At 71.3% G+C, this 113,508-nt stretch carries 102 protein-coding genes (2 of these 102 only partly in view); 64 read left to right on the forward strand and 38 right to left on the reverse strand.

Annotated features, from left to right (window positions below; all coding sequences use genetic code 11):
* From IZR02_RS01635 to IZR02_RS01690, 12 genes are all read left to right on the forward strand, one after another.
* A protein-coding gene (locus tag IZR02_RS01635; protein ID WP_025104031.1) for a DUF998 domain-containing protein crosses the window boundary here: on the forward strand, positions 1-13 show its end. It extends 1,076 nt beyond the left edge of the window; only the last 13 of its 1,089 coding nucleotides appear in the window; its start codon lies off the left edge, out of view; it ends in the stop codon at positions 11-13.
* Between the two features lie 131 nt (positions 14-144).
* Complete coding sequence (locus IZR02_RS01640) at positions 145-366, forward strand: hypothetical protein (protein WP_025104030.1); 222 nt, start codon at positions 145-147, stop codon at positions 364-366.
* Positions 367-431: 65 nt separating this feature from the next.
* Positions 432-3,299: a helix-turn-helix transcriptional regulator gene (locus tag IZR02_RS18005; RefSeq protein WP_162817548.1), complete on the forward strand. Its 2,868-nt coding sequence runs from the start codon at positions 432-434 to the stop codon at positions 3,297-3,299.
* Between the two features lie 73 nt (positions 3,300-3,372).
* Positions 3,373-3,576, forward strand: coding sequence for a cold-shock protein (locus tag IZR02_RS01650; RefSeq protein WP_025104028.1), 204 nt, complete (start codon positions 3,373-3,375; stop codon positions 3,574-3,576).
* A gap of 233 nt (positions 3,577-3,809) precedes the next feature.
* Positions 3,810-4,835, forward strand: coding sequence for an iron-siderophore ABC transporter substrate-binding protein (locus tag IZR02_RS01655; protein WP_025104027.1), 1,026 nt, complete (start codon positions 3,810-3,812; stop codon positions 4,833-4,835).
* A gap of 32 nt (positions 4,836-4,867) precedes the next feature.
* Positions 4,868-5,911: a FecCD family ABC transporter permease gene (locus IZR02_RS01660; RefSeq protein WP_025104026.1), complete on the forward strand. Its 1,044-nt coding sequence runs from the start codon at positions 4,868-4,870 to the stop codon at positions 5,909-5,911.
* Positions 5,908-6,981, forward strand: coding sequence for a FecCD family ABC transporter permease (locus tag IZR02_RS01665; RefSeq protein WP_025104025.1), 1,074 nt, complete (start codon positions 5,908-5,910; stop codon positions 6,979-6,981). The genes IZR02_RS01660 and IZR02_RS01665 overlap by 4 nt, the downstream gene beginning before the upstream one ends.
* Positions 6,978-7,778: an ABC transporter ATP-binding protein gene (locus IZR02_RS01670; RefSeq protein ID WP_025104024.1), complete on the forward strand. Its 801-nt coding sequence runs from the start codon at positions 6,978-6,980 to the stop codon at positions 7,776-7,778. The genes IZR02_RS01665 and IZR02_RS01670 overlap by 4 nt, the downstream gene beginning before the upstream one ends.
* On the forward strand, positions 7,768-8,721 hold the full coding sequence (locus tag IZR02_RS01675) for a siderophore-interacting protein (RefSeq protein WP_025104023.1): 954 nt from the start codon (positions 7,768-7,770) through the stop codon (positions 8,719-8,721). Before IZR02_RS01670 ends, IZR02_RS01675 begins: the two co-directional genes overlap by 11 nt.
* Position 8,722: 1 nt before the next feature.
* Positions 8,723-9,562 (forward strand): ABC transporter ATP-binding protein, encoded by an 840-nt coding sequence (locus IZR02_RS01680; RefSeq protein ID WP_025104022.1) that lies wholly within the window; start codon positions 8,723-8,725, stop codon positions 9,560-9,562.
* 24 nt (positions 9,563-9,586) lie between these two features.
* A complete protein-coding gene (locus IZR02_RS01685) occupies positions 9,587-10,618 on the forward strand; it encodes an ABC transporter substrate-binding protein (RefSeq protein WP_025104021.1) in 1,032 nt (343 codons plus the stop codon).
* Positions 10,615-12,693 (forward strand): iron ABC transporter permease, encoded by a 2,079-nt coding sequence (locus tag IZR02_RS01690; protein ID WP_025104020.1) that lies wholly within the window; start codon positions 10,615-10,617, stop codon positions 12,691-12,693. The genes IZR02_RS01685 and IZR02_RS01690 overlap by 4 nt, the downstream gene beginning before the upstream one ends.
* A 69-nt stretch (positions 12,694-12,762) precedes the next feature.
* On the opposite strand, the gene IZR02_RS01695 is transcribed toward IZR02_RS01690, so the two are convergent.
* Positions 12,763-13,605 carry an alpha/beta fold hydrolase gene (locus IZR02_RS01695; protein ID WP_025104019.1) on the reverse strand — a complete coding sequence of 281 codons (843 nt, stop codon included), beginning with the start codon at positions 13,603-13,605 and terminating at the stop codon, positions 12,763-12,765.
* Between the two features lie 95 nt (positions 13,606-13,700).
* Between IZR02_RS01695 and IZR02_RS01700 the strand changes: the two genes are divergently transcribed.
* Complete coding sequence (locus IZR02_RS01700) at positions 13,701-14,267, forward strand: TetR/AcrR family transcriptional regulator (RefSeq protein ID WP_025104018.1); 567 nt, start codon at positions 13,701-13,703, stop codon at positions 14,265-14,267.
* Between the two features lie 87 nt (positions 14,268-14,354).
* The gene (locus tag IZR02_RS01705) at positions 14,355-15,170 is read left to right on the forward strand and encodes a TspO/MBR family protein (protein WP_025104017.1); all 816 of its coding nucleotides are present in this window, start codon (positions 14,355-14,357) and stop codon (positions 15,168-15,170) included.
* Here IZR02_RS01705 and IZR02_RS01710 read toward each other — a convergent pair.
* Genes IZR02_RS01710 through IZR02_RS01735 form a run of 6 tightly spaced genes read right to left on the reverse strand, consistent with a single transcriptional unit; the run spans position 15,167 to position 22,955 of the window.
* Positions 15,167-15,838 carry a response regulator gene (locus tag IZR02_RS01710; protein WP_025104016.1) on the reverse strand — a complete coding sequence of 224 codons (672 nt, stop codon included), beginning with the start codon at positions 15,836-15,838 and terminating at the stop codon, positions 15,167-15,169. The two genes, IZR02_RS01705 and IZR02_RS01710, sit on opposite strands and share 4 nt — an antisense overlap.
* The gene (locus IZR02_RS01715; RefSeq protein ID WP_062766110.1) at positions 15,835-18,396 is read right to left on the reverse strand and encodes an ATP-binding protein; all 2,562 of its coding nucleotides are present in this window, start codon (positions 18,394-18,396) and stop codon (positions 15,835-15,837) included. Before IZR02_RS01715 ends, IZR02_RS01710 begins: the two co-directional genes overlap by 4 nt.
* A complete protein-coding gene (kdpC, locus tag IZR02_RS01720; RefSeq protein WP_062766113.1) occupies positions 18,393-18,998 on the reverse strand; it encodes a potassium-transporting ATPase subunit KdpC in 606 nt (201 codons plus the stop codon). Before kdpC ends, IZR02_RS01715 begins: the two co-directional genes overlap by 4 nt.
* A gap of 20 nt (positions 18,999-19,018) precedes the next feature.
* On the reverse strand, positions 19,019-21,187 hold the full coding sequence (gene kdpB, locus IZR02_RS01725) for a potassium-transporting ATPase subunit KdpB (RefSeq protein ID WP_217316553.1): 2,169 nt from the start codon (positions 21,185-21,187) through the stop codon (positions 19,019-19,021).
* 2 nt (positions 21,188-21,189) lie between these two features.
* Positions 21,190-22,866, reverse strand: a complete 1,677-nt coding sequence (gene kdpA / locus IZR02_RS01730) for a potassium-transporting ATPase subunit KdpA (protein ID WP_025104012.1) — start codon at positions 22,864-22,866, stop codon at positions 21,190-21,192.
* Positions 22,866-22,955 carry a potassium-transporting ATPase subunit F gene (locus IZR02_RS01735; RefSeq protein ID WP_036292752.1) on the reverse strand — a complete coding sequence of 30 codons (90 nt, stop codon included), beginning with the start codon at positions 22,953-22,955 and terminating at the stop codon, positions 22,866-22,868. The genes kdpA and IZR02_RS01735 overlap by 1 nt, the downstream gene beginning before the upstream one ends.
* Before the next feature lie 279 nt (positions 22,956-23,234).
* On the opposite strand from IZR02_RS01735, the gene IZR02_RS01740 reads away from it, so the two are divergent.
* A complete protein-coding gene (locus tag IZR02_RS01740; protein WP_025104011.1) occupies positions 23,235-24,383 on the forward strand; it encodes an SLC13 family permease in 1,149 nt (382 codons plus the stop codon).
* Between the two features lie 71 nt (positions 24,384-24,454).
* Here IZR02_RS01740 and IZR02_RS01745 read toward each other — a convergent pair whose 3' ends face one another.
* Positions 24,455-25,054, reverse strand: coding sequence for an FMN-binding negative transcriptional regulator (locus IZR02_RS01745; RefSeq protein WP_025104010.1), 600 nt, complete (start codon positions 25,052-25,054; stop codon positions 24,455-24,457).
* Positions 25,027-26,007 (reverse strand): DMT family transporter, encoded by a 981-nt coding sequence (locus IZR02_RS01750; protein WP_025104009.1) that lies wholly within the window; start codon positions 26,005-26,007, stop codon positions 25,027-25,029. The genes IZR02_RS01745 and IZR02_RS01750 overlap by 28 nt, the downstream gene beginning before the upstream one ends.
* On the opposite strand from IZR02_RS01750, the gene IZR02_RS01755 reads away from it, so the two are divergent.
* Positions 26,006-27,412, forward strand: a complete 1,407-nt coding sequence (locus IZR02_RS01755) for a PLP-dependent aminotransferase family protein (protein ID WP_025104008.1) — start codon at positions 26,006-26,008, stop codon at positions 27,410-27,412. The two genes, IZR02_RS01750 and IZR02_RS01755, sit on opposite strands and share 2 nt — an antisense overlap.
* Positions 27,413-27,421: 9 nt before the next feature.
* On the opposite strand, the gene IZR02_RS01760 is transcribed toward IZR02_RS01755, so the two are convergent.
* Positions 27,422-29,371 (reverse strand): APC family permease, encoded by a 1,950-nt coding sequence (locus IZR02_RS01760; RefSeq protein ID WP_430623516.1) that lies wholly within the window; start codon positions 29,369-29,371, stop codon positions 27,422-27,424.
* Positions 29,372-29,595: 224 nt separating this feature from the next.
* On the opposite strand from IZR02_RS01760, the gene IZR02_RS01765 reads away from it, so the two are divergent.
* Together IZR02_RS01765 and IZR02_RS01770 are read left to right on the forward strand one after the other, a co-directional pair.
* Positions 29,596-30,684 carry a VanZ family protein gene (locus IZR02_RS01765; protein WP_025104006.1) on the forward strand — a complete coding sequence of 363 codons (1,089 nt, stop codon included), beginning with the start codon at positions 29,596-29,598 and terminating at the stop codon, positions 30,682-30,684.
* A 10-nt stretch (positions 30,685-30,694) separates the two neighbouring features.
* Positions 30,695-31,399 carry a GTP pyrophosphokinase gene (locus tag IZR02_RS01770; RefSeq protein ID WP_025104005.1) on the forward strand — a complete coding sequence of 235 codons (705 nt, stop codon included), beginning with the start codon at positions 30,695-30,697 and terminating at the stop codon, positions 31,397-31,399.
* A 15-nt stretch (positions 31,400-31,414) separates the two neighbouring features.
* On the opposite strand, the gene IZR02_RS01775 is transcribed toward IZR02_RS01770, so the two are convergent.
* Together IZR02_RS01775 and IZR02_RS01780 are read right to left on the reverse strand one after the other, a co-directional pair.
* Positions 31,415-32,629 (reverse strand): amidohydrolase, encoded by a 1,215-nt coding sequence (locus IZR02_RS01775; RefSeq protein ID WP_025104004.1) that lies wholly within the window; start codon positions 32,627-32,629, stop codon positions 31,415-31,417.
* 109 nt (positions 32,630-32,738) lie between these two features.
* Positions 32,739-33,380, reverse strand: coding sequence for a TetR/AcrR family transcriptional regulator (locus tag IZR02_RS01780; protein ID WP_025104003.1), 642 nt, complete (start codon positions 33,378-33,380; stop codon positions 32,739-32,741).
* Between the two features lie 153 nt (positions 33,381-33,533).
* Here IZR02_RS01780 and IZR02_RS01785 point away from each other — a divergent pair, with 153 nt between their 5' ends.
* The 10 genes from IZR02_RS01785 to IZR02_RS01830 all read left to right on the forward strand — a co-directional run bounded on the left by IZR02_RS01785 (position 33,534) and on the right by IZR02_RS01830 (position 44,354).
* Entirely contained in the window at positions 33,534-35,195 is a 1,662-nt protein-coding gene (locus tag IZR02_RS01785) for an ABC transporter substrate-binding protein (protein ID WP_025104002.1), read from the forward strand.
* A gap of 105 nt (positions 35,196-35,300) precedes the next feature.
* Complete coding sequence (locus tag IZR02_RS01790) at positions 35,301-36,125, forward strand: ABC transporter ATP-binding protein (RefSeq protein ID WP_025104001.1); 825 nt, start codon at positions 35,301-35,303, stop codon at positions 36,123-36,125.
* Positions 36,122-36,928, forward strand: coding sequence for an ABC transporter ATP-binding protein (locus tag IZR02_RS01795; RefSeq protein ID WP_025104000.1), 807 nt, complete (start codon positions 36,122-36,124; stop codon positions 36,926-36,928). Before IZR02_RS01790 ends, IZR02_RS01795 begins: the two co-directional genes overlap by 4 nt.
* Entirely contained in the window at positions 36,925-38,013 is a 1,089-nt protein-coding gene (locus IZR02_RS01800; protein ID WP_025103999.1) for an ABC transporter permease, read from the forward strand. The genes IZR02_RS01795 and IZR02_RS01800 overlap by 4 nt, the downstream gene beginning before the upstream one ends.
* Before the next feature lies 1 nt (position 38,014).
* Positions 38,015-39,166: an ABC transporter permease gene (locus tag IZR02_RS01805; protein WP_217316554.1), complete on the forward strand. Its 1,152-nt coding sequence runs from the start codon at positions 38,015-38,017 to the stop codon at positions 39,164-39,166.
* Positions 39,166-41,418, forward strand: coding sequence for a glycoside hydrolase family 3 N-terminal domain-containing protein (locus tag IZR02_RS01810; RefSeq protein ID WP_029989434.1), 2,253 nt, complete (start codon positions 39,166-39,168; stop codon positions 41,416-41,418). Before IZR02_RS01805 ends, IZR02_RS01810 begins: the two co-directional genes overlap by 1 nt.
* 81 nt (positions 41,419-41,499) lie before the next feature.
* The gene (gene fdxA, locus IZR02_RS01815) at positions 41,500-41,826 is read left to right on the forward strand and encodes a ferredoxin (protein ID WP_025103996.1); all 327 of its coding nucleotides are present in this window, start codon (positions 41,500-41,502) and stop codon (positions 41,824-41,826) included.
* Positions 41,823-43,172 carry an FAD-dependent oxidoreductase gene (locus IZR02_RS01820; RefSeq protein WP_062766119.1) on the forward strand — a complete coding sequence of 450 codons (1,350 nt, stop codon included), beginning with the start codon at positions 41,823-41,825 and terminating at the stop codon, positions 43,170-43,172. The genes fdxA and IZR02_RS01820 overlap by 4 nt, the downstream gene beginning before the upstream one ends.
* A complete protein-coding gene (locus IZR02_RS01825; protein WP_025103994.1) occupies positions 43,169-43,705 on the forward strand; it encodes a flavin reductase family protein in 537 nt (178 codons plus the stop codon). Before IZR02_RS01820 ends, IZR02_RS01825 begins: the two co-directional genes overlap by 4 nt.
* Positions 43,706-43,727: 22 nt before the next feature.
* Positions 43,728-44,354, forward strand: a complete 627-nt coding sequence (locus IZR02_RS01830) for a superoxide dismutase (protein WP_025103993.1) — start codon at positions 43,728-43,730, stop codon at positions 44,352-44,354.
* 92 nt (positions 44,355-44,446) lie between these two features.
* Here the strand turns inward: IZR02_RS01830 and IZR02_RS01835 are convergent, their stop codons facing one another.
* Entirely contained in the window at positions 44,447-44,713 is a 267-nt protein-coding gene (locus IZR02_RS01835) for a metal-sensitive transcriptional regulator (protein ID WP_025103992.1), read from the reverse strand.
* A 92-nt stretch (positions 44,714-44,805) separates the two neighbouring features.
* Between IZR02_RS01835 and IZR02_RS01840 the strand changes: the two genes are divergently transcribed.
* Both IZR02_RS01840 and IZR02_RS01845 read left to right on the forward strand, forming a co-directional pair.
* A complete protein-coding gene (locus IZR02_RS01840; protein WP_167627850.1) occupies positions 44,806-44,970 on the forward strand; it encodes a hypothetical protein in 165 nt (54 codons plus the stop codon).
* Complete coding sequence (locus IZR02_RS01845; RefSeq protein ID WP_025103991.1) at positions 44,967-46,601, forward strand: FAD-dependent oxidoreductase; 1,635 nt, start codon at positions 44,967-44,969, stop codon at positions 46,599-46,601. The genes IZR02_RS01840 and IZR02_RS01845 overlap by 4 nt, the downstream gene beginning before the upstream one ends.
* Before the next feature lie 104 nt (positions 46,602-46,705).
* On the opposite strand, the gene IZR02_RS01850 is transcribed toward IZR02_RS01845, so the two are convergent.
* The 3 genes from IZR02_RS01850 to IZR02_RS01860 form a co-directional block, all read right to left on the reverse strand.
* Entirely contained in the window at positions 46,706-47,713 is a 1,008-nt protein-coding gene (locus IZR02_RS01850; RefSeq protein ID WP_025103990.1) for a LacI family DNA-binding transcriptional regulator, read from the reverse strand.
* A 68-nt stretch (positions 47,714-47,781) separates the two neighbouring features.
* Positions 47,782-49,443 (reverse strand): glycoside hydrolase family 13 protein, encoded by a 1,662-nt coding sequence (locus IZR02_RS01855; protein ID WP_025103989.1) that lies wholly within the window; start codon positions 49,441-49,443, stop codon positions 47,782-47,784.
* A 181-nt stretch (positions 49,444-49,624) separates the two neighbouring features.
* Positions 49,625-50,521, reverse strand: a complete 897-nt coding sequence (locus tag IZR02_RS01860) for an SDR family oxidoreductase (RefSeq protein WP_025103988.1) — start codon at positions 50,519-50,521, stop codon at positions 49,625-49,627.
* Between the two features lie 215 nt (positions 50,522-50,736).
* Here IZR02_RS01860 and IZR02_RS01865 point away from each other — a divergent pair, with 215 nt between their 5' ends.
* The gene (locus IZR02_RS01865; protein WP_025103987.1) at positions 50,737-51,993 is read left to right on the forward strand and encodes a hypothetical protein; all 1,257 of its coding nucleotides are present in this window, start codon (positions 50,737-50,739) and stop codon (positions 51,991-51,993) included.
* Positions 51,994-52,090: 97 nt separating this feature from the next.
* Here IZR02_RS01865 and purQ read toward each other — a convergent pair whose 3' ends face one another.
* The 3 genes from purQ to IZR02_RS01880 form a co-directional block, all read right to left on the reverse strand.
* Positions 52,091-52,798 carry a phosphoribosylformylglycinamidine synthase subunit PurQ gene (gene purQ, locus IZR02_RS01870; RefSeq protein ID WP_025103986.1) on the reverse strand — a complete coding sequence of 236 codons (708 nt, stop codon included), beginning with the start codon at positions 52,796-52,798 and terminating at the stop codon, positions 52,091-52,093.
* On the reverse strand, positions 52,795-53,043 hold the full coding sequence (gene purS / locus IZR02_RS01875) for a phosphoribosylformylglycinamidine synthase subunit PurS (protein ID WP_025103985.1): 249 nt from the start codon (positions 53,041-53,043) through the stop codon (positions 52,795-52,797). The genes purQ and purS overlap by 4 nt, the downstream gene beginning before the upstream one ends.
* Positions 53,044-53,196: 153 nt before the next feature.
* Entirely contained in the window at positions 53,197-53,727 is a 531-nt protein-coding gene (locus IZR02_RS01880; protein ID WP_025103984.1) for an adenine phosphoribosyltransferase, read from the reverse strand.
* 153 nt (positions 53,728-53,880) lie between these two features.
* On the opposite strand from IZR02_RS01880, the gene IZR02_RS01885 reads away from it, so the two are divergent.
* From IZR02_RS01885 to IZR02_RS01905, 5 genes are all read left to right on the forward strand, one after another.
* Positions 53,881-55,197 (forward strand): ABC transporter substrate-binding protein, encoded by a 1,317-nt coding sequence (locus IZR02_RS01885; protein WP_025103983.1) that lies wholly within the window; start codon positions 53,881-53,883, stop codon positions 55,195-55,197.
* Between the two features lie 94 nt (positions 55,198-55,291).
* Complete coding sequence (locus tag IZR02_RS01890) at positions 55,292-56,332, forward strand: carbohydrate ABC transporter permease (protein ID WP_025103982.1); 1,041 nt, start codon at positions 55,292-55,294, stop codon at positions 56,330-56,332.
* Complete coding sequence (locus tag IZR02_RS01895; RefSeq protein ID WP_025103981.1) at positions 56,329-57,219, forward strand: carbohydrate ABC transporter permease; 891 nt, start codon at positions 56,329-56,331, stop codon at positions 57,217-57,219. Before IZR02_RS01890 ends, IZR02_RS01895 begins: the two co-directional genes overlap by 4 nt.
* A 5-nt stretch (positions 57,220-57,224) precedes the next feature.
* Positions 57,225-58,655: a GH1 family beta-glucosidase gene (locus IZR02_RS01900; protein ID WP_197426442.1), complete on the forward strand. Its 1,431-nt coding sequence runs from the start codon at positions 57,225-57,227 to the stop codon at positions 58,653-58,655.
* Positions 58,656-58,783: 128 nt separating this feature from the next.
* On the forward strand, positions 58,784-59,779 hold the full coding sequence (locus IZR02_RS01905) for a LacI family DNA-binding transcriptional regulator (RefSeq protein ID WP_025103979.1): 996 nt from the start codon (positions 58,784-58,786) through the stop codon (positions 59,777-59,779).
* Between the two features lie 83 nt (positions 59,780-59,862).
* On the opposite strand, the gene IZR02_RS01910 is transcribed toward IZR02_RS01905, so the two are convergent.
* Entirely contained in the window at positions 59,863-60,672 is an 810-nt protein-coding gene (locus IZR02_RS01910) for a M57 family metalloprotease (RefSeq protein ID WP_025103978.1), read from the reverse strand.
* A gap of 475 nt (positions 60,673-61,147) precedes the next feature.
* On the opposite strand from IZR02_RS01910, the gene IZR02_RS01915 reads away from it, so the two are divergent.
* Positions 61,148-61,816: a TetR/AcrR family transcriptional regulator gene (locus IZR02_RS01915; protein ID WP_025103977.1), complete on the forward strand. Its 669-nt coding sequence runs from the start codon at positions 61,148-61,150 to the stop codon at positions 61,814-61,816.
* Between the two features lie 14 nt (positions 61,817-61,830).
* On the opposite strand, the gene IZR02_RS01920 is transcribed toward IZR02_RS01915, so the two are convergent.
* Positions 61,831-62,487, reverse strand: coding sequence for a GntR family transcriptional regulator (locus IZR02_RS01920; protein ID WP_025103976.1), 657 nt, complete (start codon positions 62,485-62,487; stop codon positions 61,831-61,833).
* Between the two features lie 148 nt (positions 62,488-62,635).
* Between IZR02_RS01920 and IZR02_RS01925 the strand changes: the two genes are divergently transcribed.
* From IZR02_RS01925 to IZR02_RS01945, 5 genes are read left to right on the forward strand one after another with little or no spacing between them, the layout of a single operon-like run.
* Complete coding sequence (locus IZR02_RS01925; RefSeq protein ID WP_025103975.1) at positions 62,636-63,913, forward strand: NRAMP family divalent metal transporter; 1,278 nt, start codon at positions 62,636-62,638, stop codon at positions 63,911-63,913.
* A gap of 1 nt (position 63,914) precedes the next feature.
* A complete protein-coding gene (locus tag IZR02_RS01930; RefSeq protein ID WP_025103974.1) occupies positions 63,915-64,679 on the forward strand; it encodes a LamB/YcsF family protein in 765 nt (254 codons plus the stop codon).
* Position 64,680: 1 nt separating this feature from the next.
* Positions 64,681-65,481: a putative hydro-lyase gene (locus IZR02_RS01935; RefSeq protein WP_025103973.1), complete on the forward strand. Its 801-nt coding sequence runs from the start codon at positions 64,681-64,683 to the stop codon at positions 65,479-65,481.
* Entirely contained in the window at positions 65,481-67,031 is a 1,551-nt protein-coding gene (locus tag IZR02_RS01940; RefSeq protein ID WP_025103972.1) for an urea amidolyase family protein, read from the forward strand. The genes IZR02_RS01935 and IZR02_RS01940 overlap by 1 nt, the downstream gene beginning before the upstream one ends.
* Complete coding sequence (locus IZR02_RS01945; protein WP_217316555.1) at positions 67,028-68,743, forward strand: acetyl/propionyl/methylcrotonyl-CoA carboxylase subunit alpha; 1,716 nt, start codon at positions 67,028-67,030, stop codon at positions 68,741-68,743. Before IZR02_RS01940 ends, IZR02_RS01945 begins: the two co-directional genes overlap by 4 nt.
* Positions 68,744-69,518: 775 nt before the next feature.
* Here IZR02_RS01945 and IZR02_RS01950 read toward each other — a convergent pair.
* Positions 69,519-70,874 carry a uracil-xanthine permease family protein gene (locus IZR02_RS01950; protein WP_062766125.1) on the reverse strand — a complete coding sequence of 452 codons (1,356 nt, stop codon included), beginning with the start codon at positions 70,872-70,874 and terminating at the stop codon, positions 69,519-69,521.
* Between the two features lie 100 nt (positions 70,875-70,974).
* The gene (locus IZR02_RS01955) at positions 70,975-71,850 is read right to left on the reverse strand and encodes a phosphoribosylaminoimidazolesuccinocarboxamide synthase (RefSeq protein ID WP_025105721.1); all 876 of its coding nucleotides are present in this window, start codon (positions 71,848-71,850) and stop codon (positions 70,975-70,977) included.
* Between the two features lie 187 nt (positions 71,851-72,037).
* Between IZR02_RS01955 and IZR02_RS01960 the strand changes: the two genes are divergently transcribed.
* From IZR02_RS01960 to IZR02_RS01975, 4 genes are all read left to right on the forward strand, one after another.
* Positions 72,038-72,670 carry a PadR family transcriptional regulator gene (locus tag IZR02_RS01960; RefSeq protein WP_308195654.1) on the forward strand — a complete coding sequence of 211 codons (633 nt, stop codon included), beginning with the start codon at positions 72,038-72,040 and terminating at the stop codon, positions 72,668-72,670.
* A complete protein-coding gene (locus IZR02_RS01965; protein WP_062766128.1) occupies positions 72,667-74,199 on the forward strand; it encodes a DHA2 family efflux MFS transporter permease subunit in 1,533 nt (510 codons plus the stop codon). Before IZR02_RS01960 ends, IZR02_RS01965 begins: the two co-directional genes overlap by 4 nt.
* A gap of 147 nt (positions 74,200-74,346) precedes the next feature.
* Positions 74,347-75,831 carry an amino acid ABC transporter substrate-binding protein/permease gene (locus IZR02_RS01970; protein ID WP_217316556.1) on the forward strand — a complete coding sequence of 495 codons (1,485 nt, stop codon included), beginning with the start codon at positions 74,347-74,349 and terminating at the stop codon, positions 75,829-75,831.
* The gene (locus tag IZR02_RS01975) at positions 75,828-76,556 is read left to right on the forward strand and encodes an amino acid ABC transporter ATP-binding protein (RefSeq protein WP_062766131.1); all 729 of its coding nucleotides are present in this window, start codon (positions 75,828-75,830) and stop codon (positions 76,554-76,556) included. Before IZR02_RS01970 ends, IZR02_RS01975 begins: the two co-directional genes overlap by 4 nt.
* Positions 76,557-76,629: 73 nt before the next feature.
* Here the strand turns inward: IZR02_RS01975 and purD are convergent, their stop codons facing one another.
* Positions 76,630-77,907, reverse strand: a complete 1,278-nt coding sequence (gene purD / locus IZR02_RS01980; protein WP_062766135.1) for a phosphoribosylamine--glycine ligase — start codon at positions 77,905-77,907, stop codon at positions 76,630-76,632.
* Between the two features lie 47 nt (positions 77,908-77,954).
* Entirely contained in the window at positions 77,955-78,629 is a 675-nt protein-coding gene (locus IZR02_RS01985; RefSeq protein WP_062766139.1) for an NUDIX hydrolase, read from the reverse strand.
* Positions 78,630-78,678: 49 nt separating this feature from the next.
* Here IZR02_RS01985 and IZR02_RS01990 point away from each other — a divergent pair, with 49 nt between their 5' ends.
* Positions 78,679-79,047: a sterol carrier family protein gene (locus IZR02_RS01990; protein WP_025105723.1), complete on the forward strand. Its 369-nt coding sequence runs from the start codon at positions 78,679-78,681 to the stop codon at positions 79,045-79,047.
* On the opposite strand, the gene IZR02_RS01995 is transcribed toward IZR02_RS01990, so the two are convergent.
* From IZR02_RS01995 to IZR02_RS02005, 3 genes are read right to left on the reverse strand one after another with little or no spacing between them, the layout of a single operon-like run.
* Positions 79,044-79,817 carry a heme ABC transporter ATP-binding protein gene (locus IZR02_RS01995; RefSeq protein WP_438803948.1) on the reverse strand — a complete coding sequence of 258 codons (774 nt, stop codon included), beginning with the start codon at positions 79,815-79,817 and terminating at the stop codon, positions 79,044-79,046. The genes IZR02_RS01990 and IZR02_RS01995 overlap by 4 nt on opposite strands.
* Entirely contained in the window at positions 79,814-80,887 is a 1,074-nt protein-coding gene (locus IZR02_RS02000) for a FecCD family ABC transporter permease (protein ID WP_025104724.1), read from the reverse strand. The genes IZR02_RS01995 and IZR02_RS02000 overlap by 4 nt, the downstream gene beginning before the upstream one ends.
* Positions 80,884-81,993 (reverse strand): heme/hemin ABC transporter substrate-binding protein, encoded by a 1,110-nt coding sequence (locus IZR02_RS02005; RefSeq protein ID WP_025104723.1) that lies wholly within the window; start codon positions 81,991-81,993, stop codon positions 80,884-80,886. Before IZR02_RS02005 ends, IZR02_RS02000 begins: the two co-directional genes overlap by 4 nt.
* 162 nt (positions 81,994-82,155) lie before the next feature.
* Between IZR02_RS02005 and IZR02_RS02010 the strand changes: the two genes are divergently transcribed.
* Both IZR02_RS02010 and IZR02_RS02015 read left to right on the forward strand, forming a co-directional pair.
* The gene (locus tag IZR02_RS02010; RefSeq protein ID WP_025104722.1) at positions 82,156-85,617 is read left to right on the forward strand and encodes an HtaA domain-containing protein; all 3,462 of its coding nucleotides are present in this window, start codon (positions 82,156-82,158) and stop codon (positions 85,615-85,617) included.
* Between the two features lie 94 nt (positions 85,618-85,711).
* Complete coding sequence (locus tag IZR02_RS02015) at positions 85,712-86,047, forward strand: hypothetical protein (protein WP_025104721.1); 336 nt, start codon at positions 85,712-85,714, stop codon at positions 86,045-86,047.
* On the opposite strand, the gene IZR02_RS02020 is transcribed toward IZR02_RS02015, so the two are convergent.
* The gene (locus tag IZR02_RS02020) at positions 86,044-86,649 is read right to left on the reverse strand and encodes a hypothetical protein (protein WP_029989711.1); all 606 of its coding nucleotides are present in this window, start codon (positions 86,647-86,649) and stop codon (positions 86,044-86,046) included. The genes IZR02_RS02015 and IZR02_RS02020 overlap by 4 nt on opposite strands.
* A 152-nt stretch (positions 86,650-86,801) precedes the next feature.
* Here IZR02_RS02020 and IZR02_RS02025 point away from each other — a divergent pair, with 152 nt between their 5' ends.
* Genes IZR02_RS02025 through IZR02_RS02035 form a run of 3 tightly spaced genes read left to right on the forward strand, consistent with a single transcriptional unit; the run spans position 86,802 to position 88,659 of the window.
* Positions 86,802-87,677 (forward strand): hypothetical protein, encoded by an 876-nt coding sequence (locus IZR02_RS02025; protein ID WP_025104719.1) that lies wholly within the window; start codon positions 86,802-86,804, stop codon positions 87,675-87,677.
* The gene (locus IZR02_RS02030) at positions 87,674-88,096 is read left to right on the forward strand and encodes a phage holin family protein (RefSeq protein WP_025104718.1); all 423 of its coding nucleotides are present in this window, start codon (positions 87,674-87,676) and stop codon (positions 88,094-88,096) included. The genes IZR02_RS02025 and IZR02_RS02030 overlap by 4 nt, the downstream gene beginning before the upstream one ends.
* Positions 88,093-88,659 carry a DUF3618 domain-containing protein gene (locus IZR02_RS02035; protein ID WP_025104717.1) on the forward strand — a complete coding sequence of 189 codons (567 nt, stop codon included), beginning with the start codon at positions 88,093-88,095 and terminating at the stop codon, positions 88,657-88,659. The genes IZR02_RS02030 and IZR02_RS02035 overlap by 4 nt, the downstream gene beginning before the upstream one ends.
* 73 nt (positions 88,660-88,732) lie before the next feature.
* Here the strand turns inward: IZR02_RS02035 and IZR02_RS02040 are convergent, their stop codons facing one another.
* The gene (locus IZR02_RS02040) at positions 88,733-90,238 is read right to left on the reverse strand and encodes a DUF5979 domain-containing protein (RefSeq protein WP_025104716.1); all 1,506 of its coding nucleotides are present in this window, start codon (positions 90,236-90,238) and stop codon (positions 88,733-88,735) included.
* A 232-nt stretch (positions 90,239-90,470) separates the two neighbouring features.
* On the opposite strand from IZR02_RS02040, the gene purM reads away from it, so the two are divergent.
* From purM to IZR02_RS02055, 3 genes are read left to right on the forward strand one after another with little or no spacing between them, the layout of a single operon-like run.
* Positions 90,471-91,583 (forward strand): phosphoribosylformylglycinamidine cyclo-ligase, encoded by a 1,113-nt coding sequence (gene purM / locus IZR02_RS02045; protein ID WP_025104715.1) that lies wholly within the window; start codon positions 90,471-90,473, stop codon positions 91,581-91,583.
* A 6-nt stretch (positions 91,584-91,589) separates the two neighbouring features.
* Positions 91,590-93,062 (forward strand): amidophosphoribosyltransferase, encoded by a 1,473-nt coding sequence (gene purF, locus IZR02_RS02050; RefSeq protein ID WP_025104714.1) that lies wholly within the window; start codon positions 91,590-91,592, stop codon positions 93,060-93,062.
* Positions 93,062-94,384 carry an MFS transporter gene (locus IZR02_RS02055; protein WP_029989706.1) on the forward strand — a complete coding sequence of 441 codons (1,323 nt, stop codon included), beginning with the start codon at positions 93,062-93,064 and terminating at the stop codon, positions 94,382-94,384. The genes purF and IZR02_RS02055 overlap by 1 nt, the downstream gene beginning before the upstream one ends.
* Before the next feature lie 9 nt (positions 94,385-94,393).
* Here IZR02_RS02055 and IZR02_RS02060 read toward each other — a convergent pair whose 3' ends face one another.
* Complete coding sequence (locus IZR02_RS02060) at positions 94,394-95,428, reverse strand: LacI family DNA-binding transcriptional regulator (RefSeq protein WP_025104712.1); 1,035 nt, start codon at positions 95,426-95,428, stop codon at positions 94,394-94,396.
* A gap of 93 nt (positions 95,429-95,521) precedes the next feature.
* On the opposite strand from IZR02_RS02060, the gene IZR02_RS02065 reads away from it, so the two are divergent.
* From IZR02_RS02065 to IZR02_RS02080, 4 genes are all read left to right on the forward strand, one after another.
* Positions 95,522-97,339, forward strand: a complete 1,818-nt coding sequence (locus tag IZR02_RS02065; RefSeq protein WP_025104711.1) for a glycoside hydrolase family 35 protein — start codon at positions 95,522-95,524, stop codon at positions 97,337-97,339.
* Between the two features lie 185 nt (positions 97,340-97,524).
* Positions 97,525-102,708, forward strand: coding sequence for an endo-alpha-N-acetylgalactosaminidase family protein (locus IZR02_RS02070; protein WP_025104710.1), 5,184 nt, complete (start codon positions 97,525-97,527; stop codon positions 102,706-102,708).
* Between the two features lie 167 nt (positions 102,709-102,875).
* On the forward strand, positions 102,876-103,109 hold the full coding sequence (locus tag IZR02_RS02075; RefSeq protein ID WP_025104709.1) for a FitA-like ribbon-helix-helix domain-containing protein: 234 nt from the start codon (positions 102,876-102,878) through the stop codon (positions 103,107-103,109).
* On the forward strand, positions 103,106-103,498 hold the full coding sequence (locus IZR02_RS02080) for a type II toxin-antitoxin system VapC family toxin (RefSeq protein ID WP_025104708.1): 393 nt from the start codon (positions 103,106-103,108) through the stop codon (positions 103,496-103,498). The genes IZR02_RS02075 and IZR02_RS02080 overlap by 4 nt, the downstream gene beginning before the upstream one ends.
* Here IZR02_RS02080 and IZR02_RS02085 read toward each other — a convergent pair.
* The 4 genes from IZR02_RS02085 to IZR02_RS02100 all read right to left on the reverse strand — a co-directional run bounded on the left by IZR02_RS02085 (position 103,488) and on the right by IZR02_RS02100 (position 107,264).
* Complete coding sequence (locus tag IZR02_RS02085; RefSeq protein ID WP_062766148.1) at positions 103,488-104,408, reverse strand: carbohydrate ABC transporter permease; 921 nt, start codon at positions 104,406-104,408, stop codon at positions 103,488-103,490. The genes IZR02_RS02080 and IZR02_RS02085 overlap by 11 nt on opposite strands.
* Positions 104,405-105,379, reverse strand: coding sequence for a carbohydrate ABC transporter permease (locus IZR02_RS02090; RefSeq protein ID WP_025104707.1), 975 nt, complete (start codon positions 105,377-105,379; stop codon positions 104,405-104,407). The genes IZR02_RS02085 and IZR02_RS02090 overlap by 4 nt, the downstream gene beginning before the upstream one ends.
* An 89-nt stretch (positions 105,380-105,468) precedes the next feature.
* Positions 105,469-106,782, reverse strand: a complete 1,314-nt coding sequence (locus tag IZR02_RS02095) for an ABC transporter substrate-binding protein (RefSeq protein WP_062766151.1) — start codon at positions 106,780-106,782, stop codon at positions 105,469-105,471.
* 290 nt (positions 106,783-107,072) lie between these two features.
* Entirely contained in the window at positions 107,073-107,264 is a 192-nt protein-coding gene (locus IZR02_RS02100) for a DUF3073 domain-containing protein (protein WP_025104705.1), read from the reverse strand.
* Between the two features lie 149 nt (positions 107,265-107,413).
* On the opposite strand from IZR02_RS02100, the gene IZR02_RS02105 reads away from it, so the two are divergent.
* Positions 107,414-107,956, forward strand: coding sequence for a universal stress protein (locus IZR02_RS02105; protein ID WP_025104704.1), 543 nt, complete (start codon positions 107,414-107,416; stop codon positions 107,954-107,956).
* 63 nt (positions 107,957-108,019) lie between these two features.
* On the opposite strand, the gene IZR02_RS02110 is transcribed toward IZR02_RS02105, so the two are convergent.
* Both IZR02_RS02110 and IZR02_RS02115 read right to left on the reverse strand, forming a co-directional pair.
* Positions 108,020-108,646: a PadR family transcriptional regulator gene (locus IZR02_RS02110; RefSeq protein ID WP_025104703.1), complete on the reverse strand. Its 627-nt coding sequence runs from the start codon at positions 108,644-108,646 to the stop codon at positions 108,020-108,022.
* Positions 108,643-109,482 carry a DUF4097 family beta strand repeat-containing protein gene (locus tag IZR02_RS02115; protein ID WP_025104702.1) on the reverse strand — a complete coding sequence of 280 codons (840 nt, stop codon included), beginning with the start codon at positions 109,480-109,482 and terminating at the stop codon, positions 108,643-108,645. Before IZR02_RS02115 ends, IZR02_RS02110 begins: the two co-directional genes overlap by 4 nt.
* A 214-nt stretch (positions 109,483-109,696) precedes the next feature.
* Between IZR02_RS02115 and IZR02_RS02120 the strand changes: the two genes are divergently transcribed.
* From IZR02_RS02120 to IZR02_RS02130, 3 genes are all read left to right on the forward strand, one after another.
* Complete coding sequence (locus IZR02_RS02120; RefSeq protein ID WP_025104701.1) at positions 109,697-110,539, forward strand: MerR family transcriptional regulator; 843 nt, start codon at positions 109,697-109,699, stop codon at positions 110,537-110,539.
* Positions 110,540-110,651: 112 nt separating this feature from the next.
* Positions 110,652-111,044, forward strand: a complete 393-nt coding sequence (locus tag IZR02_RS02125) for a hypothetical protein (RefSeq protein WP_025104700.1) — start codon at positions 110,652-110,654, stop codon at positions 111,042-111,044.
* A 4-nt stretch (positions 111,045-111,048) separates the two neighbouring features.
* Positions 111,049-111,855 carry a nitroreductase family protein gene (locus IZR02_RS02130; RefSeq protein WP_025104699.1) on the forward strand — a complete coding sequence of 269 codons (807 nt, stop codon included), beginning with the start codon at positions 111,049-111,051 and terminating at the stop codon, positions 111,853-111,855.
* 1 nt (position 111,856) lies between these two features.
* On the opposite strand, the gene IZR02_RS02135 is transcribed toward IZR02_RS02130, so the two are convergent.
* Positions 111,857-113,386 carry an FAD-dependent oxidoreductase gene (locus IZR02_RS02135; RefSeq protein WP_025104698.1) on the reverse strand — a complete coding sequence of 510 codons (1,530 nt, stop codon included), beginning with the start codon at positions 113,384-113,386 and terminating at the stop codon, positions 111,857-111,859.
* An 87-nt stretch (positions 113,387-113,473) separates the two neighbouring features.
* Between IZR02_RS02135 and IZR02_RS02140 the strand changes: the two genes are divergently transcribed.
* A protein-coding gene (locus IZR02_RS02140; protein WP_231729394.1) for a fluoride efflux transporter FluC crosses the window boundary here: on the forward strand, positions 113,474-113,508 show its start. It continues 340 nt past the right edge of the window; the window shows 35 of its 375 coding nt (coding positions 1-35); it begins with the start codon at positions 113,474-113,476; its stop codon lies off the right edge, out of view.

Genomic DNA, 113,508 nt, shown 5'->3' on the forward strand with positions numbered 1-113,508 from the left:
GCCAGGAGCCTGATGCGGCGTGAGGGCCTGCGTCAGCATAAGGAAGGGAGGCGGAGGGGGCGCGGAAGATAGGGCATCCGTCCGATGTGGAGGGGGCACCTCAGAGCGGAGTGTAGGGATACACCGAACCGTCGAGGAGACATCATGTTCGACCACCCGTATCTCAGCCATCAGGTCACCGTCTTCGAGCAGGAGCAGATCGAACGCGCGGTCGCCCGGCGCCGGATGCTCCTGGAGCACGCGGATCAGATCGTGCCGCGTCCGGCGGGTCCGCTGCGTCGGCTCCTGCGCCGCCTCGCACGCCGGGGAACGCCGGTGCCGCGGGCGTCCCACGCGGGAGCGTGCGATCCGATCGTCGCCCGATGACGGACGGCGTCGTGCTGTCGTTCCCCGGCTCTCCGGATGTCCGGGGGGAGTGGCACGATGGGTCCATGGCCCCAGCCCCCTCCGCCGCGATGGTCGGGCGTGACGCCGAGATCGCCGGGATGCGCCGCCTGTTCGACGGCGTACGCCAGGGCGTGCCCGCCGCGCTGCTCGTCGAGGGCGAGGCCGGGATCGGCAAGACCCGGCTGGTGCGGGAGTTCGGCACCGAGATCGCGAGCGCGGCAGACGTGCACGTCGGCTGGTGCCTCGACCTCGGCGCCTCGCGTGCGCCGTTCGGGCCCCTCGCGGGCATCCTCCGCTCGCTCGTGGAGCGGCTGGGAGCCGAGCGCGTGCGTGAGGCGGTCGGCGTGGGCGTCGAGGCGCTCGGCATGCTGCTGCCCGAGCTCGTCGACGCCCCCGCCGCCCGCGACCGCACCAGTCCCGAACGCCTGCGCGACGCGATCGCCTCCCTCATCGAGGCCGCCACGGAGCTGGCGCCGCAGGTCATCGTCGTCGAAGACCTGCACTGGGCCGACGACTCGACCCTCGCGATCCTCTCCTTCCTCCTGCGCACGCTCGACCGCGGCCGCCTGCTGCTGCTCATCACCTGCCGCACCGACGACGTGCGCCGAGGCGACGCGGTGAGCCGGTTCATCGGCGAGGCCACGCGGGCGCGACTGCTCGAACGGATGACGGTACCGCGTCTCGACGACCATGCCGTCGGCGAGCTCGTCGCGCAGATCACGGGACGCGCGCCGACCGCGACGGCGCTGGAGCGGCTGCAGGTCAGGGCGGAGGGCGTCCCCTTCTTCGTGGAGGAGATCGCCGGGTGCGCCCAGGGGCCCCTGCCGGAGAGCCTGCGCGACCTCCTGCTCGCCCGGTTCGACCGCCTCGGAGACGATGCGCGCCGCGTGGTGCAGGTCCTGTCCGGCGCCGAGCGGCCGCTCACGGATCCGCTGCTGCTGCGTCTCGTCGAGCTTCCGGAGGATCGGGTCGACGACGCCGTCCGCGAGGCCGTGCGCAGCGGCATCATCGTCGTCGGCGAAGACGACTACCGGTTCCGGCACGCCCTGCTGCGCGAAGCCGTGCACGACGATCTGCTGCCCGGAGAGCGCGCGCGTCTGCACCGCGCCTACGCCGAGGTGCTGGACGAGGACGGCGGCGGCGACGCGGCGGCCCTGGCCCACCACTGGCAGCTCGCGCAGGACGATCGTCGCGCCATCGCGTCCGCCGCCGACGCCATGCGGCAGGCCAAGGCCCAGTACGCCTTCGCCAGTGCGGCGCGGTTCGGGGAGCTCGTCCTCGAACTCTGGCCACTCGTGCCGGACGCGGAGCAGGCGACGGGATTCGCACGTCTCGACCTCCTCCACGTGCTCGGGTCGGTCCTCCGCAACGCCGGTGACGGCGAGCGGGCGCTGGCGGTCGCCAATGTCGCGCTGAGCGAGGTCGACCCGGCGACGGTCGACCCGCGGCTGCACGCGCGCCTGCTCCGCAACAAGGCGCTGTATCTCGTCAATCTCGGACGCCTCGGGGCCATCCCGCTCCTCCAGGAGGCGCTCGCGCTCGCGGAGCGCGTCGACGACGAGGCGTTCCGCGCGGAGCTGCTGAACCAGCTGGCGAGCCGTCGCATGATCGCGGGCGATCGGGAGGAGGCGATCCGGCTCGCCGACGAGGCCGAGCGTCGCGCGGCGGGCGCATCCACGACGGATCAGCTCTCGATCGCCGCGAACGTCCGCGGCGGGTCGCTGGCCCATCTCGGCCGGGTCGCGGAGGGGGTGCGCGAGTACGAGCGCGCGCGCGACCTCGTCGCCGGATCGACGGCCGAGATGCGCTACCGCGTCAACTACTCCGACCTGCTGACGCTGCTGGGCCGCTACCGGGAGGCCGTCGCCGTCGCCGAGGAGGGTCTGCGCCGGGCTCGTGAGCTCCGTGTCGAGCGCACCTCGGGTTCGATCATGGCGCAGAACATGATCGTGCCGTTGCTCGAGCTCGGCGAGATCGACCAGGTCGAGGACATGCTGGCCCGGGACTTCCTGCAGGGCACGCTGCGGGTGTTCCGGATGTACGTGAGCATGACCAGGGTGCGGGTGCTCGCCTGGCGGGGCCGGGCCGCGGAGGCTGCGGAGACCCTGCAGGAGTGGCTGCCGGCGTTCGAGGAGACCGGAGTCTCGGAGCGGCAGATCTGGTACGACCGGATCACGATGCAGGTCGCCGTCGCCGAGAGTCAGGGCGACCTCCGCGGGGCGCTCGACGTGATCGGGGAGATGCTCGAGGACGACCGGCCGGCGTTGCTGCATCAGCGGCGGCTGCTCCTGGAGGCGGGGGCCCTCGTGACGGCGCTGCGTGCGGGCGGGGCCGACGTCGATGCGGCGGTCGCGGCTGTGCGGACGGCCTGGGAGGCGCAGCCGCCGGAGCTGCAGGACGACGCGTGGTCGACGGTGCTGCACGCCCTGCTCGACCCGAGTCCGGCCGCGGTCGACGAGGCGCTGCGGTGCGCGGACGGCGACGACGTGCCGGTCACCTTCCGTGTGGTGCTGCGGCTCGAGCGGGCCCGGCTGCACGTCGCCGACGGAGAGCGCGCCGAGGCCGCAGCCCTGCTCGCCGCGGCGACGACCGCCGCGGAGGAGCTCGGTCACGTGCCGCTGCAGAAGGCTCTGGCGGGGTTCGGCGAGGCGGCAGGGCTGCGTCCGACCGGGCCCCGCGAGGCCGCCGACGCGGAGCAGCTGACGGCCAGGGAGCGGCAGGTGCTCGCCCTGATCGCGGAGGGACTGAGCAACCGCCAGATCGGGGAGCGCCTGTTCATCAGCGTGAAGACCGTCAGCGTCCACGTCTCGGCGGTGCTGCGGAAGCTCGGCGTGAGCACGCGCACCGAGGCGGCGCTCGCCCATCGCACGGCCGAAGAGGGGGAGTCCCGTCAGTCCGCCGTGGTAGCGTGACCGAGCATGCATGTCGGATCATCGGCATGATGCAGGCCGCGTGAGCGGCCGGTCAACAGAAAGTAGAAAACACATGGCCACTGGCACTGTGAAATGGTTCAACGCAGAGAAGGGCTTCGGCTTCATCGCTCCCGATGACGGCACCGAAGACCTCTTCGCCCACTACTCGGCTATCGCCGGCTCCGGTTTCAAGGAGCTCCGCGAGAACCAGAAGGTCGAATTCGACGCTGAGCGTGGCCCCAAGGGCATGCAGGCGGCGAACATCCGCGCTCTCTGAGCGTGCGCTGACTTCCTGAAGCCGGCCGGATCCGTACGGGTCCGGCCGGCTTTTCGCTGCCCCGGCACTTTCGAATCGCCCACTTTGCGGCATCCGGGCGCCGGATGCGACAAGGTGAGCGATTCGAAACGGGAGTGAGGGCGCCCTAACCTCCGTGTTAGATTAGGCGAGGCTTACCAAAGGCCGGACGCTCTCGCGTCGACACCCCATCTCCCATCCCGAAGGGAACGCCTGTGCGCACCTCTCGACTCCTCGCCCTCGGCGCGGCCGCCGCGCTCGCCGTGACGCTGTCCGCCTGCTCGTCCTCCGCGCCGGAGTCGACCGCGACCACCGGCGGCAACCCGGCCTCCGACGACGCGTTCCCCGTCACCATCGAGCACGTCTACGGCGAGACGACCATCGACGAGAAGCCCGAGCGCGTGGCGACGATCGCGTGGGCGAACCACGAGGTGCCGCTGGCCCTCGGCATCGTCCCGGTCGGCATGAGCAAGGCCACCTGGGGCGATGACGACGACAACGGCATCCTCCCCTGGGTCGAGGAGAAGCTCGATGAGCTCGGCGGCGAGACCCCGGTGCTCTTCGACGAGACCGACGGCATCGACTACGAGGCCGTGGCCGACACCGCTCCCGACGTGATCCTCGCCGCCTACTCCGGCCTCACGCAGGAGGAGTACGACACGCTTTCCAAGATCGCGCCGGTCGTCGCCTACCCCGACGTCGCGTGGGGCACCTCCGTCGACGACATGGTCGAGATGAACGCCAAGGCCCTGGGGCTCGAGGCCGAGGGCGAGGCCCTGATCGAGGACCTGCACGCCGACGCCGACGCCGCCCTCGCGGCCAACAGTGCACTCGAGGGCAAGAAGGTGCTCTTCGCCTACTTCGACCCGAGCGACCTCAGCCAGATCGGCTACTACACCGCGGCCGATACGCGCCCCGGGTACCTGCACGACCTCGGCCTGCCGCTCCCCGCGATCGGGGAGGAGAACGCGGACAGCGACCAGTTCTACCTGCAGGTGAGCGCCGAGGAGGCGCAGAAGTTCGACGACGTGGACGTGCTGGTGACCTACGGCGACGACTCCACCCTGGCCACGCTGCAGGCCGACCCGCTGCTGTCGAAGATCCCCGCCATCGCGGAGGGCCGCGTCGCGATCCTCCCGGACGCCACCCCCATCGCCGCATCGGCGAACCCGTCGGCGCTGTCGATCCCGTGGGGTCTCGAGGACTACCTGGCCATCCTCGCCGTGCCGCTCGCGAAGTAAGCTCCGCGTCCGCCCCCCAGCGGAGAGTCGTCGTGATCTCAGCACCCGTCCTCGCGTCGGACGCCGCCACCCTGCGGCGTCCGACGGTGGTGCGCACCCTCTGGCTGCTCGCCGGGGTCGGAGTGATCCTCGTGCTCGTCGTGCTCTCGGTGTCGTTCGGGGTGCGGGCGGTCACGCTCGACGACATCCTCGCGGCGCTCTCCGGCCAGACCGACACGATCGCCCAGGCCGCGGTCGTCAAGCGCATCCCGCGCACGGTGCTCGCGCTCCTCGTGGGGGCGGCCCTCGCTCTCGCCGGGGCGACCATGCAGGCCGTCACCCGCAACCCCGTCGCCGACCCCGGCATCCTGGGGGTCTCGAACGGCGCCTCCTTCGCGGTCGTCCTCGGCATCGCGTTCTTCGGACTCAGCAACCCCTACGGGCAGATGGCCTTCGCGATCGTCGGCGCCGCGGCCGCCGCCGTCTTCGTGTACGCCGTCGGCTCCCTCGGTCGCGGCGGAGCCACCCCGCTCAAGCTGGTTCTCGCGGGGGCGGCGACCTCCGCCGCGTTCGCCTCGCTCATCAGCGCGGTCATGCTGCCGCGGGTCGACCTGCTGCAGACGTTCCAGTCGTGGCAGATCGGCGGCGTCGGCGGGGCGGAGTGGCCGCGGATCGCGATCACCGCCCCGGTCCTCGTGGGCGGCGCCCTCATCTGCTTCCTGTGCGCCCGGGGCATGAACTCCCTCGCGCTCGGCGACGACATGGCCAAGGGCCTCGGCGAGCACGTGCTGCGCACCCGGATGCTGTCGGCCCTCGGCGCGGTCATCCTCGCCGGCGCGGCGACGGCCATCGCGGGACCGATCGGGTTCGTCGGGCTCATCGTCCCGCACATGTGCCGGATGCTCGTGGGCACAGACCACCGCTGGCTGCTGCCCTTCTCGGCCCTCGCCGGTGCCGCGCTGCTCACCGCGAGCGACATCGTCGGCCGCGTGATCTCGCCGTCGTCCGAGGAGATCCAGGTCGGCATCATCACCGCGATCATCGGGGCGCCGTTCTTCATCTGGATCGTCCGCCGACAGAAGGTGCGGGAGCTGTGAGCACGACCGAGCACACCCTCGTCCGCGGCGACGAGTCCGCCGCCGCCCGCACCGCGCGCATCATCGCCGGCCGCCGGGCACGCCACCGCCGTCATGCCGTGGTCACGCTCGCCCTCGGGGTCGTCGTGATCGTGCTGTTCGTCGTGGCGCTCATGGTCGGCAACACGTTCTACCCGCTCGACGAGGTCATCCGCGTGATCCTCGGCGAGACGGTGCCCGGTGCGTCGTTCACCGTCGGCGACCTGCGCCTGCCGCGCGCCGTCCTCGCGATCCTCACGGGCCTCGCGTTCGGCATGGCGGGCGTCACCTTCCAGACCATGCTGCGCAACCCGCTCGCCTCGCCGGACATCATCGGCATCTCGAACGGCGCCGGCGCCGCCGCGGTGTTCGGCATCGTCGTGCTCTCGCTCAACGGCCCTGCCGTCTCGCTCCTCGCGCTCGTCGGCGCCCTCGTGACGGCGCTGGCGATCTACCTCCTCGCCATCAAGGGCGGCTTCGCGGGCACCCGCCTCATCCTCATCGGGATCGGCGTCGCGGCGATGCTGCAGAGCGTCATCTCCTACCTGCTGTCCCGGGCCGCGAACTGGGACATCCAGACCGCGATGCAGTGGCTCACCGGCAGCCTCAACAACGCGTCCTGGGAGCGGGTGCTGCCGATGGCGATCGCCGCCGCGATCCTCGTGCCGCTGCTGCTCTCGCAGGGGCGGGCGCTGGGCACGCTCCAGCTCGGCGACGACTCCGCCGCGGGGCTCGGCGTGCGGGTCACCGCCACGCGCCTCGTCTTCATCCTCGGCGCCGTGGCCCTCCTCGCCTTCGCGACCGCCGCCACCGGGCCGATCGCGTTCGTCGCGTTCATGGCCGGACCCATCGCCGCGCGGCTCACCGGTCCCGGCGCCACGCTGCTGCTGCCCAGCGGCCTCGTCGGCGCGGTGCTCGTGCTCGGCGGCGACCTCATCGCCCAGTTCGCGCTCGGCGCGCGCTACCCGGTCGGCGTGGTCACCGGCGTGGTCGGCGCGCCGTACCTCATCTATCTGCTCATCCGCACCAACCGCACCGGAGGCTCGCTGTGACCGCCGCCCACCGCCTGTCCGCCGAGGGGGTCACCCTCTCGTACGGCGACCGCACCGTCGTCGAGGGCCTCGACCTGCAGATCGCGCCGGGGAAGATCACCACGATCGTCGGCGCGAACGGCTGCGGCAAGTCGACGCTGCTGCGTGCCCTCGCCCGGCTGCTGTCCCCGGGGGACGGAGAGGTCGTGCTCGACGGGAAGTCGATCCACGCCCGGCCCACGAAGGAGGTCGCGCGCATCCTCGGCCTCCTGCCCCAGTCGCCCGTGGCCCCCGAGGGCATCGCCGTCGCCGACCTCGTCGGTCGCGGGCGTCACCCCCACCAGCGGGCCCTGTCGCGGTGGAGTGCGCACGACTACGAGGTCGTCGCCGACGCCCTGGACGCGACCGGCATCAGCGACCTCGCCGACCGCAGCGTGGACGAGCTCTCCGGCGGTCAGCGGCAGCGCGTCTGGATCGCGATGGCCCTCGCGCAGGAGACCGACATCCTGCTGCTGGACGAGCCGACGACGTTCCTCGACGTCGCCCACCAGGTCGAGGTGCTCGACCTGCTCACCGACCTCAGCGTGGCCCGCGGCACCACGATCGTCATGGTGCTGCACGACCTCAACCTCGCCGCGCGCTACGCCGACGAGCTGGTCGCCATGAAGGACGGCCGCGTGCACGCGATCGGCGCCCCCCAGGACGTCGTCACCGCCGAGCTCGTGCAGGAGGTCTTCGGCCTCCCCAACCAGATCACCATCGACCCGGTCTCCGGCAAGCCGATGGTCACCCCCATCGGAAGGCATCATGTCCGCTGAATCCACCACGACCGAGCGCCCGACCTACATCCTCACCCGCGCGGAGGTGCGCGCCGTCTCCCGCGTCTCCCCGTCGTTCGTGCGGGTGACCCTCGGCGGCGAGGAGCTCAGCGAGCTGGGGACGCCGGGGGAGGTGTACGACAGCCGGGTGAAGCTCGTCTTCCCGCCCGCGTCCGGCGTGCTCGCGGAGATCGACCGGTCGACGTACGACTGGTGGGGTTCGTACCTGGCCGTCCCGGAGGAGGAGCGCGGCTCGATGCGCACCTACTCCGTCCGTGACCTGCGGGTCGACGACGACGGCCGCACCGAGGTCGACATCGACTTCGTGCTGCACCTGGAGCCGGGGCTTACCGGTCCGGCCTCTCGGTGGGCGAGCACGGCCGCGGTGGGCCAGGAGCTGTGGCTGGTCGGCCCGCGTCGGGGCGTCGTCGCGCACGGCGGCGCGGAGTACGCCCCGGGGGCGGCGACCTCGGTGGTCCTCGTCGGGGATGAGACCGCGGCCCCCGCCATCGCCCGCATCCTGGAGGACGCCCCGCGCGACCTCCGCGGCACGGCGTTCATCGAGGTGCCGTCGCCCGCGGACGTCCTCGCGATCGACGTTCCGGCGGGGGTGGACGTGCACTGGCTGCCGCGCGACGCCGGAGAGCCGCACGGGTTCCGCCTCATCCCCGCGGTGCTCGAGCACCTGGGCGACGACGATGCCGGGGACGAGATCCGCGTCACCGACATCGAGGGGGAGGACCTCCTCTGGGAGACCCCGGAGTACTCGAGCCTGGGAGAGGAGATCGCGCCCGACGACGCGGCCGGCCGCTACTTCTGGATCGCGGGCGAGAGCGGTGTCGTGACGACGCTGCGTCGGCACCTCGTGAAGGACCTCGGGATCGACCGCGCGCAGGTCGCGTTCATGGGCTACTGGCGCCGCGGCGTCGCGATGCGGGGCTGAGATGACCGACGCCATCGATCGCCACAGCCTCGCGGGGGAATCCCTCGTCCTCGGCTACGGCCGCACCCGGGTCGTGCACGACGTCTCCCTGCGCCTCGCGCCGGGCCGGGTGACCGCGCTGATCGGACCGAACGGCAGCGGCAAGTCGACCGTCCTCCGCGCCCTCGCGCGGCTGCACCGCATCGAGGCGGGGACCGTGAGCGTCGGCGGCGCGGAGTCGCGCGACGCCGCCACCCTCTCCGCCAAGGAGTTCGCGAAGACCGTCGCGATGCTGTCGCAGTCCCGGCCGCACCCGTCCGGGATCGAGGTCTCCGACGTGGTCGCCTACGGCCGCCACCCGCACCGCGGGCGGTTCTCCGGCGTGAGCGATGCCGACCGTGCCGCCGTGGCGCGCGCCCTCGCCCTCACCGGCCTGTCCGCGATGGCCGCCCGTCCGGTCGACCAGCTCTCCGGCGGCGAGCTGCAGCGCGTCTGGCTGGCGACCGCACTCGCCCAGGACACCGGGGTGCTGCTGCTCGACGAGCCGACCAACCACCTCGACCTGCGCTACCAGGTGGAGACCCTCGATCTGGTGCGGGAGCTCGCCGACGACCACGGCACCGCGCTCGGCGTCGTGCTGCATGACCTCGACCACGCCGCCTCGGTCGCCGACGACGTCGTGCTGATGCACCGCGGCCGGGTCCACGCGGCGGGGGCGCCCGCCGCGGTGCTCACCGGCGAGAACCTGTCGCACGTGTACGGCCTGCGCATCGACACCGCCCTCGACGAGGAGACCGGCCTGGTGCGGGTGCGTCCGCGCGGCCGCCACCACGGTCGCCTCCGCACTCCTTCCGCCTCCTGATCCCGACCCCTGAAGGAACCACCGATGAAGAAGACCCCCCTCGCCGTGCTCGCCCTCGGCGGCGCCCTCACCCTCGCGCTCGCCGGCTGCGGCACCACGCAGACGCCGTCCGCCGAGGGGTCCGACGCCCCGACCTCGACGAGCGCGGGCTGCACGGACGACACCACGAGCACCTCGACCGGGGCGGTCTCCGTCACCGACGATCTCGGCCGCACGGTGGAGCTCGACAAGCCGGCCGAGCGGATCGCGGTGCTCGAGTGGCAGCAGATTGAGGACGCCCTGTCGCTGTGCGTGACGCCGGTCGCGGTGGCCGACGCCGAGGGGTACAGCACCTGGGTCACGGCGGAGGAGCTGCCGGAAGGCGTCGTGGACGTGGGCACCCGTCAGGAGCCGAACCTGGAGACGCTGTTCGGCACCGATCCCGACCTCGTGATCGTCGAGGTCAACGCCGCGGACGACCCCATCGTCGCGCAGCTCGAGGCCTACGACGTGCCCGTGCTCGCGACGATCGGCGCCGATGCGAAGGACCCGATCGCGAAGATGCTGAACACCTTCGACCTCATCGCGCAGGTCACCGGCCGCGAGGAGCGGGCCGACGTCGTCACCGAGGAGTTCCAGGACCACCTCGACACCGCGAAGGCCGAGCTCGCCGACCGCGACCTCGCCACGACCGACTTCGTGTTCTTCGACGGCTGGGTCGACGGCGGCAACGTGGCGCTGCGTCCGTTCGGCCAGGGCTCGCTCGTCGGCGAGGTGGGCGAGGAGCTCGGGCTGACGAACGCCTGGACCGGCGAGGTCGACCCCGTGTACGGCCTCGGACAGACCGATGTCGAGGGCATGACGACGGTCGGCGACGCGAACCTGTTCTACACCGGCACCGCGGACCCGGATTCCGAGAGCTTCGTCGACGCCCTCGCGGACAACCCCGCCTGGACCTCGCTCCCCGCGGTGGCGGAGGACCGCCTGACTGCGTTCCCGGCCGGCATCTGGACCTTCGGCGGCCCGCGCTCGACCGCGCAGATCATCGACGGCTACCTCGAGGTGCTCTCGAAGTGACGGAGACCCTCCGCCTCGACGACACGACGGCGACCGCGGAGCCCGACGCCCCGGCGTCCGCCGTCCCCGTGGAGGCGGAGGGTCGGAAGCCCGCGGTGTGGACGGGCGTCGGCGTGCTCGTCGCTCTCGCCGTCGTGCTGGTCGCGGTCGCCTGCTGGCACCTCACCCAGGGCACGAGCGGCGTGGTGTTCGCCGACACCGACATCCTCTGGGGCTCGCGGGTGCCGCGGCTCGCCGCCGGTGTCGCGGTGGGCGTGGCCCTCGGGGTCGCCGGCATCCTGCTGCAGTCCCTCGCCCGCAATGCCCTCGCGTCGCCGGACACGCTGGGCGTGACCGCCGGGGCCTACCTCGCCGTCACGGCGCTCGCCGCGTTCGGGATCGCCGTGCCGGTGTGGGCCTCCGGCGCGGTGGCGTTCGCGGGCGGCATCGTCGCCGCGGGCATCGTGCTCGGACTCGCCGGCGGGGCGGGGTCGTCCACGACCCGCCTCATCCTCGCGGGCTCCGCGCTGGCGCTCGCCTTCCAGGCCGCGACCTCGACGCTGCTCATCCTGTTCGACGAGGAGACCAAGGGACTGCTCGCCTGGGGGAGCGGGAGCCTGTCGCAGCTCGGACTCACCGCGTTCCTCCAGGCGGCGCCGGTCGTCGTGGTCGTCACGGTGCTGGCCCTCGTGCTCGCGCGGCGCCTGGACATCCTCACGCTGGGGGACGACACCGCCTCGTCGCTCGGCGTGCCGATCCGGTCGACCAGGACCATCGGGATCCTGCTCGCGGTCACCCTCACGGCGGTCGCGGTGACGCTCGCCGGGCCGATGGGATTCGTGGGGCTGTGCGCGCCGGTGCTCGCGCGGCTGCTGACGCGGGTGGTGCCGAGCCTGAACCGCCACGTGCTGCTGATCCCCGCGGCGGGGCTCCTCGGCGCCCTCGTCGTCATCCTCTCCGACGCCCTCCTGCGCGCGCTCATCGGCGCGGAGGCTGCGATCCTCATCCCGACCGGCGTCGCGACGACGCTGCTCGGCGCGATCGTGCTCGTGCTCATGGCCCGGCGCCTCCGCGACGCCGGTCCCACGCGCGAGCCTCCGCGGGTGCGCTTCGGCGTCCGCAGCCGCCTGCGCTTCCGGATCACCCTCGCCCTCGTCGCCCTCGGCCTGGTCGGGGTGCTCCTGCTCGGACTGCTCGCCGGGCACACCTGGCTGCTCACCGGCGACATCGCGCTGTGGCTGCAGAGCCAGGCTCCCGCGCCCATCGCCTTCGCCCTCGACGAGCGCGCGCCGCGGATCGTGGCCGCCGTGGTCGCCGGCGCCGCGCTCGCCCTCTCCGGCGCCGTGATCCAGGGGGTGAGCCGCAACCCGCTCGCCGACCCGGGCATCCTCGGCGTCACCGGCGGCGGCGGGCTCGGCGCGGTGCTGGTGATCACGAGCATCACGTCGTCGACGGGCGGGATGATCGCGGGAGCCGTCACGGGCTCGCTGCTCGCCTTCGCCCTCGTCTACCTGCTGTCGTGGCGGGGAGGCCTGAACGCGGACCGGTTCCTGCTGATCGGCATCGGGGTCTCGTACTTCACGGTCTCCCTCACGACCTTCCTCCTGCTGCGGTCGAACCCGTGGGACACCCCGAAGATCTACACCTGGCTCTCCGGCACGACCTACGGGCGTGTGTGGGAGCAGGTCGTCCCGCTGGCGATCGTCCTCGTGATCGCGGTGCCGTTCGTGGTGATGAGTCGCCGAGAGCTCGACGTGCTGTCGCTCGATGAGGACACCCCGCGACTGGTCGGCATCCGGCTGGAGCCCGTCCGGTTGACGCTGCTGCTGGTGGTGGCCGTCCTGGCGGCGCTGAGCGTGACGGCGATCGGGGTCATCGGCTTCGTGGGGCTGGTGGCGCCGCATGCCGCGCGGGCACTGGTGGGCGCACGGCACTCGCGGGTGATCCCGACGGCGGTGCTCCTCGGCGGGCTGCTCGTCGGCATCGCGGACACCATCGGCCGGACGGTGATCGCCCCCGCGCAGCTTCCGGCGGGCCTCGTGGTCGCGCTGATCGGCGCCCCGTACTTCGTCTGGCTGCTCTGGCGCTCCCGCTGACCCGCTTCGAATCGCGCAAATGGCCCCATTCCCGGAGGAAATGGGGCCATTTGGGCGATTCGAACGGGGTTACCGGGCCAGGAACTGCGTCAGCGCGGCGTTGACCTCGTCGGCGTGGGTCCAGAGGAGGCCGTGCGGGGCGCCCTCGACCTCGACGTACTCGGCCTCGGGCACGGCCTGGCGGAAGCGGCGGGCGGTCGCGTCGATCGGCAGGATGTTGTCCTTCGTGCCGTGCAGGATGAGGGTGGGCTTGCCGGCGGCGGCCACGGCCTTCACGTCGTCGCGGAAGTCCTCGATCCAGGTCGGGACCACGGCATACGCGGCGACCGGGGCGCTGGTGACGGAGAGGTTCCAGTTCGCGTCGACGACCTGCTGGCTGATGCGCGTGCCGAGGTTCTCGTCGAGGTTGTAGAAGTCCGTGTAGAACTGGGTGAACCAGGCGTAGCGGTCGCCCTTGGCGGCGGCCTCGATCCCGTCGAAGACCTCCTGCGGCACGCCTTCCGGGTTGTCGTCGCGCTGCACGAGGAAGGGCTCGAGCGACGCGAGGAAGGCGAGCTTCGCGACGCGCTCGTGACCGTAGCGGCCGACGTAGCGGGCGAGCTCGCCGGTGCCCATGGAGAACCCGACGAGCACGACGTCGCGGAGGTCGAGGGTCTCGAGCACCGTGTTCAGGTCGGCGGCGAAGGTGTCGTAGTCGTAGCCGGAGCCGACCTTGGAGGACTGCCCGAAGCCGCGGCGGTCGTAGGTGATGACGCGGTACCCCTGGGCGAGGAGCTCGCGGGTCTGGCGCTCCCAGCTGTGGCCGTTGAGCGGATAGCCGTGGATCAGGACGACGGGCTGGCCGCTGCCCTGGTCTTCGTAGTAGAGCTCGATCGGGGTGGTGTTCTCGGTGCCGACGGTGATGTAACCCATGATGTGTTCCTTTCGGTGCCGGTGAGAACGATCGTTCTCGCCTGATGTGATCAATCTAGAGAACGTTCGTTCTCGTGTCAAGTAGACTTCTGGACATGACCGAAGACGAGGCCCGCGAACGCATCCTCTCCGCCGCGGAGGAGCTGTACTACCGCAAGGGCTACGCGGCGGTCGGCATGGACGAGCTGCGGGCTGCCGCCGGGGTGTCGCTGCGGCGCGTGTACTCGCTGTTCCCGGCGAAGACCGACATCGTCGCCGCGGTGCTCACCCGGAAGCACGCCGAGTGGGAGCAGGGGCTCACGGCGGCCGTAGCGCAGAGCGGCGACGACCCGCGCGCCCGCCTCCTCGCGGTCTACGGCTACCTGGAGGACTGGTTCTGCAGCGACGGGTTCCGGGGCTGCGCCTTCATCAACGCGTTCGGCGAGCTCGGGGGAACGAGCCCCGAGGTGGCCGCGATCGTCCGCGCGCACAAGGCCTCGTTCCAGCAGTACATGGCGGAGCTCGTCGCGGACACCGGTGCCCCGGCGGGTCTGGCCGCCCAGCTCTCTCTCCTCGCGGAGGGCGCGCAGAGTACCGCGGCGATCGGCGCGGACCCGGAGGCCGCCGTGCACGCGCGCCGCGCCGCCGAGGTCCTGATCGACGCCGCCCTCGCTCCGGCCTGACGCCCCCACTCGCTAACTTGGTTAGCGAAATGGGGAGGTCCTGTCAAGGCCACTGCTTTCCGCGCCCGCCCCGCGTAGGGTGCGGGCATGGAGACCTCGACGAAGGGCATCGCCCGCCAGAGCCTCGTGATCGCCGCCGCCGTGTTCATGCTGATCGCCGCGGCCATCGGCGCCGGAGCATTCGGCGGGGACTCCGTCGACGAGCTCCAGAACGGGGCGCTCTCGGCGCAGGGCTCGTACCTCGCCCCGGCCGGGCCGGCGTTCTCGATCTGGTCGCTCATCTACCTCGGACTCCTCGCCTACACCGTGTGGCAGGCCCTCCCCGCGCAGCGCCAGGACGAGCGTCAGCAGGCGGTCGGCGGCTGGATCGCCCTCTCCCTGGTCCTCAACGGCCTCTGGCTGGTGACCGCGCGGTACCTGACGCTGTGGCTCACCGTGCTCGTGATCGCGCTGCTGCTCGCGACGCTCGCGCGCATCATCGTGCTCCTCGGCCGGTACCCCGCCCGCTCCCTCGCCGACCGCCTCCTCACCGACGGCGCGAACGGCCTGCACTTCGGCTGGGTCACGATCGCGACGGTCGCCAACACCGCTGCCTGGCTCACGCAGACCGTCCCGGAGATCGGGGCGGATGCCCCCGACGCCTGGGCCGTCGCCGTGCTCGTCGTCGTGCTGGTGATCGGCGCCGCATCGGCCTGGTTCACCGGCCGCCTCGCCCCGGCGCTGGCGACGGCCTGGGGGCTGAGCTGGCTCGCGATCGGGCGTCTCACGGGCGAGCCGGAGAGCACGCCGACCGCCGTCACCGCGATCATCGTCGCCGTCCTGCTCGTCGTCGTCGGCGTCGTGGCCGTCCTCCGCCGGCGGCGCCGCGCCGGCACGCACGACCGCGCGCCGCTCGGTCGCTAGAGCACCAGTCGGTAGCCCATCCCCGACTCGGTGAGGAGGTGGACGGGCGCCGAGGGTTCCCGCTCCAGCTTCTTGCGGAGCTGCGACATGTACAGCCGGAGATAGCCGGAGTCGGACACCTGCGCGCTGCCCCAGATCTCCTTGAGGAGATCCTGCCGGGTCACCAGCGCGCCCGGGTGCCGTGCGAGGTGCTCGAGCATCCGCCACTCGGTCGGCGTGAGGTGCACACGGGTGCCGGCGCGGGTCACGGTCTTCGTCGCGAGGTCGACGACGACATCCCCGAACGCGACCACGGACTCCCCGTTCGCGGCGACCGCGCGGCGGGAGAGCGCCCGGAGCCGGGCCAGCAGTTCATCCACCTGGAAGGGCTTCGTGACGAAGTCGTCCGCCCCCGCGTCCAGCGCCTCGACCTTGTCGGCCGAGCCCGTCCGCCCCGACACGACGATGATGGGCACGCTCGTCCAGCCGCGGAGGGCCTGGATCACCTCGATGCCGTCGAGCCGGGGCATGCCGAGGTCGAGCATGATGAGGTCGGGGTGAGTCTGCGCCGCGGCGGCGATCGCGGCGGCGCCATCGGCGGCCACGACGACCTCGTACCCGTGGGCCGCGAGGGTGATCCGCAGCGCCCGCACCATTTGGGGGTCGTCGTCGGCGATGAGGAGCTTCACTCCGTGCCCTCCGTGTCGGCGGTCCCTGCGGCGAGCGGCAGGGAGATGACCATGGTGAGTCCGCCCCCGGGGGTGTCCTCCGGTGTCAGGCTACCGCCCATGCCCTCGGTGAATCCGCGGGAGAGGGCGAGCCCGAGCCCCAGCCCGGTCGTGTTGTCGGTGTCGCCGAAGCGCTGGAACGGCTGGAAGATCGCATCCCGTCGTTCGGGGGCGATCCCCTCGCCGCGGTCGACGATCCGGATCTCCGCCCGATCGCCCAGCCGGCTGCTCGACACGAGCACACGGCTGCCCGCCGGCGCGTGCCGGTGGGCGTTGGCGAGCACGTTCACGAGCACGCGCTGGAGCAGCACCGGGTCGGCGTGCAGCGGCGGGAGGTCGGGATCGAGCGCGAGCTCGACGTCGGCGGGGCCGAGGCCGAGCTCGTCCACCGCGGCGAGCACGGGGCCGGCTGCGTCGATCCGCTGCGCCGAGACCGCGAGCACCCCCGCCTCCACCCGGCTCACGTCGAGGAGGTCGGTGACGAGGGTGGAGAGGGTCGCGAGACTCTCGTCCGCGGTCTCCAGCAGCTCCGCGCGGTCTTCGGCGGACAGGCCGTGCGCGCCGCGGAGGCCGCCGATCGCCGCGACGGCCGAGGCGAGCGGCCGCCGCAGATCGTGACTGACGGCGGAGAGGAGGGCGCTGCGCACCTGATCGGTCTCGGCGAGAGCCTCCGCCTCCCGTGCCGTGGCTCGCAGGTCGGTGTGCTCGATGGCGGCGGCGAGCTGGGCGACGATCGCGTCGAGCAGGCGGCGCTCCGGACCGGCGATCGGCTCGCCGTTGAGCTCCAGCACGGCGCGCGGGCCCCCACCGGACGCGACCCCGACCGGGATGGTCATGGCGCGGCCGTCCGGCACGGGCTCGCCGTCGCTCGCCAGCACCTCTCCGGACGGGGTGAGCAGCCGCACGCCGCTCAGACCGAACGCCTCCCGGGTGCGGCTGACGAGGGCGAGCACGGCGTTGTCGCCGCGGAGCACGTTCCCGGCGACGGCCGCGAGGAGCTCCGCCTCGGCGGTCGCCCGCTGCGCGGTCCTGGCCCGGCGGGCGGCCTGGTCGACGATGAGGCTCACGAGGATCGCGATGATGACGTAGAGGGTGAGGGCGAGCACGTGCAGCGGGTGCGCGATCGTGATCGTGAACAGCGGGGCGACGAAGAGGAAGTCGAGGGTGATGCCGGAGAGCACGGCCGCGAACACGGCGGGGCGGATCCCGCCGATGAGGGCGACGACCACGACGAGCAGCTGGTAGGCGAGCACCTCGGCCGTGATCGACTCCGGGCTGCGGACCGTGAACATCAGCCAGGAGAGCAGCGGACCGAACACCAGGGCCACGCCGAAGCCCAGCGCCTGACGCCGCCAGCCGAGCGCGCCGCCGGTGATGCGGGGGAGGGCGAGACGGCTGCCCGCCGCGGCGTGGGTCACGATGTGCACGTCGATGTCGCCCGAGCGGCGGATGACCTCGGCGCCGATCCCCGGTCCGGTGAGCGCGGCGGCGAGGCGGCCGCGGCGGCTCACCCCGATCACGAGCTGCGTCGCGTCGGCGCCCTGGGCGAACTCGACGAGCGTCGCGGGGATGTCGTCGCCGACCACCTGATGGTAGGTCCCGCCGAGCGACTCGACGAGGGAGCGCTGCGCGGCGAGGGCGCCGGGGGTCTCGTCGCGCAGCCCGTCCTGGGCGGTCACGTGCACGGCGAGCAGCTCCCCGCCGGCGGACCGGGCGGCGATGCGGGCCCCGCGGCGCAGCAGCGTCTCGCCCTCCGGGCCGCCGGTGAGGGCGACGACCACGCGTTCGCGTGCCTGCCACGCTCCGGCGATGCCCTGTTCGGCGCGGTAGCTGCGGAGCGCGCTGTCGACCTCGTCGGCGAGCCACAGCAGGGCGAGCTCCCGCAGGGCGGTGAGGTTGCCGAGGCGGAAGTAGTGCGAGAGCGCGGCATCGATGCGCTCCGCGGGGTAGACGAGGCCCGCGGCGAGGCGGTCGCGGAGCGTCTGCGGCGCCAAGTCGACGACCTCGATCTCGTCGGCGGCGCGGACGACCGCGTCCGGGATGGTCTCGCGCTGGGCGATGCCGGTGATCTTCTCCACGACCGCGTTCAGCGACTCGATGTGCTGCACGTTCACGGTGGTGACGACGTCGATCCCCGCGTCCAGCAGCTCCTCGACGTCCTGCCAGCGCTTGGGGTTGCGCGAGCCGGGGGTGTTCGTGTGCGCGAACTCGTCCACGAGCGCGATCTCGGGGCCGAGGGCGAGCACCGCGTCGAGGTCGAGCTCGGAGAGGACGACCCCGCGGTGGGCGTCTTCCCGGCGCGGCACTTCGGGCAGTCCGGAGGTCAGGGCGGCCGTGGCCGCACGGCCATGGGTCTCGACGATCGCGATGACCACGTCGCGGCCCTCGTCGCGGAGCCTCCGGCCCTCGGCGAGCATCTCGAAGGTCTTCCCGACCCCCGGCGCGGCGCCGAGGAGGACGCGCAGTCGTCCGCGGCGGTTCCGGTCCGTCGCGGGGCGCGGCGGCCGCTCTGCGCTCATGCACCCTCCCGGTCGTCGAGTGCGAGATTCAGCTCCGCGACGTTGATGCGCTCCTCGCCGAGGAACCCCAGGTCCCGCCCTTGAATCCTAGACTCCACCAGTGCCCGGACCTCGTCCTCCGGCAGGTCGCGGGCGGCCGCCACCCGCGGCACCTGCAGCAGGGCGTACGCGACGCTGATGTGCGGGTCGAGACCGGAGCCGGACGCGGTCACGGCATCCGCGGGCACCGCGGACGGATCGACCCCCTCCCTCGCGGCGATCTCGGCCTTCCGTTCGGCGATGGCGGCGACGAGGTCGGGATTCTCCGGCCCGAGGTTGCTGCCGCTCGACGCTGCTCCGTCGAATCCGTCGCCCGCAGCCGAGGGGCGGGACTGGAAGTACTCGGGCAGGGCCTCGCCGTCGGCATCCGTGAAGGACTGGCCGATGAGCGCGCTGCCCCGGTCGCCGGGGAGCATCGAGCCGTTCGCCTGCGCGGGGAGGAGGAGCTGGCCGATGCCGGTGACGAGCAGCATGTACCCGACGCCGAGGACGAGGGTGAGGACGAGCATCGCGCGGACGGCGACACCGGCGGTGCGCACCGTGGTGCGGGTGGTGGACGACATGGCGTTCCTTTCGAGCCCGGTCAGAAGCCGGGGAGGAGGCTGACGAGGAGGTCGATGAGCTTGATGCCCACGAACGGGGCGATGACGCCGCCGAGGCCGTAGACCAGCAGGTTCCGCAGCAGGATCTGCGAGGCGCTCGCCGGCCGGTAGGTCACGCCGCGCAGCGCGAGCGGGATGAGGAACACGATCACGATGGCGTTGAAGATGATCGCGCTCGTGACCGCCGAGGCCGGCGAGTGCAGCTGCATGATGTTCAGCGCCGCGAGTCCGGGGAACACGCCCATGAACATCGCCGGGATGATGGCGAAGTACTTCGCGATGTCGTTCGCGAGCGAGAACGTCGTCAGCGCGCCGCGGGTGATGAGCAGCTGCTTCCCGATGCGGACGATGTCGATGAGCTTGGTCGGGTCGGAGTCGAGGTCGACCATGTTGCCGGCCTCCTTGGCGGCGGAGGTGCCCGTGTTCATCGCGACGCCGACGTCGGCCTGGGCGAGCGCGGGGGCGTCGTTCGTGCCGTCCCCGGTCATCGCGACGAGGCGCCCGCCCTCCTGCTCGCGGCGGATGAGGTCGAGCTTGTCCTCCGGGGTGGCCTCGGCGAGGTAGTCGTCGACGCCGGCCTCGGCCGCGATGGCCTTCGCGGTGAGGGGGTTGTCTCCGGTGATCATGACCGTGCGGATGCCCATGCTGCGCAGCTCGTCGAACCGCTCTCGGAGGCCGTCCTTGACGATGTCCTTGAGATGCACGACCCCGAGGATCCGATGGGTCCCTGAGCTTGTCGAAGGGCCCTGCACCGCGACGACGAGGGGCGTGCCGCCGCCCGAGGCGACGTCGTCGGTGAGGGTCGTGAGCTCGTCATCGGGGGTCTGCCCCAGCCAGGCCGCCACGGCCGAGGCGGCGCCCTTGCGGATCTGCGTGCCGTCGGCGAGGTCGAGACCGCTCATGCGCGTCTGCGCCGTGAACGGGACGACGACGGCGTCCGCCGGGGCCTCGACCCGGATCCCGCGGGCGGCGGCGAGTTCGACGATCGATGCGCCCTCCGGCGTCGGATCGGCGAGGGAGGACAGGGCGGCGGTATGCAGCAGCTCCGCGGCGTCCACTCCGGTGAGCGGCAGCACGGCGTGGGCGCGGCGGTTGCCGTGGGTGATGGTGCCGGTCTTGTCGAGGAGCAGCGTGGTGACGTCGCCCGCGGCCTCCACCGCCCGCCCCGACATCGCCAGGACGTTGCGCTGCACGAGTCGGTCCATGCCCGCGATGCCGATGGCGGAGAGGAGGGCGCCGATCGTGGTCGGGATGAGGCAGACGAGCAGAGCGATGAGGACCGGGATGCTCACCGGCGACGCCGCGTACGAGGCGATCGGATTCAGTGCGAGGACGACGACGACGAACACGATCGACAGGCTCGCGAGGAGGATGTTCAGGGCGATCTCGTTCGGGGTGCGCTGCCGGCTCGCCCCCTCGACGAGCGCGATCATGCGGTCGACGAACGTCTCGCCGGGCTTTGACGTGATACGCACGACGATCTGATCCGACAGCACCCGGGTGCCGCCGGTGACGGCACTGCGGTCGCCGCCGGACTCGCGGACCACGGGGGCGCTCTCGCCGGTGATGGCCGACTCGTCCACGGTGGCGATGCCCGCGACGATGTCGCCGTCGCCCGGGATCAGCTCGCCCGCGGAGACGATCACGAGGTCGTCGCGCTGCAGCTCCGCCGACGACACCGTCTCCGTCGGCGCTTCGACAAGCTCAGCGACCCACTCCGCGCCCCCCTGGGTCCCTGAGCCCGTCGAAGGGCCCACCACCCGTCGCGCCATCGTCTGGGTGCGGGTGTTCCGCAGGCTCGCGGCCTGGGCCTTGCCCCGTCCCTCGGCGACCGACTCCGCGACGTTCGCGAAGAACACGGTCAGCCAGAGCCAGATCGCGATGCCCCACGTGAACGCCGCCGGGACGGGGGTGCCGCCGGAGGAGGCGGGTCCGCCGAGGAAGGGCTCCGCGATCGCGAGGACGGTCGTGAACGCGGCGCCGACCCAGACGAGGAGCATCACGGGGTTGCGCACGAGCGTCGCGGGGTTGAGCTTCCGGAGCGCGCCGGGGAGCGCCTGAGCGAGCTGGGCTCCGCCGAACGAGCGTGGGGGACGGGCGGGGGCCGCGGGGGCGTCCTGCTGTTCGGGAGGGGTGGTCAGGAGGGTCATGGTCAGAGTCCTTCGGCGAGCGGTCCCAGTGCGAGCACGGGGAAGTAGGTGAGGGCCGTCACGACGACGGTCACGGTGAGGAGCAGGCCGACGAACTGCGGCCGGTGGGTGGGGAGCGTGCCGGTCGTGGCCGGCACCCGCTCCTGCGCGGCGAACGATCCCGCGAGGGCCAGCACGAGCACGATCGGGAGGAAGCGCCCGAGCAGCATCGCGACGCCCAGGGCGGTGTTGAACCACGGGGTGTTCGCGGTGAGGCCGGCGAACGCGGAGCCGTTGTTGTTCGCGGCGGAGGTGAACGCGTAGAGCACCTCGCTCATGCCGTGCATGCCGGGGTTGAGGATGCTCGTGGACTCCACGTCCTCGCGGATGCCGGGGATCGCGAAGCTCAGGGCCGTGCCGCCGAGGACGAGCACCGGGACCACCAGGATGTAGAGGCTCGCGAGAGTCATCTCCCGCGGGCCGATGCGCTTCCCGAGCCACTCCGGGGTCCGTCCGACGAGCAGCCCGCCGACGAAGACCGCGACGATCGCGAGCACGAGCATCCCGTAGAGACCGGAGCCGACGCCGCCCGGAGCGACCTCGCCGAGCATCATGTTCAGCATCGGCATCATGCCGCCGAGCGCGGTGTACGAGTCGTGCATCGAGTTCACGGCCCCGGTCGAGGTGAGGGTGCTCGCGCTGCCGAAGAGGGTCGAGCCGAGGATGCCGAAGCGCTGCTCCTTGCCCTCCATCGCAGCCCCGGCGAGTTCGGGCGCGGCGCCACGTTCCGCCAGCTCCAGGGCCGAGAGTGCGGCGAGCGAGGCGAGGAACAGGGTGCCCATGACCGCGACGATCGCGTACCCCTGCCGGTGGTCGCCGACCAGTCGGCCGAACGTGCGGGGGAGGGCGAACGGGATCACCAGGATCAGCAGCACCTCGAGAAGGTTCGTCCACCCGGTCGGATTCTCGAAGGGGTGGGCGGAGTTGGCGTTGAAGAAGCCGCCGCCGTTGGTGCCGAGCAGCTTGATGGCCTCTTGCGACGCGACCGGACCGCCGGGGATCATCTGCGTGCCGCCGGAGACCGTGGCGACCTCGGTGAAGCCGTTCACGTTCTGGATCACGCCGCCCGCGAGCAGGGCCACCGCGCCGATCAGGGCGAGCGGGAGCAGCAGCCGCCCCAGGCCACGGGTGAGGTCGACCCAGAAGTTGCCGATCGTCGCGGAGCCACGGCGCGCGAGACCGCGGATCAGGGCGATGGCGATGGTGAGGCCGACGGCGGCGGAGACGAAGTTCTGCACCGTGAGGCCAGCGAGCTGCACCGTGTAGCCCATGGTCTGCTCGGGCGAGTACGACTGCCAGTTGGTGTTCGCGACGAAGGACGCGGCGGTGTTGAACGCGAGTCCCTCGGGCACGGCGGGCAGGCCGAGCGACGCGGGGAGGAAGGCCTGGAGCCGCTGCAGCCCGTAGACGAGCAGGAGGCCGACGAGCGAGAACAGCAGGACGCTGCGGGCGTAGGCGCGCCAGGTCTGCTCGGAGCGGGGGTCGACGCCGATCACCCGGTAGAGCCCGCGCTCGATGCGCAGGTCGCGTCCGGAGGTGTAGACGTGCGCGATGTAGTCGCCGAGGGGGCGGTAGAGGAGCACGAGCACGACCACGACAGCCGTGATCTGGAGGACGCCGTACAGGACCGTCGCGTCCATCAGAAGCGCTCCGGGGCGACGAGCGCCACGACCAGGTAGACGACCGCGGCGACGGCGAGGACCGCGGCGAGGATCTCGAAGACGATCATGCGCGGTCCACCGCCTTGGCGATGAGGGACACGAGGGCGAACAGCGCCAGGGTCAGCGCGAGGTAGATGATGTCGAGCACGTCCTCGATCCAACTGCGCCGCCCCGCCGCATCCGCCGATCCTCACGTTTCCCCTACGCCCACCCCCCGGATGCATGCGGGTTGCTCACGGAGACGGCCTTCGAATCGCGCACCTGGTCCCCAACCCGCCGCCGATGCAGCCAGGTGCGCGATTCGAAAAGGGCGCCGGCCCTATGCTCACGAGGTGGGAATCAGAAGGATGCGGATCGGCGTCGGGACGGGGATCGTCGCCGGGCTCGTGGTGGTCGCGCTCGTGTGCGTGCTCACCGGGTTCCTTCCGCCCACGGACGCCGGTGCGCTCGGGGAGCGGATCGCGCCCGTGCTGGGGTTCGTCGTCGCGATCACGATCGTCGCCGAGCTCGCCCGTGATGCGGCGGTGTTCGACGTCGTCTCGCAGCGCCTCGCGCGGTGGGGTCGTGGCCGCGTGGTCGTGCTGTGGGCGCTGGTGGTCGTGCTCGCCGTGGTGAGCACCGTGTTCCTCTCGCTCGACACGACCGCCGTGATCGTCACCCCGGTCGTCGTCGTGCTGGCGCAGAGCATCGGCGTCTCCCCGCTGCCGTTCGCCCTGGCCACCGTCTGGCTCGCCAACACCGCGTCGCTCGCGCTGCCGGTCTCGAACCTCACCAACCTGCTCGCCGCGCCCGCGATGGGGGAAGGCCCCGGGGCGTTCATCGCCCTGAGCTGGGCGCCCACGCTCGTGGGGATCCTGGTGCCCGTCGCGATCCTCACGGTCCTGCATCGGCGCACGGTCTTCGGCACGTACGAGACGCCCGAGCCTCGTCGACCCGCCGATCCGACGCTGTTCTGGAGCGCCACCGGCATCCTCGTCGTGCTGATGCCGCTGCTCGCGCTGACCCCCGACGTGTGGATCCCCGCCACGGTCGCGGCTCTCGCGTTGATCGCGCTGTTCGCCGTCCGTCGTCGCCACGCCCTGCGACTGTCGCTCGTCCCGTGGCAGGCGCTCGCGCTCGCCGCGTCGTTGTTCGTCCTGGTCGAGACCGCGCACGCGCAGGGACTGCTCGACTTCCTGACGTCACCGACCGCGGACGGCGACTCTCTCGGCGACCTGTTCCGGCTCGCGGCGCTCGGGGCTGTGAGCGCGAACGCGATCAACAACCTCCCGGCCTACCTCGTGCTCGAACCCGCCGCAGGGGACCCGGTCGCCCTGATGGCGTTGCTGATCGGCGTGAACCTGGGTCCGCTCATCACGCCGTGGGCCTCGCTCGCGACACTCCTCTGGCACCATCGCGTGACGGCGCTCGGGGTCGAGATCCGCTGGGGTCGCTTCGCGCTCTGGGGGGCCGTCGCCGCGGTGCCCACCGTCGCCCTCGCCACCCTCGTCCTCTGACCCCGTTTCGAATCGCTCGCTTTGCTGCACATCCGGCCGAGATGGAGCACAGTGCGCGATTCGAACGGGGGTCAGACGCGACGCATCTCGGCGGCCAGGGCGGGGTGGACCGCGTCGAACCGGGCGGCGATGCGCTCCCGCACCTCGGGGGCCTTGTTCTGGCTGAGCTTGGCGCGCGCGTCGAACCGGGTCACCCGGAGCCGCAGGCCCACCGTGCCCTTCGCGGCTCGTCGGGTGCCGGGCTCGTCCTCCGCGAGGCTCCGCCCGTGCGGCTGCCCACCCTCGAAGTGGTCGGTGAGCCGCGTGAGCATGGCGTAGTTCTCCTCCGCGGTGAGGATCTCCGGGGTGCCGGACAGGTGCGCGGTGACATGGTTCCAGGTCGGCACGAGGTCCCCGGGTGCGTAGAGGCTCGAGGACACGTAGTCGTGCGGCCCCTGGATGATCACCAGGATCTCGTGGCGACCGAGCTCGTGCAGCTCGTCGTCCGGACGCCCGAAGTGGCTCACGAGCACGATGTCGTCCTGGTCCTCGTCCTCGTCGAGCAGTACCGGGTAGTGCGAGGCGACGAGGCCGGCGGAGGTCGGCGAGACGAACGTCGCCCACGGGTGGGCGCGGATGAGGCGCTTCACCTCGTCGGGGTCGGTCATGAGGTAGCGGGGGGTGTGACGCATGGCGCCTCCTGTCGAGTGGGGGTGGGGGTGGGGGTGGGAGAAGAGCTGCGGGTGCGGACGGCGAGCCCGGCGCACACGACGACGGCGAGCCCGCCGAGCACCGTGGCCCCACCGACGTCCTCGTGGAAGAGGAAGGCGGCCCAGGTGATGCCCATGACGGGCTGGACGAGCTGGATCTGACTCACCTGCGCCATCGGGCCGATGGCGAGGCCGCGGTACCAGGCGAAGAATCCGAGGAACATGCTGACCGCGGCCAGGTAGGCGAATGCGAGCCACGCGGTCGGGCTGGCGATGGGCGGGGCGGCGACCCCGGCGGCCACGGCCACCGCGAGCATGATGGGAGCTGCGAGCACCAGGGCCCAGGAGATCGTCTGCCAGGCGCCGAGCTCGCGCGCGAGCAGGCCGCCCTCCGCGTAACCGACGGCCGCCGCGATGACGGCGCCGAACAGCTGGAGGTCGGCGGGGCGGAGGGCGCCGGGCGTGCCGTTCTGCACCGTCGCGAAGACGAGGGCCGCCGCGGACCCGAGAAGTGCGAACACCCAGAACGAGGCGGACGGGCGCTCGCGGGTGCGCAGCACGACGGCCACGGCGGTCGCGGCGGGGAGGAGGCCGATCACGACCGCCCCGTGACTCGCCGGCGTCGTGGTCATCGCGAACGACGTCAGCAACGGGAAGCCCGCGACCACACCGAGCGCGACGACCGCCAGGCGGGCCCACTGGACTGGGCTCGGCGCCTGCTGCCGCGTGACGAGGAGGACGACCGCGGCGAGCACGGCGGCGACGACCGCGCGCGCGGAGCCGATGAACAGCGGCGAGAGTCCGCCGCCGAGCGCGATCCGCGTGAACGGGAGCGTGAACGAGAAGGCGACGACGCCCAGGAGCCCCCAACCGGGACCGGCGGCGCGGGATAGCAGTGTTCCGTTCGGACGGATAACGCTACTGTGTTCTTTCATGAGTCAGGATAGCACCGCGCGGATCGTGGCCGGCCTGCGGGCGTGGATCGCTACGGCCGCCCCCGGCGCCCGCCTCCCCTCCAACCGCGCGCTGACGGCCGAGTACGCCGCGAGCCCCGTGACCGTGCAGAAGGCCGTGCAGCAGCTCGTCCGCCTCGGGCTCGTGGACGCGCGACCCGGCGTCGGCACGTTCGTCCGCGCCGCGCGCACCGTCCTGCCGGCGGACTACGGCTGGCAGTCCGGAGCGCTGGGGGCCGCCGCCGTGCGCCTCGACGGTCTCTCCTCGGCGCAGCGCCCGACCTCGCCGGACGCGATCGGGCTGCACTCCGGGTATCCGGCTCCGGACCTCCTCCCCGAGCGGCTCGTCCGGCAGGCCCTCGTCCGCGCCTCCCGGACCGCGTCCGCCCTCACCCGCTCGCCCGCGGCCGGCGAGCCCGGGCTGCAGGAGTGGTTCGCAGCGGAGCTGGCCGCCGCGGCCCCGGCGGGGGTCACGGTGCCGACCGCCCGCGACGCCGTCGTCATCTCCGGGAGCCAGAGCGGACTGAGCTCGATCTTCCGGGCGGTCGTCGGCGTCGGCCGGCCGCTGCTCATCGAGTCGCCGACCTACTGGGGCGCCCTGCTCGCGGCGGAGCAGGCGGGGGTCGTGCTCGTTCCCGTCCCCTCCGGGCCGCAGGGTCCGGATCCGGACGCCGTCGACAGGGCGCTCGCCGAGACCGGAGCCCGGGCGTTCTACGCGCAGCCCAACTTCGCGAACCCCACCGGCGCGCAGTGGCCGGCGGCGACGGGGGAGGCCGTGCTCGACGCGGTCCGTCGCCACGGCGCCTTCCTCATCGAGGACGACTGGGCGCACGACCTCGGCATCGACGCCGACCCGCGCCCCGTGGCCGCCTCCGACCACGACGGCCATGTGGTGTACCTGCGCTCGCTGACGAAGAGCGTGTCGCCGTCCCTGCGGGTGGCGGCGGTGATCGCGCGCGGTCCCGCCCGGGATCGCATCCTCGCCGATCGCGCGGCGGAGTCGATGTACGTCAGCGGGCTCCTGCAGGCCGCGGCCCTCGACGTGGTGACGCAGCCCGCCTGGCGCACACACCTCCGCGGCTTCCGGGAGCAGCTGCGCTCGCGGCGCGACCTGCTGCTGTCGTGCCTGACCGCCCAGGCGCCGACCGCGCTGGTGGAGGCCGTGCCGGTCGGCGGGCTGAACCTCTGGCTGCGGCTGCCGGACGGCACGGACGCCGCCGCGGTCGTCCGGGAGTGCGCGGCGCGCGGCCTCGTCATCGCGCCGGGGAGCGAGTGGTTCCCCGCGGAACCCTCCGGTTCCTACGTGCGGCTCAACTACGCGAGCGCCGACCCGTCCCGCTTCCCCGAGGCGGCGGCGATCCTCGGGGCCGTCCTCGCCGGCTCCTGACCGCCGCCGTCAGGACTCGGACGGCGGCCCGGCGGGGCGGTGCGCCCGGCGCCCGGCCACCACGACCGGCCGCCCCGCCCGCTCCTGCCCGGGCAGCGGACGCGAGCGCCGGCCGTAGATGAGCTCGGACGAGTCGAGCAGCCACGGCACCAGGGTGATCGACACCCCGTGCACGAGCATGAGCTGGTTCGCGAGGCGGCGGGCGCGCCGGTTGTGCAGGAAGTTCTCCCACCAGTGCCCCACGATGTACTGCGGCAGGTAGACCGTGACGACAGAGGAGCCGTGCTTCTCGCGGTACTGCCGGATGAACTGGGTCACGGGCTGTGCGAACGAGCGGTACGGCGACTCGACGATCACGAGCGGCACCGGCACGAGGTGGTCGGTCCACTCCTGCTGCAGGCGCGCGGCGTCGTCCTGCGACACGGCCACGTGCACGGCGAGGGTCTTGTCGTGCTTGGCGGCGATCGCGTAGTCGATGGCCTTCATCACCGGCTTCTGCAGATGGTTCACGAGGACGATCGCGACGTCGCCGGAGGCGCCGAAGCGGGTGGTGTCGTCGATGGCGATCTCGTGCTCGACGTCCCGGTAGTACCGCTTGACGCCGATCATGAGGAACGCGAGCACCGGGATGGCGAAGAACACGAGGTAGGCGCCGTGCGTGAACTTCGTGATCGTCACGATGACCAGTACGAGCACCGTGAGCGTCGCCCCGGCGGAGTTGATGAGCAGCCCCACGCGTGCGGAACGCCGGTCCGCGGCGCCGTCTCCGTTCGGCGGGACGGGTGCCCGGAGCAGCCGTCGCCAGTGCCGCACCATGCCGATCTGGCCCAGGGAGAACGAGACGAAGACGCCGATGATGTAGAGCTGGATCAGCGTCGTCAACCGGGCCTGGAACACCACGAGCACGGCGATCGCGGCGATCCCGAGGAGGATCATGCCGTTGGAGAACACGAGCCGGTCGCCGCGGGTGTTCAGCGACTTCGGGGCGTAGCCGTCGCGGGCGAGCACGGCCCCGAGCAGGGGGAAGCCGTTGAAGGCGGTGTTCGCCGCGAGGAGCAGCACGCAGGCCGTGGCCGCCTGCACGATGAAGAACGGGATGCTGCCGCCGCCGAACGTCGCCGCGGCGATCTGCGCCATGAGGCTCGGCTGCGGGGTCGTGCAGTCGAACCCGATGAGGTCGCAGGGGTTCTCGGCGTAGTGCACGCCGGCGATGAGGGCGAGGGCGGTGAGTCCGGAGAACAGGCAGATCGCGATGGTCCCCATGAGCACGAGGGTCGACTGGGCGTTGCGCACCTTCGGGGCCCGGAACGCGGGCACGCCGTTCGACACGGCCTCGACCCCGGTCAGCGCGGAGCAGCCGCTGGAGAACGCCCGGAGGATGAGCAGCAGCACGGCCGCCTGGCTGAGGCTCTCGGCCTGCACGGCGAACTCCGCGCTGGACGCGATCGGGGCGTCGCCGAGTGCCGTCCGGACGAGCCCGGTGACGATCATGATGCCGACCGAGCCGATGAACACGTACGTGGGGATCGCGAACACCAGGGACGCCTCCCGCACCCCGCGGAGGTTCACGATGATGATGAGCACGACGAAGCCGACCGCGAGCTCCACGCGGAGCGGGTCGAGCGCCGGCACCGCCGAGATGATGTTGTCCACCCCGGACGCGACCGACACGGCCACCGTGAGCACGTAGTCGACGAGGAGGGCCGCGGCCACGATCACCCCGGGGATCTCGCCGAGGTTCTTCGACGCGACCTCGTAGTCGCCGCCGCCGGAGGGGTACGCCTTGATGAGCTGCCGGTAGCTGAGCACCACCACGAGCAGCAGCACGACGACGGCCGCGGCGACGAGCGGGGTGAACGACAGGAACGTGAGGCCGCCGATGAGTAGGATCATCACGAGCTCCTGCGGGGCGTAGGCCACCGAGCTCAGCGCGTCCGAGGCGAAGATCGGCAGCGCCATGCGCTTGGGGAGGAGCTGCTCGTCGACCTGGGCGCTCGTCAGCGGGTCGCCGAGCAAGATGCGCTTGGCGCGCGGCGGCGCGTCCGGGGTCGGCCTCGTTTGTTCTGACACGTCCGGCGACACTACGCCGACCGGGGACGCCCTCACGCGATCCTCACGGAATCCCTACGGCCCGGTGGCGCTCCCTCACGGAATCCTCACGGCCTGCCGGTATCCTTGCGTCAGTGGGGGATCAGGTCGTTCTGGGGGTCATCGCCGTGGCGATCGGCCTGGCCGCGGGCGTCGTCCTCTTCGTGCCCTTCGTCGCGATCAGCTACCGCCGCCGCGGACGCCTCTCGCTCGGCCGCACGCTGCTCTGGCTCGCGGCGCTCGTCTACTTCTGGGCCATCTGGACGTACACGCTGCTGCCGCTGCCCGATCCGGACGCCATCCGCTGCGTGGGGGCGATCACCGACCCGATGTCCGTCGTGCGCGACGTGCAGAAGGCGTTCGCTGCGCCGGGCAACCCGCTGCGCCAGCCCGCCCTGCTCCAGCTCGTGTTCAACGTGCTGCTGTTCGTCCCGCTCGGGGCGTTCCTCCGCGTGCTGGGCGGCCGCGGCCTCCCGACCGCGCTCCTCGCCGGCTTCGGGCTCTCGCTGCTCGTGGAGACCACGCAGCTCACCGGCGTCTGGGGTCTGTACCCGTGCGCCTACCGCTTCTTCGACGCCGGCGACCTGATGACGAACACGACCGGAGCCGTGCTCGGCTCGGTGCTCGCTCTCGTGGTGCCCCGGTCGCTGCGCGGCCTGCAGGCGCGGGCGGATGCCGACGAGCCGCGCCCGGTCACCCGGGGTCGCCGCGCGCTGGCGATGCTGTGCGACGGACTCGCGAACGGGTTCGTCGTGCTCGCCGGGGGCGTCGCGGTGCAGCTCTGGCTCGAGTACGTCGTGCAGGACCGTCAGGCCGTTCTCGACGGCACCCTCGCCGGCACGGTGAGCACGGCGGTCGCCTGTGCGCTGTGGCTCGTGGTCATCCTCGTCACCGGCCGCTCGGTGGGAGACCTCGCCGTGCAGCTGCGCTACACCGGGTCGCCCCTGCCGGCCGCGCTCGCCCGGATGCTGCGCTGGGCGGGCGGCATCGGCGGACTCACGGCTCTCGGGATGCTCGGCGGGGTGTTCGACGCGCTCTCCTCGGTGCTGATCCTCGTCGCGATCGTGCTGCTGTTCACCACCCGTCAGGGGCGCGGCCTCCCCGGTCTGCTCTCCGGCCAGCACCTCGAGGACGCCCGCGTCGCGCTCTCGAATCCACAGGGGTTTCCGATCACGGATCGATAACGTCGTCCTCATGAGCGTGATCCCCGTCGACGAGCACCTGATCTCCGAGGCGAAGGAGCTCCGCGACCAGCTGCAGCGCTTCCTCCGCGAGTACGAGTTCGGGATGCGCGAGGTGGAGACGAAGATCTCGATCCTCCGCGACGAGTTCACCCACGACCACGCGTACAACCCCATCGAGCACGTGAAGAGCCGGCTGAAGTCGCCGGACAGCATCGTCGAGAAGATCGCCAGGAAGGGCATCGACGACCCCGACTTCGACCGCATCCGTGCCGAGATCACCGACATCGCCGGAGTGCGGGTGACGTGCAGCTTCGTCGCGGACGTCTACCGGCTGTTCGATCTGCTGACCGCGCAGGACGACGTGACCGTCCGCACGGTGAAGGACTACATCGCGAACCCGAAGCCGAACGGGTACAAGAGCCTGCACGCCATCATCGAGGTCCCCGTCTTCCTCTCGACGGGCGCGCTGTCCGTGCCGGTCGAGGTGCAGTTCCGCACCATCGCGATGGACTTCTGGGCGAGCCTGGAGCACAAGATCTACTACAAGTTCTCCAACCAGGTGCCCGCGCACCTCGTCGACAGTCTCAGCGACGCCGCCGACGCCGCCGCCGAACTCGACACCCGCATGGAGCGGCTGCACCGCGAGGCCCATGGCGTGCCGCAGCGGCAGCTCGCGCCGCCCCCTCCGCCCGCGCCGGGGATCGTCGAGGTCTGAGCGGCCCGACCCGCGTCAGGCCAGGAACTCGCGGGCGGCGGCGGACATCGCCGTGACCCCGACCTCGATCGTCGGATGGATCTCCGGCGCGAAGAACGGCGAGTGGTTCGTGGGGATGTCCTTCTCCACGGTGCCCGCGGCGACGGCCTCGGCGAACCGGGCGGGGTCGACGCCGCCCCAGAACCAGAACACGAGCGGCACCTCGGCGTCGCGGGCGAACCAGGAGACGTCCTCGCTGCCGGTGAACATGCCGGGGTCGACGACGGCCGACTCCCCGAGTGCCCGACGCAGCGCCGCCGAGACCCGCGCCGTGGCCTCCTCGTCGTTGATCGTGGCGGGGAGCGTGTGCTGCGTGTGGATCTCGGGTTCGCGCTCCGCGCCGGAGGCCATCGCCTCGGCGCGCACGATCCGCTCGACACTCGTCAGCACCTTCTCCCGCACGTTCTCGTTCGGGTAGCGGAGGCTGAGTTCCAGCTTCGCCTCGGCCGGGATGATGTTGTTCTTGAGTCCGGCGTGGATCGAGCCGACCGTCACCACGGCCACGCCCTGCGGATCGATCTCGCGCGAGGCGATCGTCTGCAGGCGCATCACGGTCGCGGCCGCCATCACGACCGGATCGATCGTGGCGTGCGGGCGGGAGCCGTGGCCGCCGCGGCCGTGCAGGGTGACCGTGAGGCCGTCCGACGCGGCCATCTGGGTGCCGCTGCGCACGCCGATGATCCCGGCGGGGAGCGGGGTGACGTGCTGACCGAGCACCACGTCGGGCTTCGGGTAGCGGGCGAGCAGGCCGTCGTCGAGCATCGCCCTGGCGCCGGCGCCGTACTCCTCGGCGGGCTGGATGAGCACGACGAGGGTGCCCGACCACTCCGCGCGCGTGGCCACGAGCTTCTCGACCGCGCCGATCATCGCGGTGACGTGCATGTCGTGGCCGCACGCGTGCATCACCGGCACGGTGGTGCCGGCCGGGTCGAGACCCTTCGCGGTGCTCGCGTACGCCAGTCCCGTCTGCTCCTCGACCGGCAGCGCGTCCATGTCGGCGCGCACCCACACGACCGGACCCTCGCCGTTGCGGAGCACTCCGACCACGCCGGTCACCCCGACGCCTTCTTCGACCTCGAGGCCCAGGTCGCGCAGATGCTGGGCGGCGATGCCGGCGGTGCGCGTCTCCTGGAACGAGAGCTCGGGGTGCTGATGCAGGTCGATGTAGAGCGCTTCGAGGTCGATCGTCATGGCCAGAGCCTAGCCGGGTGTGCGCCGAGACCCCGGCGTTCCGTCGAGACCCCGGCTTCGCCGCGCCGAGAGCGCGGGGTCTCGACGGGAATGCGGGGTCTCGGCAGGGTCAGTGCACGTAGGTCGGCAGTTCGGGTCCGGGACGCAGCACGGCGTTCACGATCGCCTGGATCGCGAACTCGCTCGTCTCGCCGAGTCCGATCACCTCGGGGTGCAGGAGCCACTGGAGCTGCAGGCCGTCCATCACGGCGAGGATGGCGGCCGACGCGGCGGCGATGGTCGCGGGTTCGGTCACACCCTCCTGCGCGCAGAGCTCGCCGAACGCCGCCGTCACCTCTCGGCGCAGGGTCGTGTAGCGCTCCTCGAAGTACTCGCGACCGGGGTGGTCGTCGGTCACCGACTCGGAGGACAGGACCGTGTAGGCCTGCACGATGCCCGGCCGCTTCTCGTTGGCGAACGCCGTGCGGACGAGGTGGAGGAACAGCTCCGGTCCGTCGGGGATGTGCTTCTCGGCGAGGTCGGCCACGTCGGCCTGGTCGCGGTAGGCGAGCACCTCGAGGAGGAGCTTCTGCTTCGAGCCGAAGTGATGCAGCACGCCGGCATGCGTGATGCCGACCTGCTCGGCGACGTCGGCGAGCGTGCCGTTCGTGGAGCCCTTGTTGCCGAAGATCTCCACGGCCGCCTTGAGGATCTGCTCGCGCTTCTCCCGCGTGGCCGGGCGCACCCGGACAGCGTGCACGTCGTCCGTCATGAACCCACCTCCCCTCGTCCCGCTCTGCTTGCCAACCAACTTACTCCTCGGTAACCTCTCCACAGCTTACTTTCTCGACAGTAAGCAAAGCGGCGGTCGGAGGCGATCCGTCGGCCGCCACGCCGCACAAGGACCCGTGCCCAAGGAGAAGCAATGAAGCTCACGAAAACCCTGATCGCCGCCAGCGCGGTCGCCGTCCTGGGCGTCTCGGCGCTCGCCGGATGCTCGGCGGGCGGTGGTTCCGGCGATGACGCCGGTTCCGCCTCCCTCACGATCGCGAAGCCCGACGGCGCGATCACCACCGAGTCGAACAACCCGTTCGTCGGCGACTCCGCCGCGTCGAAGTACGGCTATGCCAAGGTCGTGTTCGAGACCCTCGCGCTGGTGAACCAGACCGGCGACCGCGGTGTCACGCCGTGGCTCGCCGAGAGCCTCGAGTGGAACGACGACTACACGCAGCTCACGGTCGTCCCGCGCGCGGACGTCACCTGGAGCGACGGCGAGCCGTTCACGGCCGAGGACATCGTCTTCTCCTTCGAGACCGCCTCGATCCCCGCCCTCGACACCGCCGGCCTCAAGTTCGAGGGCGCCGAGGTCGACGGTGACACGGTCGTGCTGAGCTTCGGCGACTCCAAGTACGTCAACCAGGCCCGCGTGCTGCACGTGCCCATCGTCCCCAAGCACATCTGGGAGAACTTCGACGACCCGGCCACCGACCCCGTCACGGGCGACGACCTCGTCGGCACCGGCCCCTACGCGATGGCGAACTGGTCGACCGAGTCGGTCACGCTCGACGCGCGCGACGACTACTGGGGCGGCGAGCTCGCCGTGCCGGAGCTGCACTACGTCTCGTACGGCGACAACACCGCCCTCACCACGGCCCTCGCGAACGGCGACGCCGACTGGGCGCAGGCGTTCATCCCGCAGATCGAGGAGCAGTTCCTCTCGGCCGACCCCGAGCACAACAAGTTCCTCGCCTCCCCGACCACCGGCTCGGCCACGCTGTTCATGAACCTGCAGCAGAAGCCGTTCGACGACCCCGCCTTCCGTCAGGCGCTCGCCTGGGTGATCGACCGCGACGCCTACGTCGACATCGCACGCGAGGGCGCCAGCGAGGCCGTCTGGTCGGTCACGGGCCTGTCGTCGATCCTCGAGGACGAGATCCAGCCCGAGTTCCAGGGCGTCGACTACAAGGTCGATGCTGAGAAGGCGCGTGACCTGCTGGAGACCGCCGGGTACACCTGGAAGGACGACGCCCTGATCGACCCCGACGGCACGCCCGTCTCGTTCACGCTCTCCGTCCCGTCCGGCTGGAGCGACTGGAACACGGCGCAGGAGCTCATCGCCGAGGACGTGAAGGACAGCATCGGCGCCGAGGTCAAGATCGACATGCCCGACTGGGGCGGCTGGGCCGACCCCCGCGACAACGGCACGTTCTCCGCGATCATCCACTGGCTGGAGGACAGCGGCACGGCGTACGGCCTGTACACGTCGACCATGGACCCGCGCTGGATCTCGCCCGAGGGCAAGGCCGGCTTCAACTTCGGCCGCTTCGACGACCCGGAGGCGACCGCCGCACTGAACACCTACGCCAACGCCTCGTCCGACGAGGAGCGCACCGCCGCGATCGACACGCTGCAGACGATCTTCTCGGAGCAGGTGCCGGCCATCCCGCTGGGCGCCCACCCGCTGCTCGGCGAGTTCAACACGCGCAACTACGTCGGCTGGCCGTCGGAGACCGACACGTACGCGTCCGCCGACCCGACGCAGCCGAACATCGTGCAGATCCTCACGAAGCTGAAGCCCGCCGAGTAGGACTTCGACAGGCTCAGCCACCCACGGCGGGGCTTCGACAGGCTCAGCCACCCATCTGGGTCCCTGAGCCTGTCGAAGGGCCCGCCCCCCACGAAGGACACCCCCATGCCAGACCCCCTGCTCACCGTGCGCGACTTCTCCGTCGTGTACGACGTCGATCCCCCTGTCGAGGCGGTGAAGAACGTGACCCTCGAACTGCAGCGCGGCGAGATCCTCGGCCTCGCCGGGGAGAGCGGATGCGGCAAGACCACGCTCGCCTACGGGGTGCAGCGCCTGCTGCGTGCTCCGGCCGTCATCACCGGCGGCAGCGTGACCTTCCACGACGCGACCGGCATCGACATCGACATCAACGCGCTGGACGTCGACGCGATGCAGCGATTCCGCTGGGACAAGGTGTCGATGGTGTTCCAGGGCGCGATGAACGCCCTCAACCCCGTGGCCACGATCGGCTCCCAGTTGGAGGACGTGTTCGAGATCCACCGCCCCGACATGAACCGCAGGCAGCGGCGTGCCGAGGCCGAGGAGCTGCTCGAGATCGTCAAGGTCGGCCGTCAGCGCGTGCGCTCCTTCCCGCACGAGCTCTCCGGCGGCATGCGCCAGCGCGTCATGATCGCCATGGCCCTGGCGCTGCGTCCCCAGCTGATGGTCATGGACGAGCCGACGACCGCGCTCGACGTGCTGGTGCAACGGGAGATCCTCAAGCAGATCTCGCAGCTGCGGCACGAGTTCGGCTTCTCGGTGATCTTCATCACCCACGACCTCCCGCTCCTGCTGGAGATCAGCGACCGGATCGCGATCATGCGCGAAGGAGAGATCATCGAGCTCGACACGGCGGAGCGCATCTGGACGCAGCCGGAGCACGAGTACACGAAGACGCTGCTGTCGTCGTTCCCCCGGCTCACCGGGGAGAGAGGGGTGCTGGTGCGATGACCACCCTCGAATTCCGCCATGTCACGAAGGCGTACAACGTCCGAGGCGCAGGGCAGATCAAAGCCCTCGACGACGTGAGCTTCACCCTGACGTCGGGCCAGACGATCGGCCTGGTCGGCCAGTCCGGCAGCGGCAAGTCCACGATCGCGAAGATCCTCACCCAGCTCGAGACCCCGAACAGCGGCGAGGTGCTGCTCGACGGCACGCCGATCCCGCGCCGCGGCAAGGGCCTGCGAAGGTATCGCCAGCAGCTGCGGATGGTGTTCCAGGACCCGTTCGCCTCGCTCAACCCGTACCACTCCATCCGCTACCACCTGGAGCGTCCGCTCCGCCTCGACGACGTGGTGCCGAAGAAGGAGACCGAGAACGAGGTGCGTCGGCTCCTCGACCGGGTGCGCCTCGATGCGGACGCGGTGATCGACCGCCGCCCCCACGAGCTGTCGGGCGGCCAGCGGCAGCGCGTGGCCATCGCGCGCGCCCTGGCCTCGCGTCCCTCGCTCCTCGTCGCCGACGAGCCGGTGTCGATGCTCGACGTCTCCATCCGGCTCGGCGTGCTGAACCTGCTCGCCGACCTGCAGCGCGAAGAGGGACTCGGTGTGCTCTACATCACGCACGACCTGGCGACCGCCCGGCACTTCAGCGACGAGATCATGGTCCTCAACCAGGGGCGCGTGGTCGAGTACGGCACCGCCGACGACGTGATCCTCAACCCGCAGGATCCGTACACCCGCGAGCTGCGCGCGGCCTCTCCTGATCCGGAGAAGCACTTCGCTGCGGCGGCATCGAACGGAGGCGCGCTGTGAGCTCCGCTCTCCCCCAGCTCGACGACAACGACCTCGTCGCCCGCGATGCCCTGGAGGTCGGCACCACGGCGACCACGGCGGAGCGCACCAGGCGGCCGGTGCCGTGGCGCTTCTTCGCCGGTCGCGCGGCGTTCTATCTGTTCACGCTGTGGGCGGCGATCACGATCAACTTCTTCCTGCCCCGCCTCATGAAGGGCGACGCGGTCAGCTCGTACCTCGCGCGCAACCGCACCGTGAGCCCCGAGGCGGCAGAGGCCCTGCGCGTGCTCCTCGGCATCGACACCGACAAGTCCATCTGGCAGCAGTACATCGAGTACTGGGGGATGCTGCTGCGCGGCGACCTCGGCATCTCGACCCTGCACGGTCTGCGGCCGGTCGCCGAGGTGCTCGCCGCCGCCCTGCCCTGGACGCTCGGGCTGGTCGGCATCGCGACCATCATCTCGTTCGCGATCGGCACGCTGCTCGGAGCCGTCGTCGGGTGGAAGCGCGGCAGCAAGCTCGACGCGATCATCCCGGTGACGACGTTCTTCAACACGATCCCGTACTTCTGGCTGGGACTCATCGCCATCGCGATCTTCTCCTCGACCCTGAAGTGGTTCCCCTCATCGCACGCCTACGACAAGGGGCAGTCGCCGGAATGGAGCCTCGACTTCATCGGCCAGGTCATCATGCACGGCACGCTCCCGGCGCTGACCATCGTGGTCGCCTCGCTCGGCGGGTGGGTGCTCGGCATGCGCAACATGATGCTGACGGTGCTCGACGACGACTACATCACGGTCGCGCAGGCGAAGGGCATGCCCAACAAGCGGGTGCTCTGGGGCTACGCCGCCCGCAACGCGGTGCTGCCGCAGATCCAGAGCTTCGCGCTGTCGATCGGCTTCATCGTCGGCGGCACGATCGTCATGGAAATGGTGTTCAGCTATCCGGGTGTCGGCAAGCTGCTGCTCGACGCGACCAACGCCAAGGACTTCGCCCTCATGCAGGGCGTGTTCCTCGTGATCACGCTGTCGGTGCTCGTGGCCAACATCCTCGCCGATGTCGTCTACGCCTACCTCGACCCGCGCACGCGCCAGATGGAGTCCTGACATGACTGTTCCCACCACCGCAGCGAACACAGCGCCGGACGGATCGGCCGTCGTCTCCGGCATGCCCGAGACCGCCACGTTGCGCACCCCGCCGACCGGGACGCCGCCCCGCAAGACCTTCTGGTCGCAGCTCGCGCAGGCGTTCGCGATGTTCCGCAACCCCAAGTCGATCGCCGGCCTCCTCATCCTCGGGGCGTTCGTGCTCATCGCGATCTTCGCCCCGTGGATCGCCCCGTACGGACCGACCCAGAAGGACCGCACGGCGCTGCGTCAGCCGCCATCCTGGGAGCACTGGCTGGGCACGACGCACATGGGTGAGGACGTGCTGAGCCAGATCATCTACGGCACCCGCGGGGTGATCGTCGTCGGCTTCCTCGCGGCGTTCATCGCCACGATCATCGCGATCACGATCGGTGTGATCGCCGGCTACGTGCGCGGCTGGAAGAGCGAATCGCTGTCGGCGCTGACCAACGTGTTCCTGGTGATCCCCGGCATCCCGCTGATCATCATCATCATCGCCTCGCAGTTCGAGAACCCGCCGCTGATCGTGATCGCCGCGGTGCTCGGGATCACCGAGTGGGCGTGGGGCGCCCGGGTGCTGCGCGCGCAGACCATGTCGTTGCGCAACCGCGACTTCATCCAGGCCGCCCGCGCGAACGGCGAGCCGCTGCGCCGCATCATCACGGTCGAGATGCTCCCGAACCTCATGGCGCTCATCGCCTCGAGCTTCGTCGGCACCGTAACGGCAGCCATCCTCGGTCTCACGACCCTGGCCTTCATCGGCGTGATCCCGGTCAGCAACCTCAACTGGGGGACCATCCTGTTCTGGGCGCAGCAGAACGGTGCCTTCCCGCGACTGTGGTGGTGGTACGTGCCGGCCGGGCTCTGCATCGCGATCATCGGCGTCGCGCTTTCGCTCATCAACTTCGGCATCGACGAGTACGTCAATCCGCGACTGCGGTCGGCCGGTGAGCGGGCCAGGGCGATGAAGAAGAAGGGGCTGAACGTGAACGACGCCGTCACGGCCGTCCGCAGCGTGCCCCTGCCGAAGAAGGCTCCCGATCCCGTATCGTCGGCGACTTCGCCGGGCGCTTCCGGCACCACCGACTCCGCGAACACCGCGACACCACACACGAACCAGAACACGAAGTGATGACCTCTCAGACTCTGACCACGCAACTCCCGTATCAGGACCCCGCCCTCTCGATCCCCGAACGCGTGGCCGACCTCCTCAGCCGCATGACGGTGGAGGAGAAGGTCGGGCAGATGCTCCAGCTCGACGCCCGCGACGACATCGACGACCACGTGCTCCGGCGGCACGCGGGATCGATCCTGCACGCCTCGGACGAGCGTCTGCGGCGGGCTGCCGCCCTGGTCGCGCAGACCCGGCTCGGCATCCCGTTGCTCGTGGGCGAGGACTGCATCCACGGCCACTCGTTCTGGCCCGGAGGCACGATCTACCCCACGCAGCTCGGCATGGCAGCCTCCTGGGATCCGGCACTCGTCGAGCGCGTGGCGCGGGCGACGGCAGAGGAGGTCGCCGTGACCGGCATCCACTGGACGTTCTCGCCCGTGCTGTGCATCGCCCGCGACCTGCGCTGGGGGCGGGTGGGGGAGACGTTCGGGGAGGACCCGTTCCTCATCGGGGAGCTCGCTTCGGCCATGGTGCGCGGCTATCAGGGTGACGGGCTCGACGACCCCACGGCCATCCTCGCGACGGCCAAGCACTTCGCCGGCTACTCCGAGACGCAGGGCGGACGCGACGCCAGCGAGGCGGACATCTCCCCGCGCAAGCTGCGCTCCTGGTTCCTGCCGCCGTTCGAGCGGGTCGCCCGCGAGGGCTGCCGGACGTTCATGCTCGGCTACCAGACGACCGACGGGGTGCCGATCACGCTCAACGAGTGGCTGCTCAGCGACGTGCTCCGCGGCGAGTGGGGTTACACCGGCACCCTCATCACCGACTGGGACAACGTGGGTCGGATGGTGTGGGAGCAGCGGGTGCAGCCCGACCTCACCCAGGCCGCGGCCGCGGCCGTGCGCGCCGGGAACGACATGGTGATGACCACCCCCGGGTTCTTCGAGGGGGCGCTGGACGCGGTCGCCCGGGGGCTCCTGCCGGAGGACGCCTTTGACGACGCGGTCTCCCGCATCCTCACGCTGAAGTTCGAGCTGGGGCTCTTCGAGGACCCCCGGCTGCCCCGCGACGACGTGTCCGCCGTGGTCGGCAGCGCCGCGCACGCGGAGCTCAACCTCGAGATCGCGCGCCGTTCGCTCGTGCTCCTGGAGAACGACGGCGTGCTGCCGCTGGATGCCGCGGCCCCGCTGCGGGTGGCGGTGACCGGGCCGCTCGCGGACGACGCGCAGACGCAGCTCGGCGACTGGGCCGGCGGTTCGGGTCAGGCGGGCTGGCTCGACGGACAGCCCCGCGAGATGATCACGACCGTGCTCGACGGCCTCCGTGCGGTGGACGCGTGGACGGTCACGCATGCACGCGGCGCCGACATCCTCACGCTCGCCGACGACCCCCGCGGCACGCACTTCCCGGACAACCAGCCGCGTCCTCCCGTGGTGCAGCCGTGCCCGCCGGATCCTGTGCTCATCGCGGAGGCGGTGGCCGCTGCCGAGGCCGCCGACGTCGTGGTCGCGGTGGTCGGCGATCGCATCGAGCTCGTGGGCGAGGGGCGGTCCACGGCCACGCTGGAGCTCATCGGCGGGCAGAACGCCCTGCTCGACGCACTCATCGAGACCGGGAAACCCGTCGTCGTGGTGCTCCTCGCGTCCAAGCCGCTCGTGCTCCCGCCCTCAATGCAGCGGGCGGCGGCGGTGGTCTGGGCCGCGAATCCGGGTATGCAGGGCGGACGGGCGCTCGCCGACATCGTCACGGGTGCCGTGGAGCCCTCGGGCCGGCTGCCCATCTCGTTCGCGCGGCACGTCGGGCAGCAGCCGACCTACTACAACCAGATCCGTGGTCAGCACGGCGACCGCTACGCCGACCTCACCCAGGCGCCCGCGTGGGCCTTCGGAGAGGGCCGGTCGTACACGACCGTGACGTACGCGGAGCTGGAGCTGGAGCAGACGGAGCTGCGCCTCGGCGCCACCGTGGTGGGGCACGTGACCGTGACGAACACGGGGGACCGGCCCGTCCGCGAGACCGTGCAGGCGTACGTGCGGGACGAGGTGACGAGCGTGAGCTGGACCGACCGCGAGCTCAAGGCCTTCCGGCAGGTCGACCTCGCGCCGGGGGAGAGTGCGCGCGTGCGGATCGAGGTCCCCGTCGCGGACTGCACGATCGTGACCGCCGCCGGCGTCCGGACCGTGGAGCCCGGCGCCTTCACGCTCCTCGTCGGCCCCAGCTCCCGCGAGGAGCACCTCCTCCCCGCCCCCTTCGAGATCTCCCGTTCCTGATTCCCGGCGGCCTCGATTTGACCTCAAGTGCGCTTGAGGTTTTACGGTGGAGGGCGTGAGTGGGACAGAGAAGAAGCCGCGATGACATATGTGATCGCACTGCCGTGCGTCGACCTCAAGGACAAGGCGTGCATCGACGAATGCCCGGTCGACTGCATCTATGAAGGGGAGCGGTCGCTCTACATCCACCCCGACGAGTGCGTGGACTGCGGAGCGTGCGAGCCGGTGTGCCCGGTCGAGGCGATCTACTACGAGGACGACCTGCCCGACGAGTGGCAGGACTACTACAAGGCCAACGTCGAGTTCTTCGACGAGATCGGCTCGCCCGGCGGCGCCGCCCGCACCGGACTCATCCGTCACGACCACCCGCTCATCGCCGCGCTCCCGCCCCAGGAAGTGCACGAGTGACTCCGCGCATCGCCATCGTCGGCGCGGGACCCGCAGGCATCTACGCCGCCGACCTCCTCCGGGCTCAGGTGCCGGAGGCGGCCATCGACCTGTACGAGAAGCTCCCCGCTCCGTACGGCCTCGTCCGCTATGGCGTCGCCCCCGACCATCCGCGCATCCGCAAGATCATCGATGCGCTGCACGACGTGCTCCTTCAGCCCGGCATCCGGCTGCTCGGCAACGTCGAGGTGGGCGTCGATGTGACGGTCGACGAGCTCCACCGGGCGTACGACGGCGTCGTCATCGCGACCGGAGCCGACCGTGACGTGACGTTCGACGTGCCGGGAGCCGACCTCCCCGGATCGTTCGGCGCCGCGGATTTCGTGGCCTGGTACGACGCGCACCCCGACGTCGCGCGGGGCTGGGGCCTGGAGGCGGAGGCCGTGGCCGTGCTCGGGGCGGGCAACGTCGCCCTCGACGTCACGCGCATCCTCGCGAAGCACGCCGCGGCGCTGGAGTCGACCGACACCCCCGACCACATCCTCGACGCGCTCGCCGCGAGCCGGGTCCGCGACGTGCACCTGTTCGCCCGTCGCGGTCCGGCCGATGTGCGTTTCTCCGCTCTGGAGCTGCGCGAGCTCGGGGAGCAGCACGACGTGGAGGTGGTCGTCGATCCCGCCGACCTCGCGCTCGACGACCACGCCGCCCGCATGCTGGAGCAGTTCTCGCAGCGCCGCATCATCGTGCGCACCCTCACGGAATGGGCGCAGCGTCCGTCCACCGAAGCCTCCCGGCGCATCCACCTGCACTTCCGGCATCGACCCGTCCGCGTCCTCGGCACCGACCGTGTGGAGGGCATCGAGTTCGAGCGCTCGGCCTCCGATCCGCTCGGCCGCATGATCGGCACCGGCGAGCTCGTGCGGTACGAGGTCGGCGCCGTCTACCGGGCGATCGGCTACCTCTCCTCGCCCGTGCCCGGCGTGCCGTTCGACGCGGCGCGGGGCATCGTTCCGAACGCGGAAGGACGGGTGCTCGATGCCGACGGCACGCCCGTCCCGGGTCTCTATGCGACCGGCTGGATCAAGCGCGGGCCGATCGGGCTCATCGGCTCGACCAAGTCCGACGCCGCGCAGACCGTGCAGCATCTCGTGGAGGACCTCGCCGCGACGCCGTCCGCCCGCATCGACCGCGACCCGCCCCTGGACCTCCCCGGCGTGGTGGACTGGGAGGGTTGGTTGCGCATCGACGAGGCCGAGCGCCGCGCCGGAGCCGTCCGCGGCCGGGAGCGCACGAAGCTCGTCGACCGCGCGGCCATGCGCGCCCACGCGACCCCCACCCCCATCCCTCTCGAGGAGAGCACCCGATGACCCCCGACCCGCACACCACCCCGCACCCCGCCGCTCCGGTGCCCACGCCGGTCGGGGAGGGGCTCAAGGCGGCGTTCCGCACCCACCCCGCCGGTGTCGCCATCATCACGGCGCAGGGTCCGGACGGCCCCGTCGGCCTCACGGCGTCGAGCGTGTCGTCGGTCGCGGTCGACCCGGCGGCGATCGTGTTCTCGGTGACCAGGGCGACCGGGAGCGCCGGGGCCATCCTCGGCGCCGACACCTTCGTCGTGCACCTCATCGACGACGAGCACTCCGCGCTCGCCCAGAGCTTCGCGGTGAGCGGCTCCGAGCGCTTCACGCCCGAGCAGGGCTGGACGACGCTGCCGACCGGCGAGCCGCACCTGGCGGAGGCCCGTGTCGCCCTGCGCTGCCGGGCGATCCAGACCGTGCCCGTCGGTTCGTCGACCGTGGTGATCGCCGAGGTGCTCGAGGTGCTCACCGGCCGCCCGGCCCGCCCGCTCGTCTACATCGACCGCCGATTCCACGCCCTGTCCCACGACACCGCCCTCTGACCCCGTCACGAAAGGAACCCCCATGTCCACTCCGTACACGCTCCCCGAGCTGCCCTACGACTACTCGGCACTGGAACCGCACATCTCCGGCAAGATCATGGAGCTGCACCACTCCAAGCACCACCAGGCCTACGTGACCGGCGCGAACACGGCGCTGGAGCAGCTCGCGGCGGCCCGCGACAGCGGCGACCTCGGAGCGGTCAACAAGCTCGAGAAGGACCTCGCGTTCAACCTCGGCGGCCACATCAACCACTCCGTGTTCTGGCAGAACCTCTCGCCCGAGGGCGGCGGGGCTCCGGAGGGCGAGCTCTCGGCGGCGCTCGCGGACTCATTCGGGTCGATCGACGGTTTCCGCGCGCACTTCACCGCGACGGCCCTCGGCGTGCAGGGCTCCGGTTGGGCCGTGCTCGCCTGGGACTCGGTGGGCGCTCGTCCCGTGATCTTCCAGCTCTTCGATCAGCAGGGCAACGCGCCGCTCGGCGTCATCCCGCTGCTGCAGCTCGACGTGTGGGAGCACGCCTACTACCTCGACTACCTCAACGTGCGGGCGGACTACGTCAAGGCGTTCTGGAACCTCGTGAACTGGCCCGACGTGCAGCGCCGCTTCGAGACGGCGCGCACCGCGACCGCGGGTCTCCTCGTCCCCTGATCCCCCTTCGCCGACCCGGCCCCTTGCGTGCGCCCCGGCCTGTTGCGATCGTCCGCAACGGGCCGGGGTGGCCGCAAGGGGCCGGGTCGCGTTCAGGCGAGGGTGAGGAAGAGCTTCTCCAGGTCGGGGAGGGGGACGGCGTCGTCCTGCGCGGGGTCCTCCAGGCAGGTCTTCATGGCGGAGGCGATGATCTGGAACCCGGCCTTGTCCAACGCGGAGGTCACGGCGGCCAGCTGCGTGACGACGGCCCGGCAGTCGCCGCCGCTCTCGACCGCGGCGATCACGGCGCCGAGCTGTCCCTGGGCGCGCTTGAGGCGGTTGGCGATCTTGCGCTGCGTGTCGGTGTCGACGGTGGTCATGGTCTCTCCCTGAAGGCCGGCTGTGCGCTCCACTATACCCCCGGGGTATAATGTCTGGATACCCACCGGGGTATCGAGTGAGGAGAGAACACATGTGTCGAGCAGTCCGTTGCCGTACCTGCGGGAAGACCACCTGGGCGGGGTGCGGCCAGCACGTCGACGCCGTCCGCCGCACCGTGCCGGCGTCGGACTGGTGCACGGGCCACCCGAAGGACGAGGCCAAGGGCGGTCTCCTGTCCCGGCTGTTCGGGCGATGAGCGCGCCGCTCCGCGTCGTCATCGTCGGTGGCATCGCCGGCGGCATGTCGGCGGCGACCCGGCTTCGGCGGCTCGAGGAGTCCGCGGACATCGTCGTCTTCGAGCGCGGGCCCGAGGTCTCCTACGCCAACTGCGGCCTGCCCTACTACGTGGGCGGCGTGATCGAGGAGCGCGACGCCCTCCTGCTGCAGACCCCGGAGTCGCTGCACCGCCGCTTCCGACTCGACGTCCGCGTCCGTCACGACGTCGTCGGCATCGACACCGCGCGCAAGACGGTCGAGGTCGTCGATCTCGACAGCGGCCACCGCAGCACCCACCCGTACGACCGCCTCGTGCTCGCCACCGGTGCCCGGCCTCGCGGCGACGAGCCGACCGGGGCCCTCCCCGCGCGGAGCCTGCGGACCGTGGCGGATGCCGATGCGATCGCCGCGGCCCTCCGCCCCGGCCTGCCGGTGGTCGTCGTGGGCGGCGGGTACACGGGACTCGAGGCCGTGGAGAACCTCGTCGCCCGGGGGGCCGCGGTCACCCTGGTGCAACGCGGTGCCCAGCTGCTCGCCCCGCTGGATCCGGAGATGGCCGCCCCTCTGGCGGCCGAGGTCCGGCGCCGCGGGGTTGACGTGCGACTCGGCGTCGAGGTCGTGGCCACGGCCGCGGATTCCGTGACCCTGAGCGACGGTGCCACCCTCCCCGCGGAGTTCCTCGTCGATGCCTCCGGGGTCGTGCCCGAGGTCGGACTCGCCCGCGCCGCCGGGATCCGTCTTGGCGAGACCGGCGGCATCGCGGTCGACGAGGCGTGCCGCACCAGTGCCCCGGACGTCTTCGCGGTCGGCGACGGCGTCGAGAAGACCGACCTCATCGGCGGCGGTGCGGCGCTGGTGACCATGGCCGGTCTCGCCAATCGCCACGGCCGCATGGTGGCCGACGTCATCGCGGGTCGGGAGGAGTCGGCGCGCCCCGCCCTCGGCACCGGCATCGTGCAGATGTTCGGCCTCGCCGCCGCGAAGACCGGATGGAGCGAGAAGCAGCTCCGTGCCGGGGGCCGCGGGTTCTTCGCCGTACACGTGCATCCGGCGTCGCATGCCGGCTACTACCCGGGCGCGGAGACCCTGTCGATGAAGCTCCTCGCCGACCCCGCCACCGACCGCATCCTCGGGGCGCAGATCGTGGGTCGTGACGGCGTGGACAAGCGGATCGACGTCATCGCGACGGCGCTGCAGGCGGGCGTCACCGCCTCCGGTCTCGCGCACCTGGAGCTCGCGTACGCTCCGCAGTTCGGCTCCGCGAAGGATGCCGTGAACATCCTCGGCTATGTGGCCGAGAACACCCGCAACGGCACCACGCCGACTGTCCAGTGGCACGAGCTCGACGACGCCCTGCAGGCGGGATCGACCCTCATCGACGTCCGCTCCGTGGCCGAGCATACGAACGGCGCCATCCCCGGCGCCAGGAACATCCCGCTGGACGAGCTGCGCGACCGTCTCGACGAACTGCCGGACGGGCCCCTCGTGGTGCACTGCCAGGTCGGCCTGCGGGGGCACATCGCCACCCGGCTGCTGCGGCAGCACGGGCGCGAGGTGCGCAATCTCGACGGCGGTTACCGGACCTGGCAGGACGCGACCGCAGAGTGCTGAGCTCGACGCGTTCACAACTCAGGAGAACCGGCGCACCTACGCCCGTCAGGGCCGGAACCGCGGTCTCCGCGCGCCGTACTCCTGAGTTGTGAACGCCGCCCGGCTCAGACGAGTCGCGCGGTCGTGCCTCGGACGTTGAGCTCGTACGGCAGGGCGGCGGGCGGCCGCACGGCATCGGGGTCGGTGAGCTTCGCGAGGACTGCGTCGGCCGCCCGCTCGCCCTGCCCGAGCGGGAACTGGTCGACCGTGGTGAGGCGGAAGAACTCGCCGAGCTCATGGCCGTCGATGCCCACGATGGACAGGTCGCCCGGCACCGCGAAGCCGAGGTCGCGGGCGGCGAGGAGCGCCCCGATCGCCATCTCGTCCGAGGCGGCGAACACCGCGGTGGGGCGAGGCCCCGGGCGCCCGAGGAGCTGCTTCGCGGCGCGGTAGCCGCCCTCGACCGTGAAGTCGGCCGGCTCCAGGAACGCGGGGTTCAGGGGGACGCCGGCCTTCGCCAGCGCCCTCTCGAAGCCGAGCCGGCGGTTCGTGGGGATGTGGAAGTCGATGTCGAACTCGGGGTTCGCGCCGATGTGGGCGATCTCCGTGTGCCCGAGCCCGAGCAGGTGCTCCGTCGCGAGCTGGGCCACGGCGACGTCGTCGACCGTGAGGGTGTCGAGCTTCGGGTTCGGGCCGCCGATCGCGATCACGGGGAGTCCGAGATCGAGGAGCTGCTGGGTCTCGTCGTCGTCCAGCTCGATGGACACGGCGATCACGGCGTCCACGCGCTGGCGGCGCAGGAACGTGTCGAAGACGTGCCGGCGCACGTCTTTGTCGGCGGTGATGTTGTAGAGCGTGATGTCGTAGCCGGCGCGCATGAGCGCGGCGGACACCCCCGACAGCACGGTGCTGAAGAACCAGCGGTCGAGGAACGGCACGACGACCCCGATGTTGCGCGTGCGCCCCGACGCGAGACTCGAGGCGCGGGAGGACACGACGTACCCGAGGGAGGCGGCAGCCGCCTGCACGCGCTCGCGCGCCGACTCGGACACGTGCCCGCGGCCGCTCAGCGCGCGGGAGACCGTCGCGGTGGAGACGCCGGCGAGCCGGGCGACCTCGTCGATGCTCGCCATCGTCTGTCCTTCGGATCGGAGACGCCCGTGACACGCCCCGGGTGGAGCGCGCCACGGGCGCAGCGGTGTCAGGCCTTGGTGTACCAGACGGCGGTGTCGACGGGGACCTCGGGGCCGTCGAACGGCTGGCTGCGGAGCAGGACGACCGCGCCCTCCGGGAGGTCGAGCGGAGCCGTGCCGAGGTTCGCCAGCACGTGCACCTCGCCGCGGCGGAAGGCGACGGCATCGGGACCGGCGTCCTCCCACACCAGCGACCCGGTGCCGAATCCGAACTCGCGGCGGCCGGCGAGCAGGCGCTTGTACAGGGCGAGGGTCGACGCCGGGTCGACCTCCTCGACGTCCCGGGCGTAGGCCGCCCAGTCCGCGGGCTGCGGGAGCCAGGAGAGGCCGGTGTCGTTGAAGCCGAAGGCGGGAGCCTCCGCCTCCCACGGCAGCGGCACGCGGCAGCCGTCGCGGCCGTAGCGCTCGCCGTTCGTGCGGAACCAGGTCGGATCCTGGCGGTACTCGTCCGGGATCTCCATGGCCTCGGGCAGGCCGAGCTCCTCGCCCTGGTACAGGTAGGCCGAGCCGGGCAGCGCGAGCATCAGCGTGGTGGCGGCGCGGGCGCGGGCGAGGCCGATGGCGGTGTCGGGCTTGTCCGGGGTGTTCGGGCCGATGCCCTCGCCCTGCGGGTTGTCGATCGTGAGGGCGAGGCGCGTGGCGTGCCGGACGACGTCGTGGTTGGACAGCACCCAGGTGCTCGGGGCGCCGACCGCGCCGAACGCGTCCAGCGACTCGCGGATCACGTCGCCGAGCGCCTTCGCGTCCCACGCCGTCATCAGGTACGGGAAGTTGAAGGTCTGGTGCATCTCGTCCGGACGCACCCAGAGGGCGGTCTCCTTCAGCGTCGGCATCCAGGCCTCGCCGCACAGGGCGCGGTCGCCGTCGTACTCGGCGAGCACCTTGTGCCAGTCGCGGTAGATCTCGTGCACGCCGTCCTGGCCCCAGTACGGCACGTTCGACTCGCCGCCGCCCATGGAGTCGGCGTCGGTCGGCGGCGTGTAATCCGGCAGGCCCTCGGTCTTGATCATGCCGTGGGCCACGTCGACACGGAAGCCGTCGACGCCGCGGTCGAGCCAGAAGCGCAGGATCGAGCAGAACTCCTCCTGCACCTCCTCGTTGTTCCAGTCGAAGTCCGGCTGCGTCGCGTCGAAGATGTGCAGATACCACTGGCCGGGCGTGCCGTCGGCCTCCGTCACGCGCTGCCACATGCCGCCGCCGAACACCGACTCCCAGTTGTTCGGAGGCAGCTCGCCGTTCTCGCCGCGGCCGTCGCGGAAGATGTAGCGCGCGCGCTCCGGGCTGCCCGGCGCCGCCTTGAGCGCCTCCTGGAACCAGGGGTGCTGGTCGGAGGAGTGGTTGGGCACGAGGTCGACGATCACCCGGATGCCGCGGGCGTGCGCGGATTCCAGCATCGCGTCGAAGTCGGCCAGCGTGCCGAACAGCGGGTCGACGTCGCGGTAGTCGGCCACGTCGTAGCCGGCGTCGCGCTGCGGGCTCGTCATGAACGGGCTGAGCCAGATCGCGTCGACGCCGAGCTCCTGCAGCGCGTCGAGGCGGCTCGTGATGCCCGGCAGGTCGCCGATGCCGTCGCCCGACGCGTCCGCGAAGGAGCGGGGGTAGATCTGGTAGATGACGGCGCTGCGCCACCACTCGGAACCGGGGGCTGCGATCTGTTCGAGCTGTGCCATGCGATCAGGCTACTGCAAACGCTTACAGTGCCGCCACCACAGGTATCGAAACGGTTCGGCGCCCTCTTTCCCCCTCTCCGCCGACCCACCCCTTTCCGTCCGACCCACCCCCTTGCGGACGGCCGGAAGGGGCCGGGAGGAACGGAAGGGGGTGGGTCGACGGGGGATGAGGGGATGAGGGTCAGGGCGTGGGCATGCCGCCGTTGACGTTCAGGGTCTCGCCGAGCACGTAGCTCGACTCCGGGGAGGCGAGGAAGACGTAGGCGGGAGCGAGCTCGGCGGGCTGACCCATCCGGCCGAGCGGAGTGTCCTGGCCGAACTGCGCGATCTTCTCCTGCGGCTGCCCGTCGCTCGGCTGCAGCGGGGTCCAGATCGGTCCCGGAGCCACGGCGTTCACGCGGATGCCCTTGGGCGCGAGCTGCTGGGCGAGGCCCTTCGTGAACGCGTTGATCGTCGACTTCGTCGAGGCGTAGTCGACGAGGATGTCCGACGGCGAGTAGGCCTGGATCGAGGTCGTGTTGATGATCGTCGACCCCGCGGGGAGGTGCGGCAGGGCGGCCTTGGTGATCCAGAACATCGCGTACACGTTGGTCTTGAACGTGTCGTCGAACTGCTCGTCCGTCACATCGGTGAGGGACTCCTGGAAGACCTGCCTGCCGCCGTTGTTGACGAGGATGTCGAGTCCGCCCAGCGCCGCGACGGCCTCGGCCACCAGGGTGCGGCAGTACTCCGGGTCGCGCAGGTCGCCGGGGATCGTGGCGACGGTGGCTCCCGCCTCGCGGAGGATGCCGGCGATGCGGCTCGCGTCCTCCTCCTCTTCCGGCAGGTAGGAGATCGCGACGTCGGCGCCCTCGCGGGCGAACGCGATCGCGGTGGCCGCGCCGATGCCCGAGTCGCCGCCGGTGATGAGTGCCTTGCGCCCGGTCAGCCGTCCGGTGCCGCGGTACGACTCCTCGCCGAGGTCGGCCTTCGGAGTGAGGTCGGCGTCGAGACCGGGTTCGCGCATGTGCTGCTTCTGCGGCTGGATGTCGGCGTAGAGCTCGACCGGGTTGGTGAAGGTGTACTGGTCGCGGGACATGGGGTGTCCTTTCCGGGAGGTCGGGGACGGGAGGACCATCGTGCGCGCCGTGCTCCGGGTGCGGCAAACGCCTTGCACGCATCCGGCCGCTTTGGTACACGCGCATGTGGCCGAAAGACACTTCCCCCGGTGCCTCCTGTCATGACAGGGTTGCGAGCATCCCCCCGTGTCGCTCGCGGCATGTCCCCCGGGGGTCCTGCCGTCGAGAGGTCGTGATGTCCGCTTCCGCCCGCCGATCCGCGCCCTGGGCGGTCGTCGCCGCGCTCGTCGTCGGTGCCGTGCTCGTCGGCGCCGCCCCCGCCGTGTCCGACGCGTTCGGTGCCCGCGCGCAGCCCCCGGCGGACCCGGTGAGCGACCCCGCGGCTTCGGTCGCGCTCGCGTACGAGTTCCTCGACGCGCGGGTCGACGAGTTCTGCGACGGCGAGGGCCGCTGCCTGCCCCGCAGCTACGAGGGTGGGTTCTTCACCACGCCGTCGTGGGACTTCACGCCCTCCTTCGTGTACGACGACGCCCTCGTCGTGATCGCCTACACCGCCCGCGGCCTGCCGGACGACCTGCGCCGCGCCCGAGCCGTCGCCGACACCCTCCTCTTCGTGCAGGAGAACGATCCCGTCGGCGACGGCCGCGTCCGCACCTCGTACGAGCCGCACGGCATCCGTCAGGGCCGGATGGAGATCACCGGGCCCGGCACCTTCACCGGCAACCAGGCCTGGGTGGGCATGGCGCTCGCCCGCCTCTTCCATGCCACCGGCGAGGCACGGTACCTCGACGGCGCGGTGCGCATCGCGGAGTGGATCCAGGACAACACCGCCGACATGACGCGGGCACCCTACGGCTACACCGGCGGGCAGACCGATGCCGGGGTGCCGCTGGAGTGGAAGTCCACCGAGCACAACAGCGACATCGCCGGCTTCTTCACGCAGCTCGGCCAGCTCACGGGCGACGGGGTCTGGGCGGAGCGGGCGGCGGTGGCTGCCGGATTCGTCGCGGCGATGCAGAGCGCCGACGGGCACGTGGACACCGGGACGCTGCTCGACGGCAGCACGATCAACACCCGTCCCATCCCGCTCGACGCGCAGACCTGGAGCCTGCTGGGCACCGGGGACGCCCGATACGGCTCGGCCGTGGACTGGACGCTCGCGCACCTCATCGCCCAGGACGGCCCGTACCGGGGCCCGTCGATCAGCGACGTGGACGTGTCGAAGGTCTGGTTCGAGGGCAGCGGGCACCTCGCGCTCGCGCTGCAGGAGCGCGGGGCCGCCGGCGACCAGGATCGCGCGGAGGAGCTGCTGGCCGACATCCGGCTGGTGCAGCGCGACGCGGCGAACGGCGACGGCAAGGGCATCGTGGCGACCTCGACCGACGGACTCGACTCCGGCTTCGGCGACCTCTACTACGCGAGCCTGCACACCGGCACGACGGCCTGGTACCTGCTCGCGGCCGTGGGCGACAACCCGTTCCGTCTGCCCTGACCTCGCCTGTCGACCCGGCCTCTTGCGGTCGACCCGGCCCCTTCCGCGCGCCCGCAACGGGGTGGGACGCGCGCAGAGGGGTGGGTCGAGGGAGGTATCAGGCGGCGACGCGGGCGACGGCGGCGATCGCGCTCGTGAAGAAGTCGAGGCCGTCCACGCCGCTGCGCATCGCGACCGCGGTGTCCGGACCGAAACCGGGCTCTGTGGCGTGCTCGGGGTGCGGCATCAGGCCCACGACATTGCCGGCCTCATTCGTCAGCCCCGCGATGTCGCGCAGCGAGCCGTTCGGGTTCACGCCGGCGTAGCGGAACGCCACGAGACCCTCGCCCTCGATGCGGTCGAGCGTCTGCTCGTCGGCGATGTAGCCGCCGTCCGCGTTCTTCAGCGGGATGACGATCTCCTGGCCGGTGCGGAAGGCGTTGGTCCAGGCGGTGTCGGCGTTCTCGACCGTGAGCTTCTGGTCGCGGCGCACGAAGTGCTGGTGGTTGTTGCGGATCAGGCCGCCGGGCAGCAGGTGCGCCTCGACGAGCATCTGGAAGCCGTTGCAGATGCCGAGGACGGGCATGCCCTTCGCGGCGGCGTCCTTGACCTCGCTCATGATGGGCGAGAGGGCGGCGATGGCTCCGGCGCGGAGATAGTCGCCGTAGCTGAACCCGCCGGGGAGGACGAGGGCGTCGACGCCCTCGAGGTCGTGCGAGCCGTGCCACAGGGCGACCGGCTCGGCTCCGGCGATGCGGACGGCGCGCTGCGCGTCGACGTCGTCCAGCGAGCCGGGGAAGGTGACGACGCCGATGCGGACGGTCACTCCGCCACCTCGACGCCCACGACGTCTTCGATCACGGCGTTCGAGAGCACCTCGTCGGCGATACGGCGGGCCTCGGCGAGGACCTCGTCGGTGACCTCGCCCTCGACGGTGAGCTCGAAGCGCTTGCCGATGCGGACGTCGGTGAAGCCCTCGACGCCCAGGCGGGCGAAGGCGCCGGAGACGGCCTTCCCCTGCGGGTCGAGCAGTTCGGGCTTGGGCATGACGTCGACGACGATGGTGGGCATGACGGCTCCAAGAGTCGCGGGCGGACGGGCGGGTTCAGTCTACCGCTCGCCGATGCTCCGCTGAGACCCCGGGCTCTCGCCCAGACCCCGTCCTGCGCGCGCCGCTACGCCGGGGCGTCGGCGGGAACCCGGGGTCTCGGGTCAGGAGTGGGGTCAGGAGTGGAAGACGGTGTGGAGGTCGCCGATCGTGTCGCGGCCGCCGAGGCCGTCGATCTCGAAGAGCACCGAGATGCCGGCGACGTGGCTGCCGAGACGCTCCACGAGCTGCCGACCGGCGGCCAGCGTCCCTCCGGTGGCGAGCACGTCGTCGATGAGGAGGACGCGGGATCCGGCGGGGAGGTCGTCGTGCATCTCGATGGTCGCCGTGCCGTATTCGAGGGCGTAGTCGACGGAGGCGGCGGGGCGGGGGAGCTTGCCGGCCTTGCGGATCGGGATCAGCCCGACCCCCGCGGCGATGGCGGCGGCCCCGGCGAGGATGAAGCCCCGCGCCTCGATGCCGGCCACCACGTCGAACTGCCCCGCGAAGGGCTCGATGATCGCCTCGGTCGTCACGCGGAGGGCCTCGGCGTCGGCGAGGAGCGGCGTGATGTCGCGGAAGATGATGCCGGGCTCCGGATAGTCCGGGATGCTGCGGATCAGGGACTCGGCGCGGGCGAGGGCAGGGGAGAGGGTGGCTTCGGGCACCGGACAAGGGTACGCCGGTTGCGCGGGAAGGACCTGCGGACGGCGCTCTTGACATCGTGGGAGCGCTCCCATAGAGTTCACGACAACCTTGTGGGAGCGCTCCCACAAGCCCCCACGCACCACCACCCGCACGAACCCACAAAGGAGTGAACCGTGAACTCACGTGCCCGCACCCGGATCCTGGCGACAGCCGCCGCGGCATCCGTCTCCGCTCTCGCCCTGGCCGGCTGCTCCGGCAGCACCGGCGGCGACGGCGACACCGGCGGCAGCGCCGACGAGAAGGTCACACTGACCGTCACCACCTTCGGCACCTTCGGCTACGACGACCTCTACAAGGAGTACGAGAAGGCGCACCCGAACGTGACGATCGAGGCGACCAACATCGACACCGGTGGCAACGCCCGTACCGACGCCTTCACCAAGATCGCCGCCGGCTCCGGCCTCAGCGACATCGTCGCGATCGAGGAGGGCTGGCTCGGCGCCATCATGGACGTCTCGGACACCTTCGTCGACCTGCGCGACTACGGCATCGAGGACCGCAAGGACGACTGGGTCGACTGGAAGTACGGCCAGGCGACCGACGCCGAGGGCCGCGTCATCGGCTACGGCACAGACATCGGCCCGAGCGGCATCTGCTACAACGGCGCCGCGTTCGAGGCCGCCGGCCTGCCCAGCGACCGCGAGTCGGTCGCCGAGCTGCTCAACGGCGACTGGGAGAACTACTTCCAGGTCGGCGCCGACTACACGGCCAAGACCGGCAAGGCCTGGTACGACCACTCCGGCTTCGTCTGGAACGCCATGGTGAACCAGCTCGACGAGGGCTACTACACCGCCGACGGCGAGCTCAACGTCGAGGGCAACGACGAGCTCCAGGAGCGCTTCGAGCTCCTCGGCGCCGCGACCGAGGGCGGCCAGTCCGCGGCACAGACCGCATGGGACTGGAACGGCGGCAAGTCGTTCGTCGACGGCACCTTCGCCACCTTCGTCTGCCCGGGCTGGATGCTCGGCGTCGTGCAGGGACAGGTGGAGGCCGGCGGCGGCGACGCGTCGACCGGCTGGGACTTCGCCGATGTGTTCCCCGGCGGCGCGGCCAACTGGGGCGGCGCGTTCCTCTCGATCCCGGAGTCGTCGGAGCACAAGGAGGCCGCGGCCGAGCTCGCCGACTGGCTGACGCAGCCCGAGCAGCAGGTGAAGCAGTCCGCCGCCGCGGGCAACTTCCCCTCGACCATCAAGGCGCAGGAGTCCCTCGCCGAGGAGGCCACGCCCAACAAGTTCTTCAACGACGCGCCGACCGGTGCCATCCTCGCCGAACGTGCCAAGGGCGTCGTCGCGCAGTTCAAGGGCGCCGATGACTCGGTGATCCAGGAGAACGTCTTCGGCCCGGCGCTCAGCGCGCTCGACCGCGGCGAGACCGACACGCAGGGCGCCTGGGACCAGGCGATCGGCCTCCTGAACGACCTCGTCGGCTGATCATCTCGCTTCGACAGGCTCAGCGACCCACGGTGGTTGCTCAGCGACCCGAGTGGGTGGCTGAGCCTGTCGAAGCCCGGCTAAGGACACGCCCATGACCCTCACCGCCCCGCCGGCGGAGCCGCAGGCCGCCGCCCCCGCCGCGGCGGACGCTCCGCCGCGACGCTCCTGGCGCACCCGCGTCTCCCGTTTCGACCATCGCGCCTCGCCGTACTTCTACATCTCCCCGTTCTTCCTCCTTTTCGGGCTCATCGGCCTCTTCCCGCTGCTGTACACGGTGTGGGTCGCGGTCCACGAGTGGGACCTGCTGAAGGGCGAGGGGCCGTTCGTCGGCTTCGGCAACTTCGCGGCGATCCTCGGCGACGGCATGTTCTGGAACTCCATCCGGAACACGCTGAGCATCTTCCTGCTCTCCGCCATCCCGCAACTCGCCGTCGCCCTGGTGATCGCGTACCTGCTGGACCGCGGACTGCGGACGCCGACGTTCTGGCGGATGAGCGTCCTCATCCCGTTCGTGGTCACCCCGGTCGCCGTGGCGATCATCTTCTCCAGCATCTTCAACGAGGCGGACGGTCTGGCCAACAACCTCCTCAACCTCGTCGGCATCGCCGATCAGCAGTGGAAGCACGACACGGTCCTGTCGCACATCGCGATCGCCGTGATGGTGAACTTCCGCTGGACCGGCTACAACGCCCTCATCCTCCTCGCCGCGATGCAGGCCGTGCCGCGCGACCTCTACGAATCGGCCGCACTCGACGGTGCCGGGGCGGTGCGGCGGTTCTTCGCCATCACGATCCCCACCATCCGTCCCACGCTGATCTTCGTCATCATCACGGCGACCATCGGCGGCCTGCAGATCTTCGCCGAGCCGCGGCTGTTCGACGTCTCCACCGCGGGCGGCATCGGCGGCAGCGACCGGCAGTTCCAGACCACCGTGCTGTTCCTCTGGGAGCTGGCGTTCTTCCGCCGCAACCTCGGTGAGGCCTCGGCCGTCGCGATCCTGCTCTTCCTGCTGATCGTCGCGATCGGCCTCATCAACTTCCTGATCTCCCGGCGCATCGCCACCGGAGACGCCCCGAAGAACCGCGCGGCCCGACGCCGCATCCGCCCGACCGGGAAGGAGGAGGCGCGATGACCGCCACCCAGGCCCTCAGCGTGCCGGAGCGGATCCGCCGCCGGCGCGGCACCGCGAGCGGGAGCGCCGGCCTCGGCAGCCGCCCGGGCTTCCTCACCTACGGGCTCCTCGCGGCCTTCGTCATCGGCGGCGCCTACCCGCTGTGGTGGTCGTTCGTCGTCGCGAGCGGGACGAACGCGACCCGCGGTGAGACCCTGCCCCTCATCCCCGGCGGCAACTTCCTCGCGAACGCGGCGAAGGTGTTCGATGCGATCCCGTTCTGGCTCGCCCTCGGCAACTCGTTCCTCATCTCGACGATCATCACGATCTCCGTCGTCACGTTCTCGACCCTCGCCGGCTACGCGTTCGCGAAGCTCCGCTTCCGCGGGCGCGACGGCCTCATGGTGTTCGTGATCGCGACCATGGCCATCCCCACGCAGCTCGGCATCATCCCGCTGTTCATGCTGATGCGCGAACTCGGCTGGACGGGGACGATCGGTGCGGTGATCGTGCCGACCCTCGTCACGGCGTTCGGGGTGTTCTTCATGCGGCAGTACCTCGTGGACGTGATCCCGGACGAGCTCATCGAGGCCGCCAGGGTCGACGGCGCGAACCAGTTCCGCACCTTCCTCACCGTCGGGGTGCCCGCGGCGCGGCCGGCCATGGCGATCCTCGGACTGTTCACGTTCATGACCGCCTGGACCGACTACCTCTGGCCCCTGATCGTGCTCTCCCCCCAGAACCCGACGCTGCAGACGGCGCTCAGCCAGCTGCAGTCCGGCTATTACATCGACTACTCGATCGTGCTCACCGGCGCGGTGCTCGCGACCCTTCCGCTCCTCGTGCTCTTCGTGATCGCGGGGCGGCAGCTGGTCAGTGGCATCATGGCGGGCGCGGTGAAAGGATGACCCCTATGACGCGTGCCTTCCCCTCGGACTTCCTCTTCGGCGCGGCGACCGCGGCCTACCAGATCGAGGGCGCCGCCTTCGAGGACGGACGGACGGCCTCCATCTGGGACGCCTTCTGCCGGGTGCCGGGGGCCGTGGTCGGCGGCGACGACGGGGATGTGGCGTGCGACCACTACCACCGGTATCCGCAGGACGTGGCGCTGATGAAGGAGCTCGGCCTCCAGACGTACCGCTTCTCCACCTCGTGGTCGCGCGTGCGCCCCGACGGCGGCGCGGTCAACCAGGCGGGGGTCGACTTCTACAGCCGCCTCGTCGACGAGCTCCTCGCGGCCGACATCCTGCCCTGGCTCACGCTGTACCACTGGGACATGCCGCAGGCCCTGCAGGAGGTCGGCGGCTGGACGAACCGCGACTCCGTCGAGCGCTTCCTGGAGTACGCGGGCACCATGCACGACGCCCTCGGCGACCGCGTGAACGTGTGGACGACCCTGAACGAGCCGTGGTGCTCGTCCTTCCTCTCCTACACCGGGGGCGAGCACGCGCCAGGGCACACGAGCGTCGCCGAGGGGCTGCTGGCCTCGCACCACCTGCTCCTCGCGCACGGTGCGACGGTGCGGGAGCTCCGCGGCCGCGACGCCTCCCTCAACCTCGGCATCACGCTGAACCACACGGTGGCCGACCCCGCCGACCCGCAGAACCCCGCGGATGTCGACGCGGCGCGGCGGCTGGACGGCCAGTTCAACCGGTGGTTCCTCGACCCCATCTACCGCGGTGCCTACCCCGCCGACACCGTGGAGGACATCCGCGCGGTGGACCCCGAGGCCGTGGCGCGGTTCGAGGCCGCCGTGCACGAGGGCGACCTCGAGACCATCGCCCAGCGCATCGACACACAGGGTGTGAACTACTACCACGGCGACCTCGTGTCCGGTACGGGGCCCGACGACGCGGCGGTGTCCAGCGGCCCGGAGACGGCGCACGTGACGCGGAGCCCGTATCCCTCGCACGAGGGCATCCACGCGGTCGAGCGCGGACTGCCGCGGACCGCCCAGGGCTGGGAGGTCCAGCCGGAGGGACTCACGCGACTCCTGCAGCGGCTCTGGACCGAGTACGCCGAGCCCGCGGGTGTGGTGCTCTCGGTGACGGAGAACGGCGCGGCCTACGACGACACCGTCGTGGCGGAGGACGGGGAGACGCGGGTGCCCGACGCCGACCGCACCGCGTTCCTGCGCGCGCACCTCGACGCCGTGCTGGACGCCAGGGACAGCGGCGTGGACGTCCGCGGCTACTTCTACTGGTCCCTGTTCGACAACTTCGAGTGGGCCTGGGGCTACGACAAGCGCTTCGGGATCGTCCGCGTGGACTACGACACCCAGGAGCGGACGGTCAAGGACTCCGGCCGCGAGTACGCCCGCATCATCGCCGCCCGGTCCCTCTGACCCGTTCGAATCGCCCGATTGGCCCCATCTGCGGCCGAAATGGGACCAATCGGGCGACTCGAAGCGAGGATTTTCACGGCCTGGCTCCGGGTGGATGAGAATGGGGCGATGGAAGAGAGCAAGCGATGATGTCGCCCCGCGCGACCATCGAGGAGGTCGCAGCGGCCGCCGGCGTGTCCCGGTCGACCGTGTCGCGGGTGGTCAACGGGTCGACCGCGGTCAGCCCGGAAGCGCTCGCCGCCGTGCGCGCCGCGATCGACGAGCTCAACTACGTTCCGAACCGTGCCGCGCGCTCGCTCGCCTCCCGGCAGACGCACGCGATCGCCCTCATCGTCCCCGAGGACACGACCCGCTTCTTCGGCGACCCGTTCTTCGCGGCGATCGTGGCCGGCATCACCGGCGCGCTCCGCAGCTCCGACTACCTCCTGAACCTGCTGATCGCGAGCGACGACCCCGGCGACAAGATGACGAGCTTCGTGCGCAACGGCGGCGTCGACGGCGCGCTCATCGTGTCGCACCACACGAGTGACGCGTTCGTCGACCGGATCGCCGACGCGGTCCCCGTCGTCTACGGCGGCCGTCCGGTGCGCCGGGCCGAAGGCGACTACGTGGTCGACGTCGACAACGTCGCCGGGGCACGGGCGGCCACGCAGCGCCTCGTCGACATCGGACGCACCCGCATCGCCACGATCTCCGGTCCGCTCACGATGCCGTCGTCGACCGACCGCGTGCAGGGGTTCCGCGCCGCGCTCGCCGCCGCGGGGCTGACCCCCTTCGCGGAGGAGGAGGGCGACTACAGCGAGGCGAGCGGAGCCGATGCCGCCCGCCGTCTGCTCGCGGAAGGGCGGCCGGACGCGATCTTCGTCGCCAGCGACCTCATGGCCCGCGGGGCGCTCATGGCCCTCCGCGCCGCCGGGGTGCGGGTGCCGGAGGACATCGCGCTCGTCGGCTTCGACGACTCCTCGGTGGCCCTCAGCACCGACCCGCCCCTGACGACCATGCGCCAGCCCATGTACGCCCAGGGCGAGGCGATGACGCAGGTGCTGCTCTCCCGGCTTGCCGGCGAGGATCCGCCTCGGACGACCATCCTGCCGACCGAGCTCGTCGTCCGCGGCTCCGCCTGAGCCGCACCGACCGCGGACACGGGTGAGGCCCGGTCGCGGAACGACCGGGCCTCGGTGGTGCCGGAACGGGTCCGACGAGGGCGTCAGTTCCCGTAGAGCGAGACGACGCCGCTGCGGTCGACGCTGGTCATCGACAGATCGGCCGAGCTGCCGTTGCACTGCGGGTAGTGCATGATCGACGACGAGTCGTACGGCGTGAGCGGACGCCAGTTGTTGTCCTCGAAGCAGGTGCCCGCCTCCGGGCGGGTGTGCTCGTGGCGGAAGCCGAGGACGTGGCCGAGCTCATGGCCGAGCACGTTGGTCGGGGTCCACGCTCCGGCGCTCCAGATCGAGTCGTCGATGAGGACGTTCTGCTGCCGGGCCGGCGTGCTGGGGAAGAAGGCGCGGGCGATGTACTGCGTCGTGGCCACCGGCTCGACGGAGAAGACGACGGCGTTGTTCCGCGTGGTGCAGTTGGCGTCGGCGCTGCTGACGTAGCGGAAGTCGATCTTCGACGACGCGGACTCCCAGAGTGCGGCGCCGCCCTCCATCGCCCGGACGACGTCGGCGTGACGGCTGCCGAACTTCGTGCTCACGCAGTAGGTGAGGTTGGCGACCTGGGAGGCGGACCACTTGTCGTCGATGTTGTTGACCGTGTTGACGATGAGGCCGTCGGTGCGGGTCTCCGGGCCGATCAGCCGATCGTAGAACGCGCGCAGCTCCTTCTTGTTCGAGATCACCTCATCGCCGTTGACGACGTAGGCACCGTCGACGTCCCGATAGGTCGACGCCGCGAACTCCTGGTATGAGGGCGCGGAATCGTCGGGGGACGCGGCCGTGGCGGGGATGACCGCGCTGAGGCTGAGCGCGGCCGCCGCGGTGGCGGCGAGCGCGAGTTTTCTGGTGAATCGCATGGAAGATCCTCTTCGATCTGAGCGGTGCCGCGCGCCCGGTGAGCGAGCGGACTCCGGCCGGAACGGTGAGCATCGCTGCCACCGAGGGGCCGAAGCCCGCTCACGCTAACCGCGCGATTTCGACGGGGTCAAGGCGCGACACGGCCCGTCGCCCGCTTTCTGCACTCAGGTCAGGAATCGGTCGCATCCGTCGCCGTCGAAGGTGCCGCCGTGGCTCGGCCGGACGTCGGCACCGGCGGTCGACGCCCAGGCCTGGTCGTCGGTCCCTCGTCGTAGGCCGGAGGTCGAGGATGACCACGGACGCGTCTCCGCCACCCCCTCCATCGGCGGAAGACGCGTCCGTGGCCCGCTGCGGCGAACCCCCGCGCCGCGAGTGCTCGCACCCTCCATAGGTTGAACGAGCATTCAGTGATTAATCTATCCCGAGACGGCCCGTGAGGGAATTCCGCCGGAGGACCAGGGAGGTGGACACCGCATGGCGCGATCGGATGCGCAGAACCGTGCGGCGCGGGAGCGCGCACGCGAGAACATCCTCCAGGCGGCGATCGAGGTCTTCAGCGAACGCGGCGTCGCCGGGGCGGGCATCGCCGAGATCACGCGTCGCGCCGGCGTCGCCCAGGGGTTGGTGAACTACCACTTCGGCGGCAAGGACCAGCTCGTCGCCGCGGTGATCGACCGGTGGTTCGAGACGGTGCTGGGGTTCGCGCAGGTCGAGGGCACGCCCGACGAGATGCTCGCCGCGATCATCGACGGGGCGATCGGCGCGACGGCCTTCGCGATGCCTCTGCAGCGTGCGGTGCTCGCCATGCAGCAGCAGCCGCTGACGCATCGGCTGTTCGCGGAGTCGGAGCAGCGATACGCGGACGGCGCGACGGCTGCCGAGGATGCCGTGCGTGCGATGTTCCGTGCCCGAGGCGCCGAGGATCCGGCGCTGGAGGAGGTCATGCTCCGCAGCACCCTGGAGGGGGTGTTCGTGAAGTACTGCGTCTTCGGCGACACGTATCCGCTCGAGGACGCGCGGCGCTGGCTGCACCGCCGGTACGGTCTCCCGGAGCCGACTGCCGCGTTGCCGGGCGTGCCGACGCCGCACGAGGGCGAACCCCGGCCGCGGGCCACGGCGGCGCTGCGGACCGACGCGTCCTGAGCCGCGGACCCGGATCAGTCGAGGTGCATCCGCGCGAACGCGCCGAGCACGACCCGCTCCGACTGCACGAGGTACCGCTCCAACTCGGCGGCCCCGGCCTCGGCGCCCCGGGTCAGGAACGTGTCGAGGACGGCGCGGTTCTTCCGGACGAACGGCTCGTGCAGCGCGCGGGGGTCGTCGATCTTCAGGAACGCGAGGCGCAGCTCCGCCGCGACGTTCCGGTAGGTGCGGGCGAGACGCGGACTGTCGGCGAGATCGACGAGCGCGACGTGGAACGCCATGTTCGCGCTGCCGACCGCGCGCCAGGCGGACGCGTCGTCGGCCGAGACGCCGGCGACGGCGGCCTCGGCCGCGGCGACCGCGTCGGTCATGCGCTGGACGGCGGGATGCTCGGGCTCGGACTGCCGCAGAGCCGTGCACTCGATGACGCGGCGGGCGCGGTAGATGTCGATGACGTCGGCGATCGTGGGAGAGGCGACCGAGACGCCGCGGTGCGGGATGTGCGCGACGAGCCCCTGTTCCGCGAGCACCCGGAACGCCTCGCGCAGGGTGTTGCGCGACACGTCGAAGCTCTCGGCCAGAGACGACTCCGACAGCCGGGAGCCCGGGGCGACGTCGCCGTCGATGATGCGCTGACGGAGCACGTCGGCGAGCGGGCCCTGCTGGTTCATGCCTTCATCGTAGGGCGGCATCACGCCGATCATTACCGAAAAGCAATCGCGCTGTAGCACGACGGAAACATGATTGTTGAACAATCAGGTTCTGTCCGTTCTACACTGGGGGTCACCCGACACCCACCAACGACGATGGGACCCCCCTATGTCCGAGCAGTCCGCCCCCGCCCTCACCCCCGAGGACGAAGCCCGCGCCGCCCACGCGAAGAAGCGCGCCGGCCGCAGTGCCGTCATCGGCGCCATCTTCCTCATGGCCACGAGCGCCATCGGTCCGGGCTTCATCACCCAGACCGCGACGTTCACCGCCCAGATGGGAGCCGCGTTCGCGTTCGCCATCCTCGTGTCGATCCTCGTCGACATCGCGGTGCAGCTGAACATCTGGCGCATGATCACCTCGTCCGGCAAGCGGGCCGGCGAGCTCGCCAACAGCGCCATCCCCTTCTCCGGCCACGTCATCGCCGTCCTCGTCGTCATCGGCGGGCTCGCGTTCAACATCGGCAACATCGCCGGCGGCGGCCTGGGCCTGAACGCCCTCCTCGGCATCGATCCGAAGCTCGGCGGCGCGCTCACGGCGGCCCTCGCGATCATCATTTTCCTCGTGAAGAAGGCCGGCAAGGTGATGGACGTCGTCCTCATCATCCTCGGCGTCGGCATGATCGTGATGACCCTCGTCGTCGCCCTCATCGCCCAGCCGCCCATCGGCGACGCCCTGCGCCAGACCTTCGTGCCCGACCAGCTCAACTTCGCCACCATCACGACGATCGTCGGCGGCACGGTCGGCGGCTACATCACCTACTCCGGCGCTCACCGCTACCTCGACTCCGGCCACGTGGGCCCGCAGTACGCGAAGCCCGTCATGCGCGCCGCCGCCAACGGCATCCTCGTGACCGGCATCATGCGCTACGTGCTGTTCCTCGCGATCCTCGGCGTGGTGGCCTCCGGCGTGGCGCTCGACCTCTCCTCGCAGGCCGCCAACCCGGCAGGGCAGGCGTTCGGTGCGGTGCTCGGCGACGCCGGTCTGCGGATCTTCGGCGCGATCTTCTGGGCCGCCGCGATCAGCTCGGTCATCGGCGCCGCGTACACGTCGGCGACCTTCCTCTCGACGTTCACCGCGAAGCTCCGCGGGGGCTGGCCGCTGCAGCTCGCCACCGTCGCGTTCATCGTCGTGTCGCTGGCGGTCTACCTGGCGATCGGCACGGCCCCGGCCGCGATCCTCGTCTTCGTCGGCGGCTTCAACGGCCTGATCCTCCCCATCGGCCTGACGGTGTTCATGTACATCGGCTGGTTCCGCCGCGACCTGCTCGGCGACCGGAAGTACCCGATGTGGCTGCTCATCGCGGGCACCGTCGTGACCGCGCTCACCTGGTACATGGGCGCCGTCTCGATCGGCCCCATCTTCGCCTTCCTCGGAATCGGAGCGTGACATGGCGACCATCGACCTGAACTCGGACCTCGGCGAGAATGTCCCCGACCGGATCGTCAGCGACGACGCGAGCATGCTCGAGATCGTCACGAGCGCGAACGTGTCGTGCGGGTTCCACGCGGGCAGTCCGGAGGGGATCCGCGAGACCTTGGCCGCGGCCGTCGCCGGGGGCGTCGTGATCGGCGCCCACCCCGGGTACCGCGACTACGAGAACTTCGGGCGCACGAAGGTCGACATCGACTCGGCCACGCTGCAGGCGCACGTGGAGTACCAGCTCGGTGCGCTCCTCGGGCTCACCGCGGCGGTCGGCGGGCGGGTCTCCTACGTCAAGCCGCACGGGGCGCTCTACAACACCATCGCCCGCGACGAGCGGCAGTCGAAGGACGTCGTGGCGGCCATCAAAGCGATCGACCCCTCGCTCGTGCTGCTCGGCCTCGCCGGCGGCGTCGTGCTCGACGTCGCCGAACGGGCCGGACTCGCAGTCGCCGCGGAGGCCTTCGCCGATCGCGCCTACCAGCCGGACGGTCAGCTCGTCTCCCGCACCGAGGAGGGGGCCGTGCTGCACGACCCCACCGCGGTGGCCGAGCGGATGGTGCGCCTGGCCGCGGACGGCGTGATCCGGGCGATCGACGGCACCGACGTGGCCGTGTCCGCGCAGTCGATCTGCGTGCACGGCGACAGCCCGGGCTCGGTCGCGATGGCGGCGGAGACGAAGCGCCTGCTGCAGGCGGAGGGCATCACCATCGCCCCGTTCGCCGGAGTCTGACATGGCCGTGCTCGCGACTCCCGCCCAGCTCGCCGACGCCCGCGCCGCTCGTGCGGCGCACCGCGCCGGCCACTCCGCCCCGACCAGCGGCGTCGCGCCGGGGCTGACCCAGGCGAACCTCATCGCGGTGCCCGCGGACTGGGCCTTCGAGACCCTCCTCTACGCGCAGCGCAACCCGAAGCCCTGCCCCGTCCTCGAGGTGATCGAGCAGGGGGAAGTGGAGTCGCGGCTCGCGCCGGGCAGCGACATCCGCACCGACATCGGGCGGTACCGCATCTGGCGGGACGGCGAGCTCGTGGAGGAGGTGTCCGACGCGACGGCGGCGTGGGACGAGCATCCCGACCTCGTCGCCTTCCTCATCGGCTGCAGCTTCACGTTCGAGACGGGGCTCGTCGAGGCCGGGATCCCGATCCGTCATCAGGAGCTCGGACGCAACGTGCCGATGTACCGCACGGCGGTGGACTGCACCCCGGCCGGACGGCTGCGCGGCGAGATGGTGGTCTCCATGCGTCCGATCCCCGCGGACCGCGTGGCCGATGCCGTGCAGATCTCCGGGCGCACCCCGGCGGTGCACGGTGCGCCCGTGCACATCGGCGACCCGGCGTCGCTCGGTATCGCCGATGTGATGGCGCCGGACTTCGGGGACGCCCCCGAGATCCGCCCCGGCGAGATCCCCGTGTTCTGGGCGTGCGGCGTGACCCCGCAGGCGGCGATCATGGCGTCGAAGCCGCCGTTCGCCGTCACCCACGCCCCGGGCTACATGTTCATCACCGATGTGCCGGATGCGGAGTACCGGGTCTGATGCGCATCCTCACGGCCTCCGACAGCGCGCTGCTCGTCGAGGCGGACGACCTCGAGCAGGCCATGCGGCTGAATCTCGCATGGAGTGACGTGCCCGGTGTCCTGGAGCGCATCCCCGGTGCCCGCACCGTGCTCGTGCGCTTCGACCCGCACCGCACCTCGGCCGCCGCGCTCGCCGAGGCGCTCGCCGCGACCGAGGTCGACGCTGCGGCGCTGCCCGACGCGGGCGAGGTCACCATCCCGGTCCGCTACGACGGGGAGGATCTGGACGAGGCGGCCGCGCTCCTCGACGTCTCGGCGGAGGAACTGGTGGCCCGTCACCTCGCCGCCGACTGGCGCGTGGCCTTCTCCGGCTTCGCTCCCGGCTTCGGCTATGCCGTGAGCGGCGACCCTCTCTTCGACGTGCCGCGGCGGTCGTCGCCCCGCACCCGGGTGCCCGCCGGTTCCGTCGCCCTCGCCGGGGCGTTCAGCGGCGTGTATCCGCGGGAGAGCCCCGGCGGCTGGCAGCTCATCGGCCGGACCGCCCTGGAGATGTGGGACATCGATCGCGACCCGCCGGCTCTGCTCGCGCCGGGCCGCCGCGTGCGCTTCGTGCGTGCGGAGCGGGAGTCGGTCGCGGCGTCGCCGGCATCGGCCGACGCGACGCGGGTCGCCCGTCGCGGGGACGGTCCGGCGGTCGAGGTCGTGCGACCGTCGCTGCAGCTCCTCGTGCAGGACGCGGGACGCCCCGGTTTCGCGGCGCTGGGCGTCTCGGCCTCCGGCGTCGCCGATCGGGTCGCGATGCACGCGGCGAACCGGGCCGTGGGCAACACGCCGGCGGCGGCTGTGCTGGAGAGCGTCGGCGGGGCCGTGCTGCGCTTCCACGGCGCAGGTGTGGCCGCCGTCACCGGGGCCACGGGTTCGCTCACGCTCACCGACGCCGACGGCATCGAGCGCACGCTCCTCCCCGGCGTGCCGTTCGCGACCGTCGACGGCGACGAGCTCACGCTGGGCCATCCCGAGCGCGGTCTCCGGTCCGTGATCGCCGTCCGCGGCGGCTTCGCTCCGGCTGCGGCGCTCGACAGCCGCGCGACCGACACGCTCGCCGGGCTGGGTCCCGCGCCGTTGGCCGCCGGCGATCTCCTTCCGATCGGGGCTGCCGCCGTGGCCGCCGTGGAGCCGGATCCGGTGCCGCGCGCCCTTCCCGCAGCCGGGGAGCTGGCCACGCTGGAGATCACGCTCGGGCCCCGCGACGACTGGTTCACCGCTGCCGGCCTCGACGCGCTCACCGGGCAGGAGTGGACGGTCACGCCGCGCTCCGACCGCGTGGGCATCCGCCTGCACGGCGACGTGCCCCTGGAACGCGCGGTCGGCGGCGAGCTGCCGAGCGAAGGCGCCGTGACCGGGGCCATCCAGGTGCCGCCGGACGGCCAGCCCGTGCTCTTCCTCCCCGATCATCCGCTCACCGGCGGCTATCCCATCATCGGTGCCCTCACCGACCGCAGCCTCGACCTCGCCGCTCAGCTCCCGCCGGGCGTACGGGTGCGCTTCACCGTCAAGGAGACCTCATGACCTCTGTGCTGATCGCCAACCGCGGCGAGATCGCGGTCCGCGTGATCCGCGCGTGCGCCGAGGCCGGCTACACGTCGGTCGCCGTCTACGCCGATCAGGACGCGGATGCCCTTCACGTGCGGCTCGCGGACGAGGCGATCGGCCTCGACGGCGACACCGCGGCGACGACGTACCTGTCCATCGAGGCGCTGATCGACGCGGCTCGCCGCAGCGGCGCCGACGCCGTGCACCCCGGCTACGGCTTCCTGTCCGAGAGTGCTGCCTTCGCGCGGGCCGTCGAAGACGCCGGACTCGTGTGGATCGGGCCGTCGCCGGAGAGCATCGACGCGCTCGGCGACAAGATGACCGCGCGCCGGATCGCGCAGCGCGTCGGCGCCCCGCTCGCCGCGGGCACGGATCAGCCGCTGTCCGGGCCGCAGGAGGCGGTGGCGTTCGCCGAGGAGCACGGTCTGCCCATCGCCATCAAGGCCGCGTTCGGCGGCGGAGGCCGAGGGCTCAAGGTCGTCCGCGAGCTGTCGGAGGTCGCCGACGCGTTCGACGCGGCCACCCGCGAGGCGACCGCCGCGTTCGGCCGCGGGGAGTGCTTCGTGGAGCGCTTCCTGGAGAGTCCGCGGCACATCGAGGTGCAGGTGCTCGGCGACGGGCGCGGCGGCGTGGTCGTCGTGGGCGACCGCGACTGCTCGATGCAGCGCCGCAACCAGAAGCTCATCGAGGAGGCTCCTGCGCCCGGTCTGACGGCGGCGCAGCGGACGGCGTTCCACGACGCGGCACGGGCGATCTGTGCCGAGGTGCAGTACCGCGGCGCCGGCACGGTCGAGTTCCTCCTCGCCGCGGACGGCACGATCTCGTTCCTCGAGGTGAACACCCGGCTGCAGGTGGAGCACCCCGTGACCGAGGAGGTCACCGGGACCGACCTCGTCCGCGAGCAGTTCCGTATCGCGTTCGGCGAGGGGCCGTCGTTCACCGAGACCCCGGCGCCGACCGGGCATGCGTTCGAGTTCCGCATCAACGCCGAAGACCCCGGCCGCGGGTTCCTGCCCAGCCCCGGACGGGTGGACGGCCTGCGTATCCCCGGGGGACCCGGCGTGCGGTGGGACAGCGGCATCGAGGCCGGAGACACCGTGCAGCCCGCGTTCGACTCGATGATCGCGAAGCTCATCGTGCACGCGGACACCCGGGACGCGGCTCTCGTCCGTGCGCGTCGTGCGCTGCGGGAGCTCGCCGTCGAGGGCCCGGCGACCGTGATCCCGTTCGACCTCCGTGCCATCGACGACCCCGCGTTCGCGACCGCGACCTTCGCCGTGCACACCCAGTGGATCGAGACCGTGCTGCTCCCGGTACTGGAGGCGCAGCCACGCCCCGCGGTCGCCCCGGTCTCCGGGCTGCAGCGGTTCCCGGTGGAGATCGACGGCCGCCGCGTGATGCTCGGTCTGCCCGCGGAGCTGCTGGCGGGCATCGGCCGTTCGGCGGGAGAAGTCACGGCACCCGTGCCCTCGGCGGACCCCTCCGAGCTCCGGGCCCCCGCGCCGGGCACGCTCGTCCGCTGGCTCGTCGATGACGGGGCCACGGTGGCCGAGGGGGACCCGGTGGCCGTGCTCGACGCGATGAAGATGGAGACCACGGTCACCGCGCACCGCGCCGGCACCCTCACCCCGCGCGCCGACACCGGCGCGACCCTCGCCGCCGACGCCCTCCTCGCCACGATCGCCTGACCCGTCCCCTCCCCCTCCCCATTCCGTCCCGCCCGCCCCGTCCGCCCCGTCCGCCCCGTCCGGCCCCTCCCCGTCCCGCCCCTCCGCGTGCGCAGTGCAAAAACGCCCCTCCCACATCCCTCAGACGCCCCTTTCCGATCCCGCACGCTCTGACCCCGGCAGCGCCCCCGCGTGAGAGTGCGATTACGTTCCTCCCGCCCGCGGGGAACGCCCGTTTCTGATCCCGCCCCCTCCGACCCGGGAATGTCTCCCGTGTGCGAGCGCGATTAAGTCCCTCCCACCCGCCGGGCACGCCCGTTTCTGATCCCGCCCCCTCTGACTAGGAAACGTCTCCCGCGTGCGAGTGCGATGACGTTCCCCCGATGTACCGGGCACGCCCGTTTCTGATCCCGCACCCTCTGGCCCGCGATGGTCCTCGCGTGCGAGCGCGGTTACGCCCCTCCCACCCGCCGGGGGCGCCCCTTTTCGACCCCGCACCGTGGGGGCCGGACCCGCGCGCACCGCGCGGGCCGGATGTTCCTGTCTGGAGAGTGCAAAACCGGCCCTCCCGCAGCCCGGCACGGCCCCATTTCGATCCCGCACGCGACGCGGCCGACCAAGGCCGAGCGAGTGCGAAAACGCCCCCTCCTCGTGAGAGGAAGGGGCGTTTTCCATCCGGGACGTGAACGCCTCTGGCTCGCGCACCCCTCCGGCACCGGGTGCGAGTGCGAAAACGGGCCTCCGCGGAGTGCGGGAGGGGTGAAAACCGTCCCGCACGCTTCAGGGGCCGCGGAACCTACGCGGGGTCGCCGCCGAGGGGGCCGACGGGCTCGAGAGGCTTCGGGTCGTCGGCACCCGTCTTCCGCGCCCGGGCGATGAGGTTGCCCAGGTGGTAGATGAGCAGCGCCGCGACCGTCCCCAGCACGATCCCGCCGAAGGCGAAGTCGCCGAGCTGCATCGTGAACCCGGCGATGCCGATCACGAGGGACACCGCCGCGGTGTACTGGTTGACCGGACGCGAGAAGTCGACGCGGCTGTCGACCCAGATCTTGATGCCGATGATGCCGATGAGGCCGTAGAGCGCCGTCGTCGCACCGCCGAGCACGCCCGCGGGGATCGAGTTGAACACCTCGCCGACCTTGGGGGAGAACGCCAGGAGGATCGCGAACAGACCCGCCACCCAGTACACGGCGGTGGAGTACACGCGGGTCGCGGCCATGACGCCGATGTTCTCGCCGTAGGTCGTGGTGCCCGAGCCGCCGAAGCCGCCGGCGATGGTCGTGGCGACACCGTCGGCGATGAGGGCGCGGCCGGTGTGGCGGTTGATCGCGGGGTCTTCGGTCATGGTCGCGACGCCGCGCACGTGACCGACGTTCTCCGCGATGAGCACGAGCACGACGGGCAGGAACATCGCGATGGTCGACCAGGTCCCCGGCTCGACGAAGTCCGGGAACTGGAAGTGCGGGAGGCCGATCCAGGGGGCGTCCGCGATGAGCTCCGCCGGGGTCTTGTCGCCACGGAGCGGGTTGGGCACCTCGAACGAGCCGTTGAACGCGGCCCAGATGAAGCCGACGGCGACGCCGAGGAAGATCGAGATGCGGCCGAGGAAGCCCCGGAAGAGCACCGCGAAGAGGATGATCGCGACGAGGGTGATCGTGGCGGTCACGGGGTCGAGCGCGAAATTGCTCCAGGCGGTGGGGGCGAGGTTGAAGCCGATGAGCGCGACGATGGCGCCGGCGACGACCGGGGGCATCAGGGCATCGACCCAGCGGAGGCCGACGAACTGCACGACGAGACCGACGACCGCGAGGAGCACGCCCACCGCGACCACGCCCGCGAGGGCCGAGCCGGTGCCGCCCGCCGCGACGGCCGCGGTGATGGGGGCGATGAAGGCGAACGAGGAGCCGAGGTAGCTCGGCAGCTGGTTCTTCGTGATGAGGAGGAAGAGCAGCGTGCCGATGCCGCTGAAGAGCAGCGTGGTCGACACGGGGAAGCCGGTGAGCGTCGGCACGAGGAACGTGGCGCCGAACATGGCGACGACGTGCTGGGCGCCGATGGCGATGGTCGCGGGCCAGGACAGACGTTCCTCGGGGGTGACGACGGCGCCGGGCTCGACGGTGCGGCCGTTTCCGTGCAGCTTCCACAAAGCCATGCGGGCTCCTCAGGGTTCGGGATCGGGGGCGGAGTGCTGGAGCAACACTACCGATTCCTGAGTTTTCCCTGTGCGCCCGGAGGCGGCGGGGAGCGCGGCGTCAGGCTCCGAGGCGGTCGATGAGCTCGCGGTAGCGGGCGGCCGTCCGGGCCACGACCTCCTCGGGTAGCACGGGGGGCTCGCCCTGCTTGTCCCAGTTCGCCGCGAGCCAGTCGCGCACGATCTGCTTGTCGAAGCTTGCCATCCGCTCCGCCGGGGTCGACCCCGTGCGCCAGGCCTCGGCGTCCCAGTACCGGGAGGAGTCGCTCGTGAGGACCTCGTCGGCGAGGCGGAGGGTGCCGTCGGCGTCGGTCCCGAACTCGAACTTCGTGTCGGCGAGGATGAGGCCCTTCTCTTCGGCGATGGCCGCGGCCCGGCGGTAGATCGCGAGCGAGGCGTCGCGGAGCTCGGCCGCCCGGTCCGCTCCGACGAGCTCGACGACCCGGTCGAACGTGATGTTCTCGTCGTGTTCGCCCATCGGCGCCTTGTAGGCCGGGGTGAACAGCGGCTCGGGCAGGCGGTCGCCGTTCTGCAGCCCTTCCGGCAGGGCGATGCCGCACACGGTGCCGTGCTCCTGGTACTCGGCCCAGCCGGAGCCGGTGATGTACCCGCGCACGACGCACTCGATCGGCAGCATCTCGAGCGACTGGGCGAGCATGGCGCGATCGGCCACCTCCTCCGGCAGGTCGCCGTCCGTGAGGTGGTTCGGCACGTCGAGCTGGGCGAACCACCAGCGGCTGAGGCGCGTCAGCAGGGCGCCCTTGTCGGTGATGCCGGGGGAGAGCACGACGTCGAAGGCGCTCACCCGGTCGGACGCGACGACGAGGATGCGGGTGTCGGCCGGGTCCTCCGAGGCGTAGAGGTCGCGGACCTTTCCGGAGTAGAGGTGTCGCCACCCGGGGATGGCCTGCGCGTTTCCTGCGGACGGTGTGCTCACCCGCCCATTATCCCGGTGATGCGTGTTCTTCCGCGCCGAGACCCCGCGTTCGCGTCGAGACCCCGGGGTGTGCGCGTCGCGACCCCGGGGTCTCGCCGGAAATACGGGGTCTCGGCGGAGGGAGGGCGGGTGTATAGTCCATCTGGACTATTCGACGGGGCGACAGAGCAGGGGACGGGGGAGAGGCGTGGGGAAGAGCAGGGATGTGGTGGCGGGACTCACGCCGCTCGGGGTGATGGTGCTCGCGCTGCTCCGCGAGAGCGACATGCACCCGTACGAGATGGTGCGCCTGCTCCGCGCGCGTCACGACGACCGGCTCATCACCGTCACCAACGGCACGCTGTACCACACGGTCGCCCGGCTCCAGCGGGCCGGTCTGCTCGACGAGGTCGGCACGGATCGCGAGGGCAACCGACCGGAGCGGACGACCTACACCCTCACCGACGCCGGCCGGGAGGCGGTGGTCGCGTGGGTGCGTCGTGCCCTCCCGCGCATCGACCGCGAGACCGACGCCCGCGTCGCGCTCGCCGAGTCGCACAACCTCGACCGCGACGACGCCGTCGCGCTGCTGCAGGAGCGACGGGAGGCCCTCGTCGCCTCGTACGCGCTGCACCACGACGGCCTCGCCGCCGCCCGCACCAAAGGGGTCCCGCCGCAGGTCCTCGTCGAGATCGAACGACAGGAGGCGCTGCTCGACGCCGAGCTCCGCTGGCTCGACACCCTCCTCACCCGCCTCGACGGCGACGAGCTCCGCTGGGGCCCCGACGCCTTCGACGACACCGACCGCTACCGCGCCCAGCGAAAGGCTGCACAGCAATGACCGATTCCCGCCAGACCTCGGGGCCCGAGACGGGGCCCTTCGCCGCCGGTCACGCGCCGAAGAGTCCGTGGCCCGCGCTCTGGGCCCTCGTCATCGGGTTCTTCATGATCCTCGTCGACACCACGATCGTGTCCGTCGCGAACCCGGCGATCAAGGCCGCCCTCGACCCCGACACGAACAACCTCGACAACGTCGTGTGGGTCACCAGCGCCTACCTGCTCGCCTACGCCGTGCCGCTGCTCATCACCGGACGACTCGGCGACCGCTTCGGCCCGAAGAACATCTACCTCATCGGACTCGCGGTCTTCACCCTCGCCTCGCTCTGGTGCGGACTGTCGACGACGCTCGAGGGCCTTATCGCGGCCCGCGCGGTGCAGGGGCTCGGCGCCGCGTTCATGACGCCGCAGACCATGGCCGTCATCACCCGCACCTTCCCGCCGAACCGCCGCGGCGCGGCGATGGGCCTGTGGGGTGCCACGGCCGGCGTCGCCACGCTCGTCGGCCCCCTCGCGGGCGGTCTGCTCGTCGACGGCTTCGGGTGGGAGTGGATCTTCTTCGTCAACCTCCCCGTCGGCGTCGTCGCCTTCGTGCTCGCCTGGATCCTCGTGCCGAAGCTGAAGACCCACCCGCACCGGTTCGACCTCGTCGGCGTCGTGCTCAGCGCGGTCGCGCTCTTCCTCATCGTCTTCGGACTGCAGGAGGGCGAGAAGTACGACTGGGGAACCATCGCGGGACCGATCTCGGTCTGGGGTCTCATCATCGCCGGCGTCGTGGTGCTCGCGCTCTTCATCGTGCAGCAGGCGCGTACCCGCAGCGAACCTCTCGTGCCCCTCGCCCTCTTCCGCGACCGGAACTTCTCCGGCGCGAACGTGGCGATCGCGGCGGTCGGCTTCACGGTCACGAGCATGTCGCTGCCGATGATGTTCTTCCTGCAGACCGCGCGCGGCCTCACCCCGACCGAGGCCGCGATGCTGCTCATCCCGATGGCCGTGCTGTCGGGCGTGCTCGCCCCGGTCGCCGGCAAGATCCTGGACCGCGTCGACCCGCGCATCATCCTCGTCCCCGGTCTGCTCTGCGTCGCAGGCGCCCTGGTCTGGTACTCGGCCCTGACCACGATGGACACCCCGATCCTGATGTTCCTGCTGCCGTCCGCGCTCATGGGCATCGGCAATGCGGGCATGTGGGGGCCGCTGGCGACCACGGCCACGCGCAAGCTGCCGCCGCGACAGGCCGGTGCCGGCGCGGGCATCTACAACACCACCCGCACCATCGGCTCGGTCATCGGCTCCGCCTCGATCGCCGCGTTCATGCAGTCGCGGCTGGAGGCGAACCTCCCCGGTCTGGCCGACGCTCCGGCCGGCACCGGGAGCGGCGCGCTGCCGCCGCAGGTCGCCGAGGGCTTCGCGGCCGGCATGTCCCAGACGCTGCTGCTGCCCGCCGGTGTGATCCTCATCGCGCTGGTCGCCTCGCTGTTCCTCCGCGGGCAGGATCGGAAGGACGAGGCCGTCGCCGCGACCCCTCCGGCGTGACCGCGATGACCCCGACACGCCGGTATCCACGCGGGTTCCGGCGCTGTTCGGGGTCGCGCCGAGATTCCGGTGCGCGGGAGGAGCGGGGTTAGGGTGGATGGTCGGCGGCCGCCGGGTCGCCCTTCCGAACCCCGAGGAGCACTCGACGTGAGCCGCCACCCATCCTCTCCGCCGAGCCGTCTGCGGCGGTTCGGCCGCACCGCCGGCGCGACCGCTCTCGCCGCACTTGTCGCCGCCGGGGCGCTGCTTGCCGGAGCCGCGCCCGCCACCGCGGCCGACGACGGCGAGACCTACGTCATCGGCACCGACACGACCTTCGCGCCGTTCGAGTTCACGAACGAGTCCGGCGACCTGGTCGGCATCGACATGGACCTCCTGTGCGCGATCGCGGAGGACCAGGGCTTCGAGGTCGAGATCCGCCAGCTCGGCTTCGACGCCGCGGTGCAGGCGCTGCAGTCGAACCAGGTCGACGCCGTCATGGCCGGGATGTCGATCACCGAGGAGCGACAGCAGACCTTCGACTTCAGCGACCCGTACTTCACCAGCGGCGTGCAGCTCGGGGTGCTCGAGTCCAGCGACATCGAGTCCCTCGACGACCTCGACGGCAAGACCGTCGCGGTGAAGACCGGCACCCAGGGGCAGACCTTCGCCGAGGAGAACGCCGACGAGTACGGCTTCCGGATCACGCCCTACCAGGACACGACCGACATGGTCGATGCGGTGAAGGCCGGACAGGCCGTCGGCTACTTCGAGGACTTCCCCGTGCTCGCCTACGGCATCCAGCAGGGGTCGGGCTTCCGTCTCGTCGGCGAGCCCGCGCTCGGCGGCGAGTACGGCTTCGCGGTGAACAAGGGCGAGAACGCCGAGCTCCTGGAGATGTTCAACGCCGGCCTCGCCAACCTGCAGGACTCCGGCGAGTACGACGAGATCGTGGACACCTACCTCGCGACGGGTGACGACGCGCAGGAGGCGCAGCCCACCGACATCATCTCGGTCGCGGTGAAGTACTGGCCGGCCCTCATGCAGGGTCTGTGGCTCACCATCCTCGCCACGATCGTCGCGGTGATCGCGGCGTTCATCCTCGGGATCATCTTCGGCTTCGGACGCCTGTCGAAGTTCGCGCCGTTCCGCTGGATCGCGACGGCCTACGTCTACGTCTTCCGCGGGACCCCGATCCTGATCCAGGCGTTCTTCGTGTTCTTCGCCATCCCGCAGCTGATCCCCGACCTCAAGTTCGACCCGTTCGTGGCCGGTGCGATCACCCTGTCGCTGAACACCGGTGCGTACATGACGGAGATCATCCGCGGCGGCATCCAGGCCGTCGACCCCGGTCAGGCGGAGGCATCGCGCTCGCTCGGCCTCAGCCACTGGAAGACGATGCGCAAGGTCGTGCTGCCGCAGGCATTCCGGATCATGATCCCGTCGTTCGTGAACCAGGGCATCATCACGCTGAAGGACACATCGCTCATCAGCGTCATCGGTCTCGCCGAGCTGACGTTCGTCTCGCGTCAGATCATCGCCTCGACGTATCTCTCGGCACAGGTGCTGACGATCGTCGCCATCATCTACTTCGTCGTGATCACGCTCCTGACGCTGCTCGCGAACCGCCTGGAGAGGAAGGCCAACGCATGAGCAAGATCGAGGTCAGGGACCTGCACAAGTCGTTCGGCGACAACGAGGTGCTCAAGGGCATCGATCTCACGGTCGAGGACGGAGAGGTCATCGCCGTGATCGGCCCCTCCGGCTCGGGCAAGTCGACGCTGCTGCGCTGCCTCAACAAGCTCGAGGAGCCGACGTCGGGGCACGTGATCATCGACGGGGTCGACCTCACCGACAAGAGCGTGAAGCTGGACGAGGTGCGCCAGCGCATCGGCATGGTGTTCCAGCACTTCAACCTGTTCCCGCACATGACCGTGCTGGAGAACATCACGCTCGCCCCGGTCGAGCTCGGCCGCATGACGAAGGTCGAGGCCCGCGACCGCGCCCGCTCGCTGCTCGAGCGCGTCGGCCTGTCGGAGAAGGCGGACGCGAAGCCCGCGTCGCTCTCCGGCGGTCAGAAGCAGCGCGTGGCCATCGCCCGTGCACTCGCGATGGACCCGGAGATCATGCTGTTCGACGAGGCCACCAGCGCTCTCGACCCGGAGATGGTCGGCGAGGTGCTGCAGGTCATCCGCGACCTCGCCGAGGGCGGCATGACCATGGTGCTCGTGACTCACGAGATGGGCTTCGCGCGCGAGGTGTCCGACCGCACGGTCTTCATGGACGGCGGAGTCGTGGTCGAGGAGGGGACTCCCGCCGACCTGTTCGGCGCCCCCAAGAACGAGCGCCTCCAGGACTTCCTGTCCAAGGTCCTCTGACCCCGTTCGAGTCGCGCAAATGGCTGCATCCCCGGTCGGGATGCAGCCATTTGCGCTACTTCAACGGGGACGGTCAGTCAGCGACGCGGGCAGCGATGTCGGTGCGGTGGTGGGACCCCTCGAGGCGGATGCGGCCGAGGGCGTCGTAGGCGCGGTCGCGGGCGGTGCGGAAGTCCGGGGCCACGGCGACCACGTTCAGGACACGGCCACCCGTCGCGATGAGCGAACCCCCCGGGGCGTCGGGGCTCGCGGTCGCGGCGTGCACCAGGCGGACACCCTCCACGGCGGCGGCCTCGTCCAGACCCTCGATCGGGCGCCCCGTCTGCGGCGCCTCCGGGTACCCCTCGCTCGCCAGGACCACGGTGATCGCGACCTCATCGCGGAACACGGGCTCCGGCTGGTCCTCGAGCGTGCCGGAGGCGGCGGCGAAGAGGAGCTGGGACAGCGGGGTCTCCAGTCGCGGCAGCACGACCTGGGTCTCCGGGTCGCCGAAGCGTGCGTTGAACTCGATCACGCGCACGCCCTGCGGGGTGAGGATGAGACCGGCGTAGAGGAGACCGATGAACGGGGTCCCCTCCGCGTCGAGCTGCCGGACGACCGGGAGGGCGACGTCGCGGGTGACCTCTTCCACGAACGCCTGCTCGCTGCCGAACTGCTCCGCGAGCCAGGGCAGCGGCGAGTACGCCCCCATGCCGCCGGTGTTGGGGCCGGCGTCGCCGTCGAGGGCCCGCTTGAAGTCCTGTGCCGGGCTGAGCGCGCGCACGGTGTCGCCGTCGCTGAGGAAGAACAGCGAGACCTCGGGGCCGGACAGGAACTCCTCGACGAGGACGGGACCGGCCGGGAGGTACTGCTCCGCGTGGGCCAGGGCCTCGGCGCGGTCGGAGGTGACGATGACGCCCTTGCCCGCAGCGAGCCCATCGGCCTTGACGACGTAGGGGGCTCCGAGCTCGTCGAACGCGGACTCGACCTCGGCGACCGTGGCGGCGCGGACCGCGCGGCCCGTTGGCACGCCGGCGGCGTCCATGACGCGCTTGGCGAAGGCCTTGGAGCCCTCGAGCTGCGCGGCGGCCTTGCCCGGCCCGAAGACGGGGATGCCGCGGCCCCGGAGCTCGTCCGCGACGCCCGCCACGAGAGGGGCCTCCGGGCCGATGACGACGAGGTCGACCGCGTGCTCGTTCGCGAAGGCCGTGACCGCGGCGCCGTCCAGCGGGTCGAGGGCGACGGGTGTCGCGTCCTGCGCGATGCCGGCGTTGCCGGGGGCGACGAGGATCTCGTGCGCGGGGGACTCGGCGCGCAGCGCCAGGATGATCGCGTGCTCACGGGCACCGGAACCGAGGACGAGGATCTTCACCCGTCCAGCCTATCGAGGCGCGTGCGCGGGGTTTCGGTGGGTCCCGGTCAGAGCTCGATGGGACGCTCGTCCGCCGTGTCCCAGGGCACGGTCCAGCCGGTGGCGTCGAACAGGGCGTCGAGCACCATGGCGGTGAAGCCCCACACGATCGTGCCGTCGACGTCGAACGCGGGCCCGCGGAACGTGCGCCCGGCACGGGACAGGGTCGAGGTGAAGCGGGTCGCCGGGTCGAGGAGCTGCGCGACGGGGACGCGGAACACCTCGACGGTCTCCGCGTGGTCGACGGCGACGACGCGCGACGGCGACTGCCACCAGGCGAGCACCGGGGTGACGAGGTGGTTGCTCGCGGCGAGGGGGATCACGGGGAGCGTGGCGAGCACCTCGACTCCCGCGGGATCGAGGCCGGTCTCCTCCTCGGCCTCGCGCAGCGCCGTGGCGACCGCGTCGGCATCGGCCGCTTCGGCGCGCCCGCCGGGGAAGGAGACCTGGCCCGGATGCGAGGAGAGGGTCGGGGCGCGACGCTGCAGCAGGACGTCGAGGTCGCGCGCGACGGCCGCATCGACGGTCGGTGCGGGGATGCGATCGAGGACGCCGAAGAGGATGAGCACCGAGGCGTCGTGGGCGCGGCCCGGATCCGCGAGCGGAGGGATCGGCACGCTCCAGGAGTGGTCGGCCGCGGCGGCGAGCAGCTCGGCGCGGGCGCCCTGGGGATGCATGCTCATGCCATCGAGCTTATGACCGGGACCGCCGCGGCGGATCTAGGGTGGGGGGATGGCCAGGAAGATCGACATCGTCGAGGGACGCGCGGCGCTCGGTGCCGTGCGCGACGCCGAGGCCGCGGGGACGAAGGCGGCGCGGCCGGAGCTCGCCACCGCGGTGCGCTACCTGCTGCAGCTGCTCGACGAGAAGGCGCCGGGCAACAGCGTCGAGGTGCGCGTCCCGCCGTTCGGAGCCGTGCAGGTGATCCAAGGGCCGCGGCATACCCGTGGGACTCCGCCGAACGTGGTGGAGATGGACGCCGCCACCTGGATCGCGGTCGCCACCGGCGCGGAGGCATGGGCGGACGCCGCGACGGCCGGACGCATCCACGCCTCGGGCACGCGCGCGGATCTCACCGGAGTCCTCCCGCTGCGCCCCTAGCGCCGGGCCACCACGAGCGGCACCCCGGTGTGCGGGTGCGGGAAGACATCGACGGGCTGCCCGTAGACCTCCTCGATCCGTGCGGCCGTGAGGACCTCGGCCGGCGTGCCGGTGGCGGAGACCCGACCGCCCGCGAGCAGAGTGACGCGGTCGGCGTGCGCGAGAGCCGCGTTGAGGTCGTGCAGCACGACCGCGACCGCGACCCCGGCCTTCGCCCGCCTGCGGATCACCCGCATGACGTCTTCGTGATGCTTCAGGTCCAGGGCCGCCGTCGGCTCGTCGAGCAGCAGGATCCCGGTGTCCTGGGCGAGCACGCGGGCCAGCGCCACCCGCGCGCGCTCACCGCCGGAGAGCGAGGGGACGGAGCGCTCCCGCAGCGCCGTGACCTCGGTCGTCGCCATCGCCGCCGCCACGACGCTGCCGTCCTCCTCGGCGGCCGGGCTCCGCGCCCACGGCGTGCGTCCCATCCGCACGACCTGCTCGACCGTGAAGGGGAAGGTGACGGCGTTCTCCTGCAGCAGCACGGCGCGTTGCCGGGCGAGGTCGCGAGGACGGACACCCGTGACCGGACGGCCGTCGAGGAGGACGGTGCCGGACTCCGGAGCGACGTCCCCCGCGAGCACGCCGAACAGGGTGGACTTGCCCGCGCCGTTCGGCCCGACGAGGGCGTGCACCTCGCCGGCGTGGATGGAGATGGCCGCGTCGTCGAGGATGGTGCGTCCGTCCCCGACCCGCACCGTGAGCCCCTGGCCCCGCAGGCGCTGGCTCACGCCCATCCTCCCGACCGCCGCCGCGTCCGCACGAGGAGCCAGAGGAAGAACGGGCCGCCCACGAGGGACGTGATCATGCCGATGGGGAGGTCCGCGAGCGGCACCGCCGTGCGCGCCACGAGGTCGGCGGCCGCGATGAGGAGCGCGCCGCCGAGGGCGGAGGCGATCACGAGCGGGAGGTGTGCGGGGCCGATCAGCATGCGCATCAGGTGGGGCACGACGAGGCCCGCGAACCCGATGATCCCCGCGAAGGCGACCGCGGCGCAGACGAGCAGTGCCACCGTGACGATCACGACCATCCGCAGCAGCTCGACCGGCACGCCCAGGTGCCGGGCGGTGCGCTCGCCGAGGGCGAAGAGATCCAGACCCGGCGCCACGATCAGGGAGACGACGATCCCGATCGCAACGAGCGGCGCGACGAGCTGGATGTTCGACCAGAGGGCGCCGTTCAGCGAGCCGAGCTGCCAGAACACGATCTGCTCGCGCGTCGAGGTCGTGCCGAGGAACGTGAGGAAGGCCATGCCGGCGCCGGCGATGGCGTTGATCGCGATGCCGGTGAGCAGCAGCGTGACCACTTCGGTGCGACCGCCGGAGCGGCTCAGGAGGTAGACGGAGAAGACGGCCGCGAGACCCCCGAGGAAGGCGAAGGCGGGCGTGGTCCACATGCCGAAGGTGGCCAGGCCGAACGTGATGCTGGCCGCCGCTCCGAGCGCCGCGCCGGAGGAGACGCCGACGACGCCGGCGTCCGCGAGAGGGTTGCCGAAGATGGCCTGCATGAGCACGCCGGAGACCGCGAGCGCGGCGCCGACGAGCAGGCCGAGGACCAGTCGGGGGAGACGGAGGTTGTAGATCACGCCGTCGTCGGTCGCCGCGGCCGGAGTCCCGGCGGTGTCGATGCCGAGGCCGCGCAACAGGACGTCCAGGAGCGCGGTCGGCGACAGGTCGTACTGCCCGCTCGTGATCGACGCGACGCCCGTGACGAGAAGGCCGATGACGAGGGCGATGACGACCGTCGCGAAGCGCAGTCCGCGATGCCGGGTCGGCGTCGGGGTGACGACCTCGCCGCTCACGAGGCGGGTTCCGGCGCGTACAGGGCCCGCGCGAGGGCGCTGATCACATCGGCCGACCGCGGGCCGAAGCTGAGGATCTCGGCGTCCGCCATGTCGATCACGCGGCGATGCACTCCTGCGGGGGTCTCGGCGATGGCGGGGATGCGTTCGATGAGCCCGTCGACGCCGCCCACCGATTCCAACCCGTCCGTCATCATCACGAGCACGTCGGGCTGCGCGGCGACGAGTGCTTCCGCGGTCATCGGCTTCATGCCCTCCCAGCCGATCTCCTCCGCGACGTCGACACCGCCGACCGCATCGATGAGGGAGTCCGCCCCGGAGTCCTCGCCGAAGATGTAGTACACGTTGGCGCTCCCGCGTACGTACAGGAAGAGCATGCGTGCGCGGTCCGTCGCGGCGGACGGGGTGACGTCGGCGATCTCCGCGATGGCGGCGTCGAGTTCGGTGTCGAGGCGGGCGATGAGCGCCGTGCCGCGCGTCGGGACGCCGAGGGCCGTGGCGATCTCCGTCACGAGCGCGTCGGTGGTGTCGATCCGGCGGTCGCTGGAGATGACGACGACCGCGATGCCCGCATCCCGCAGCTGCTGGCGGACCTCCTTCGGGCCGATCGTGGTGTCGGTGAGCACGACGGTCGGGGCCAGTTCGAGGATGGCCTCCGGGTTGAGCGTGTGCCCGGTCTTGGTGACGACCGGGAGATCCTCGGTGCCGGGGAACTGCGTGGACGCGTCGCGTCCGACGACCTGATCGCCGAGCCCGAGCGCGAACACCGTGGCGGCGATCGTGCCGGAGATGTCGATCGGGAGGATGCGATCGACATCCGTGATCTCGACCTCGCGGCCTTCGCTGTCGGTCACGGTGACCGGGAGCGCCGGGGCGGTGTCGTCATCGACGGGCGCGACCGCGTGACTCGCGAGGCACGCGGTCGAGGGGCCCGTCGCTGCGCGCACGTCGGCGACCAGGTCCAGATCGGCGAGAGGAGTCGAGGCCTGCGGGCAGGCGTCGTCGACAGGGGGTGCCGCCGACCCGGGGCCGGAGTCCGACCCGGCGCACGCGGCCAGTCCGAGGGCCAACGCGGCGGCGAGAAGCAGGGCAGGAGCGCGTCGCATTAGGCAAGGCTATCCTAAAACTTGACGCCCTCACTGGCGCCCCTCTACGCTCGGGATCGGCGGCTTGCTTAGCCAAGCCTAACCAAAGTCCACCCTCGCCCGACTGCCGTGCGGCGCCGCAGGGGCGCGCGATCGATCGCGCCCGGCGCGCCGCGGAGAACCGTGAACGCCACAGCACATACGCCCTCAGCGAGCACACGCCTGCGTGTCCTGCTCGCCGCCCTCGTCTCCTTCGTCCTCGTCGCCGCCGGGGCGATGGTCAGCCCACCGGCCCACGCGGCTGCGGCGACCGTCACCGCGGCGGTGTCGTCCGCCGACACCAGCGGCCTCACCGTGCAGGTGCGGGCCGAGGGCCTGCCCGACGTGACGGGCGTCTATGCCGCACTGATCGTGTCGGGCACCGAGAGCGGCATCTCCGCCGGTGGTGGCTACGCCGCGTTCGCGCTGCCCTTCCCGAGCGTGCAGCAGGGGGCCGCGTCCTTCACGCTGCAGGCGCCCGTGGCGTCCCTGGACCGGACGAAGACGTACGAGGTGCTCGTCTGGCAGCAGCACACCGCGCCGACAGCCGCCACGATCTACGGCCGCGGCGACGTCACGGTGACAGCTGCGCAGTGGGACACGGTCTTCGGAACGACGCCCGTCGAGCCGGGTGAGACGGAGCCGGGAGAGACGACTCCAGGCGAGACGGAGCCGGGGGAGACGACTCCCGGCGAGACGGAGCCCGGAGAGACCGAGCCCGGGGAGACCGAGCCCGGGGAGACCGAGCCCGGGGAGGCCGAGCCCGGGGAGACGGAGCCCGGGGAGACGGCCCCGGGCGAGACCGAGCCGGCGCCCGCCGAAGCCGCCATCGAGGTGTTCCTCGCCGACGGCACGACGCCCGCTGCGGGCGCTCGCCTCCAGGCCGGCGACGAGATCGTCGTCAAGGGCACCGGATACGACCCGACCGCGAACGTCGGCGGACGCGGCGTCCCGATCCCGTCGAACCTGCCCCAGGGCGCCTATGTGGTCTTCGGCAACTTCGCCGCGACGTGGCAGCCCTCGCAGGGGGCGCCGTCCTCGGCGCGTTCGGTCGGTGCTCAGGCCTGGGCGCTCGCCGAGGATGTGCTGACCCAGGTCCCGACGCAGTACCAGGGTGCGATCCGCGCACAGTGGGTGGACATCTCGCCCGACGGCTCGTTCCAGGTCACGCTCACGCTCAAGGACACCCCGGCGACGCCCGGCTCCTACGGCGTGTACACCTACCCGGCAGGCGGTGTCGTCAACGCCGACCAGGAGCGCAGCGTCGCTCTGGACTACCGCCTCGCCTCGGGGCTGACGACCACCGTGACCGCGGCGACGGCCGAGGACGGCCTCACGGTCACGGCCGCGGCGACGAAGCTCGGTGCCGTCACCGGTGCCTACGCCGCGCTGATCGAGAAGGGTACGGAGGCCGACGTCACCGCCGGAGGCGGCTTCCTCGCGATGCAGTACGTGCGCGGCATCACCGGCGGCGGCTTCAGCGTCGACCTGACCGCGGCGGCGAGTGCTCTGGACCGCTCGAAGACGTACGAGGTGATCGTGTGGCAGCAGCACACGATGCCGACCGCGGACACCATCTACGCGCGCTCCACCGTCACGGTCACCGACGCGCAGTGGAACGCCTTGCTGCCCTCCTCCGGACCGTCGGTCACGACCGCCGTCACCGGCGCCACCGCCGCGGACGGGCTCACGGTGAAGGTCACTGCCGCCGACCTCGGCGCGGTCACCGGCGCCTACGTGGCGCTCATCGAGGCGGGGACGGAGTCCGACGTGACCGCCGGCGGCGGCTTCCTCGCCATGCAGTACGTCCGGAACATCGGCTTCGGAGTCTTCGCCGTCGACCTGAACGCGGCGGCGAAGAACCTCGACCGGACGAAGACATACGAGGCGATCGTGTGGCAGCAGCACACGATGCCGACCGCCGACACCATCTACGCGCGCGCAGCGGTCACGATCACCGACGCGCAGTGGCGCGCACTGCTCGGCGAGAAGCCGACCGAGCCGAAGCCCCCGGTCACGCCGAAGCCCCCGGTGACGCCGACGAAGCCGGCCGCGACCGTCCCAGGCGGGTCGCTGCGCTGGGCCATCTCGTCCTCGTTCACGAACTACATCACCGGCCCGATCGCCCAGGGCGCGATCGCCGTGTCCGGTGGCGCCACCCGGTCCGGCGGCCAGTTCCAGTTCGGGCAGACCGTGGGCGGCGACTTCGACGCGGCTTCCGGACGCGGCAGTGTCGTCTACCGCGGTGCCGTGCGCTTCACCGGCCACCACGGGGTGCTCGACGTCACGGTCGCCGATCCGATGATCCGGATCACCTCGGCGTCCTCCGCCACGCTGTTCGTGACGAGCGGGGGTGCGCAGGTGCCGTTCGCGACCCTCGACCTCTCCCGCGCCGTCCGCACGACGGCCGGTGGCGCCGTCACCTACACGGCGGCACCCGCCGCCCTCACGGATGCCGGACGCGACCGCGTCCTCTCGGGGTACGGCACCACGCTCAACCCCGTCTCGTTCACGATCGGCTCCGTCGCCGCCGCTCCGTCGGGTACGACGGGAACGGTCGCGGCGGCCGCGGTCGTCCCGAAGGCCACGCTCCCGACGACCGCGCCGACGGCGGCCGGCATCGAGGTCGACGAGGAGAACCTCGCCGCGCTCGCCGCCGGGAAGACGGCCACGGTCTCCGCCTCCGGCTTCCGTGCGAACGAGGAGGGCATCAAGGTCGTCGTGTACTCGACCCCGGTGCTGCTCGGCACGGTGACGGCCGACGCGGCGGGCGTCGCGACGTGGTCGGGTGCCCTCCCGGCCACACTCGCGGACGGCGAGCACACGCTCACCTTCCAGGGCTCGGTCGATCGCGGTCTCGCGTTCACGCTCGCCAGAGCGACCACGGAGATCGGCGTGTGCACGGTCGAGGGGGCGACCCTGCACTGGGGCTACAAGGAGTCGTTCCGCACGTACATCGAGGGCATCGCGCGGGGCGGCTGGACGCTCACCGACGTGGCCTACGAGTACCCCGCCTTCGTGTGGTCGAACGGCACCGGTTCGCTGCACGACGCGGCGGGCTCGGGCCTGGTCACCTACGGCGGCAGCATCACCTTCACGGGCCACGATGGGGCGCTGAACACGACGCTGGCGAACGCGCGGGTCGAGCTCACGGGCGACACCGGCTACCTCGTGTTCGACGTGACCGGGACCACGCAGGCGGGAGAAGCGGTGGCGCAAGAGGGCGTGCGTCTCGCCGAGTTCGCCCTCGCGGACGCCGCCGTCGTCGACGGCGCGCTGACCCTCGATGCGGTTCCCACGACGCTGACCGCGGCCGGTGCCTCCGCGTTCGGCACGTATGAGGCGGGCGAGGAGCTCGACCCGGTCTCCGCCGTGATCCCGGTCGACGGCGCCTGCGGCACTCCCGCCGAGGAGGAGTCCGAGCCGGAGGCCGAGGCGGACGCGGCGGTGACCGCGATCAGCGCGCCGGTCGCCACCGAGGAAGCTCCGGTGTGGCCCTGGATCGTGGGCGGTCTGGTGGTCGTGGCGCTGGCCGCGACGGGCGGCGTGCTGATCGTGCGTCGCACCCGGAGGGGGGAGCCGGCCGAGACGACGACCGAGGTCTGAGTCCGGCGGCTACCGGAACCGCCCTCCCCGGTGATCGGGGAGGGCGGTTCCGTGTGCGGCTGCGTACGCCCGCAGAGGGTGGGACAATGGAGGCATGCCCTCCCACGACACCCACCAGACCGTCGAAGCGACCGTGCGCCGCGTACCGCGGTACGGCGTGCTCATGGGCATCGGGGTCGTGCTGGGCATCATCGCCGCCGGCATCTTCACGATGGTCGGCAGCTTCGAGCAGTCGCAGGCGCTCGACGTCGTCTACCCGCCTGGTCAGGTCTTCGGCTTCCTGCTGCTGTGGACCGTGCCGATCGGGCTGGCGCTGGGTGGCGTCGCCGGTCTCGTTCTCGAGCGGATCGCCCGCCGCCATGACCGCGTCGTGAGGGTCGACCGGGAGACCGTCATCGACGAGGACGACACGACGACCGACCGCGCCTAGGCGAGCTCGGCGATCACGGGACGGATGGCGGAGTCGAACGCCACGACGTCCCGGCGGAGCCCATCGGTCACCGCGACCGTGAGGTCGCCGATCCACCAGATCCCGCGCTGCGACAGCGGCAGCACCTGCACGTTCAGCTCGAACGAGTGCGCGCGGCGTCCGATATCGCGTTCGAACTCCGCGATCGCGCTCGCGTACGCCCGATAGGCGTCTCCGCCCGTGTGGCTCTTCATCGACCCGACGTATCGGTCGTGCGCGGCGTTGGCATACCGGAGCGCAGTGCCGGCATGCGGACGGATCGCGGTCGAGAGCGCTTCGGCGCCGGTCGCCGGGAGGGCCACCAGGGTGTCGAAACCGTCGATCAGCTCGAGCGGGACGCCGGAGTGGTGGGCCCGCGGCTCCACGGTCATGTCCCAGTAGCCCTGCCACTGCGTCTCGACCTCGGGGGAGGCGTCCGGAGCATCGGGCGCGCGCACGGACAGGTCGCGGAGGGACGGCAGATCGAGGGGCGCCCTGATGCCCAGCAGCTGGCGCAGGGCGAGCGCGACGAGCACGGGGACGCTCGCGTCTTCGCGGATGAGCCACTGCGGCTTGTCGGCCATGGCCCCCATCGTAGGCGGGTGCGGCAGCCGTGCGGAGTCCCGGCACGGTAATGCCCACTGCGAGCCGCGTCAACCCTCGCTGTGATCGCCGCACCCGGGGGTAAACCTGCTCACACGTCGGCGGCCGTCGGCGGGAGTCGAGAGGAAGAACGATGTCGCAGAGCAATGCAGAAGGTGCCGCGGGCAGCGGTACGACCGAGTCTCCGGGCGCCGTCCGGACCGCCGCGCATGAGGCCGCGGGTGTCGCCGACACGGCGAAGGGCCAGGCCGCGGACGTCGTCGAGACGGCAAAGGCCGAAGCGGGGGCGGTCGCCCACGAGGCCAAGGATCAGGTGCGCGACCTGTACCACCAGACCAAGACGGAGCTGTCGGAGCAGGCGGCGGTGCAGCAGCGCCGCGTCGCGGACGGACTCCGGTCCGTGGGCGGGGAGCTGGGCACGATGGCGGAGCGTTCCGACGGCGGTGTCGCCGCCGACCTCGTGCGCCAGGCATCGACGCGCATCCAGGGCATCGCGGGCTGGATCGGCGACCGCGACCCCGGGTCGCTGCTCACCGAGGTGAAGTCCTACGCGCGGGCGAAGCCCGGCACGTTCATCGCGGTGGCCGCACTCGCCGGTCTCGTCGCCGGCCGGCTGACCAGGGCGCTCTCCGAGGGCGCCGCGGAGTCCGCCTCGTCCGGCGCGGCATCGGGCTCCGGCTCCCCGTCGGTGGCGGGAGCGGCGGCACCCGCGGTCCCGCCGCGTCCCGTCGTCGCCCCGGCGACCACGCCCGGCGCCGTCCCCGGCAGCGCGGGCGCCGCGGGAGTGGTCGGAGGCGCGGGCACCGCAGAGAACACCACTCTCGGTGAGCCGCCGCTGCCCACCGACGGCACCGTGCCCGGAGCGCCGGACGGCATGAGCGGGATCGACGCCGGCACCGCCCCGTGGGGCGTCACGCCGCGCGGCGAGACGGTCGACGACGGGGACACCCCGCTCTACGACCGCACCGACGCCGCCACCCGCGGATCCGACGAAGAGGGGCGACCATGACCGACGCCACCCCCACGCCCTCGGAGCAGAAGGCCGAGACCACGTCACTCGGCGATCTGCTCAGCGAGGTCACCACCGATCTGTCGACCCTCATGCGGCAGGAGCTGGAGCTCGCCAAGGCCGAGCTCAAGCAGTCCGCCACGCGCGCGGGCCGGGGGGCGGGGATGCTCGGCGGAGCGGGATACGGCGCACTCATGGCCGTGTTCTTCCTGTCGGTCGCCCTCTGGTGGGCCCTCGGGGCCTATGTCACCGGCCTCGGCTGGTCGGCCGTGATCGTCGCCGTCATCTGGGCGCTGATCGCCCTCGTCCTGTTCGTGATGGGACGCAAGCAGTTGAAGAGCATCGAAGGGGCTCCGCGCACCGTGGACAGCCTCAAGCGCATCCCCGATGCGGTGAAGAGGAATGAGGAGAACAAATGAGCGATTCACCCGAAGCGATCCGCGCCGACATCGAGCGGACCCGAGCGGAGTTCGGCAGGGACGTCGACGCCCTCGCCGACAAGGTCACCCCCTCGAAGGTCGTGCACCGGCAGACGCAGAAGATGAAGGGCGCCGTGCGCTCGGCGGTCGACCGTGTCATGGGCGCCGCCGACGACGCCGGGGACCGATTGGGGGACGCCTCCTCCTCGGTCGCCGACGCCGGACGGCACACCGTGGCCAAGGCGCAGGGCAATCCGCTGGCGGTGGGGCTCATGGCCTTCGCTGCGGGGCTCGTCGTGGCCGCCGTCATCCCCGCCTCCTCGAAGGAGAAGGAACTGGCCGAGGACATCAAGGAGAAGGCGCAGCCTCTCGTCGACGAGGCGACCGACGTCGCCAAGACCATCGGCCAGGATCTCAAGGAGCCGGCGCAGGAGGCCTTCGCCACCGTCAAGGACGAGGCCGCCGGTGCCGCCGCCCACGTCCGTGACGACGCGACCCACGCGGTCGACGAGGTCAAGAGCAGCGCGCAGGACGCCCGCGACAACGTCGCCGGCGGGAACTGATCCCCGCGCACCCGCCACAGGAAGGGCCCGGTCCGATCCGTCGGACCGGGCCCTTCGCGTGCCGCGGGCCGGGTCAGGTCTCGATGCCGGTGCGTCCCGGTGCGGAGTCTGCGCGGGTCCGGACGCGCCGGCTGAGCAGGACCCCCGCCGCGAGGGCCAGCACCGCCCCGGCGGCGAGTCCGATCAGGCCGCCGGCGTCGCCGCCGGTGGCCGCGAGGCCCCGGGAGGGGGGAGCGGGCGGCGTCGCGGGAGCCGAGGGGGAGGGCGGCTCGACCGTGGCCGGCGGCGTGGTCGGGGACGGCGGGGAGAGCGTGGTCGGGTTACGCAGCTCGACGGTCACGACGGAATCCGCGCTGATCGTGAGCTGTGCGCCTCCGTCGGTCGCGGTCACCCCGTCGCCGGTGAACTGCGGGCTTCCCCACACGACGCCGGGGACGGCATCGGCGCGGTGCTCGGACAGCGTCACGACCGCTCCGACCGGGATCCGCCCGACGGCGTGTGCGGTTCCGTCCGCGGGCAGCGTGAGTGTGCCGGTCACCGGGCCGTCCGCCATGGGGTAGGAGTAGTCGACGGCGAACGTCGCATCGGCCGGGACGAGGGGTGCCCCCTCGCCGACGATCCGTTTCGCGACCGAGAACCCGCCGCGCCCGTCCCCTTCGCCGTCGCCGCCCGCCACGCTCGCGGTCACGGTCGCCGTGGTGGTGGTGACGCTCGATCCGGAGACGGTGTTCGCGAACTCCTGGCCGTTGTGCGCATCCGCCGGCAGCGCGGTCTGATACGACAGCCGATACAGGCGGTCGGCCTGCGCCGGCGCCGTGAGCTCCACGGTGAACGACGAGCCGGCGTCGCCCGGCGTGAGGACGAAGTCCGACCCCGCCGAGAGCGGCTGGAAGTCCGCCGCGTCGAACAGGCCGCCTGCCCACGCGTCGGTCGCGACCGAGCCGATCGCCACGGTGTCGGGCAGCAGGTTCAGTCCCGGGGTCGCGGTGTCCGTGAGGGTCGGGCGTTCTCCACCGAGCAGTCGTCCGGGGACCCAGATGTACCACTCGATCGTCCCGTCGGTTGTCTGCACGCCCGACTTGGTCGCATCCGTCGGCACCGGCTCCGGGCGCTGGGGGCCCACGCTGCCGCCGGGGATCTCCACGGTGATCGGACCACCGTTCCCGGTGGTGAACGTCACGGTGTCCTCCTCGGTGGTCTCCTCCGCCTTCATCTGGAAGAACAGGGTGCCGTGGACGTTGTCATGCGTGAGGACGTAGTCGCTCAGCGTGCAGGCGATGGCGGTCGCCGCGACGGTGCAGGTGCCGACGGTCGCGCCGGCGGGGTCCCGCAGGGGGAACGTCGCAGCCACCCCGACGAAGCGGGGCGTCGTGGGAAAGGCGAGCGAGAAGGTGTCCCCCGGTTGCGCGCTGTCCGGAACGGCCCAGGTGGCCTCGAGTCGGAGGGTGTCGTACAGGTGGATGCCGCCTGTCGGTTCCACCACCGTCACCGCCGTGATGGCATCCAGCTCCGCCGCCTGCGCCGTCGGCGGCATCGCGAGCCCGACCAGGGCCAGGAGGGCGACGGCGCTGCTCGCCACGCCCCGGCTTCGCCTGCGTCGTCGCTCCGTTCTCTTCTTCTGTATGCGCACAGTCCACGTCTCCTGTTCTTTCCGGGACACCCGGTCGTCGAGCCCGCCCGATTCGCCGACAGACTCTCACATACGCGGATGATTACGCTACAGATGAGGACGGTTCGGTATCACTCGATCCGCCCCGCGCTCGAAGCGGGCCGCGAGCCGACGGGGCGCCCGCGGGCGGTAGGCTGTTCGAGTGGCTGCCTCCCCCACCAACCCCTATTCCGAAGCCGGCGTCGACACCGCGGCGGGTGACCTCGCCGTCGAACTGATGAAGTCGTCCGTGCGCGCGACGCACGGCCCCGAGGTGCTCGGCGGTGTCGGCGGTTTCGCCGGTCTGTTCGACGCCAGCGCCCTGCGCGACTTCCGGCGTCCGCTGCTCGCGACCAGCACCGACGGCGTCGGCACCAAGGTCGCCATCGCGCAGGCCATCGACAAGCACGACACGATCGGCCAGGACCTGGTCGGCATGGTCGTCGACGACATCGTCGTCGTGGGCGCGAAGCCCCTGTTCATGACCGACTACATCGCCTGCGGCAAGGTCGTCCCCCAGCGGATCGCCGACATCGTGCGCGGCATCGCCGAGGCGTGCGCCGCGACGGGCACCGCGCTCGTCGGCGGCGAGACGGCGGAGCACCCCGGTCTCCTGGGCCCTCGTGACTACGACGTCGCCGGCGCGGCGACGGGAGTGGTCGAGGCCGACGCCATCCTCGGCGCGGAGCGCGTGCAGGACGGCGATGCGGTCATCGCGGTCGCCTCCAGCGGCCTGCACTCCAACGGCTACTCGCTCGTGCGCCACATCATCACCCGAGCCGGGATCTCCTACGGCGACAACGCCGCAGACTTCGGTTCGACCTGGGGCGAGGCTCTGCTCGAGCCCACGCGCCTCTACACGCTGCCGCTGCTGCGCCTGATCGAGGCCTCCGGCGGGGTCCACGCGCTGAGCCACGTCACCGGCGGCGGCATCGCGGCGAACCTCGCGCGCGTACTCCCCCAGGGAAGCTGGGTCGAGGTCGACCGCAGCACCTGGTCGCCGAGCCCGGTGTTCCGCGTGCTGAGCGACATCGCCGGTTCCACGCTGGAATCCGCCGAGGGCACCTGGAACCTCGGCATCGGATTCCTCGCCGTGGTGGCGGCGGACAGGACGGACGCCGCGATCGCGGCGCTGAACGCCGAGGGCATGCCCTCCTGGCAGGTCGGCACGGTGGGCTTCGGCCCGCGTCCGGCCGGTGAATTCGAACAGGGCGCCAAGGGCGTCGATGGTGGAGCAGTGCGCCTCGTCGGCGCCTACGCGGACGGAGCGAAGTAAGAGCCCATGTGCGGCATCGTCGGAATGGTGGGCTCTGCCCCGGTCAATCAGGACATCTACGACGCCCTCCTGCTGCTGCAGCATCGCGGGCAGGACGCGACGGGTATCGCCACCGCCGAGGCGAACGGCGTCATGCACAATGCCAAGGCCCAGGGGATGGTGCGCGAGGCGTTCCGCACCCGCGACATGCGCGGACTGCTGGGCAACGTCGGTCTCGGCCACGTCCGCTACGCCACCAAGGGCACCGCGTCCAGTGAAGAGGAGATGCAGCCGTTCTACGTGAACGCGCCCTACGGCATCATCCTCATCCACAACGGCAATCTCACGAACACGCGCGAGCTCGCCGCCGACATGGCGCAGCGCGACCGTCGGCACCTGAACTCGTCCAGCGACACCGAGCTGCTGCTCAACGTGCTCGCCGGTGAGTTGCAGGCCACGACCTCCACGGTCGACCTCGACCCGGACCGGATCTTCGAGGCCGTCGCCCGCACGCATGACCGCATCGAGGGCGCGTACGCGGTGATCGCCGTCATCGCCAACTACGGCCTGCTCGCGTTCCGCGATCCGTTCGGCATCCGTCCGCTGATCCTGGGCCGCCGCCCTTCCACGGTCCCCGGAGCCGAGGGCAAGGACGAGTGGGTCGTGGCGAGCGAGTCCCTCGTGCTGGAGAACGGCGACTACGAGGTCGTGCGCGAGGTCGAGCCCGGCGAGGCCGTGTTCATCACGAACGAGGGCGAGCTGTTCACGAAGCAGTGCGCCACCGAGACGCACCTCGCACCCTGCGCCTTCGAGTACGTCTACCTCGCTCGTCCCGACTCCGTCATGAACGGCATCTCGGTGTACGAGTCCCGCCTGCGGATGGGCGACAAGCTCGCCGACACGATCGCGAAGCACGTGCCGATGGACAAGATCGACGTGGTCATGCCGATCCCCGACTCGTCCCGTCCCGCGGCCATGGAGGTCGCCCGCAAGCTCGGCATCGAGTACCGCGAGGGCTTCTACAAGAACCGCTACGTCGGCCGCACCTTCATCATGCCGGGGCAGGCGGTGCGCAAGAAGAGCGTCCGTCAGAAGCTCAACGCCATGTCGACGGAGTTCCAGGGCAAGAACGTGCTGCTGATCGACGACTCCATCGTGCGCGGCACCACCTCGAAGGAGATCATCCAGATGGCCCGGGATGCCGGAGCCGCCTCGGTGACCTTCGCCTCCGCCGCCCCGCCCGTCCGGCACCCGCACGTGTACGGCATCAATATGCCCTCGCGGCACGAGCTCATCGCCCACGGCCGCACGATCCCCGAGATCGCGGAGGAGCTGGGCTGCGACCACCTCGTGTACCAGGAGGTCGACGACCTGAAGGCCGCGATCACCGAAGGTTCCGTACTGGAAGACCTCGACATGAGCTGCTTCGACGGCCGCTACGTCACCGGCACCGTCACCGACGAGTACCTCGCCTGGGTGGAGGGGTCGCAGACCTCTTGATGTCCGGGTCCCTGAGCTCGCCGCAGGGCCGACCCCTCTGGCAGGGGCGCGCCCTCGCGTTGATCGGGATCGTGCTGGTCGCGTTCTCGCTGCGGTCGGCGGTCGCCTCGCTCTCTCCTGTCCTCGACCACGTCGCCGAGGACTTCCCGGTGGCCCCCGTGATCGTGGGGCTGATCGGCGCGGCTCCGCCCGTCTGCTTCGCGCTGTTCGGACTGCTGACCCCGCTGTTCGAGCGCCGGTTCGGGCTGGAGCGGATGGCGGTCGTGGCGATCGTGCTGATGGCGGCGGGCATGCTGCTGCGCGGCCTCGCCCCCGACTCCTGGAGTCTGCTGGCCGCGACCGCCGTCGTGTTCGCCGGTGTGGGATCGGGCAACGTCCTGCTGCCGCCGCTGGTCAAGAAGTACTTCGCCGACCGGCTCGGCGTCATGATGACCGCATACTCCACGACGCTCGCGGTCTCGACCTTCCTCCCGCCGCTGGTCGCCGTCCCCGTCGCCGACTCGCTCGGGTGGCGGATCTCGCTGGGTATGTGGGGCGTGGTGGCCGCCCTCGCGCTCGTGCCCTGGGTCACGCTGCTGGTGCGCTCCCGCGGCGACGACCGCGCGGTGCCGACGGAGCTCCTGGTTCCCGACCCCACCGACGGCGTGGACGATGTGCGCGACGCGGTCGCCGCCTCGACCGGGCCGATCACGACGCAGTCGGCGAGCCCCCGCGTCTTCGGCCGGCTCTGGCGGCTGCCGTTGGCGTGGGCCCTCGCGCTCGTGTTCGGCACGTCGTCGACCATGGCCTACGTCGCCTTCGCCTGGCTGCCCACCATCCTCGTCGACCTCGGTGGCGTGACCCCGGCGACCGCCGGCTTCCTGCTCTCGCTCTTCGCCCTCGTCGGACTGCCCTGCTCCATGCTCGTGCCGGTGCTCGTCGTGCGGTTCCAGGCCACCCGCCCGCTGTTCTTCGTGGCCGTGGTGGCCGGTCTCGTCGGGCTCGCCGGTCTCCTGCTCTTCCCGACCGTCGCGCTGCCGCTGTGGGTGGCGATCTTCGGGCTCACCGCGATCATGTTCCCGCTGAGCCTCGTGCTCCTGAGCATCCGGGCCCGTACGCCGGAGAGCGCGGTCGCCCTCAGCGGCTTCGTGCAGAGCATCGGCTACGCGATCGCGGCGGTGTTCCCGCTCCTCGTCGGCCTTCTCCACGACACCAGCGGAGGGTGGCAGGTGCCGCTTCTCGTGGTGGCAGGGGTGCTGGTCGTCTCGGTGCCCGCGGGCATCATCGCCGGTCGCCGCCGCACGATCGAGGACGAGTGGGAGCGGCGTCACGGCCGCTGGTGACGATGGCCGTCAGCGCGTGACGCGAGGCGGCGCGGTCGAGGAGCGCACGATGAGCTGCGGGTCGGTGGAGGGCATCTCGCCGACCGGGTCGTGGCCCTCGATCTGGGTGATGAGCCGCAGCGCGGCGGCGCGGCCCATGGCCTCGAACGGCTGACGGACGGTGGTCAGGGCGGGGGAGGCGTAGGCGGCGAGGGCGATGTCGTCGACGCTCACGACGGAGATGTCCTCCGGCACGCTGCGCCCCGCCTCATGCAGGGCGCGGATGAGGCCGAACGCCATCTCGTCGCTGCTGACGAAGACCGCGGTCGCCTCGGGGATCGCGGCGATCGTGCGGCCCGCCCGGTACCCGGACTCCGGGGTCCAGTCCGCCGGGATCACGGGCGGCGGGACGATGCCGCGCTCGCGGAGCGTCTGCTCCCAGGCCTCGCTGCGCTGCTGCGTCTCCGTCCAGTAGTCGTCGCCGGAGACATGCCACACGGTCTCGTGGCCGAGGTCGAGGAGATGCTCCACGGCGAGGCGGGCGATCGCGCGCTGGTCGACCGCGAGCGGGGCGTCCTCCTCGAGGGAGGTGCGCTCACTCCGGGTGGCGGGCGTCCGTTCGGTACGCGCCCGCATCGCCGGCGTGTCCAGGGCGATCGGAACACCGAGGATGATGCCCTCCGCGCCCTGCCGCTCCAGGCGATCGAAGGCCTCGAGGAACGCGTCGTCCGAGGCGTGGTCGGCCACCGCCGCCGTGGTCACGGTGTAGCCGTTCGCCGCCGCGGCCTGCTGGATGCCGACGCCGAGCGCGGCGGAGGAGTAGCGATCGGTCGAGACCACGATCACGCCGAGCACACGGGTGCGGCCCGAGGCGAGCGACGCGGCGGCGGCGTGCACCCGGTAGCCGAGCTCCTCGACCGCGGCGAGAACCCGTCGTGCGGTCTCCGGGCGGACGTTGTCCTGTCCGGACATCACGCGCGAGACGGTCTGGGTGGAGACGCCGGCGAGGCGGGCGACGTCGACCTGGCTGGGGGCGCGGTCGTCTTTCGGACGGCGAGGGGACATGCCCCAATGGTAGCGATCCATCGGCGGAAAACCAGGGAGCGCGGACATCGGCGATGCGATAATGTGAACGCAAACAATTCAGCTGGGAGTGCAATGTCCGACCTTCTCGCCGCGGCTTCCGACGGCTTCTCCACCGCCGTCGCCGCGCCGACAGACGCCGCTGCCCCCGGCGCCCCCGCCCTGTCCTGGCGCGACGGGGAGATCCTCCGCGACGGTGCGCCGCACCGCATCCTGTCGGGCTCGATCCACTATTTCCGCGTGCACCCGGACCAGTGGGAGGACCGCCTGCGCCGACTCGCCGCGATGGGCGCGAACACGGTCGACACCTATGTCGCCTGGAACTTCCACGAACGGGTCGAAGGGGACATCCGCTTCGACGGCTGGCAGGACGTCGAGCGCTTCGTGCGGCTGGCCGGCGAGGTCGGCCTCGACGTGTTCCTCCGGCCGAGCCCCTATATCTGCGCGGAGTGGTCCAACGGCGGTCTCCCCTTCTGGCTCACCGGGCGGGTCGCGGCGCTGCGGACGAGCGACCCCGCGTTCCTCGCCGCCGTCGATGCCTGGTACGACGCGCTGCTTCCGCGGCTCGCGCCCCTGCAGGCCGCGTACGGCGGGCCGATCGTGGCGATCCAGATCGAGAACGAGTACGGATCGTTCGGCAGCGACGCCGCCTACCTCGCCCACCTGCGTGACGGGCTCCGGCGACGGGGCATGGTGGAGATGCTGACGACGGCCGACGGGATCACTCCGGACATGATCGCGCACGGGAGCCTGCCGGGCGCGATGACGACGTTCACTTTCGGCACCGGGGTGCCGGTGGCGGCCTCCCTGCGTCGGCACGGGGAGGCGCTCATGTGCAGCGAGCTCTGGGGCGGCTGGTTCGACCACTGGGGCGAGCGGCACCATGTGCGGTCGGCGGACAGCATGGGCGGGACGATCCGCGAGCTCCTCGACGAGGGCGGTTCGGTCAGCCTCTACATGGCGCACGGGGGCACCAACTTCGGCCTGTGGAACGGCGCGAACCACGACCTCGTGCTGCAGCCCACGGTGACCAGCTACGACTCCGACGCCCCGATCGGCGAGGACGGCACCCTCGGGGAGAAGTTCCATGCGCTTCGCGCGCTCTTCGCCCCCTTCCACGCGGACGAGCTGCCGCCGGTCCCCGACCAGCCGCGGCGGCAGTCCGCGGCGTCCGCGCCCCTGGAGCCGCGGGCGGCTCTGCTCGACGTGGTCCGGGCGACCCCTGCGGCGGGCGCGCTCTCGCCCCGTCCACTCACCTTCGAGCAGCTCGGGGCGGAGGACGGCCTAGTCGCCTACGAGGCCGACGTGTCGTTCCCCGACGAGGCGACACTGACCATCGATGGCCTGCACGATCGCGCGGTCGTCTTCCTCGACGACCGTCGCCTCGGTGTGCTCGAGCGGGACGGCGAGACGTCTCTCGCTCTCCCCGTGGACGGCGGCTCCGGTCGGCTGACGCTCGTCGTCGAGAGCCTCGGACGCATCAACTACGGGCCGTACACCGGCGAGGGCAAGGGCATCATGCGCGGTGTGATGATCGGCCGCCGCCTTGTGAACGGCTGGACGCATCGCCTCCTGCCGCAGACGGCACCGGCGGCGGACGCCGCCGGGTCGGGCGGAAAGGACGGCCTCGCCGTCGTCGGGTTCGATATCGCTGAACCGCTGGACGCGTGGCTCGCCTTCCCCGGCGGCGGCAAGGGCATGGTGTGGCTGAACGGATTCCTGCTCGGACGTTACTGGAGCGTGGGTCCGCAGGAGACGCTCTACGCCCCCGCGCCGCTGTGGCGTGCCGGGCGCAACGAGATCGTGGTGCTCGACACCGACGGCCTCGGGGCGACGGTGGAGATCCGGGAGGCGCCGTCCTTCGGGGAGACCGAGGAGTTCATCGGCTCCTGAGCCGCACACGGGCCGCGGGTGATGACCTTCGGCCAATGTTTGCGCATACTTCGCGTTCAACTCTTGTCTTAAGCCACACCCTCGCTCTACGGTGATAGCGCAAACATCGGTTCCGATCGATGATCCACCTGCGGCGCATCGGGGCGTCCTTTCCTCCGGCCGTCGCACCGTTCGAGAGGCAAGACGTGTCGACACCTTCCCGACCGCCGCGCACCGCCGTCGCCATCAGCTCCCTGCTGGCGACGGCTCTCGCGCTCGGCGGAGCGCTCCTCCCCGCGACCGCTGCACAGGCCGCCGATCTCCTCCCCGTCCCGCAGACGGAGTACCGGTTGCACGCGGTGTCCAGCGAATCGGATCCGTATCCGGCGCCGCCCTCGCTCGACGGCACGGCTCTCGGCGCCTTCGACGGCGACTATGCGACGCAGTGGACGTCGCGGTACTCGTCCAACGCGCCTTTCCCGCACTGGATCGCCCTCGACCTGCAGCGGTCCCTCTCGGTGAAGGGGCTGGACTACTCGGTCAAGCGCGGGCAGAGCGTCGCGGCGAAGACCGTCGAGGTGTACGTCACGGACGACGCCGACGCCGCGCGCACCTCGCCGGCCGATGGGGGATGGGGCGCCGCCGCCGCGGCCGCGACGCTGCACGCGCCCACCGCGAATGACGAGAAGCAGCGCATCACGCTGGAGACCGCGAAGGACGGCCGATACGTCGCGCTGCTCGTCATCGACGCGCAGGGCACCACGGGCGGCGGCGCCGGTGAGATCCAGGTGCTCTCCGACGAGGAGCTCCCGCCGATCGTCACGGAGCCGGAGACGCCGGAGCAGCCGGAGACCGGGGACACCGTCGAGATCGCCGCGGGCGGCACCACCGCCACCGTCTCCTCCGCGTTCCCGCAGATCCTCGGCTACCGCGTGGGCGATGACCGCCTCGGCGGGCAGAAGAGCTCCCCGCGCACCTGGGCGGTCAACGGCACCGCCTATGCGTCGACCACCACCTCCACGGCGACGGCGAGCGGCGTCGACTACGTCTCGACCCTGACCGGCATCGACGTCACGGTGCGCAGCAGCATCCGCGTCGCGGCGAACGGCACGGTCGAGTTCACCGTGACCGGGGTGGACGGTTCCGCCGCGGTGAACACCCTGGCGCTCCCCGACAACGCGTTCCTCTCCGCGACGGCCGCGGACGGCGCCGTCCTCGATCGCACCGTGATCAGCCCGAACAGCACCACGAACGCCGATGAGCACATCGCGGTGGGAGCGGCGACGGCCACCGGGACGAAGGGCGCGGCCTTCGCATTCCTCGGCGACGGGACCCTCGCCGGCAGCGTGATCACGAACGCGACGACGCAGGCCTCCGGCGGCACCGCCTCGTGGAACACCCGGCTCACGACGCGGGTGACTGCGGCCGACGGCCGGACCGCGGAGATCGGCTCGAACACCTGGCTCATCCATCCGACCTCCGCCGTCGACAGCCGGGTGACGACCTACGCCCTTCCGAAGGTCACGGTGCTCCTCACCGCCGACCGCAACGGCGACGAGACCGTGGACTGGCAGGACGCCGCGATCCGCTACCGCGAGGTCGACGCCCCGCGCCTCGGTGCCGACCGGGTGGCCGACCGCGTGGTCAGCCGCATCCCGTTCAACTTCGCCTCGAGCGCCACGAACTACTTCGACCTCGTGCTCGACAACACCAAGCGCATCGCGAACCAGACCGACGGCCTCGGGCAGTGGGTGCTCAACAAGGGCTTCGGCAGCGAGGGACACGACTCCGCGAACACCGACTACGGCGGGAACTACAACGAGCGTGCGGGCGGCCTCGCCGACCTCAACCGCCTCGTCGACGAGGGGGCGAAGCTCAATGCCGACATGAGCGTGCACGTCAACGCCACGGAGATCTACCCGCAGGCGGACGCGTTCGACGCGGCGATCCTCGATGGCACACCGCCCTACAAGCCGGGCTGGAACTGGCTGGACCAGTCGTACTACATCAACCAGCAGACCGATCTCGGCACCGGACGCGTGCTCGACCGCTTCCAGCAGCTGCGGGACGAGGTGCCGGGGCTCAGCGGCGTCTACATCGACGTGTACTACTCCAACGGCTGGGTGGCCGAGGAGCTCGCGGACGAGCTGAACGCCATGGATCTCGAGGTCGCGACCGAGTGGGGCGACAAGTTCGTCGACAGCACGGTCTGGTCGCACTGGCCGAACGACCTCGCCTATGGCGGTAAGGACAACAAGGGCATCAACTCCACCATGGTGCGGTTCATCCAGAACGCGCAGGCGGACGTCTGGAACGACGACGTCCTGCTCGGCCAGCAGCGTCTCGTCGACGCCGAGGGCTGGGTGGGCAACCGCAACTGGGACGGCTTCATCGGCAACATCTGGTCGCAGAGCCTGCCGACGAAGTTCCTGCAGCACTTCGACCTGCAGACGTACGAGGCGGGGGTCGAGGCGACCTTCACCGACGACGTGGCGGCCCGGATCGACGGCGGCACGCGGGTCGTCACGATGGACGGCGCGACCGTCCTGCGGGGCGACTCCTACCTGCTGCCGTGGCAGTCGCTGCCGTCGAGCGCCGAGTCGGGCTCGCCCGTCGACGCGGACAAGATGTACTTCTTCACGGCCTCCGGCGGCGAGAAGACCTTCGGTCTCACGGACGCCTTCCGCGGGAACACGACCTTCGACGTGTTCGCGCTCGGCGACCAGGGCCGCGAGAAGGTGCGCACCGTCACCGCGGTCGACGGCAAGCTGACGCTGTCCGGTGAGAAGGGGACGGCCTACGTCGTCGTGCCTCAGGGCGGAGCGCAGCGGGCGGCGATCGAGTACCGCGACGCGGGCCTGACCGATCCCGGGTTCAACTCGGGCGCGCTCGACGGCTGGAACCCCCGGGGCGACGTGACCATCGAGCGCACGGACCTCGGCGCGGCGAAGAACGCCTCACGGGGCGACAACATCGCGGTCTTCGGCTCGTCCCCCTCCGCGATCTCGCAGACCGTCACCGGCCTCACCCCCGGGAAGCGCTACGCGTTCTCCGCGCAGGTGCAGATCGATCCGACGGCCACGCGCGACGTGAGCGTCGCGGTCGACACCGGGGGCGGCGTCGTGAGCCGCACCTGGAACCTGTCCCCGACGTACAACTACATGCGCGCCGACTCGAAGGCCGGACAGTACTACCAGCGCGGATCGGTGTCGTTCCTGGCGCCGCCCTCCGGCGAGGTGACCGTCTCGGTCTCGGCGGTCGCCGGCGACGCGGCGGTGCGCATCGACAACGCCAGGGTGATGGCGGACACGACGGCGCCGGCCGCGGCCGGCACGGTGTACTCGAACGACTTCGAGGGCAACCAGCCCGGGTGGGGCCCGTTCGTGAAGGGCGACGCCAACGGCATCGACGACCCCCGCACGAGCATCTCGCGGCGGCACGACCCGTACACGACGAGCGACTGGCGCAACACAGCCAAGCCGTTCGACAGCGGAGCCCTCGCGGGGCTGGCGGTGGACACCACCCTCACCGGTGAGCACTCGCTGATGTCCCACTCCGAGAACTCCGGCGTCGTCTACCGGACCGACCCCACGCTGGTGCCGCTGCAGGCCGGGCACACCTACCGCATCGGGTTCGACTACCAGGCCGGCGCGAGCGGGGCCTACCGCTGGCTGACCGGCACCGACGCCGTGCTCGACGGGGAGATCTCCTCGACGACCCTGCGTCGCACCCCCGTCGTGCAGGCCCTGGAGACCACCGCGTTCCAGGAGGACGTGATCGTGGGGTGCGGCGACTACACGTGGGTCGGTCTGGAGCGGGTCGGCGGCCCGGACGTCGACTTCGTCCTCGACGACTTCACGGTCACCGACCTCGGTCCGACGGAGGGTGGCACGCCGTGCGCCACCGTCTCCGGCGAGGCCGTGACCCTGAGCCCCGGGGCGCAGACCCCGTTCACCACGACCTTCACCAACAGCGAGGACATCCTGGCGGAGAACGTCGGCGTGCAGCTCGACCTCCCGGAGGGCTACACCGTCGAGGTCGCAGACGGGTCGTCGAACCTGTTCGCGAAGGTCGCCCCCGGCGAGAGCGTGACGACGGACTGGCTGCTGACGGCACCGGCGTCGGCCGCGGGCTCCGCCGTGAGCATCGGCATCGCGGCCACCTACCTCGTCGACTGCGACGTGCGGACCGTGCAGACCGCGCAGGAGGCGGCTGTGGCCTCCCGCGCCCGCATCCCGAACGCGCAGATCACGGCGACCGCGAGCTCCGAGGAGACCGCGGGTGAGGACGGCACAGCGACGAACATGCTCGACGGCAATGCCGGGACGTTCTGGCACAGCCGCTGGAGCAGCGACGCCCCCGGGTATCCGCACGTGCTCACGTTCGACCTCGGTTCCGCGGAGACGGTCGACGGCATCTCCTACCTGCGGCGCGGCGCGAACCAGAACGGCCCCATCAAGGGCTTCCAGGTCGCGGTCTCCACCGACGGGCAGACCTTCACCGACGTGGCGGTGGGTGAGTGGAAGAACGTCGCGGAGTGGCAGGATGTCGACTTCGCCGCGACGACCGCGCGATACGTGCGGGTGACGGCGACCTCGTCGATCTCGGGCACGCCGTTCGCGGCCGTGGCGGAGATGGCGGTGTACGGTGTCACGTCCCCGCAGACGGGGCACGCCCCGGAGAAGCGACCAGCGGACGACCTCGGGGCGTGCGCCCCGGAGACCGATCCGGTGCTCGCGCTCGGCGCGGATTCCGTGCGCGCAGGGGAGACGGTCGAGGCCGTGCTCTCAGGCTTCGCGCCCGGCGCCGCCGTCTCGTTCTGGCTGGACGGCGTGCGGCTCGCGGACGCGACGGTCGATGCGCACGGCGCGCTGACCACCCGCGTGCTCATCCCCGCGGATGCGACGGTCGGGAAGCACCGCTTCCTCGTCAAGGACGCCTCCGGCGCGGAGGTGGCCGGCGCGGACCTCAAGGTCAAGAAGGCGAAGCCGGCGAAGAAAGCCGTCCTCACCCCGTCGGTCGGCACCGCGGTGGCAGGAGACTCCCTCCGCGTGCAGCTCCGCGGCTTCGACCCCGAGGCGGTCGTGCAGCTCTGGCTCCACTCGGAGCCGGTCCGCGTGGGCGAGGTGACGATCGCCGCCGACGGCGGCGCGGTCGCGACCGTCCTCATCCCGGCGGCCACGCCCGCGGGTGCCCACGCGCTCGTCGCGACGGACACCGAGGGCGCCGAGCTGGCCCGCGCGGATCTCACGGTCACCGCGGCCGCGACCGCCGCGGGCGGGGCGCTGGCCACGACCGGCGCCGAGGGGATGACCTGGCTGGCGGTGGCTGTCGGGGCTCTCGCGCTGAGCGCCCTCGGCGCGGGGCTCTGGCGGCGGCGACGCGGCTGAGTCCCTCTGCACAGGAGAGGCCCGGGGTTCGCCCCGGGCCTCTCCTGCGCGCGGCGGGGAGTTTGCCGGTTCTCCACGGGTCGCGGTTCCGGGGCCGGAGAGCGTGCCTTCGGTCCCCGATACTCGAGGGGTAGTCACGAAAGGAGCCGTACATGCATACTGTAAGCATGCCGAACGTCCTCATCCGCGACCTCGATCCGGGCGTGCATTCCGTGCTCGCCGCACGCGCGCGCGAGCGAGGACAGTCGCTTCAGCAGTATCTGTCGACGGAGCTCACTCGCCTCGCCTCGCGCCCGACGCTTTCGGAGTTCCTGAGCCGACGAGCGCGGCAGCCGGAGATGACCGCGCTCACCCCGGAGAGCATCGTCGCCGCCGTGCACGAGGGGCGCGCCGGGCGGTGATCGTCGTCGACGCCTCGATCGTCGTCGACCTGGTCTGCACCGGAACGTCGACCGGTGTCCTGGGGTCGCGGCTGGAGGACGAGTTTCTGCTTGCCCCGGAGCTGTTGCCGGTGGAGGTGGCCAGCGCTCTGCGGGGGCTCGAACGCGGCGGTGTCCTCGACGCCGCGGCGCTCGAATCCGCGGCCGGCGACCTCGCCCGCCTCCCGGTCGACCTGCATCCGACGCTCCCGCTGGTGCCGCGGATCCTCGCGCTGCGGGCGAACCTCACCGCCTACGACGCCGCGTACGTCGCGCTCGCCGCGGTGTTCGACTGCCCGCTCCTGACGCACGACCGGAGGCTCGCGCGGGCGGCCTCCGGTCTGTGCGCGGTCGAGGTGCCTAGCCCTTGACGGCGCCGGCGGCGAGACCCGAGCGCCAGTACTTCTGCAGCGTGAAGAACAGCGCGATGAGGGGGATCACGCCGAGCAGCGCCCCGAGCATGACGGCGCCCTTGTCGGGGGAGAAGTAGCTCATCATGCCGTAGAGGCCGAGGGTGACCGGCTTGAGGTCGGGGCTGGAGATCATCATGAGCGGGAGGAGGAAGTTGTTCCACGTGGCCACGAAGATGAACAGGAAGATCGTCACCATCGCGGGGCCGAGCAGCCGCAGCACGATCGTGAAGAAGATCCGGCCCTCACCGGCGCCGTCGATGCGGGCGGCTTCCAGCAGCTCCGTCGGCACCGACGACTGCGCGTAGACCATGCCGAGGAAGACGCCGAACGGCGAGACCGCCGAAGGGATGATGATCGCCCACACCGTGTTCGTGAGGCCGAGCGCCTGGAACTCGATGTACAGCGGCACCGTGAGCAGGGCGACGGGCAGCAGGAGCCCCGCCATGATGATGCCGACCGCGAGCTTCTTCCCCGGGAAGGCGAACTTGGCGATCGCATAGCCGGCCATCACGGCGAACAGCGTGCCGATGACCCCGGCGCTGAGCGAGTAGAACAGGGAGTTGCCGACCCAGCGCCAGAACAGCCCCTGCGTCCAGCCCATGAGGCTGTCGTAGTTGGTGGCGAGGTTCGGCTCGGCGAACCAGAAGCCGAACGTCGACGTGAGGTCGGTGTTGTTCTTCGTCGAGGCGACCACGAGCCAGAACACCGGCACGAGGAAGTACAGCGTGGCGACGACGAGGGCGATGATGCCGAACGTGCGCGCGGCGGGGCCGGGGGCGATCGACGGGGGAGGGGCGTCCGCCGCCTGCGGCTTCCGGGAGCGCCGCTTCGTCGGCGGAGCCACGGTGACGAGTCGTGTGGTGGTCATGCGTCGCCCTTCCGCCGCTGGAGCAGTGCGTACACGATCGCGAGCACACCCGCGATGCCGGCCATGAGCAGCGAGTACGCCGACGCCGGACCGCTGCCCGACGGCGACAGCTCGCCCATCATCGTGTTGTAGGTGAGCATCATCGGCGTGAAGTCCTTGCCCATCCAGGAGTTCGCGGCTTCCAGGATGACCGGCTCGTTGAACAGCTGGATCGTGCCGATGATCGACAGCAGCACGGCCAGCAGCGCGGCACCGCGCACGAGCGGCACCTTGATGCGGGTCGCGATCTGGAATCCGGTCGCGCCGTCCAGGCGGGCGGCCTCGTAGAGGTCGCGGGGGATGGCCTGCAGGGCGCTCAGGAAGATGAGCATGTTGTAGCCCGTGTAGGTCCACGTCGTCATGTTCGCCATCGAGAAGAGGATCGTCTGCGGCGACATGAGGTCGGTCCCCTCGGGCAGATACGGCAGGAAGGGCGACACCTCGGGCGTGTAGAGGTAGAGCCACATCATCGCCGCGATGATGCCGGGGACCGCGTAGGGGAGGAAGAAGGCGAGGCGGAACAGGGCGGGGCGGCGCACGATGAACGAGTCCAGCAGCAGGGCCAGGGCGAGGGCCGCGATGATCATCACCGGGATCTGGAACGCCGCGTAGAGCACGACCCGTCCCATGCCGGCCCAGAACGCGCCGTCGGTCGCCGCCGCGGCGAAGTTGTCGAGGCCGACGAAGGTGTCGACGAGCTCGCCGCCGCCGTACAGGCCGCCGCCGGCGGGCACCTGCGCGAAGAACGACGACCGGACCGACACGATGATCGGGATGAGGAAGACGACGGCGAACAGCAGCGCGAACGGCGCCATGAACAGCCACCCGGTCAGCCCCTCCCGTCGGATCCGCGATCGCCTGGTCGACGGGGCGACGGGGCGGCGCGCGGGAGGGAGCGGCGCCGCTGCCCTCGTCTCGGTCACTGTGGCCATGATGTGCCTCTCGCTCTCACGACGACGGCGGAGTGCGCGATCGCCCGTGCACTCCGCCGTCGTTCATCCGATGATGCCGTCCGGTCCGGTCATTCCGCGACCGGGAGGCCGAGGTCCTTGAGCGACGCGACGGCCGTGTCCTGCGCCGTCGTGAAGATGTCGGCGACCGAGGCCGTGCCGGCGGCGGCCGCGGCGGCCGTCTCGTTCATGTTCGCCAGGGTCGAGAAGCCGGGGGCGTAGGGGAAGTCGGGGTTGAGGTTCTCGGTGGCGGTGCCGAGCTCGGCGAGCACATCCTGGCCCCCGAACTGCCGCAGCATCTTCTCCGGGGTCTCCACCTCACCCTTCGCGGCGACGACGAGACCCTGCGACGCGAGGTCGTCGACCTGCGTGTTGAACCAGTCGTTGAACTCCATGGCGGCCTCGGGGTTCTCGCAGCCCTTCATGACCGAGACGCCGGAGCCGCCGTCGGGGCCGCTCATCGCCCCGGCGCCGAAGTCCGGGAGCTGGGCGACGCGCCACTGCCCCTCGGCCGGGGTGCCGTCCAGCGAGTCGAGGAGGAAGCCGGCCTCCCAGGCCGCGCCGACGTGGCCGATGAGGCTGCCGTCGTTCAGCGCCGCCGTGAAGCCCTCGCCCCAGCGCTCGGTCGCGAGCGTCTGCTTGCCGTCGAGCAGGCCCTGCCAGAAGGCGGCGACGCGCTCGGAGCCGGCGCCCTCGGCGTCCACCTTCCACTCCTCGCCCTCGGTGGAGAACCAGGTGTCGCCGGCGGCCGCGGCCTGTCCGGAGAGCCAGTTCTGTGCCTCGTCCGGAGTGAAGGCGGTGACGAACTTGCCGGCGGCGGCGGCCGTGGCGGAGGCGGCGGTCAGGTCGTCGAGCGTGGCCGGGGCGTCGAGGCCGAGCGCCTCGAACTCCGCGGTGTTGTAGAAGTAGACGAGGGGCCCGGTGTCCTGCGGGAGGCCGACGATGGCGTCGCCGACCCGCATGCCGCTGAACGCGCCGGCCGAGTAGTGGTCCTCGTACTTCTCGGCCTCCGCGGCGACGTCCTCCAGCAGACCCTTCACATAGAGCTGCGGCACCTCGGAGTATCCGGTCTGCGCGAGGCACGGGCCGTTCCCGGCCTTGATGTCGGTCTCGAGCTTGAGGATCATGTCGCTGGCCTTACCGTCGAACTTCGTGGCCGTGACCTGGATGTCGGGGTGCTCCTCGTTCCAGCGGTCGACGATCTCCGCGACCGTGGTCATGCCCTCGCCGTCGGGCAGGCGGTGCATGTACTCGATGGTGACGGGCTCACCGCCGGCGTCGCCGCCCCCGGATGCGGCCGGCGCGCAGGCCGCGAGTCCGAACGCCGACACCGCGCCGAGGGCGACGACCGCGGCGACGCGGGGGGTGCGTGAGGTGGGTGCCATGCTGTTCTCCTCTTTGAGGTCATGTTCCTGCGGATCGCCCGAAGCGGGGACGCGGGGAGGGTGCGCCGTCGATCACATGCACATCAAATCAGAAAATGTTTGCGCTCACAAGACGCGGAATCGCGGGACGGGGACGAATTCGGATGCCTCAGAGGGAGCGCTGACATCGATCGGCGGCGTCGGGACGCGGTCGTGCGCGGCGGGACACGGCGGCCCTCCCGCTGAGGGGATCGCCGCCCGGGTACGACGAAACACCCGCACGAGCCGTGCGGGTGTTTCGAACCGAGGGGCTACGCCTTCTCTAGTTCGTCTTCGTCTTCGTCTGCGTACTCGTCGGCCCACTTGTCGACGTAGGCGTCTTCGTCGGAGTCGCTCGAGTGCGCGAGCTCGCGCTCCAGCGCCGAGTAGTTCACCGACGGACTGTACGCCTTGAGTTCGCGGGCGATCTTTGTGTGCTTCGCCTTCTGACGGCCACGGCCCATGCCTGAGACCCCCTCACGAGTTAAGCTGCGGGCAGACAGGCGCCCGAGTCATTCACGACACCGGCTCGAGGCCGGTAAGAGTAGCATTCAGGATAGCACGCGGGGAACAGACCCTGGCCGCGGCCAGGCCGGCGAAGGGAGCGATCTCCATGACCGACAGCACCTCCACTCCGTCCGATGAGGCCACGCAGAACGCCGCTCTGCAGAAGGCCGTGATCGTCGGGATGCAGCTCGACCAGGACCCGCACGTTCTTGATGAGGCCGTCCGCTTCGCCCGGCTGCTGAACGCCCCGCTCGTGGTGGCCCACGTCGACATCACGCGCTTCGTCACCTACGAGGATCCGGACGGCTACGTGCACTCCGCTCCCATCGACATCAACTTCGACGCGGGGGCTGCCGAGTTCGAGGCGGTCGAGGCGGCTGCGGCCACGATGCTCGACGGCAAGGGGGTCACCTGGACGGCACGTCAGCTCGTCGGCGACCCGGCGCTGGCGATCAAGCAGCTCGCGAACAAGCTCGACGCGCAGCTCATCGTCGTCGGTACCCGCAAGCGCGGTATCGGCGAGTCCATCCGGGAGTTCTTCACCGGCTCGGTCGCCGCGCGCCTCGCCCATCGCCAGCACCGCTCCGTGCTCGTCGTCCCCCTGGGGGAGTCCGTACCGGACGAGCAGAAGGAGATCTGGCCGGAGTGATCCGCACACGACGAGGCCCCGCCGACGGATGTCGACGGGGCCTCGTGCGGTCATGCCAGGGGCTCAGGAGTCCGGTTGACTCAGCGCCACCGTCACGCTCCGGGCGGCCTGGTCCAGCGCGTTCTCGAGGTCGGTGACCACCGACGACGGGAGGACGCCGCCCTTGGCGACATGGGTGCGCAGGTCGGTGCGGATGCGGGCGCGGAAGGCGTTCACGACGGCGTCCGCGCGGTGCAGCTCCTCGCGGCTGGTCAGCCGTGCATCGTCGCCCGCGGTGCGCGGCCTGTTCTTCGCCGCCGCCCGGTCGTCCTTGGTGGCCGTCGCCAGGTCGGCGCGAAGACTCTTCATCGCCTCCTGCACGCTCTGGCGCACCTCGTTCGCGATGAGACGGACGGTGTCGGTGATGCCCGCCTCGATGTCGGCGAGGTCGCCCTGGCGCGAGGCCAGCTCGGCGCGTCCGGCCTCGGTGATCGCGTAGATCGTCGTGCGTCCGTCGACGGTCTTGGTGACCTGCCCCTCCTCCTCGAGCTTCGCCAGGCGCGGGTAGATGGTGCCGGCGCTCGGCGTGTACGTGCCGCCCGTCCGGTCCGTGAGGGACTGGATGATGCCGTAGCCGTGCTGCGGGGACTCCGCGAGCAGCGACAGCAGGTACAGGCGCAGATCGCCGTGGGAGAAGACCGCGGGGCTCATGCTTCCCACTCCGGATCGTTCTCGATGGTCTGCGGAGCGCGGCGGAGGACCGTGACCCCTCCGGAGACGGAGTTGGCGCGGAGGTCGACGAAGCGTCCCGCGAGCTCCCCGGTGGTGCCGTTGTAGGTGCTCGGTCCGGACGAGCTGCGCTCGACCCCGTCGATGAGCAGGCGGCCGCTGAGCGAGCGGATGACGTAGTTCGCCGCGAGGGACTCGTCGAGCCGCACCGTGGTGCCGCCGGAGACCGAGTTCACGGTGATCGTGTTGACGTCGCCCGCCGCGTCCACCAGCGTCGCGCCGGAGACGATGTCGACCGTGGCCTTGCGGATGGCGCCCGTGACGGCCACGTCGCCGGAGACGCTGTTGGCGCTGAGCGAGCCGGTGAGGTTGCGGATCTGCACGTCACCGGAGACCGAGTTCACGCTGAGGTCGCCGATGAGGGTGTCGACGATGATGTCGCCGGACACGGTGTTGAGACGGGTGTCGTTGCGGATGCCCGACACGAGGGCGCCGGCGCTCACGACGCCGAGGGTCAGGGCGATGCTGCGCGGGACGGCCACGCTCACCTCGGCGCGCGGACCGCCGGAGCCGAAGTTCCGGAACACCTCGAGGAAGTTGTCCCAGCCGAGCTGCGGGTGGTCGATCTCGACCTCGCCGTCGCGGGACTCGATCCGGAGGTCCTTGGTGGTGACGCCGTGCACCTCGATCCGGATGCCGGGTTCGTCGTGGGCGATGACGTCGACCTGTCCGCCGACGAGGCCCACCTTGAGCCGGGTCGCGGAGGCGATGTCGATGACGCGTTCCTCGCCGGGGGCGATGAGCCACTTCTCGGTCATGTCTGCTTCTCCTGTGTCGAGGGATTCACGATATATCGTGTTGCCGTCACGATAACACGATATATCTCGATCCCGTCACCCCTCTTTCCTTCGAATCGCCTGATTGGTCCCATATCGGCCGGAAATCGAGCCAATCAAGCGATTCGAACGGGGTTGACCTTGACGTGACGGCAACTTCTACGGTGGAGGGGAACGACACGGAAGGGTGGGCGGGATGAGCGAGAAGGACTGGTCGATTCAGGAGATCGCACGACTGGCGGGGACGACGAGCCGCACGCTGCGGCATTACGACGACATCGGGTTGCTGCCTCCGTCGCGCATCGCGGCCAACGGGTACCGGCACTACGACGCGGCGGCGCTCGTGCGGCTGCAGCGGATCCTCCTGCTGCGGGAGCTCGGGCTCGGACTGCCGCAGATCGCGGAGGTGCTGGGCCCTTCGACAGGCTCAGGGACCCAGGGCGGGGGCTCAGGGGCCCAGGGCGGGGGCTCGGCGGCGGAGGCGTCGGCGCTCGAGACACACCTCGCGCTGCTGCGCGAGGAGCAGACCAGGCTGGCGCGGCAGATCGCGTCGGTCGAATCCACCATCACGGCATTGAGAGGAGGTGAGAACCTCATGGCAGAGAACATGTTCGACGGCTTCGACCACACGCAGTACAAGCAGGAGGTCGAGGACCGCTGGGGGAAGAAGGCCTACGCCGACAGCGACCGCTGGTGGCGCGGGATGAGCGACGCCGAGCGTGCCGAGTGGCAGCAGCGCGTGTCCGACCTCGGACGCGACTGGATCGCCGCGGCGGAGAGCGGTATCGATCCCGCGTCCGCCGAGGCGCAGGAGCTCGCGCGCCGTCACGTGGCCTGGCTCACGGGCATCCCGGGCACTCCCGCCGCCGCGCTCCGGCAGGGACCGGACGCGGATGCCAAGGCCTACGTCATCGGTCTCGGCGAGATGTACGTCGCAGATCCGCGCTTCGGCGCGAACTACGCGACGTCCGCGGGTGGCACCCATGGCGCGGAGTTCGTCCGCGACGCGCTCCGCATCTACGCGGAAGCCTCCCTCTGATCCGTCGAGCGGCCCCCTTGCGTGCGACCCACCCCGCTGCGGTCGTACTCAAGGGGGGGCTCGCACGCAAGGGGGTGGATCGGGGGAGGAGGGGAGGGCGTAGGGTCGTGCCATGACGGGGCAAGCGCGACGGGCACGACGGGAGCGCGACGACCGCCCCGCGTCCGGAGCCTTCGCGGTGGCGGCGACGGCCTATGCGGCCAACTGCGCCCTCGGCGCCGCGGTGGCGGCGCGGCTCATCGACACGCGCCGCTTCCGCTGGGTGCACCACGCCCTCTACATCCTGACCTGCGCGACGACCGGACTCGCCGTCGTCGCGGGTCTCGCCACCCGCACGCCGCGCACCCGTCGCGCCGCCCTTGCTCTCCTCCCCGCCGCCGTCCCCCTGGCCGCGATCCCCTACGCCGGGACGCACACTCGGCGGCACCCGCTCGTCGCCCTCACGGCGGCGCCCTTCGTCCTCGCGGGCCTCGTGGTCTCGCGCCTCCCCTCCGACCGGAAGTGACCGCATGGAACTGCTCGACGCCATCCGCCGCCGCAAGACCACGAACGGGGCGTTCCTGCCCGACCCGGTCTCCGAGGAGCACCAGCGCATCCTCCTGGAAGCGGCCGGGCGCGCGCCCTCGCAGCTCAACAGCCAGCCCTGGCGCTTCGTGGTGATCGAGAACAGGGACACGATCGACGAGATCGCGCGCATCTCCGGCGAGAGCATGACGGAGGCCATGTCGAACGGCACGTTCTTCGAGCGGTACAAGCCGTACTTCCGCTTCAGCCAGGAGGAGATGGAGGAGAAGCGCAGCGGCATGCTGTTCGACAAGCTCCCCGCGCCGCTTCGGCCCTTCACGTCCCAGGTGTTCACGAAGCGCGGCCAGACGCTCATGAACACGTTCGGCGTGCCGAAGACGCTGGGCTCGGAGAACCGCAAGCTCGTCGCCGGATCGCCGCTGCTCCTGGGCGTCATGCTCGACCGGAGCGAGTACCGGCCCGGGCAGCTGTCGTCGTTCTACTCCGTGTTCAGCATGGGGGCGGCCATGGAGAACGTCTGGCTGACCACGGTCGAGCTGGGCATGGGCATCCAGTTCATCTCGTTCCCGATGGAGGTGCCGGGGCGCTGGGACGAGATCGTCCGGCTGCTGCGGGTGCCCGACGATCTCGAGCTCATGGCCGTGTACCGGCTCGGCTACCTGCCGCCCGAGCAGCGCCGCCCGGCGATCGACTGGTCCAGCAGCCAGCGCAAGCTCGTGTCGCAGTACGTGTTCCGCGAGGACTGCGACACCCCGCAGCAGGGCTGGGACACGCCGCCGGCGCGGACCTGAGTCAGGAGCCCCCGACCGTCCGCGGCATCTCCGGGAGATCGTTCAGCGCCGGTCCTTCGATGCGCGTGCCGTCCGCGGCGAACCGCGACGCGTGCAGCGGGCAGTCCCACGTGCACTCGGCGTCGTTCCAGTCGAGGACGCCGCCCAGGTGCGTGCAGACGGCGCTGACGGCCCTGGTCACGCCGTCGACCGTGGAGATGGCGACCGGGCGACCGCCGCGGTTCGCCACGACGCCCTCGCCCTCCGCGGGCTGCGGCACGGGGACCGGCGTGGTCTCGGCCTCGACCCAGCCCTTCGTGGCCGCGGCGGCCACCTTCGCACCCTCGACGGCCCCCCGTGCGAGATCGGCGGGGACGGTGAGCCGGGTGCCGAGGCGCAGCATCCAGGACGGGCGCTCGCGGCGCTTCGTCCCGATGATCTCCTCCGTGAGCCGCAGGGCCGCAGCGGGCGCGTTCGACAGCCCCCACTTCGCATACCCGGTGGCGATGCGGATGCGCCCGAGGCCGCGCGGCAGGGCGCCGACGAAGGGGATGAGGTTGTGCGACTGGTAGTCCTGCGCGGACCAGCGGTGGGTCTCCTCCGCATCCGGGAAGTGCAGGCGGGTCCAGTCCACGAGGTCGTCGATCGCCGCGGTCTCGCCGTCCGAGCGGCCGACCGGATGCCCGTTGCCGCCGACGACGAGCTGCGCGGTGTCGGCGGGGCCGTCGGCGGCGGACACCGGCCGGATGGACCGCGTCGGGCCGTCGGCGGAGATGAACGTCCCCTCCGGCACGCCGCCGGAGACCCGGAACGAGACGCAGTACGACCGCATCCCGGCGACCTTGGAGAAGTACAGGCCGCGGTCGAGGATCGGGGTCCCCGTCGCGAGGACGATGTGCTCGGCGAACATCGGGCCCGCCGTCGTCTCCACCCGTGGCTCCGGCAGGGCGTGGGCGCCGGTCACGCGGACGCCGGTGTGCAGCGTGCCGCCTCCCGCGAGGAACTCCTTCGCGAGCGCGTCGGCGACGGCGACCGGGTCTATCGTCACCTGCGAATCGAGGGCGACCGCGCCCGCGACGGGGAACGGCGTCGACAGCTCGCCCGCGGTGAGCAGCCGGGTCGGAAGCCCCGCCTCCCGTGCGGCGGAGTGCTGGGCTCGGACCGCCTCGAGCCCGTCCGGACCCTGGGCGTAGGTGTGGTCGGTCCGCTCGGTGTAGCTCAGGCCCGCGCTGTCGGCGAAGCCGGTGAGCCACTCCATGCCGGCCCGGTTGGCGTCGACGTACGCCTGGACGAGGGCCGCCGGATGGTGCCTGCGGATGGTGGCGAGCTGCTGCCCCTGGAGGAGCGAGAGCTTGCCCGTGTTGCCGCCCGTCGACAGCTCCGCCACGTCCCCCGCGTCGACGACCACGACGTCGAGTCCGGCGCGGGTCAGGAGCACTGCGGTCGAGAGGCCGGTGAGCCCCGCCCCCACGATCAGCACGTCGTGCTGCGCGCCGGGATCGAAGGGAGTGCCGTGGGGTGCGTCCTGGTCGACCTTCCAGAGGGGCTTCATGCCGACAGTCAACGCCTGTCCCCGCCCCCACCCCAACGCCTTGACATTCGACGGTCGCGCTGTCATGCGGCGACTACAGTGGCGAGCGTGAGTCTCCGTCGTGTCCTGCTCGTCGCGCTCGG

It is taken from the genome of Microbacterium paraoxydans (assembly GCF_019056515.1).
GTDB lineage: Bacteria > Actinomycetota > Actinomycetes > Actinomycetales > Microbacteriaceae > Microbacterium.

Coding starts and splice junctions, on each gene's coding strand:
- IZR02_RS01640 (WP_025104030.1), top strand. CDS start 145: ATGTTCGACCACCCGTATCTCAGCCATCAGGTCACCGTCTTCGAGCAG.
- IZR02_RS18005 (WP_162817548.1), top strand. CDS start 432: ATGGCCCCAGCCCCCTCCGCCGCGATGGTCGGGCGTGACGCCGAGATC.
- IZR02_RS01650 (WP_025104028.1), top strand. CDS start 3,373: ATGGCCACTGGCACTGTGAAATGGTTCAACGCAGAGAAGGGCTTCGGC.
- IZR02_RS01675 (WP_025104023.1), top strand. CDS start 7,768: ATGTCCGCTGAATCCACCACGACCGAGCGCCCGACCTACATCCTCACC.
- IZR02_RS01680 (WP_025104022.1), top strand. CDS start 8,723: ATGACCGACGCCATCGATCGCCACAGCCTCGCGGGGGAATCCCTCGTC.
- IZR02_RS01685 (WP_025104021.1), top strand. CDS start 9,587: ATGAAGAAGACCCCCCTCGCCGTGCTCGCCCTCGGCGGCGCCCTCACC.
- IZR02_RS01695 (WP_025104019.1), bottom strand. CDS start 13,605: ATGGGTTACATCACCGTCGGCACCGAGAACACCACCCCGATCGAGCTC.
- IZR02_RS01700 (WP_025104018.1), top strand. CDS start 13,701: ATGACCGAAGACGAGGCCCGCGAACGCATCCTCTCCGCCGCGGAGGAG.
- IZR02_RS01705 (WP_025104017.1), top strand. CDS start 14,355: ATGGAGACCTCGACGAAGGGCATCGCCCGCCAGAGCCTCGTGATCGCC.
- IZR02_RS01715 (WP_062766110.1), bottom strand. CDS start 18,396: ATGAGCGCAGAGCGGCCGCCGCGCCCCGCGACGGACCGGAACCGCCGC.
- kdpC (WP_062766113.1), bottom strand. CDS start 18,998: ATGTCGTCCACCACCCGCACCACGGTGCGCACCGCCGGTGTCGCCGTC.
- kdpB (WP_217316553.1), bottom strand. CDS start 21,187: ATGACCCTCCTGACCACCCCTCCCGAACAGCAGGACGCCCCCGCGGCC.
- kdpA (WP_025104012.1), bottom strand. CDS start 22,866: ATGGACGCGACGGTCCTGTACGGCGTCCTCCAGATCACGGCTGTCGTG.
- IZR02_RS01735 (WP_036292752.1), bottom strand. CDS start 22,955: ATGATCGTCTTCGAGATCCTCGCCGCGGTCCTCGCCGTCGCCGCGGTC.
- IZR02_RS01740 (WP_025104011.1), top strand. CDS start 23,235: ATGCGGATCGGCGTCGGGACGGGGATCGTCGCCGGGCTCGTGGTGGTC.
- IZR02_RS01745 (WP_025104010.1), bottom strand. CDS start 25,054: ATGCGTCACACCCCCCGCTACCTCATGACCGACCCCGACGAGGTGAAG.
- IZR02_RS01755 (WP_025104008.1), top strand. CDS start 26,006: ATGAGTCAGGATAGCACCGCGCGGATCGTGGCCGGCCTGCGGGCGTGG.
- IZR02_RS01750 (WP_025104009.1), bottom strand. CDS start 26,007: ATGAAAGAACACAGTAGCGTTATCCGTCCGAACGGAACACTGCTATCC.
- IZR02_RS01760 (WP_430623516.1), bottom strand. CDS start 29,371: ATGGCGCTGCCGATCTTCGCCTCGGACGCGCTGAGCTCGGTGGCCTAC.
- IZR02_RS01770 (WP_025104005.1), top strand. CDS start 30,695: ATGAGCGTGATCCCCGTCGACGAGCACCTGATCTCCGAGGCGAAGGAG.
- IZR02_RS01775 (WP_025104004.1), bottom strand. CDS start 32,629: ATGACGATCGACCTCGAAGCGCTCTACATCGACCTGCATCAGCACCCC.
- IZR02_RS01780 (WP_025104003.1), bottom strand. CDS start 33,380: ATGACGGACGACGTGCACGCTGTCCGGGTGCGCCCGGCCACGCGGGAG.
- IZR02_RS01785 (WP_025104002.1), top strand. CDS start 33,534: ATGAAGCTCACGAAAACCCTGATCGCCGCCAGCGCGGTCGCCGTCCTG.
- IZR02_RS01790 (WP_025104001.1), top strand. CDS start 35,301: ATGCCAGACCCCCTGCTCACCGTGCGCGACTTCTCCGTCGTGTACGAC.
- IZR02_RS01795 (WP_025104000.1), top strand. CDS start 36,122: ATGACCACCCTCGAATTCCGCCATGTCACGAAGGCGTACAACGTCCGA.
- IZR02_RS01805 (WP_217316554.1), top strand. CDS start 38,015: ATGACTGTTCCCACCACCGCAGCGAACACAGCGCCGGACGGATCGGCC.
- IZR02_RS01810 (WP_029989434.1), top strand. CDS start 39,166: ATGACCTCTCAGACTCTGACCACGCAACTCCCGTATCAGGACCCCGCC.
- fdxA (WP_025103996.1), top strand. CDS start 41,500: ATGACATATGTGATCGCACTGCCGTGCGTCGACCTCAAGGACAAGGCG.
- IZR02_RS01825 (WP_025103994.1), top strand. CDS start 43,169: ATGACCCCCGACCCGCACACCACCCCGCACCCCGCCGCTCCGGTGCCC.
- IZR02_RS01830 (WP_025103993.1), top strand. CDS start 43,728: ATGTCCACTCCGTACACGCTCCCCGAGCTGCCCTACGACTACTCGGCA.
- IZR02_RS01835 (WP_025103992.1), bottom strand. CDS start 44,713: ATGACCACCGTCGACACCGACACGCAGCGCAAGATCGCCAACCGCCTC.
- IZR02_RS01840 (WP_167627850.1), top strand. CDS start 44,806: ATGTGTCGAGCAGTCCGTTGCCGTACCTGCGGGAAGACCACCTGGGCG.
- IZR02_RS01845 (WP_025103991.1), top strand. CDS start 44,967: ATGAGCGCGCCGCTCCGCGTCGTCATCGTCGGTGGCATCGCCGGCGGC.
- IZR02_RS01850 (WP_025103990.1), bottom strand. CDS start 47,713: ATGGCGAGCATCGACGAGGTCGCCCGGCTCGCCGGCGTCTCCACCGCG.
- IZR02_RS01855 (WP_025103989.1), bottom strand. CDS start 49,443: ATGGCACAGCTCGAACAGATCGCAGCCCCCGGTTCCGAGTGGTGGCGC.
- IZR02_RS01860 (WP_025103988.1), bottom strand. CDS start 50,521: ATGTCCCGCGACCAGTACACCTTCACCAACCCGGTCGAGCTCTACGCC.
- IZR02_RS01865 (WP_025103987.1), top strand. CDS start 50,737: ATGTCCGCTTCCGCCCGCCGATCCGCGCCCTGGGCGGTCGTCGCCGCG.
- purS (WP_025103985.1), bottom strand. CDS start 53,043: ATGCCCACCATCGTCGTCGACGTCATGCCCAAGCCCGAACTGCTCGAC.
- IZR02_RS01890 (WP_025103982.1), top strand. CDS start 55,292: ATGACCCTCACCGCCCCGCCGGCGGAGCCGCAGGCCGCCGCCCCCGCC.
- IZR02_RS01895 (WP_025103981.1), top strand. CDS start 56,329: ATGACCGCCACCCAGGCCCTCAGCGTGCCGGAGCGGATCCGCCGCCGG.
- IZR02_RS01900 (WP_197426442.1), top strand. CDS start 57,225: ATGACGCGTGCCTTCCCCTCGGACTTCCTCTTCGGCGCGGCGACCGCG.
- IZR02_RS01905 (WP_025103979.1), top strand. CDS start 58,784: ATGTCGCCCCGCGCGACCATCGAGGAGGTCGCAGCGGCCGCCGGCGTG.
- IZR02_RS01910 (WP_025103978.1), bottom strand. CDS start 60,672: ATGCGATTCACCAGAAAACTCGCGCTCGCCGCCACCGCGGCGGCCGCG.
- IZR02_RS01915 (WP_025103977.1), top strand. CDS start 61,148: ATGGCGCGATCGGATGCGCAGAACCGTGCGGCGCGGGAGCGCGCACGC.
- IZR02_RS01920 (WP_025103976.1), bottom strand. CDS start 62,487: ATGAACCAGCAGGGCCCGCTCGCCGACGTGCTCCGTCAGCGCATCATC.
- IZR02_RS01925 (WP_025103975.1), top strand. CDS start 62,636: ATGTCCGAGCAGTCCGCCCCCGCCCTCACCCCCGAGGACGAAGCCCGC.
- IZR02_RS01930 (WP_025103974.1), top strand. CDS start 63,915: ATGGCGACCATCGACCTGAACTCGGACCTCGGCGAGAATGTCCCCGAC.
- IZR02_RS01935 (WP_025103973.1), top strand. CDS start 64,681: ATGGCCGTGCTCGCGACTCCCGCCCAGCTCGCCGACGCCCGCGCCGCT.
- IZR02_RS01940 (WP_025103972.1), top strand. CDS start 65,481: ATGCGCATCCTCACGGCCTCCGACAGCGCGCTGCTCGTCGAGGCGGAC.
- IZR02_RS01945 (WP_217316555.1), top strand. CDS start 67,028: ATGACCTCTGTGCTGATCGCCAACCGCGGCGAGATCGCGGTCCGCGTG.
- IZR02_RS01950 (WP_062766125.1), bottom strand. CDS start 70,874: ATGGCTTTGTGGAAGCTGCACGGAAACGGCCGCACCGTCGAGCCCGGC.
- IZR02_RS01965 (WP_062766128.1), top strand. CDS start 72,667: ATGACCGATTCCCGCCAGACCTCGGGGCCCGAGACGGGGCCCTTCGCC.
- IZR02_RS01975 (WP_062766131.1), top strand. CDS start 75,828: ATGAGCAAGATCGAGGTCAGGGACCTGCACAAGTCGTTCGGCGACAAC.
- IZR02_RS01985 (WP_062766139.1), bottom strand. CDS start 78,629: ATGAGCATGCATCCCCAGGGCGCCCGCGCCGAGCTGCTCGCCGCCGCG.
- IZR02_RS01990 (WP_025105723.1), top strand. CDS start 78,679: ATGGCCAGGAAGATCGACATCGTCGAGGGACGCGCGGCGCTCGGTGCC.
- IZR02_RS02005 (WP_025104723.1), bottom strand. CDS start 81,993: ATGCGACGCGCTCCTGCCCTGCTTCTCGCCGCCGCGTTGGCCCTCGGA.
- IZR02_RS02015 (WP_025104721.1), top strand. CDS start 85,712: ATGCCCTCCCACGACACCCACCAGACCGTCGAAGCGACCGTGCGCCGC.
- IZR02_RS02020 (WP_029989711.1), bottom strand. CDS start 86,649: ATGGCCGACAAGCCGCAGTGGCTCATCCGCGAAGACGCGAGCGTCCCC.
- IZR02_RS02025 (WP_025104719.1), top strand. CDS start 86,802: ATGTCGCAGAGCAATGCAGAAGGTGCCGCGGGCAGCGGTACGACCGAG.
- IZR02_RS02030 (WP_025104718.1), top strand. CDS start 87,674: ATGACCGACGCCACCCCCACGCCCTCGGAGCAGAAGGCCGAGACCACG.
- IZR02_RS02035 (WP_025104717.1), top strand. CDS start 88,093: ATGAGCGATTCACCCGAAGCGATCCGCGCCGACATCGAGCGGACCCGA.
- purF (WP_025104714.1), top strand. CDS start 91,590: ATGTGCGGCATCGTCGGAATGGTGGGCTCTGCCCCGGTCAATCAGGAC.
- IZR02_RS02055 (WP_029989706.1), top strand. CDS start 93,062: ATGTCCGGGTCCCTGAGCTCGCCGCAGGGCCGACCCCTCTGGCAGGGG.
- IZR02_RS02060 (WP_025104712.1), bottom strand. CDS start 95,428: ATGTCCCCTCGCCGTCCGAAAGACGACCGCGCCCCCAGCCAGGTCGAC.
- IZR02_RS02065 (WP_025104711.1), top strand. CDS start 95,522: ATGTCCGACCTTCTCGCCGCGGCTTCCGACGGCTTCTCCACCGCCGTC.
- IZR02_RS02075 (WP_025104709.1), top strand. CDS start 102,876: ATGCCGAACGTCCTCATCCGCGACCTCGATCCGGGCGTGCATTCCGTG.
- IZR02_RS02085 (WP_062766148.1), bottom strand. CDS start 104,408: ATGACCACCACACGACTCGTCACCGTGGCTCCGCCGACGAAGCGGCGC.
- IZR02_RS02090 (WP_025104707.1), bottom strand. CDS start 105,379: ATGGCCACAGTGACCGAGACGAGGGCAGCGGCGCCGCTCCCTCCCGCG.
- IZR02_RS02095 (WP_062766151.1), bottom strand. CDS start 106,782: ATGGCACCCACCTCACGCACCCCCCGCGTCGCCGCGGTCGTCGCCCTC.
- IZR02_RS02100 (WP_025104705.1), bottom strand. CDS start 107,264: ATGGGCCGTGGCCGTCAGAAGGCGAAGCACACAAAGATCGCCCGCGAA.
- IZR02_RS02105 (WP_025104704.1), top strand. CDS start 107,414: ATGACCGACAGCACCTCCACTCCGTCCGATGAGGCCACGCAGAACGCC.
- IZR02_RS02110 (WP_025104703.1), bottom strand. CDS start 108,646: ATGAGCCCCGCGGTCTTCTCCCACGGCGATCTGCGCCTGTACCTGCTG.
- IZR02_RS02115 (WP_025104702.1), bottom strand. CDS start 109,482: ATGACCGAGAAGTGGCTCATCGCCCCCGGCGAGGAACGCGTCATCGAC.
- IZR02_RS02120 (WP_025104701.1), top strand. CDS start 109,697: ATGAGCGAGAAGGACTGGTCGATTCAGGAGATCGCACGACTGGCGGGG.
- IZR02_RS02125 (WP_025104700.1), top strand. CDS start 110,652: ATGACGGGGCAAGCGCGACGGGCACGACGGGAGCGCGACGACCGCCCC.
- IZR02_RS02130 (WP_025104699.1), top strand. CDS start 111,049: ATGGAACTGCTCGACGCCATCCGCCGCCGCAAGACCACGAACGGGGCG.
- IZR02_RS02135 (WP_025104698.1), bottom strand. CDS start 113,386: ATGAAGCCCCTCTGGAAGGTCGACCAGGACGCACCCCACGGCACTCCC.